The sequence below is a fragment of the Corynebacterium qintianiae genome, from assembly GCF_011038645.2.
GTDB lineage: Bacteria > Actinomycetota > Actinomycetes > Mycobacteriales > Mycobacteriaceae > Corynebacterium > Corynebacterium qintianiae.
The window spans coordinates 1-110,886 of sequence record NZ_CP064955.1; the positions used below are offsets into that span (position 1 = coordinate 1).

Here is a 110,886-nt window from a genome sequence, read left to right on the forward strand (position 1 = left end):
GGCAAAGACACATGTCCAAAAAGAGTTATCCACAGGAGGGAACTTGGCCAATGTTTGGACACGCGCCGGAAGGAACGGGTAACAATGATTTATCACTTCAACAAAATCACAGCTTTACACAGAGGCCCCGCGGCACTGTGGATAAGTCTTAATAGCCAGTTGAGACTTTGCTACCGGGTTTCCTGTAATGCCAGTTCACAGGCTGTTTCTGCTGGGTCTGGGTTTTCCACAGGCGCCGGGCGTGGCTGTGGACAGAACCCCACCGCGGGACTGTCCACAGCTGTGGATAAAGTTGTGGAACACAAGGTAGAAGCCGCCGACGGGCGCTGAGCTCGTGTGAATTACACACGGAGGAAGTCCGACAGCGGCATCATCGACGGCAGCAAGGAATTCGGGCACTCGTGGCAGAACAACAACTCGGGGCACTCTGGAGCGACATCGTTTCGGAGTTGCTGAACCTCTCGGAACGCCCCAACTCCAACATTCCGACGCTCACGCACCAGGAACGCGCATACCTGCAGCTGGTCACCCCGGTCATGCTTGTCGACGGCTACGTCATCCTCGCCGCTCCCCACGCCGCTGCCAAGACCGTGATCGAAGAGTCCCTAGGCACCCACATCACAGCATTGCTGTCGCGCAAACTCGGCACAGCGTGCACCTTGGCGGTGTCCATCCAGCAGCCCGAGCCCCCCGCCGAACCTGCCCGGCATCCGGGGCCGGCGTCGCGGGAGCCGGAACGCACCTCCGTCCCAGATTGGTTCTCCACCACCAGCAGCGCACCGGCGTTCACCGAAAACCCGATGCAGGGGCGGGCAGGCGAGCAAATCCCCATGGGTCTTGACGAGCTAGCGCGACTGCATTCCCGCCAGCTGACGGAGAAAGATGCGGCGGCAGGGGGGCGTCGACAAGCGAGCGCCCACCCGACAGTGCCGCAGAGGCTTCCGCGGGAGACTCCCGCCCACAACCCGGACCGCGAAGCGAGCCTGAACCCGAAGTACACCTTCGAAAACTTCGTCATCGGATCGTCGAACCGCTTCGCCAACGGAGCCGCCGTCGCGGTGGCCGAGAACCCCGCACGCGCCTACAACCCTCTGTTTATCTGGGGCGGTTCCGGCCTGGGCAAAACGCACCTGCTCCACGCCGCCGGCAACTACGCCAAACTGCTGCAGCCGAACCTGCGGATCAGCTACGTTTCCTCGGAGGAGTTCACCAACGACTACATCAACTCCGTGCGCGACGACCGGCAGGAGAGCTTCAAGCGCCGCTACCGCAACCTGGACATCCTGATGGTGGATGACATCCAGTTCCTCGAGGGCAAGGAAGGTACCCAGGAGGAGTTCTTCCACACGTTCAACGCCCTGCACCAGCAGAACAAACAGATCATCCTGTCCTCCGACCGCCCCCCGCGGCAGCTGACCACGCTGGAGGACAGGCTCCGCACCCGCTTCGAGGGCGGGTTGATCACGGACGTCCAGCCGCCGGATCTGGAGACCCGCATCGCAATTCTCATGAAGAAGGCCGCCGCGGATGGCACGCATGTAGATCACGCGGTGTTGGAATTGATCGCCTCGCAGTTCGAGTCGTCGATCCGCGAGCTCGAAGGCGCCCTGATCAGGGTGTCCGCGTACTCCTCACTGATCAACGAGCCGATCACGCTCGAGGTCGCCCAGGTGGCGCTGCGCGACATCCTGCCCAACGGCGGCGAGATGAACATCAGTGCGGCCGCGATCAAGGACGCCGCCGCCGAATATTTCGGTGTCTCGCTCGAGCAGCTGACCGGAGCCGGTAAAACCAGGCAGGTGGCCCATGCACGGCAGCTAGCGATGTACTTGTGCCGCGAACTGACAGACCTTTCTCTGCCTAAAATCGGTGACGAGTTCGGAGGCAAGGACCACACGACAGTGATGTACGCCGACCGCAAGATCCGCAAGGAGATGACCGAGAACCGCGGGACTTACGACGAAATCCAGGAGCTGACCCAGATGATCAAGAATCGGGCCAGATCTCGGTAAAACCACTTTCACCCCGGCTTTTCGGCCGGGGTTTTGTTGTCCACAGACTTACTCACAGATGTGTAATTACACCGATGAAATTAGGTGATCTCCGACACATGTGGCTCACGTCACTGATTTGACATGGTGTGGATAAGGCCGAAAGAGTTGTGAAGTCCCAGTGAGTAAAGGTCCCCTAGGTGTGGATGAAATTTCTCCGCGGAAAGTTGTCCACAGGTGCATCAATTTCTCCACACGTGCTCCACAGGGCTGGGCACACCCACATTTCCCGGTCCCACCACCGAGTTCACCGGGTCATCCACAGACTGCACAGGACTTACTGTTGTTACCAGCCATTTACTTTGTAATTCAGCTAAGAGAAAAGGGGTGTGTGAAAACCCGCGCCGCCCCGTCTCCGGTGTCCGCCCGCTGAATGACAAAGAAGAGCCGCCCGCCTAAGGTGGAGCGAAGTTACATGTAATTCGGGGGCGCCGCTTCGGGGAGCGCGCCTCCACCAGGCCGTCACCGGCCCTGACGCGCAAGGAGTGCTCCCATGGATGACAACTCGGTGGACAACCTCGCCGGCAACACCGGCAACAACGTGTCATTTCGCGTGCACAAGGATGACCTCTCCGACGCCGTCGCCTGGGTCGCACGAAGCTTGCCGACGAAGAACACGCAGCCGGTGCTCCGCGCCGTTGTCATCACGGTGGATGACACCGGTATCGAGTTCGCGGGATTCGACTACGAAGTCTCCTCGCGCGTGCGCATTGGTGCCGAAGTCAGCCAGCCGGGTCGGGTCGCCGTGGCCGGCAAGCTGATGGCCGACATCGTCGCGAACATGCCCGCCAAGCCCATGGAAGTCTCCACCGACGGCAGCACCATGCTGCTCCAGGGCGGCTCCGCCCGCTTCGAGCTGCCGCTGATGCCGCTGGATGATTACCCGCAGCTGCCCACCCTGCCAGAAGTCACCGGCCGCATCTCCCCGTCCGCATTCGTCGGCGCAGTCACTCAGGTCGCTTCCGCCGCTGGCCGCGACGACACTCTGCCCATGCTCACGGGCGTGCACATGGAAGTTTCCGGTAACGCCGTGCAGCTCACCGCAACCGACCGTTTCCGCCTTGCCATTCGCCGAATCCAATGGGAGCCGGTGGCCGGGGACGTCGAGGCGAAGCTGCTTGTACCGGCGAAGACCCTGCTGGACAACGCCCGCACCTTGGACACCCACATCGACGAGCCAGTCGAAATCGCCGTGGGCGCGGCAGGCAACGTCGGCGGCGATGGCCTTTTCGGACTCCACTCCGGTAACCGGGAGACCACCACCCGGATGCTGGATGCAGACTTCCCGAACATTCAGCCGCTGCTGCCCAAAACCCACACCTCGATGGCCAGCGTCGAGATCGCCCCGCTGCTCGAGGCGATCCGCCGCGTGAGCCTGGTGGCTGACCGCAACGCCCAGGTGCGGATGCACTTCCGGCAGGGAGAGGTGACCCTGTACGCTTCAGGCGCAGACTCCGGTGAGGCGAGTGAAAACGTCGAGGCAGCCTTCACGGGTGCGGACGAGCTGCTCATCGCCTTCAACTCCAGCTACCTCAAGGACGGTCTCGGCGTGATTCCGACTAACCGCGTCGTCTTCGGATTCACCGAGGCCTCCCGCCCCGCGATCATGATCCCGGAGCCGGAGGAGCTGCCCGAGGCCGAGGCTGACGGAACGTTCCCGACCCCGGCGACGGACTTCACCTACCTTCTCATGCCTGTGCGCCTGCCGGGTTAAACCCGTGTTCGTACGCGACCTCAACCTGCGGGATTTCCGCTCCTGGCCGGAACTCAGTCTAGAGCTGGAGCAGGGGGCGACCGTGTTTTCGGGCCGCAACGGGCACGGCAAGACCAACATCGTCGAGGCAGTACATTATACGAGCACTCTCGGCAGCCACCGCGTCTCCACCGATGCCCCGCTGATCCGGGCCGGAGAGCGCGACGCACGGGTCTCGCTCACCACGGTTAACGACGGCCGCGAGCTGACGACGCACCTGTTGATCAAGGCGAGCGGCGCGAACCAGGCGCAGATCAACCGCACGCGCCTCAAGTCCGCCCGCGAGGTGCTGGGCGTGCTGCGCACCGTCATGTTTTCTCCAGAGGACCTGCGGCTCGTCGCGGGTGAGCCGGCCGAGCGTCGGCGCTTCCTGGACGAGCTCGCTGCCTCCCGCGCGCCGCGCCTCGGCGGGGCGAAAGCCGACTACGACAAGGTGCTACGCCAGCGCAACGCACTGTTGCGCACCTCGGCCTACGACCTGCGGCGCGGTTACGACGACGACAACGGGGCGGGCGCCCTGGCCACCCTCGACGTGTGGGACTCCCAGCTCGCGCGCCACGGCGCCGAGCTTGTCGCGGGCCGCCTCGAGCTTCTCGACGCCCTCGCCCCGCACATCGCCGAGTCCTACGCGGCGGTCGCGCCCGAGTCGCGCCCGGCCTCAGCTCATTACACATCGACCGTCGATGACGCCGTGCGCACCCTGGCGGGTGAACCGAGTCGCGATCCCGCCGTCATCGAGGCCGCTATGCTCACGGAACTCGCGCGGCGCCGAAAGGAGGAGATCGATCGCGGCACAACGCTGGTGGGCCCACACCGCGACGACATGGTGCTCATGCTCGGTGAGACCCCGGCAAAGGGTTACGCCAGCCACGGAGAAACGTGGTCGTACGCCCTCGCCCTCCACCTTGCGGAGTACGCGCTGTTGTCCGCCGACGGATCCGATCCCGTCCTCATCTTGGATGACGTCTTCGCCGAGCTCGATGCGTTGCGGCGCCAGCGGCTCGTCGCGGTTGCGCAAGGCGCCGAGCAGGTGCTTATTACCGCTGCTGTGGGCGACGACCTGCCCAGCAACCTCTCTGACGCGGTCAGCGCTCGGTACGCGGTCGCGATGGCCGACGGGGTGTCGACGCTGGAGCGCGACCGTGGCTGACCTGGTAAGCGACACGTTCACGACTCTGCGCGCCACCGCGCGCCAGCGGGGCGGCCGCGTTCCGGACCTGAGGCGCCAAGGGACGTCGGTGATTCCGCGGCGGGCGAGCGTTGGTTCGCTGAGGGACGGCGTGGAGGGGGCGTCGATAAGCGTGCCGGGACTCAAACTCGACGGCGAAGAACGCGCGCGGTGGTCCGGCAGGGGGCGGCCGACGGGGCCCGACGGGCGCGCGCTGCGGGGCGGGTACCAGGTGAAGGGGTTCGGATCGCTCGTGCGCGCCGAAATCCGCAAACGCGACTGGACCGAGAACATGGCCTTCGGCTGGGTGATGGGCAACTGGGCGGGGCTCGTCGGTGAGAAGATCGCGCAGCACACCGAGGTGCAGATGATCAAAAACGGCGAGGTGTTCATCGCCTGCGACCAGACCGCGTGGGCCACCCAGCTCAAATACATGCAGGCCACGGTGCTTTCCGCGATCGCTGACAAGGTGGGTCCGGGGTTGGTCACGAAGCTGCACGTCTACCCTCCGAAAACCAAGAGCTGGCGCAAGGGGCCGCTGCACGTTAAGGGCCGCGGGCCGCGCGACACCTACGGGTAGAGGCCGAAATTCGGCCGTGAAACGCCCTCTCGCCGGATTGGCGGGTGCGGGCAATGTCCCCTACAGGGTGTAGGATTGGACGGGTTAAAACACCCTTAGCGCGACAGGAGACTCCCACATCGTGGCTACCAACGAACCGCATTACGATGCGTCATCGATCACCATTCTGGAGGGGCTCGAAGCTGTCCGCAAGCGCCCCGGAATGTACATCGGCTCCACCGGCGCCCGCGGCCTCCACCACTTAGTCTGGGAAGTTGTCGACAACTCCGTCGACGAAGCCATGGCGGGATACGCCGACCGCGTCGACGTCAGCCTGCTCGATGACGGCGGCATCCAGGTCGTTGACAACGGCCGCGGCATTCCCGTCGAGATGCACCCGTCCGGCGCCCCGACGGTCCAGGTCGTCATGACCCAGCTGCACGCGGGCGGCAAGTTCGACTCCGAGTCCTACGCCGTCTCCGGCGGCCTCCACGGTGTCGGCATTTCCGTGGTCAACGCACTGTCCACCCGCGTCGAGGCCGACATCAAGCGTGACGGTAAGCACTGGTACCAGAACTTCACCAACGCCGTGCCCGCGGAGCTGGAAGAGGGCGGCAACGCACGCGGCACCGGTACGACCATCCGCTTCTGGCCGGACGCGGAGATCTTTGAGACGGTGGAGTTCGACTACGACACCATCTCGCGCCGCCTGCAGGAGATGGCTTTTCTGAACAAGGGACTGACCATCACGCTCAAGGACGAGCGGGTCAGTGACGAGGAGCTCGAGCTCGAGGCGATTGCCGAGGAGGGTGACACCGCGGCTCTTGTGGAGGGCGACTCCTTCGACGACACCGTCGTCGCCGACTCCCCGGCCGACGACGCGGGATCCGAGGTTGCGCCCGCCGTGCAGAAGAAGCGCGAGAAGAAGGTCACCTACCACTACCCCAACGGTCTGGTGGACTACGTGGATCACCTCAACAAGTCCAAAACCTCGATCCACCCTTCCGTCATCGGGTTCGAGGCCAAGGGCAAGGACCACGAGGCCGAGGTGGCCATGCAGTGGAATAACGGCTTCAAAGAGTCCGTCCATACCTTCGCCAACACGATCAACACCCACGAGGGTGGCACCCATGAGGAAGGTTTCCGCGCGGCGCTGACCTCGCTGATGAACCGTTACGCGCGCGACCACAAGCTGCTGCGCGACAAGGAGCCCAACCTAACCGGCGACGACTGCCGCGAGGGTCTCTCAGCGATCGTGTCGGTGCGCGTCGGCGACCCGCAGTTCGAGGGCCAGACCAAAACCAAGCTCGGCAACACCGAGATCAAGGGCTTCGTGCAACGCGTCGTCAACGAGCACCTCTCCGACTGGTTCGACGCCAACCCAGCAGAGGCGAAGGTAATCATCAACAAGGCGGTCTCCTCCTCGCAGGCCCGCCAGGCGGCGCGAAAGGCGCGCGATCTGGTGCGCCGCAAGTCCGCCGGCGACATGGGCGGGTTGCCCGGCAAGCTCGCTGACTGTCGCTCCAAGGATCCGAAGGCCTCCGAGCTTTTCATCGTGGAGGGTGACTCCGCGGGAGGCTCCGCCAAGCAGGGCCGCGACTCCATGTACCAGGCGATCCTGCCCCTGCGCGGAAAGATCCTCAACGTGGAGAAGGCCCGCATGGACCGGGTGTTGAAGAACGCCGAGGTCCAGGCGATCATCACGGCGCTCGGCACCGGCATCCACGAGGAGTTTGACGTCTCGCGCCTGCGATACCACAAGATCGTGCTCATGGCCGACGCCGACGTCGACGGCCAGCACATCGCGACGCTGCTGCTCACCCTCCTGTTCCGTTTCATGCCGGAGCTCATCGAGCAGGGCCACGTTTACCTGGCCAACCCGCCGCTGTACAAGCTGAAGTGGGCCAAGGGCGAGCCGGGTTACGCGTTCTCCGACCGTGAGCGCGACGAGCAGTTGGCGGAGGGTCAAGAATCCGGCCGCAAGATCAACACCGATGACGGCATCCAGCGCTACAAGGGTCTCGGTGAGATGAACCCGAGCGAGCTGTGGGAGACCACGCTTGACCCGGAGCACCGCATCCTGCGTCGTGTGGATGTGGAGGATGCGCAGCGCGCCGACGAGCTGTTTTCGATCCTCATGGGCGACGACGTCGCGGCCCGCCGCTCCTTCATCACCCGCAAGGCGAAGGACGTTCGCTTCCTCGACGTGTAAGGGCGGTTACACTTTCCGCATGGCTTCCGTAGACATCACGCTTCCCGACGGCTCGACTAGCACAGTGCTGCTTTTTCCGGCGGCGGGCTCCCACAAGCCGTTGGTGGTGATGTGGCCCGGCTTCGGTGTGGGCGCGCGTTACTACCGGCCGATGGCGGAGTGGCTGGCTTCCCGCGGTTTTCCCGCGGCGATTGGCGAACTGCGCGGGCAGGGCACCAGCACCGCCGTAGCTACCCGTGCAAACTCGTGGGCGTACCACACCATGGTTACCGAGGATTACCCTCTGACCATCGAGGCGGCTAAGAGAGAGCTTTCGCTTGACGACGCCCACCCGGTCATCCTCCTCACCCATTCCATGGGAGGGCAGATCGGCACCCTCTTCCTGGCTGACCCCCGTTCCCGCGAGCTCAACGTGCTGGGTCTGATGGGAGTAGGGACCGGCAGCCCGTACTGGAAGGCGTTCAACCCGAAGACGAGGCGCACCTTATACTTTGGCGCCCCGTTCATGGGTGGGGTTTCGCGCCTGCTGGGGTACTGGCCGGGCGGCAAGCTGGACATCGCGGGTTACGGACGTCAGTCGGGCAGGCACGTGCGCGAATGGATGGGGATCTCGCGGACGAACTCCGTCTCGCACCTTGCCGGTAGGGACTATAAGAACGCACTGCTGGATGTGAGGGTGCCGGTCCTGTACACCCGTTTCAACGACGATGAGGACTGCACCATTGCGTCCGCAGAAGCGCTTGCCATGCACATCCCATCAGCGCATCCAAAGGTGGAGGAGCTGAAAGGCAATCTCGGGCACAACCGGTGGGCACGTGAGCCCGAGATCACCGGCCGCCGGTTTGTGCGGTTCTACGAGGAGAACTTCGCGTAGGTGCTACTTGGGGTGCTACTTCGCGTGGCGCTCGACGATGTCGCCGAACTCGGGCAGCGCGGGTGCGATGATCTTGCCGGTCTTACCGCGCAGGCTGGAGTACACCTTTTGCACGGCCGCGGGGCCTTGCTGGGCGAAGCGGTCGCCGAGTGTGAGCACGTCGTTGGTCACATCGTCTTGACGTGAGGCGAGGAAGTTGCCGAAACCGGCCGACTGTTCGGCGTCATAGTCGTTCCAGTGGGGAGCCAAGGAGTCAACGATATCCGGCAAGAAACGGTTGATGCTTTTCGATACGACATCCCCGTCCGCCTTTTTAGCTGCGGCCACGGCAGACTTGATGGCCATCCCAGTCAGCCCGGACTGTGCGGCAACGGTGCGGTCGACGAGATCGGATAGGTCTTTGACCACCGTGGGCCGCACGGTGTCATCGAGGAGTTTGGAAAGGTCGCTCATTGCACCCAGCATAGCTGTTGCGCCCGCGTCTACGGCGGGAAGAGAACGGGCTGGGGTGCGCGCGCTGGAGGCCGTTTGCGCGATGTAGCGCGTCGCCGGATCTTTGCCCCAGCCGAGGAGTGGTAGCCGTGGGTTCCGTTGGTACGGGGCGGCGAACCGTCTGCCGGGTGCTGTTCCACCCGCCCGGTATCGGGGTTGAGATCCACGTACCCCTTGTTCCCTGCCCCGTCCCTGTTATCGTTGTTACATCTGTGGTGCTCGCGGCAGAGACCGGCCAGGTTTTCGATGTCGGTTAGGCCGCCGTCTTTCCACGCGAGAATGTGGTGGGCCTCCATTTCCATACCCGCCTTGGTGCAGCCCGCCCACGCGCACACACCCTGCATGGCAAGGAGGGCGAGCTTTTGGTGCACAGTGGCTAGGCGTACAGATCCCATTGACAGCGGGAGCCCGGTGACGTCATCGAGCTGGAGCACGAAGTCGGTGCCGCCCAGCCCGAGGCGCAGTATGTCGAGAGCATTCAGATCCGTGCCGGTGTTGGTGGGAAACACCGTGTTGGGGTCGGCGTCGAGCAAATCTTCGAGGGTGAGGGACAGAATAATGGAGCACACCCCGCCGTTGCGTTGAGTCTTCCCGGCCTCGTAGGCGCGGGCAACTGCCATGAACTGGTCGAAGCCGCGCTGTGCTCGGGTACGAGTGTCTTCCGACGGGTCGAGGTTCGTGTTGGTGCCGGGCGCGTACCCCGGCTGGATGAGAGCTTTGAGCAGCGATAACTCTGCGGCTGGCCCGTGGACGATCAGGCGGGCCAACCCGTCGTTGTCCGGGTGGCCGAAAGTCACGGATCGTTTCTTCCATGCGGCGAACGGATCTTTCTTGCCGTCGTAGTCCCGCCCGACCAGGTTTGCGCGTCGCACCTCGTCGCGCAACCATGCGCGCAGGTCCTCAGGCGAGCGGTTCTTGGCTTCCGTTAGCGCCTTGCTATGCAGCTCGTCGAAACCCGGCTCTGCGTGTTCGTTCAGGTCACGCAGGCACTGGGCAATGACCTTTTGCTTCTCGACGTTGACCCGGGCAGCCTTTCTCCGGGCTTCGGCGCGGGCCTTCGCGGCCGCCGCTTTTCGACGCTCCTCCTCCCGTGCCCGTTCTCTTTCCCGTTCGGTATCAACGTCGGTGTCGCGTGGGGGTTCCGGCACTTCCGGTTCGCCAAAGAGGCGTTTGCCGCGGTTGATGCGGTCCATGGCTTCGTGGCGGGATAACCCGAGGACATCGGTGAAGTACTGGGTGGCGTGATTGGCGCCGACCTCCCAGCCCGCGCCGTCACGGTCAGCGATGAACGCGAAGGAGGCGTCGATGAGACCGAACTGTTCCAACGCAGCGTGCAGCCGCTCCATATCCTCCCGAACTGCGGCGAAGGTCAGTTTTTCCGGGGACGAGAAGGTCGCGGAGATTTCCTCGGTGGCGTTGGCGATGGCGTCGATAAGCGATGCAAGCGTGGTGGTCATGGCACCTCCTTTCTTGAGATGCCCAAAGACTAGAACACGCTTACGACATTAACGTCCGCAATTCGAACGCATGTACGAAAAAGCCCGGCGTCCGTGCGGACTCCGAGCTAATCGTAAAACTAGGAGGAAGTGGCGACACGGGTGATGCCGTAGATGCCACTGCCGAGCACGGACGAACCGAGGCTGAGGAGGAGGTACGCGGCACCGATCTTCAGGGCCTGCTCGGTCTCACCCCAGGAAACGGGGGAGAAGCCAGCGAAGAAGTTGGTGACGCTGCCCGGGATCTCGATGCGGGAGGAGGGCTCAGGGGCGACGATCTGGGCGTTGGCGACGGCCGGGGTGCCGGCGACGATGAGGGCGGTGGCGGTAGCTGCGACGAGTGCCTTACGGACCTGCATGATTTCTCCTTGGAAGGACGAGTTGGTTGTCAGATGACACCGATAATTTAAGCCGTTTCGCAGATCTCTGCCATGTGTAACCAAGGAAAATTATATGGAAAATGCAGAACGCCCCAGCCGACCCTCTGAAAAGGGGGGCTGGGGCGATGCCCCGGGGGGTTGCAGCTCTTCCGCCACAGTGCCCGAACATCACAGGCGACACTGTAGCCACAACAGCAACAAAAGTAACATGCGGTCTTAGGCCACGCCACCTGGGCCTGCCAGTAAGCCAGTAATCAGCGGTTCGAGGTTGAAGTCGGTTGCGGGGAAGGAACGGGTCGCCTCCGAGGAGCCCGGAGCGCCCGCCAGGCAGACAGACGCGGCGATGTCGTCGAGTCCCTGGCGCAAAACCGGGATGTTATCGGTGAGCAGCTTTGCCACCACTCCGATGGACAGCGCGGCCAAGAGAAGGGACAGCGGCGCGGAACCCGTGTACGCGCTGCCGAGCGCTGGCTGCTCAGCCGGCTCGAACTTCATCTCGCCCTCGGCAGGCTCGCGGAGAACGGGGGAGGACGAACCGAAAGTGGCGCCAGCGGAGGGAGCGGAGAGAAGGGTGAGCGCGAGGGCCGAGGAGACGGCGAGTGCTGTGTATTTCTTCATAAATTCCGCAGTGTAGACGGTGCAGCAACAAGGCGCGCCGGTTCACACCTCGGCCCAGTCGATGTAGACACGCCGCGCCACTTCGGCGAAAGCGTCGTTGGCGTCCGTGAGAGGCTGCAACGCGACAATCGCGGACGCCAGCGCGACGCCTGCCGCGAGAGGCGAATCGAACACCGCCACCCCGTGCACCCGCGCGCCCGGCACCGCGGCCGCCGCGCACAGCGCCGAGAACGACCGCACACGAACGCGAGGCACAGTGCAGAACTCGTCGGCTACCACGAGAAGTTGCTCCGGGCTAAACCCCTTCATTGCCCCGCGCCTGCCTGATCCGTGACTCGGTTGCGGCGTAGTGCTCTGAATGGGATCGGGCGAGCGTGGCCACGGTCGCGTCGTCAATCAAACGCGCCGCGGCGGTGACCACCGACCGCCGCACCGCTTCCTGTTTTGAGCAACCCCACGCCGAGGCGAGGAGAACAAGCGCCCTGTCCTCGTCTGCGGTGAGGCGAAGTGTCATAGCCATACCACTTTGATACCGCATGCGCCACCAATACCCGCAGACAACGCTGTAGAATCGCCCGGGTAACTTCAAAGAAAGGTGACCAATGAGTGACGACACTCTCACTGGTGACGGCTACGACCGCATCCAACCCATTGACATCAATGATGAGATGCAGACGAGCTACATCGACTACGCCATGAGCGTCATCGTCGGCCGCGCACTTCCTGACGTGCGCGACGGCATGAAGCCCGTGCACCGCCGCATTATTTACGCGATGTACGACAACGGCTACCGCCCCGAACGCTCGTACGTGAAGTCGGCGAAGCCGGTGGCGGACACGATGGGTAACTACCACCCGCACGGTGACACCGCGATTTACGACACCCTGGTGCGTATGGCGCAACCGTGGGCGATGCGTTACCCGCTCGTCGACGGCCAAGGCAACTTTGGCTCCCCCGGCAATGACGGCCCCGCGGCGATGCGCTACACCGAGTGCAAGATGACCCCGCTGGCCATGGAGATGGTGCGCGACATCAGGGAGAACGCCGTGGCCTTCTCCCCGAACTACGACGGCAAGACGAAGGAACCCGACGTCTTGCCCTCGCGCGTGCCGAACCTGCTGATGAACGGCTCCGGCGGCATCGCCGTCGGCATGGCCACCAACATCCCGCCGCACAACCTGCGCGAACTGGCCGAGGCGATCTACTGGATCCTGGACAACCACACTGCGGACGAGAAGACCACCCTTGACGCTGTGATGGAGCGCGTGAAGGGCCCCGATTTCCCCACCTCCGGCCTGATCGTCGGCGATACCGGCATCAAGGACACCTACACCACCGGCCGTGGCTCAATCCGGATGCGCGGTGTCACCGAGATCGAGGAAGTGGGCAACCGCCAGGTCATCGTGATTACCGAGCTGCCCTACCAGGTCAACCCGGACAACTTCATTGCTAATATCGCCGACAACATAGCGAACGGAAAGCTGCCCGGCGCCTCGCGTATCGACGACGAGTCCTCCGACCGCGTCGGCATGCGCATCGTGGTCTCCCTCAAGCGCGACGCCGTACCGCGAGTGGTGCTCAACAACCTGTACAAGCACTCGCAGCTCGAGTCGAATTTCTCCGCCAACATGCTCTCCATCGTGGACGGAGTGCCGCGCACCCTGCGCCTCGACCAGATGCTGCGCTACTACGTCAAGCACCAGATCGAGGTCATCGTCAGGCGCACGCAGTACCGCCTGGACGAGGCCGAGAAGCGCGCCCACATCCTGCGTGGCCTGGTCAAGGCCCTCGACATGCTCGACGAGGTCATCGCGCTCATCCGCCGCTCCCCGACGGTGGATGAGGCCCGCGCGGGCCTGATTAAGCTTCTCGACGTCGACGAGATCCAGGCCAACGAAATCCTCGCGATGCAGCTGCGCCGCCTGGCCGCACTGGAGCGCCAGAAGATCATCGACGACCTCGCGGAGATCGAGCGCCAGATCGCGGACCTGAAGGACATCCTGGCCAGCCCCGAGCGCCAGCGCACCATTGTGGCCGACGAGCTGAAAGAAATCGTGGAGCGCTACGGCGACGACCGCCGCACCCGCCTGATCGCCGCCACCGGCGACGTTTCCGAGGAAGACCTCATCGCTCGCGAGAATGTCGTGGTCACTATTACGTCGACCGGTTACGCGAAGCGCACCAAGGTCGACGCCTACAAGTCGCAGAAGCGCGGGGGCAAGGGCGTGCGCGGCGCCGAGCTGAAACAGGACGACGTGGTGAAGAACTTCTTCATCTGCTCCACCCACGACTGGATCCTCTTCTTCACCAACTTCGGCCGGGTCTACCGCCTCAAGGCCTACGAGCTGCCGGAGGCGGGCCGCACCGCCCGCGGCCAGCACGTGGCGAACCTGTTGGAGTTCCAGCCGGAGGAGCGCATCGCCCAGGTCATCCAAATCCACTCCTACGAGGACGCGCCTTACCTGGTGTTGGCTACCCGCGAGGGCCGCGTGAAGAAGTCCCGCCTGACCGATTACGAGTCAGCGCGCTCCGCGGGCCTCATTGCTATCAATCTCAACGAGGGCGACCAGCTCATCGGGGCGGTGCTCGCCGGTGACGAGGACGACATCCTCTTGGTCTCAGAGCAAGGCCAGGCGATCCGCTTCACGGCCGACGACGAGCAGCTGCGCCCCATGGGCCGAGCCACCGCCGGCGTGAAGGGCATGCGCTTCCGCGGCGATGACCAGCTGCTGGCCATGACCGTGGTGCACGACAACGACTTCCTGCTGGTGGCCACCTCCGGCGGATACGGCAAGCGCACCGCCATCGGCGAATACGCCACCCAGGGTCGCGGCGGCCTGGGTGTGATGACGTTCAAGTACACCCCGAAGCGCGGCAAGCTGATTGGCGCCCTCGCGGTGGAGGAAGAAGACCAGATCTTCGCCATCACCTCCGCCGGCGGTGTGATCCGCACCGAGGTCAACCAGATCCGCCCGAGCTCGCGCGCCACCATGGGCGTGCGCCTGGTGGACCTAGCCGAGGACGTGGAGTTGCTCGCCATTGACAAGAATGTCGAGGACGAGGGCGAGGAGGAAGCGACCGCGGTGGCCAAGGGCGAGAAGACCCTCGAGGAGGCGCAAGAGGCTACCTCGTCGATACCGTCGACTCAGTCGGGGACGCCGGTGAACGTCAACAGCGTCGAGACTGATCCCGTTGGCGGAACCCACGATTACGAGGGCGAGGAGTAACCCATGGCGGCGCGCAAAGTGACAATCACGCATCTGCACCCGGGCTCCGTATTCCGGGTGGCCACGCTGATGGCTCTGGCGGGATTCGTTGCCTGGATGATCGGTGCGACTCTGGTCTACTTTTTCCTCAACCAGGCGGGAGTCGTCGAGTCGGTGAACTCGCTTCTCGCGGGTGTGGGCGGGGAGCGGGTGGTGGATACGGCTCTCGTGCTTTCCGCAGCGGCGCTGCTGGGGCTGGTCGGGGTTGTGTTCGTCGCCGTAATCGCGCCATTGTGCGCCGTAATCTACAACGCCATCGCCAATCTGGTCGGCGGCGTGACGGTTACGATGTCGAATCGCTGAGGCTTGCTTTCGACGCCCACCGCGCCCGCGCTTTCCCTGGCTGAGCTGCCGATTTGGAGCTAAGGGGACGCGGTGGGTAATGTTCTATCTCGTTCCCCGGGCCTATAGCTCAGTCGGTTAGAGCGCATCGCTGATAACGATGAGGTCGCAAGTTCGATTCTTGCTAGGCCCACAGGAACAAAAGGGGCATTAGCTCAGTTGGTAGAGCACCTGCTTTGCAAGCAGGATGTCAGGAGTTCGATTCTCCTATGCTCCACAGGTTTGTGGTTAAAGTCGATCCCCGGCACTCGCCAGAGTGTCGGGGATTTCGTTCATTTGTTCGAATGGTGCCCACTGGGTGGGCCCGAGTGTCGATAGCCACCGTTACGCTACTTCATGTCTGGATAGAACCCGTGGCGTCTTTAGTTGCCTAGAAGTACAGACAAGGCTCTTTCCTTCCTCAATCCCAACACTGGAAGCGCCCGACCCGCGCAAGAACCCCATCTGACGCCATCGTGATTGACCAAGAATGGAGCATTCAATGTCGGAGAAACCAACCGGGGAGGTCATCCTCTACCAGAGAGAAGACGGCTCGCCGACGATCGAGGTGCGCCTCGAGGCGGAGACCGTGTGGCTGAGTCAGCAGCAGATCGCAGAGCTGTTTGAGACCAGCCAACAGAATGTTAGCCTGCATCTTCGCAACATCTATGCAGAGGGCGAACTCACAGTTGCTTCAACCCACAAGGATTTCTTGTCGGTTCAACGCGAGGGCGCGAGGGACGTCCGTCGATCCTTGGCGCACTACAACCTCGACGCAATTATCTCCGTCGGTTACCGCGTTAAAAGCAAGACAGCAACCCAGTTCCGAATTTGGGCCACGCAGCGGTTACGCGAGTACATGGTGCAGGGCTACACAATCAACGAGGAGCGGCTGAAACAGCTTGGGAGCATTGTACGTATTTTGACTCGCTCCGACGACGAGTTGGTTGCCGGGGTTGGCGATGTGCTCGCGGGGTACCTGCCTGGCTTAACCCTGTTGCGCGACTATGACGAAGGCGCCATCTATACCGCTCCTGAGTCGGTACCAGGGTGGACGCTGACCCTGAAGGAAGCCCGGTCTGTTATTGCGCTGGTGGGGGAGAATTTTCCCAACGACGGCTTATTCGGCGCGGAGCGGGGCGACGCCCTTGCTGGCCTCATCGGCGCGATTTATCAAGGATTTGATGGGCAGGATCTCTACCCGACAGTTGAAGAAAAGGCCGCAAACCTTCTTTACCTCGTAGTTAAGGACCACCCACTCTCGGACGGTAACAAGCGCAGCGCGGCAGCGCTCTTTGTCACCTTCCTCGCCCGTAATGGAATGTTCCATGGTGAGATAGGTGCAGCGCGCATAACGAACAATGCTCTGGCTGCAATCACCCTTATTGTCGCAATGAGCGACCCGAAGGAAAAGGACCTGATCATCGCCCTGATTATTCGCATGATCATGGAGGGTGACGCATGAGCCGCCGCATGGAGCACCCACCACCGCACACCTCGGGCCCCCCGCTGGTCACGACGCTTATGCCCGCGATCACCCAAGCAGTGCTCGCGATTCTGGCGGAGCGGCATTGAGTGGTAGACCCAGGGCCATTTTAGGATTCCCGCGGTAGGGGAGTAGTCTGACTTTCCGCGAGGGGCATTAGCTCAGTTGGTAGAGCGTCGCGTTCGCAATGCGAAGGTCAGGGGTTCGATTCCCCTATGCTCCACAAGAACAAAGCGGCTCCCCACCTGTCGAGGGTGGGGAGCCGCTTTGCTGTCCGGGCGTCGAAAAGCTTACTTGTTCGGCAGAGCCGCGAGAGCCGCGCCGATGCCCGCGAGCCAGGAGTCCTTGGCCAGGGAGAGGCCATCCTGGGTCGGGCGCACGCCGTCATCCTCGGTCAGGTCGTCGTTGCCGAAGTACATCGACAGCAGGCCAGCGGCGAAGGCGGTCAGGCCGATGCCGGCGAGACGGTTCGGAACGAACGGAAGCAACAGAGCAACGCCGAGGCCGGTCTCCGCGGAGGCGAGGAGCTTGGCGAAGTTCTCCGCGTCCATCTCCTTGACAAACGGCAGGCCGGTTGCGGCCATGCCCTGCAGAAACTCTGCAGTACCCTTGTCGGCCTTGAACTTGCCCAGGCCGGAGTTCAGAACGAACAGGCCGGTCGGGACACGCAGCGCCGCGGAGGCGAACCCAATGTTCGTCTCGTCCTGCTTGGTAAATACGCCGGTCGGAATCGCCTTGAGCGGGTTGAACATGAAAAAATCTCCTTGAAGTTCGGGGTGGTTTGCATCCCCCACCATAGTGAGTTGCGCCGGGTGGAGGCCGATCACGATTTAGGTGTATGGCTCGATCTCGCTCTCGACGACCCACTTGTGGTTGGCCATCTTCATCCCGTCCGCTTCGTAGTCGACCATGTAGACGGTTTCCGCGGTGGAGGAGTCAATTGTCGCCTCCGCGCCCTGCATGCCGCTCATGTGATCCGCCTCGAGGGTCACCGTGGCGCCGTCGGGCAGCGGCGTGTCACCCGCGTCCTTAATCTCTTCCTGCACCACCCACTTGTGATTGGTCACGGGCTCGCCCCCGCCGACCGGGGTGTAGGAGACGGCGTATGCAACTGTGTCGTAGGCACCCGCGATCGTCGCAGGCGCGCCGTCCATCCCTGGCATGTGGTCAGCGCGGAGCACGGCCCTCGTACCCACGGGGAACGTGGGGCTTTCGGCCTCGGCGATCCCAACTGGGGCGGGGCCGCCATCGGTGGCGTGGTCGTGGGAACTGTGCTCCGCGTGGCTGGCGGCGCTGGGTTCCTCACTCGGGGAGCAAGCGGTTAGGACAGCGAGGCTAAGGGCGCTGAGGGCGGCGACAATAGCGTGGAGGGAGGTCTTCATAGATCCGATCGTACCCCCCAGGGGTATTACACTCGCGCGGTCACACCTCCAGCTCGGGGTGGATGTCCTTGTCCATGATCACGCGGTGCTTCCACATACCGAGTGCCGCGATGATCCAGGCACCCACTGCGACGAGGGAGAGCACGACGATCGCGTTGAGCACCCGCGGGTCCCCGCTATGGCTGGAGTAGAACGTGTGCCGCAGCAGGTCGACGGTGAAGCGCATCGGGTCGATCTGGTGCAGCCATTGAATTGCCCGGGGCTGAACCTCGGGAGGGTAAAGGCCGTTGGAGGCCACCAACTGGACGGACATCAGGGCCATGGTGATCAACCGGCCCGCCGCCGCGCCGAAGATGACGTTGATTGCGGTGATGACGGAGAGGAACACCCAGGAGATGAACCACAGCACTCCGAACATCTGCACCGGGTGGGCGGGGTCGACGCCGATGGCCAACACCTGGATCAGCCACAGGCACACAGCCTGGAAGAACCCGATGATGAACGCGGGCAACAGCGTGGTCGCCAGCGCCCGCACTGGGTTCGTTCCGGAGTCGATGGCGCGCCGGGACATCGGGTTGACCACCATGAACATGGCCAGGCCGCCGATCCACAAGGCCAGGGAGAGGAAGAAGGGGGACAACCCTTTGCCGAAGAACGACACGGAGTCGCCCACCTGGGAGGCGCTCACCGGCATCGCCGCGGCGTCGGTGGCCGAGGTCAGCCGGTCGCCTTCCCAGCGCGGCGCTTGGCCCGCGCCTTCGCTGAGCCGCAGGGCGAGCTCGCCGGAGCCGCTGTCGAGCTGCACCAGGCCGTCGTTAAGCGCGGCGACCCCCACGACAAGCTGGTCGGTGCCCGCGGCCAGGCGGGAGGAGCCGTCGGCGGCGGCGTTGGCTCCTACGACGAGCTGCGAGGAGCCGTCCTTGAGCGTGGCGACGCCTGCCACCAACGTTCCCGAACCGTCCTGCAGCATCGAAAGCCCCTGAGCGAGCGCCTGCGCACCCTCGGTCGCCTGATCAACGCCCGACCGATACTGCGCCGCGGGGTCGTTGAGCTGGTTGGCCACCTCGTGCGCACCGGCCTGCAGGGCCGCGAGCTGGTTGAGCACCTCAGGGTTCATCAACGCAGCGAGCTGGCCGCTATTGAGCTGTGCCTGGATCCCGCGCGCCTGCGCGGCGAGCGCCTCGGTGCCGGGGACGGGGGAGCGGTCGAGCTCCGCGACGACCTGGTCCACCGCCGCGTTGATGTCACCGTAGACGCGCTGCGCCTGGCCCAGCTGTGAGGCCACCGAGGCGATTTGGTCGACGCCGCCCGCGACCTGGGAGGCGCCACCGCCGAGGCGGTCGGTTCCGGATTGCAGCTCGGTCATGCCGTCGGAGAGGCGGTCGGCGCCCGCGGCGGCGTCGCCGATGCCCGCGTCGAGCCGCTCGGCTCCATCTTGCAGTTCGCCGATACCGGAGTCGAGTTGGCCGGCGCCGTCGCTAAGCCGGCGCAGGCCGCTATCCAGCTCGCGCGCTCCGCTGTCGAGTTGGTCGGCGCCGTCGCTTAACCGCTGCCCGCCCGAGGCTGCCTCGCCCGCGCCGCCGTCGAGCCGGGACGCGCCGTCGGCCGCCGTGTCGAGGCCCTCGCCGAGCGTGTTGAAGCCAACGAAGAGCTGGTTGACCACCCGTTGACTGACAGTGTCCGAGATCGTGCTGGTCATGATGGTGGCGGCCTGGTTACCCAGCATGGTGGGAATGAAGCCGTTCGTCTCGTTGAGCGTGACGTTCAACTTCGCCTGGTGCGGCTCGGGCGAATTGACGGACACCGCGGCCGCGGAGAAGTCAGTTGGAATCTCCACACCCAGGTAATAGGTGCCGTCCGCGACGCCGTCGCGCGCCTCCTCGGCCGACACGAGGTGGAAATCCAGCGGGCGCCGCTCCAGCAAAGACTCGGTGACCTGATCGCCCGCGCGCACCTCCGCGCCGTCTGGGCCCTGCGCCCCCTCGTCCGAGTTGACCAGGGCGACGGGCATCTTGCCCAGGTTGCCGATCGGGTCGTAGTAGGACCAGACGAACAACCCGCCGAACAGCAGGGGGAGCAGGACGATCACCGCGATGGCGAGCGGGGGAAGGGTGCCGTGGGCAAAGCGGCGGAAGTTGGTGCCGATGCGCAGTCCGGAGATCATGCCGTCGCCTCCGCTACCTCGGGTTGCCGGGGAAGTCTCAAGTCGACGACATGGTCGGCGACGGTGTCAACCGCCGGGTTCACGGTGTTGACCAGAACGGGTACGTGGGTCGATAGGGCGTGCAGGTCCACGAGCAGGTCGTGGCGCCGCTTCAGGTCACGCAGCTGGTCCGGGTCGTCGACAACGAGCAGGTGGGCGGTGGGACGCGAAATCATCGCCAGCGCCACGCGCAGCCGGAAGCGGTCCAGCGGGTCAAGGTCACCGACCGCGCCAGCCGGATCCACCTCAGAGAGGTTCAATTGCTCAAGCCACGGTTCGACGAGGGGGTGGCCCAAAATGTCTCGCGGCACTCGGCGGAAGAAGGGCTGGGCCCAGGCGACCTGGTCGCGCAGGGTCTCGCGCACCGAGACGGATCGCTCGAGGGAGTCAATCATGGCGACGCCCGCGAGCGCCACTGCCTTGAACCGCTCCCGGGTAGAGCTCGACCCGTTGAGTTCGACGGTGCCCGAACGCAGGGCAAACCGCCCGGCCAGGGCCATGCTCAGAGTGGACGCACCCGACTCCCGGTTGGTGACAACGAAGGTGAGGCCCTGAACGATCTCGAAGGTGAGGGGCTGGTCACCCTTTCTCAGCACTAGGTCGCGCGCGCGGAGGATGGTCTCCATGACTAATCCTTAACCGTAGGAAGAACTATCACTTTTGTGCTAGAAATGTTCCCCCGTGCCCAGCGAAAAGTCAAGTGATAGTATAAAATCTCATTTACATGGTGGAGGTCGGAGCATGCGAGTCGACGCGCGGCGCAAGCGCCAGGCGATCATCGACGCCGCGACTGCCCAGTTCCGCACCATTCCAGATGCCCAGATCACCCTCGACGGCATAGCCAGAGACGCGGGGGTAGGTATCGCAACTCTCTACCGTCATTTTCCCACGCGCAGCGACTTGCGGTTGGCGTGCGCACTAAACCTGTTCGAAACCCTCGAGGCCATCCTCGATGAGGCACTGGTCACTTTCGACGAGGCCCCGGAGGAAAACTGGGAAAAGCTGATCTGGCGGCTTGTGGATTACGGCATCGGCATGCTCGTCGCGGCGCTGGCTGACCGCAGGCCAGGCAAGGCAGGGTCAGTCGACCCGATCGTGCTGGCCAAGCGCGAGCAGTTCTTCGCGGACGTCCAGGTGCTAGTTGACAAAGCTGCTGTTCACGGTCTCGTCGATCCGGGGGTCGACGCCCTGGAACTGGCCTCGGAGCTGATCGTGGCCACCCGTCCCCAGAGCGGGTTGGTCGACGAGCTTTTCCCCGACGTGAAGAACCGGCTGGTCCAGCACCTGCTCAAGGCGTGGAGGCAGCCGGCCCGGGATTGAGAGCTAGCGCGTGGCGTCGCGCTGGTCGTCGTCAAGCGTATCCAGTGAGGTCAGCTGTTCGTCGATGGAGCTGAGCAGCTCCTCGTCGCGCTCCGCGGGCTCCTCGCCGAGGGGGCCGACGGTCCCGGTCTCGCGGCCATCCCGGTCATCCTCAGTGCGGGAGGAGTACACCAGAGTGGTCTCGCCTCGCGCGTCGGTTTCCTCCCGCGGTTTGACGCGGTAGGTGACGGTCTCTTTCTTTTCCTGCTCCAGCTTGTCTTTGAGCAGGAACTCCCACACGGCCCAACCGGCAGCACCTGCGGCGGCGAGGCCGAGGAGCCTGCCAAACACGGATCCAGCCTTGGACTTCTTCTTCGCGTCCTTCGCCTCCTGCTTGAGCGCCTTGCGGCGCTCTGCGCGAGTCGGTGCGGCTGCGGCGAATGCCGCGCGGTGGCGGTCGAGGCGGTTGTGCGAATCGCGGGTCAGCGCGCCTGCTTCGCGACGGGCCGCGTTGTAGGCGTCATTCAACTTTTCGGGGTCTTCCTTTTTGATCGCTTCAAGCACGGAGTCGTAAATCTCGCGCTGCTTGTCGTCATCGAGCTTGCGGAAGTAATTGATTGCGGAACGTGCGCCTTTGAAGGCCAGGCGGATGGTGAACGGGTTCATTGCGTCTTCCTTACGTCGGGGAACTGTGCCAACAAGCCTAGCGATTTCCCGCATTCGTGATTTTTATTCACCGGCGGCAAGCGAGGTGACCTGCATAGACAGAGCGGTATGGTTGAACAGAGTTGTCTATTGGTTTGCCCGTTTATAAGTTTTTGAACCAACGACAAACCGTAAGCGCCGAGCCCGGCCAGGCAACCCGTGTCCACATGAAAGGTATTTTCTCGTGAACGAGAGATTTCCTTCGACGCGGCTTTCTGCCTCCGCCCCGCTAGATCGCCTCGACGAAGACCCCGCAACAGAGCCAGTGCTCCGGCCCGCCCGCTCGCGCACGGCGCTGAGTTTCGAGCTCATCCCGCCGCGCCACGACGCCGACACCGCGCTGCTGGACACCCTCATTGCCGGTCTGGCCGAGTACAACCCCGACTACGTCTCGGTGACCTCATCGCGCCGATCGGACTGGCTCGAGGGCACCGCCGCACTCATCTCCCGCATCGCCGAAACAACCGACCTCAAGCCAATCGCGCACCTCGCCTGCACCGCCGGCACTCGCGATGAGCTCACCGTCTGGATCCGCACGCTTATCGACGCCGGGGTGCGCGGCTTCCTCGCCCTGCGCGGTGATCTGCCGGAGGGCGAGGCCAAACTGCCCGACGGTTACCTCCCCTACGCCACCGACCTGCTCAACCTCATTAACGAGGTGCAGGAGGAACAGGCGTTCCGCCTCGCCGCCGGCAAGCTCGCGCTCTCCGTCGCCTGCTACCCCTCGGGCCACGCGGAGTCGAAAAACGCGGACATGGACTTGGATGTCCTGCTGGCCAAGCAGCGCCTCGGCGCTGACTTCGCCATTACGCAGCTCTTCTTCGAGGCGGAGGATTACCTGAGCTTCGTCGAGAAGTCCCGCCTGGCAGGTGTGCGCATCCCCTTGATCCCCGGCATCATGCCTATGACCAGCCTGCGGAGGGTTGAGCGCATGGGCGTGCTGTCCGGGATCAAGGTGCCGGAATGCGTCACCCGGCGCCTCAGCGACGCCTCCACGGCTGAGGAGGAGTACGAGATCGGCATGCAGATGTCGGCCGACCTGACCCGCACCATTGTGGACGCTGGCACGGGTGGCCTGCATATTTACACGCACAACAACCTTGCGGTGACCCGCGACCTACTTTCCAGAATCGATATTTAAGGACACCACCATGAGCTTCCCCGCAGCAACCATCGAGGGCTACCCGCGCATCGGCGCGAACCGCGAGCTCAAGCGCGCGCTTGAGTCCTACTGGGCCGGCCGCATCGACGCCGACACCTTCCGCTCCACCACACACGCTCTGCGCGTGGACACCTACAACCACCTGCGCGACCTCGGCCTGACCGAGGACTACGCCATCCCGGCCGACGTCGCCTACTACGACCAGGTCCTCGAGACCGCCTTGACTGTGGGCCTCATCGCGGGCGGCACCGACTTGGACGAGGAGTTCGCGCTCGCCCGCGGCAACGCCACTCGCGTCCCGCTGGAGATGACCAAGTGGTTCGACACCAACTACCACTACCTCGTCCCCGAGGTCGCCGCTGGTCAGGACATCACCCCCGCGCCGGAGCGCATCGTCCGTCTCGTCGAAGAGGCGGTTGAGGCTGGCCACAAGGTGCGTCCGACGCTCGTCGGCCCGGTCACCTTGCTCGCCCTGTCCAAGCCGGTCGAGTGGTCGCTGCTCGATTCGCTTACCGACGCCTACGCGGCCGTGTTCAAGGCCCTGAAGGACGCGGGCGTTGCGTGGGTCCAGGTCACCGAGCCCGCGCTCGTCGCCGACCTGTCGACCGAGGACGCCGACTTGGCCCGCTACCTCGAGCAGGCGTGGACCAAGCTGCTCGCCATCTCGGAGTCTGAGCGCCCGAACGTCTACCTGACCACCCCGTACGGTGCGACCCGCAAGGCGCTGCCGGTGCTGGGTCAGCTCAAGCCGGAAGCTCTTCACGTGGACCTATCCCCGTGGACCCTCGACTCGGACGCCGACTACCCCCAGCGCGTCGCCGAGGCCATCCCGGCCGAGGTGCAGCTCGTCGCCGGCATCATCGACGGCCGCAACGTCTGGGCCGCTAACCTGCGCGAGCGTACCGAGGTGCTCGACACCCTGCGCGCCGGGGGCCGCGACACCGCTATTTCCACTTCCACCTCCCTGCAGCACGTCCCGCACACCCTGAACGCGGAGAAGAACCTGCCCATCGACGTGGCCAACTGGCTCTCCTTCGCCGACGAGAAGATCGCGGAGATTCAGGCGCTCGTCGCGGGTGAGGAGGGTGCGGCCGAGGCGTTTGCCCGCTCCGACCGCGCCGTGCGAACCCGCGCGGAGTCCGACCACATCCACAACAAGGCGGTTGTGGACCGTGTCGGCGAGCTTCCCGCCGGCGAGGTCAAGCGCGCGCCCGAGTTCGCCGAACGCAAGCGCATCCAGGGCGAGGAACTCGGATTGCCGGCGCTGCCGACCACCACGATCGGCTCCTTCCCGCAGACCACCGAGATCCGCAAGGCCCGCGCCGACCACAAGAACGGCGAGCTCACCGACGACCAGTACGTCGAGGCCCTGAAGAAGGAGATCAAGGGCGTCATCGAGCTGCAGGAGCAGATCGGCCTGGACGTGCTCGTGCACGGTGAGCCGGAGCGCAACGACATGGTGCAGTACTTCGCCGAGCTTCTCGACGGTTTCGTGGCCACCGAGAACGGTTGGGTCCAGTCCTACGGCTCCCGCTGCACCCGCCCGCCGATCGTGTTCGGCGACGTCTCCCGCCCGGAGGCCATGACCGTGGAGTGGGCCAAGTATGCCCAGTCCCTGTCCGACAAGCCGGTCAAGGGCATGCTCACCGGCCCGGTGACCATCCTGGCCTGGTCCTTCAAGCGTGACGACGTCCCCCTGTCCGTCTCCGCCGACCAGATCGCCCTCGCGCTCGCCGACGAAGTCCGCGACCTCGAGAACGCCGGCATCAAGGTCATCCAGATCGACGAACCGGCCCTGCGCGAGTTGCTCCCGCTGCGTGCCGACGAGCGCCCCGCCTACCTCGACTGGGCTGTGCGCGCCTTCCGCCTCGTGGCGCTGCAGGCGAACCCGGCGACCCAGATCCACACCCACCTCTGCTACTCCGAGTTCGGCCAGATTATCGACGCTGTCGCTGGCCTGGACGCGGACGTGACCTCCATCGAGGCGGCACGCTCCAAGATGGAGCTGCTGGAGGACATCGACGAGACCTTCCACTCCGAGATCGGCCCGGGCGTGTGGGACATCCACTCCCCGCGCGTCCCGTCCACCGAGGAGATGGTCGAGCTGATTCAGGCCGCGCTGGCAAACGTCCCCACGGACCGTCTCTGGGTCAACCCGGACTGCGGCCTGAAGACCCGCGGCTATGCCGAGGTGGAGCCATCGCTGAAGAACCTGGTGGCCGCACGCGACCAGGTTGTGGCAGGGCTGTAAGTCTGCGCCTATGGTGGTGTGCATGACTGTAAAGACTGCAACTGCAACGCTGCACACCAACCACGGCGACATCAAGATCGACCTGTTCGGCAACCACGCCCCGCAGACCGTCGAGAACTTCGTGGGTCTGGCCAACGGCGAGGCGAGCTACTCCACGCAGAACGCCTCCGGCTCCGCCGAGGGTCCGTTCTACAACGGCGCGATCTTCCACCGCATCATCCCGGGTTTCATGATCCAGGGCGGTGACCCGACCGGCACAGGCACCGGCGGCCCGGGCTACCAGTTCGCCGACGAGTTCCACCCGGAGCTGCAGTTCGACCGCCCGTTCCTGCTGGCCATGGCCAACGCGGGCCCAGGCACCAACGGTTCCCAGTTCTTCATCACCGTTGACAAGACCCCGCACCTGAACAACCGCCACACCATCTTCGGTGAGGTCACGGATCCGGAGTCCCAGAAGGTCGTCACCGAAATCTCCAACGTTCGCACCGGCCGCATGGACCGCCCGGTCGAAGACGTCGTCATCGAGTCCATCGACATCGAGCAGTAACACTCCCGAAAGTTAGCCCCCGCGCCCGAGTTTGGTGCCGGGGGCATTTTTCTTATGAATGTCCGCACTCTCTTTCATCGCGCCCCAGCCACCGCCGCGATCGCGGCCGTGTGCGTGACCGTCTTTGCCGTCACCGCCCTGCAGTCCGGTTCGCTCAGCAACGCCATCTGGGGCTCCCCGCTCGGGGTCCGCATGGTGCTCTACGGCCCTTACGTCGTCGAGGGCCCGCTCGGTTGGCTGCGCCTAGTCACCGCAGGCTTCCTGCACCTAGACCTGACGCACCTGTTCGTCAACATGCTCATGCTGGTGCTCATCGGCGGCGAGGTAGAGCGCTACGTGGGAACCGCCCGCTTTGCCCTTGCCTGGTTTACCGGCGTCACCGCGTCCTCGGCGGCGGTGCTCGCAATGAACTTCGGCACGCCCACCGCGGGTGCATCGGGCGCGCTGTTCATGCTGCTTGCGGTCCTCGTCGCCATTGCTTATCGACGCTCCGCCGACCTGCGAGCCCCCGTTGCCCTTGTGCTCCTCAACGTTGTGTACACCTTCGTGGTGCCCGGGATCAGCGTGTGGGGGCACCTCGGCGGGCTCGCCGCCGGAACGCTCCTGGCCTGGCCCCTGACTTATGCACCGGTTATCCCCAAGCGCGAAGCGCCCTAGTTATCCCCACAAGTATGCACACTGTGGAAAACAACATTCTTGTAATTTCTCGAACGCTCCGCCGATATACGGTTCAAAAACCCAGCGCATACGCTCTACGCTGGGGCGATGTTCGAGTGTGAAAAGAATGCACAGATTTATCCACAGGTGGGGATAACCTCGCATTCCACAGACTTGCACACAGCCTGTGGATAAGTAAAACCCGCGCCGGTGGATAACCGGTGCGGGTGTGGAAGGAGTGCAGGCTATTAGAAGATGCCCGGGTTCGGCTTACCGAAATCGTTGAGCGTGTGCTCGCGGGAGTCAACGTTTTGGTCGTTGCTCTCGGAGGTGTCGCCGGCGATGCGGTTGGTCTGGGTGACGGTCATGTAGTTGAAGATGCGTCCCTCGCGGGTGTTGCCGTCGCCGAAGCTGAAGGCGCCGAGGAGCACATCGTCACCGGCGTGGACCGGGTTGGAGAGGGTGACCTCGAAAACGCGGGAGTTGGTGTCGAAGTTGTAACCCAGGTCGCGGACGTGGGAACCGTTTGCGCCGAAGGAAGTCATCAGGCGATCGACGCCCTCCGGGCCCGCCTCGTTCTTGACCTCGACGCGGAAGGTCACGGCCGGGAACTCCGCCCAGTAACGCTTGGTGCCCACGTTCTTCACGCGCAGTGCGACGGATCCCGCGAAGCCGGGGCGCTTTGCGCCGGAGGTGGTGAAGTACGGCTGCAGGTCGAGGTCGGCGGCGTCGGTGCTTTCGGGAGCGATCTGCTTCACTGTCTCATCGGCCGCCGCCTCGAAGTTGCCCGCGGTTTCGTTTGTTACGTCGGGCTTGACGTCCTCGGTGACCGGGGTGACGTCGTTAAGCGTCTCACCCTCGGTGATCTTCTTGAGGTCTTCCGCGTAGGACGGGTTGGGGTTGTCCTTGGGCTCGATGACCTGGGCGCCCTTGTTCGGGGCCCAAGAATCGGCCGGGGTGGCGTAGTTCTTGACTCGGACCTCGTTCTTGACCGGCATGTTGGCAATCCACGCGGTCGGGGTGGCCCAGGTGCCGTTCGGGCGGCATCGCTGCTGCGTGCCGGTCATGGTCACGGTGCGGAATCCGTAAGTGGCCTCACCGGTGTTGCCGGCGGGCACGTCGTACGGGCCGATCTTCTGGCCGACGTTCCAGGAAAGAGTGCCGGAGACGGAGAAGCCGAGGGTCTTTGCCAGAGCGTAGCCGATGGAGCCCTGCAGGCCGTCGCGCGAGGCCTGCCCACCGATGTTCAGCGTCTCGGTCTTGGAACCGTTGATGGAGGCGGTGATGGACTGGGTGCGGGAGAGATCCTGGGTCAGCGGAACCGTGGAGTCGGACAGGTTGGTGGTGGAGATGGTGCCAACCGGCAAGAAGTTGTCGGTGACTTTGTACACGATGGTGCGGTAGTCCTCGGTGGAGTTGCACACGGGGCGCGGGTTCAGGATGTTCGCCTTGAGGTGGTCAGAACCGCGGTAGGTGTGGACGATCGGCAGAGCGTCGTTGGTCGCCGGGGTCTCCGGGGAGGATTCTTCGAGGGTCTGGGCGGATGCGGCGGGTGTAGCACCGGTGGCAATCGCGACGGCAGCCGCGAGGGTGGCCGCAGTCTTAGTGATGCCCTTGAGGTTCATGGGGGTGGCCTTTCTGGGAGCGGGTGGACTGTGTTTCCGCTAGGAAGAATTACGCCGCACCCGGGTGACCAGCTAGGGGGGAACGAAAGTGCACACCCGTCGACGACAAGATCCGCAGCTTGCCGACGACGCTAAGTACCCCCGTCTCGTTGAGCCATCAACGAGACGGGGGTACTTTTCCAGGCAAAAGGGAACTTAGGTGGATTCTAGCGCCAGCCCATTGTCATGAGCAGGCCCACGATCATCGCGGAGAATCCGATCAGGTAGTTCCACGGGCCGAGCTGGGCCAGGAACTGGATCTGGTCGCCAGCGACGTAAAACACGATCAGCCATGCGAGCCCGAGAACGAGCAGGCCGAACATGATCACCTTGTACCAGATCGGTGTTCCGCCGGTGTTGATCTTCACGGGGGTGCGGGAAGCACCCGTCGACGTGGTCGGAATCGGGCGGCTGTCCTTCGTTACTTTCGCCTTAGGCATCTTCGCTACATCCTTTGCGGTTTTTACGCTGAGTATCTGAGTTGGAACTGTACCAGCCTGGTCTTTCTACCTGATGGGGCTGAGCTGGGCTGCGTCGAACTTCCACAGGTTGTAGCCGATCTCCTGGTCCTTGCGAATGTCTTGCCCAGCAGGTACCGACTGGTGGCCGATGAGGCCCTGATCCACCAGCGCCCCCGTCGGCACGGTGGGCCCGGCCGCGAGGCGGCCGCTCCATCCGGTTTCCCGCAACGCCTTTTCCGCCTCCGTCGGAGTCATCCGGGTGATGTCGACCATCGGCAGGATCATACCGTTAGACACCCGCAGCTCAATCGTCGTGCCAGCATCAACCTCTGTGTTTTCACCGGCTACGGCGAGGACCTCGTCGGCGGGGCGGCGGGAATCCACACGCGTGACCGTGGACTCGAGGCCCAGCGAATTCAACGTCGACGTGGCCTGGTTGACGTTCATGCCCACAAGCGATGGAACCTGGACCTTCTCCCTGCCCTCGGACACGACGACGGACACCTGCGAGCCCTTCGACAGCTGCGATCCCGCCGCCGGGTTCTGCGAGATGATCATGCCCGCCGGGACATCGTCGCTGTTCTCCCGCCGAATCTCCGGGTGAAGCTCGAGGCTGGCATTGCCGAGGACCTCGGCGGCCTCCTGGGGGCTGATACCGGTCACGTCGGGGACGTCAGTAATCTCTCGGCCCGAGGAAACGGTGACCGTGACCAGCGTTCCCGGGCGCAGCTGCGACCCAGCCACCGGGTTGGAACCCAGGACTTCGCCGCGCGGGCGGTCGGGGCTGGGGGCGTCGTTGACCGCCACCTGGAACCCCAGACCCTCGAGCTCCGCAACCGCCTCCTCGCGCACCTTGCCCGTTACTTCGGGGACGGTGACCATGGTCTCGGCCGTCTGCTCCTTTTCACGCTCGTCGCCGGCGAAGTAGTTGAAGGCGATGACACCCGCGGAAATCGCGAGCACGAGCCCCAGCAGTGCCGCAACCCACTTCATCCACGAATTCGACGACTTCTCGTTCGCGCTGCGGTGCTGGGCGTAACGGGTGGGTTGCGGGGAAGCGGGGGCAGGCGGGGCCACCACGACTGCGCGATCGTCGTAATCCACAGGCTCGTCGTAAGCCGCCAGGTGGGTGCGCGCGGCATCCGTCACTGCCCCGCGCTCGAGGCGCTCGAGGTCGGCGCCCATCTCGGCGGCGGACTGGTAGCGGTCCGCGGGGTGCTTCGCCATCGCCGTGAGAATCACCGAATCGACGTTGACAGCCTCGGCGTCGGTGAGGGCGTCGATAAGCGTGCTGGGAGCGTCGGGGTCCTCTTGGACATGCTGGTAGGCCACCGCAAAAGGCGATTCACCCTCGAAGGGCGGGCGGCCCGTAACCGCCTCATACATGACACAACCGAGGGCGTAGACGTCACTGCGCGCGTCGGCTGGCTTACCCCGCGCCTGCTCGGGCGAGAGGTACTGGGCGGTGCCGATGACCGCGGAAGTCTGCGTCATCGCGGACGTCGAATCGTCCAGGGCGCGGGCGATGCCGAAGTCCATCACCTTTACCGTGCCGGTGTTGGTGACCATGATGTTCGCCGGCTTGACGTCCCTGTGGATGATGCCGGCCTCGTGGCTGGCCTGCAGGGCGTGCGTGACGGGGATGAGGAACTCGGCCGCCTCATACGGGCGCAGCGGCCCGTCCTGCCGCACAATGTCGCGCAGGTTGCGGCCGTGAATCCGCTCCATCACGATGTACGGTACAGCGAGCCCGTCGACATCGAGGTCGCCGGTGTCGTAGACCGAGACGATATTCGGGTGGTTTAACCGGGCCGAGTTCTGGGCCTCACGGCGGAAACGCTCGCGGAAGTTCTCGTCCCGCGCCATGTCGGTCTTGAGCATCTTCAGAGCGACTTCGCGGCCGAGCACCGTATCGGTGGCCGCGTACACGTCCGACATGCCGCCGGTTCCGATCGTGGAACCGAGCTGGTAACGGTTAGCAATCAGCGTCATGTCAGGCACCTCCGCCAAGCTGGTCGAGCACATCGTTCAAGGGATTCTCCGGGGCGTTCTGCGTGGCGGGCGGCTGCGGTTGCGCGGATGGTTCCGGGGCCGCAGGGCTCGGGGCGGGAGACGGGTTCGGCTGGGACGGTTGTGTGGTTCCCGGCTCCGCGGGCCCGCGCGTCGGCGGCTCGACAAAGCTCACCGTGCCCGGTGCGGACGTGCCCGCCGGGCGCCGCTGGGTCACCGGGGGCGGGGCAGTGGTGGTGATCGTCGGGGTGACCACCTGGGTTTCCGTCACTACGGTCTGTGTCTGCATCGGCGTTGTGGTCGGCTCGGAATTTCCCAGCATCCCGCTCGACCACGCCCATGCGAGGCCGCCGCCGGCGAGGAGAAGAAGGAGGGCGATGCCGACGCCGAGGCCGAAGCCACCCTTCTTCTCCTCCGGCACCGGAACCGGGCGCTGCTGCTGAGCGACGGGCCGCGGCGCGTGGGTGGGGGCGGGAGCGGGACGCACCGTCGTCGGCTGCGCCACGGAGGCGAGCATCTGCGTCGACTCGGTGGGTGAGGGCTCGACGGCGACCTTGGTGGAGGCCGTAGCGACCGGCTGGGTGGGACGGCGGCCGTCGCGCACCTGGGCCACGGCGAGCTGCATCGCGTTGCCGTCGCGGAACCGCAGGCCTGGGTCCTTGCGCAGCGCGATCTCGATCAGCTCGCGCGCCGGGGCGGACACGGTGGTCGACAGCGCGGGCGGTTCGGCGGAGACGTGAGCCAGCGCCACGGAGACGGATGAGTCTCCCGTAAACGGACGCCGGCCCGCCAGCATCTCGTAACCAACCACACCCAGGGAGTACACGTCGGAGGCGGAGCTGACACCAAGGCCCTGGGCTTGCTCGGGGGAAACGTACTGGGCGGTTCCCACAACCATGCCGGTGCGGGTCAGGGGGACAGCCGCCGCGGCCTTGGCGATGCCGAAATCGGTGATCTTGACCTGGCCGTTCTGGGTGATCATGAGGTTGCCGGGCTTGATGTCGCGGTGGACAAGACCCATCCGGTGGATCGCCGCTAGCCCGTGCGCGGCCTGCTCGAGTACGTCGAGGGCCAGGGCTTCATCGAGCCTGCGCTCGCGGGCGATCAGGTCCGCCAGGGACTCACCGCGGATGTATTCCATGACGATGCAGCACATTGTGTACCCCGCGGGGGAGTCCACCTCGCGGTAGTCGTAGGTCGCCACAACGTTGGGGGAGTCGATGTCCTCGGCGGCGTATGCCTCGTTGCGGAAACGGGCAAGGAACTCCTCGTTGTTGGAGAACTCCGGGCGCAGTACCTTGATGGCCACCTCCCGGTCGCCCGCAGTGTCGTCGGCAAGCCACACCGTGGACATTCCACCGTGGCCGATGATCCACTGCAGCCGGTAATCCTCACCGATGAGCCTCTGCAGGTCGTCGCGGTTGTCGGAATTCATCGGGTTCATCAGTTCCCTTCTCCGTTGGCGGGAGCGGCGTTCAAGACCGCCCGCCCGATCGAGCTTGAGACTTGTCCGCCGGTGGCGCTCATTCCCAGCGTGCCACCGTTTTTGACCACGACGGCGACGGCGACATCACTCTTCGGGTCGAAAGCCACGTACCACACGTGCGGGGCCTGACCTTCCCCGTGCTCGGCCGTGCCGGTCTTGGAGGCGAACCCGTTTCCGTCGTAACCGAAGGTGGAGCGCTCCGACGCGAACATTAGCTCCGTCATCGTCTTCGACTCCTCGGGGGTGAGCGCCTCGGCGAGCTGCTCAGGCTTCGTCTCAGACACCGGGGTCAGGTCAGGTTTGAGCACGCGGTCCACCACGTACGGTTCCATGCGCTTGCCCTCGTTAGCCACGGTCGCCGCCATCACAGCAGCTTGCAAGGCGGTCATGGTCACATCGCGCTGGCCGATCGCGGACTGGCCCAGCTCCGCCGCGCCGGGCAGGTCACCCAGGGATCCGGAGGCGGTGGGCACACCCATGTCATACGCCTCCCCGACGCCGAACCGTTTCGCCGCATCGCGCAGCGCGTCGGGGCCGATCTCGATGCCCATTTGCACGAACGCGGTGTTGCAGGACAAGGCGAAGGCGGTGCGCAGCGTCGTTGTGTGGGATCCGCCGCACATCTGCCCGCCGTAGTTGGGCACGCTCGCGTCGGTGCCGGGCAGCGGGATGCGTGCCTCACCGGTGAGCGGGGAGTCGGGTGTGTAGCCCTCGCGCAACCCAGCGGCGGCGGTGACGATCTTGAAAATCGATCCCGGGGGCAGCTGGTCCTGCGTGGCGTGGTTGAGTAGCGGCGCGGCCGGGTCGTTGTTGAGCGAGGCCCACGCCTCTTGAGCGGTTGAGGGGTTGACCAGCAGGTTCGGGTCATAGGACGGCGTAGACGACATCGTCAGCACGGCACCGGTAGACGGACGGATGGCCACCACCGCGCCTTCGTAACCGCGGTTCGACATCTGCTCGTAGGCCAGCGCCTGCATTTGCGGGTTGATGGTCAGCTCCACGTTGTCGCCGGCCTTGTCCTTTTCGAACCCGGTGCGCAGGAAGCGGCTGCTGCCCACGCCGCGCTCGCCGTTGAGCACGGAGTTGTAACCGGCTTCGAGCCCTCCCACTCCGAACTGGTCGGAAACGTAGCCCAGCACAGGCCCGAAGGAATAGGGCATGTTGGGGTATACGCGCTGGTAGAAACCGTTGTCGTCTTTCGCGGAGTCGGCGACGATCTGGCCGCCGGCGTTAATCTTTCCGCGGTCGACCTGTTTGAGCTCAATGAAGTTGCGGGAGTTCAGCGGGTTCTGCGCGTACTTTTCCTCGCGAAGTCCCTGGACGACGGTGAGGTTGATCAGCAGAATGACGGTCAGGAACAGGGCAAGGGCCGCGCCGAGTCGAATGAACTTGTTCATCGGGCTACCTCCGCAGGGGCGGTGGCGGTGCTTATCGACGCGCTCTCGTCCACGTCAGCCGGCCTGTTTGCGCTGTTGGAGATGCGCAGGAGCAGGCCCAGAAGGATGTAGTTGGCCATGATCGCCGAACCTCCTGCCGACATGAACGGGGTGGTCAGGCCGGTCATCGGCATGAGCGCGGAGACACCGCCGGTAACCACGAAGATCTGAATGATGATCGTCGTTGCGAGACCTGCCGCGAGCAGCTTGCCGTAGGAATCGCGCACCTGCATGGCAGCGCGGAACCCGCGGTTGACAAAGATGAGGAACAGGCACAGCACTGCCGCCAGGCCAACGAGGCCGAGTTCCTCGCCGATTGCGGCGAGGATGTAATCGGAGTGCGCGACGGGTACAAGCTCCGGGTGGCCGTGGCCGAGACCGACGCCGGTGACCCCGCCCCAGCTCAGGCCGAAGAGCGCCTGGGAAGGCTGGTAGCCGGTGGTGTCGTAGTTGGCCAACGGGTCGATGAAGTTGGTCACGCGCTCCTGGATCTTGTCGGACACCTGGTAAACGGTGTAGCCGCCGAGGGCGACGAGACCGAGCCCGATCACAAGCCAGCTGGTGCGGCCCGTGGCGTAATAGACCATGGCCAGCACGGTGGCAAACAGCAACAGCGCCGGGCCGAAGTCGTTGGAGATGGCCATGATCAAGATCGCGATGGCCCACACCACCAGGATGGGGGCGAGGTCGCGCAGGCGCGGGAACACGAGCCCCGCAAAACGCTTGCCCGCGACGGTGAACAAGGAACGCTTCTGCGCGAGCAGCTGCGCGAAGAAGATGAGCAGCAAGATTTTGGAGAACTCGCCGGGCTGGATGGAAAATGGGCCGATCCAGATCCAGATGCGGGCGTCAGCGAATTCGGCGGGCTGCGGCCACACCAGCGGCAGCGCGAGGAAAAACAGGCCGAGCACACCCAAAAGGTAGGAGTAGCGCGACAGCGATTTATGGTCGCGCACGATCACCAGGGTGAGCACGAGCAGCACCACGCCCGCGAAGGACCAGAGGACCTGCCGGTCCGCCAGCGCACCGTAACCCGGGCGCTGCGCAAGGTCGAGCCGGTAGATGATCACCAGTCCAATGGCGTTGAGCGTGGCCACCACCGGCAGGAGCACCTGATCCGCGTGGGGGGCGGCGAGGCAGATCGCGAGGTGGGCAATGGCGTAGACGCCGATGAACCCTCCGACAAGCCACAGCATCGCGCCGGACATAGCGCGTCCCTGCGACATTTCGAGCCCGAAAAGCATGAGCAGGAGCAGTAGCGCAGAGCAAATGAGAAGCCCCAGCTCCTTGGTGCGCGAGAAAATTCTGGACACGTTATTTCACCGTCCTGCAGTTGTCGGAGGGCGCAGACGCGGGATCCTCCGGTGTGTCATCCACGCAGGCCGGCAGCGCCTCGTCGGCCAGCCTGTGCAGCTGAGCCACCACGTCCTCGTAAGTACCGGGGCTCAACTGCGCGATGGTGCTCTGCTGGGATTGCGGCAGGTCGTCCAAGTCGAAGACATCACAGCCCGCGGGTTTGTCATCGACCGGGGAGATCTGCAGCTCGTTGCGGGTGTTGATGCATGCGACCTGGATCGGTTTGTGCCGACCTTCACCGAATAGTGTGCTCTGGTCGCCCTGCTCGATCAGGATCTGGCCCCGGTCGTCCGTGGCAAGAAAGTAGGTGTCGTCGTCGCGGCTGATCAGGAAGGCGAACCCGAGCGTCGCCACCAGCGCGAGGCTCAGAGCGCCGACAACCCAGGGCCAGATTGTGCGCCGTGGGTGATCCTCCTCGTCGGAGGCGATCTCAGCCTCGTCGGGGGTCGCGGCCTCGCTTGTCGACGCCCGCGCAACGCGAGCCCCGCCAACCTCCGCGGGCTGCATCAGAGCCGCCGCCCTGCTGGCGGCCGAACTGGGGTGCGTAGTTTCGAAGGTAGGCGCGAGCGCGCCGGCGACGGCGGCCTTGCGCGGCAGCGCGGGTACGTCGTCCGCGTCAGCATCCACAACATCGCCGATGACGACAGTGATGTTGTCCGGCCCGCCGGAGCGCAACGCCAGCTCAATGAGGCGCTGCGCGGCGACATCCGGTGTGCCCTGGCCCAGCGTCGCCGAGATGGTCTCGGCGGTCACAGGATCGGAAAGGCCGTCGGAGCACAACAGGTAGCGATCGCCCGGGAGGGCGTCGAGAAGTTCGAGGTGGGGCTCCACCGGGCGGCCGGTGTAGGCCTTGAGAATCAGCGACTTCTGCGGGTGCGAGGAGACCTCGCTGGCATCCAGCTTGCCCTCGTTGACCAGGGACTGGACGAAGGTGTCGTCCTCCGTGATCTGCTCAAGCACACCGTCGCGCAGGCGGTAGCCTCGCGAGTCGCCCACATGGATCAGTCCAAGCTGGGCGCCGTTGAACATGAGACCGGTCAGCGTGGTACCCATGCCGTCCTGCTCGGGGTTCTCCTCCACCGACGCCTCGATCGAGGCGTTCGCGTCGTCGGCCGCCGCACCGAGAAGCGCAAGCATGTCGGCATCCGCCGGGTCGCGGTCGAGGTGTTCCATGTGCTTGACCATGAGCTGGGAGGCGACTTCACCGGCAGCGTGGCCTCCCATGCCATCAGCGAGCACGAGAAGGTAAGGGCCGGCGTAGGCCGAGTCCTCGTTATTGGTTCTGACCAGGCCGCGGTCGGACGCGGCCACAAAGTTCAGCTTCAGGTTCTTCACGCTCATGGCATCAACCTCAACGTCGTACGCCCCATCTTGATGTCCGTGCCCACGGAGACACGCTCCGGCTGGTCGATGCGCAGGCCCTGCACGAACGTGCCGTTGCGCGAATCGAGGTCCTCGATAAACCACTCACTACCGCGGCGGAACAGGCGCGCGTGGGTGCTGGAGGCAAAGTCGTCGCCGAGCACGAAATCGGATGTGTCTGCACGGCCCAGAGTTAAGTCCTCCACGCTGGCAATTTCCATGTGGGAACCTTGCAGGGGCCCCTCAACCACGACGAGCTCGCGGGCCTTTTCGCGCCTGATGGGGGTCGAGGCAACTGCTTGCCTGCGGACTCCGGATGCGGCCACAATGTCCTTGCGCACCACCCACAGAACGAACAGGATGAAGAGCCACAGAAGGATGAGCAGGCCGAAGCGTGCGCCGAGAATGATGGCTGAATCCATGAACGCTCCTTACTGCGGACGATTGCCGGGGTGCGCGCCGGGGAAGTACTCGGTGCTGGGGTTGGCAACCTCGTCGGGGTTGTGCCCGGCGTCGTGCGGCAGGCGTTCACCGCGCGGCTCCACGATACGCACCTCGATGTGGGAGTGGCCGACGGTGATGACGTCGCCGTCGGCGAGCATCCAGTTGTCCACCGGCTCGTCGTTGACAGTGGTGCCGTTGGTGGATTCCAGATCCACCAGCACCGCCACCTGGCCGTCCCAGGTGATCTCCGCGTGCTGGCGCGACACCCCGGTGTCCGGCAGGCGGAAGTCCGCATCGTTGGAACGGCCCAAGATGTTGGAGCCCTGCTGCACCAGGTAGGTGCGCGAGGAGCCATCTTGCAGCAACAGGCTGACGGTGGGCTCGCCGCTGCGCGCGGCCTGGTTGGTGTTGATGGGCACGGACATTGCATCCTCCTGGTTGCGAGTGCGCTTCGTATTCGTGGGCTCCGAGAAAATGGCGTCGAAGCCGCTTGCCACGTCCGGTTGTTGGTCGATGTATGAGGACACCCGCAGCTGCCCGGTGCGCAAACCGGATTCCTCGGCGATGCGCACCACAGCGGGACCCTCGATCTGCCAACCCTGGTTGCGGACGAAGCGCGTGAGCTGGTCGGCGAACAGCGCGGGCAGGGACTGATCCTGCGACAGGTTCTCCAAGTCTTTGCTCGAAACACCAACTGCAAACACGTTCGGGGCAATCAGCTCGTCCTGGTCGGTCATGATGAGGCTGTCTTGGGTTTCCTGCTTGATCAGCTCCTCAATCTCGGCTGGAACGACCTTGCCGCCGAACAACGCGGCCATGGAGTTGTCCAGCCCCCGCTGCATCGACGAATCGAGCTTCGCCAGCCTGTCCATAATTGACATCTACCCGCACCTCCTTTCCAGCTCCGGTTGCGAATACGTTGAGATAACTAGGACAGTATAAATGTGTGACCGCCATGAACCTAGACGCGAACGTGGGAAACGGGCGTCGATAAGCGAATAAATAATGGTTCAGCTGCGGATTTGTATTTTGATTGCGGCCGGGTGATATATTAAGTCAGTCGCCCGCCCGGGTGGCGGAATTGGCAGACGCGCTGGCTTCAGGTGCCAGTGTTCGCAAGAACGTGGGGGTTCAAGTCCCCCCCCGGGCACAGTGTGAAGTCTCGAGACATAGTCCCGGTTATGTCTCGGGGCTTCGTTTGTTTTTGTTGCCCGGGGTTCCGGGGGTCATTGTGTGGCGGGCTATGTATTGCCCCGTGGCGGTGATTTTGATGTCTACTGTGTTGTCGACGCACAGGATGATGATGGGTTGTCCTGCCCATCTACTCGAACGGAACAAAACCTGGGACAATTCATTAGAGCCGTCGAAGTTATGTCGTTGGTTTGTCTGTTCGACCTGATGGATCCTCCACCGTCTTCACCTCAATAGAAGTTAGTGAACGTTTGGGTATCGAAAATATTTGCGATGCGTATACTTGACAACTCATCTTGACGTCTTCGCCAGATTCCGTTAGGATTGGCGTCGTGCGCGCGCTTTTCGCCCTTGCCTGCATCGCGGGGCTAACCCACGCCGCTTTCAGTGCTTACTGGGCGGCTGGGGGAACCTGGTTGTTGGCCACCGCAGGTCAGACAATGGTGGAGCAGTTTGAATCGATGACCTGGGTGTTGTGGATCGTCGCGGGTATCAAGGCGCTCGCGGCCGTGATTCCGTTGCTCGCTCCGGACAACCCGCTTATCCGCGGTGTGAGTTGGGTGGGCGGTTTCGTGCTGGTGGTGTGGGGTGGACTGAGCACCGTCATAGCGCTCGCCGTCTTCGCGGGGGTATACATCCCGAAGGGTGGTATCGACCGCGCTGGAATGATCGGGCACGCCTTCCTCTGGGATCCGCTGTTCGTCCTGTGGGGTGTGGCGCTGCTCGGTGCGCTGGCCACGTCGCGTCCGCGTCGCCTCCGCGACGTGAACGAAGTTGCCGATGCGTAACCACTGTCCCAGCGCGTAGACAACCACGGCTGACACGAATCGCTCCGTTTTCGGCAGTATAGTTGCCCACCGCAGCGGGTACGTCTCCGAGGATGCTGGAGGAGTCGGGCTCCTGGTAGCACCACTCTTTGGCCCTGGCGCGATGCAGAGTAGCTAACGGCTCACCGACCCGCCCGATCCTGCCGCCCAGAACGACTCCAGCTCGGCACTGAGCTCCTGCGGGACTTGGAACGGCAGTGAATGAGTCGTGTTTGGCCAGACGTGGACGATGGCGTCGGGAATCGCTTGCCGTGCCCTTTCCGCGGCGACCTCCCCGCCAGCGAGCGAATCAGTGTCTGCGATAGCCACGTAGACGGGCATGCTCAGGCGCTCTAGCTGGGCATTGTTCAGAGGCTTCGGGGTAGGGAGGGCGGCGCTAAAGTGCCGAGATCCGAGGTCGATCATGGTGGAGACGGGATCGTCCTGGCGGACTTCCTCCGTCGTCGTGCCTCCGATCTTGGCGAGCGCTCGGTCTTTCAGTGATTGGGGCACAGGGAGCAAGATCACCGTGCCCCAGAAGAATGTGGCGGGTGGCGGGTAGACGAGGGTGAACGCGGGCTCGATCAACGCAATGGAGGCTACGAGGTCGGGGCGCTCGACTGCGAGGGCTGCACTCGTTGCCCCGCCGAATGAGTGTCCCACGACGTGGGCTGAGTCAACTCCCAAGCCTTCCAGGGTCTCCGACAGCCATTGCGCTTGGTCGGTGCTCGAGGTGATCGGCGAGCTTTGTGCGGATAACCCGGCATCTCCGATCGCGTCGACGGCGTAGACGGTGCGGGCGTTTCCGATATAGGGGAGCAGCTCGTTCCACATCGGCGCGCCCGAAGCACGCCCCGGGGTGAGAAGAACTGGCGTCTCACCGTGGTCGACATCCGGTTCCCAGACGACGACATGTGCCGTGCCGAATCGGGTGGGCACGTAAACGCTCCGATACGGGGTGGGCCCCGCTGCCAAGGCAGCGTCGTACGCATCCGTATAGGTGTCGCGGCCCGTGCTCGAGCGCCAGTGGCCGACGTCGGGAGGTGTGGTCCACGCCAGAAAGACGCGATGCGCTACGAGGAGGGCAAGCAGAAGGGCAAGGGTTTTAGGGGCAGAGCGAAGTGTCACAGTGATCTCCAATACGTATGTATTGCCACCAACGATACAGTCGTATTGGTATGCTTGCAACATGACTTTCGACAGTCGAACAGAAATCATCTACGCGGTTTTGCAAACAATTGCGGAGGAGGGAATTTCTGGACTGTCCATGCGCAACGTCGCCGCCGAAGCCGGGGTCTCACTCGGCCGGGTTCAGCACCACTTCCGCAGCAAAGACGAGTTGCTCGTGGAGACGTGCCGAGCACTCGTCGCAGCCGCCGAGCATCGCTATAACGAGCAGGCCGGAACCGCCTGCGAGCAGCTCGAGTACGCCATCGGACACGTTATTCCGCGCGATGACAATGCGCGCCGTGGCGCAGCTATTTGGAGTGCGTTCGTTGCCTACGGTTTAGTGGAGCCCACCATCAGCGCCATCATCACCGACGCAAAGCGCGGTCAGGAAGCCGAGGTAGCTCGGCTGATGGCTCAGGCGGGGTTCAGCGATGCTGGTACTCGCGCGAGGGCACTCATTGCGCTTGCCGACGGCCTCGTCCAACGCGTCCTCACCGGCGACCTCAGCGCCACTCAAGCCCAAATAGTGGTCGATTCGTACATAGCGTCCCACCACTAATTAGGTTTTTCACAGTGTCCAGAGACATCGAACTCAATCCCGTGCCAGCGGCTTCGCTAATCATTCTCTACAGCACGGTTGCCCTCTACGCTGCGTTGCTCGTCGCCGGATGGGACCGGATCCCCGACCTGATGCCCACCCACTGGGGCATCAGCGGTGCGCCCGACGCTTTCACCTCCAAGACTCCCGGAGCGGTGTTCGGCATGCTCGCAATCGGTGCGGTACCGCTCGGTCTGCTCACGCCCTTGGTGCTCTACGCCACCCACAGCCAAGCGGAACACGGAGACGACCACGCCCGCGCGACCGCGAACGAGATGATGCCGCTGATCGCTCAGCTGATGGCCGGAATCACGGTCGTCTCCCTCGGCGGCATCACCGCCAGTTTGCTCGGGTTTCTCGGCGGGGGCTTGTCGACGCTGATCGTCGTCTCCGCGCTCGTCCTCTTGCTCATCTGGTTTGTTGCCCGGATGCGGGTGGCGCGGCGTCGCATAGCAGCCGCGGTCGGGCCTGGCGAGCTCGACGGGCATCTGCGCTGGGGCATGTTCTACGCCAACCCCGGCGACGAGCGAGTCCTAGTGGAGCACGGGATGGGCACCACCGTTAACTTCGCCCGACCCGAAGCGTGGCTGCTTCTGGCGGCGCTTCTGTCCCCGGCCGTGATCCTCATTGCGGTTGTGATCTTGGCGTCCTGACATGCAACCGCTGTCCCTCAAGAGCCCGCCGGACTGCAGAGCACAGTATTATCCGCTGTTTAAATACCCACTTATGACAGAGGCGGTGCGGGATGCGTCGGTTAGTTCAAATTGTAGGGGCGGCGCTTCTGAGCGCCTCGCTTGTGGCGGGGTGCGGTGCGCTGCCCCGGGACACGGAGGGCACCTACAACCGCGCCCAGGACGGCACGCTGGTCGTCGGGGTGTCTGAGCACGAGCCGTGGACCAGCGTGGATGATCGCAGCGGTGAGGTGACCGGATCCGAGGCCGACCTGATCCGCGTTTCGCGGACTCCATCAACGCGGACGTGGAATGGAAGGTAGCGCCCGAGAGCGTGCTTGCGGGTTGGATGGATAAGCAGGAGATAGATGTCATGATTGGCGGGTTGACGAAGTCGTCGCCGTGGTCGAAGCACATCGCTCTGACCCGGCCGTACACCACCGTCATCAGCGAAGACGGCAAGAAGGAGAAGATGGTCATGGGTGTGCCGATGGGTGAGAACAAGCTCATGATCGAGCTGGAGCGCTACCTCGCCCGCGAGGAGGGTGAGATCTGATGGCTGGCGTAGACGAGGCAAGCACGGGCCTGCGTGTCGACGCCCTCCCGGAGAAGCAGCGCGAACTACTGCGCAAAGCGGAGCGCCTCGAGTGGATCACCATCGGCGCCCTGGTGGTCACGATCACGATGGTCGGCGTTGTTGCTGGACAATCGCAGGCGATGAAGGCCGCGTGGGCGGAGGACTTGCTGTCGTTCCTCCCGCCGATCGCGTTCCTGGTGGCGACGCGGATGATCCGCAAGAAACCGGATGCGAAACACCCCTACGGCCACCACCGCGCCGTCGCGGTTGGCCACGTCGTGGCGGGCTCCGCGCTTCTGGCGATGGGCAGCTACCTGATCATCAGCTCCGCTATGGGGCTGATCGAGATGGAGAGGCCTCCGATCGGCACGGTTGTGCTGTTCGGCCACAGCATCTGGATCGGCTGGCTGATGGTTGCAGTCATGGCGGTCACCTCGATCGTCCCCGTTGTCCTCGGCCGCATGAAGCTGAAGCTCGCCGAGCCGCTGCAAGACAAGGTTCTCTACGCCGACGCAGACATGAACAAGGCCGACTGGATGACGGGCCTGGCCACCATCGTGGGCGTGCTCGGCGTGGGCATCGGGTTGTGGTGGGCCGATGCGGTGGCGGCGATTGTGGTGTCGCTATCGATCGTCTGGGACGGCGTCACCAATCTGCGAACGGCGGTCCGCGACCTCACCGACGCCAGGCCGACCGACCTCGACGGCAACAAACACCCGATCCTTGACAAGGCGGTCAACGCCGCGCAGCGCGTCGACTGGGTCCGCGACGCGGCTGCGCGTTTCCGCGATCTCGGCCACGTCTTACACATGGAGGTGTTTGTGGTGCCGCGGCCGGGGCATGAACCGGGCGTCGATAAGCTTCGCGCGCTGCGGGAAATGCTGGAGGAGTTCAACTACCAGCTTCATGACGTTGTCGTGACCGTCGTCGAGGAAATCCCCGAATTCCTCGTCGAAGAGGACCGCTAATTGAGTGTAAAGTAGCAGCGTAATTGCCCGCTCGAACGGAGGATCTTCGTGGCCCTGAAGCTGACCGGCACGATGCAGAACTACGCCTGGGGGCACGAGCGCTTCATCGCTGATGTGCAGGGCCGCGAACCGTCCGGGAAGCCAGAGGCGGAGCTGTGGTTCGGCGCGCACCCAAGCGCGCCGTCGCAGACGCCGGAGGGCCCGCTCGATGAGGTTATTGCACGTGAGGGTACACACTCCTTGCCGTTTCTGGTAAAACTGCTGGCCGCCGCGAAGCCGTTGTCGCTGCAGGCGCACCCCTCCCGCGAGCAGGCCCGCGCCGGGTTCGCGCGCGAGAACGCCGCCGGCATCGCTCTTGATGCGCCGGAACGCAATTACAAGGACGCGAACCACAAGCCCGAGATACTGATCGCCCTCACCCCGTTCCGCGCGATGGCGGGTTTCCGCCCCATCGACCAGACGTTGGAGCTGCTCGCCACTTTCGACCTTCCGGAGCTCGCCGACCTTGAGCGCGTGCTTAGCGACGCCTCCCTCAACGAATCTGATCGTCTGTCACGCGCGCTCACTATGGCGATGAACTCGGGTGAAAGCGTTGTTAGGGCCGTCGACAAGCGAGCGCGTGAGTTAAAAAACCGTGAGGGGTGCGCGGGCGAGGTAGCCGAAAACCTGCAATTCATCGCCCGCGAATATCCCGGTGACAGCGGAGTCGTGGCTGCGATGCTGCTCAATCACGTCGCACTGGAACCAGGGGAGGCAATCTTCCTGTCCGCCGGCAATCTGCACGCCTACCTGTACGGCCTGGGTGTGGAAGTGATGGCGAACTCCGACAACGTGCTGCGTGGAGGTTTAACCGCGAAGCATATCGATGCCGCCGAGCTGTTCTCGGTGCTAACGTTCGAACCGCTGGACAATCCGAAGGTCACAGCTTTTGGCGGGCGCTTTGAAGTCCCGGTGGATGACTTCTGTGTCGCTGCGCTGGCTCACGGTGCCACGGTGAGTGGCCCCGCGATAGTGCTTAACACCGCGGGTTCGCTGACCATCGGCGGCGTCACCCTGGGCGCGGGCGAAGCTGCTTGGGTGCCAGCCGCTGACGGCACCGTCGCGGTCGCGGGCGACGGCGCCGAGGCCTTCGCCGTTACGGCTTGAGAACGACCTTGATGCAGCCGTCCTCTTTCTTCTGAAACTTCTCGTACATCTCGGGGGCCTCATCCAGCGGCGCGGTGTGGGTTTTCAGGTCGAGGACTCCGAGCGGGTCGGAGGGGTCGTCGACAAGCGGGAGAAGGTCGTCGACCCAGTTGCGCACGTTGCACTGGCCCATGCGTAGCTCGACCTGCTTGTCGAAGAGCGTGAGCATCGGCAGCGGGTCCTTCATGCCGCCGTACACACCGCTCAGCGAGATGGTGCCGCCGCGGCGCACCGCGTCGATCGCGGTGTAGAACGCGCCGAGGCGGTCGACGCCCGCGTTCTCCATCATGGCCCGGCCAACAGGGGAGGGGAGCAAACCGGTCGCCGCCTGGGCCGCACCCGCAACGGGGGAGCCGTGGGCCTCCATGCCGACGGCGTCGACGACGGAATCGGGGCCACGGCCGTCGGTAAGCTCGCGGAGGCGGTCCGCGGTGCCCTCGAACGAGTCGAGGGTGGCGATACCGTGGCGCTCCGCCATCTCGCGGCGCTCGCGGACCGGGTCGACCGCGATAACGCGCAGGCCGAGGTGCTGGCCGATGCGCGCGCACATCTGGCCGATCGGGCCCAGTCCAAGCACCGCCATGGTGCCGCCCTCGGGCGTTGCCGCGTACTTCACTGCCTGCCACGCGGTGGGCAGGACATCGGAGAGGAACAGGAAGCGTTCGTCTTCGCCCACGTTCGGCACCTTGATCGGGCCGTAGTCGGCGTGGGGCACGCGCAGGTACTCGGCTTGGCCGCCGGGGACCGAGCCGTAGAGGCGGGAGTAACCGAGTAAGGCGGCGCCACTGTTGTACTCGCGCACCTGGGTGGTCTCGCACTGGGACTGCAGGCCGCGGGAGCACATGTAACAGTGGCCGCAGGAGACATTAAAGGGGACAACGACGCGGTCGCCGGGCTTGAGGTTGGTCACGGCCGAGCCGACCTCCTCCACGATGCCCATCGGCTCGTGGCCGATGACGTCGCCCTTGTCCATGAAGGGGCCGAGGACTTCGTAAAGGTGCAGGTCCGAACCGCAGATTGCGGTGGAGGTAATGCGTACGATCGCGTCGGTGGGGTCGATGATTGTGGGATCCGGAACGTCTTCGACGCTCACGGAGCGCTTGGCTTGCCAGGTCAGGGCTTTCATAAGGGTCCTCTCATATGTCGGTGTAGTGCCGATGGTAGTGAAAGGGCCCGTAGTGTGCGGCGGGCATCAAACACGAAACCGCGCCGCAACCCCTCAAGGGGTACGGCGCGGTCGGGGAAGTAGCTGGACTACTTTGCGGTTGCAGCCGGGGTAGCGGTTGCGGTTGCAGCCTCAGAAGCGGAGCTGCCAGCCTCGGAAGCGGAGCTGCCGTCCTTGGAGGAGAGACCAGCGATGATGTCATCGAAGGAGATTGCGGAGGACAGCTTGTCGGCCAGGAGATCGACGAGGTGGATGAGGAAATCAGACATTGTGTTCTTCCTTTCGGTGTGGTTTTCAGGAACAGTTGAACGGTACAACGAGACGAGCTCGTAGCACTATGCACTTTCGTCTACTGAATCGCGAAAGCGTCACCGCAGCTCAAGCGTGATAGATCCACAGCATCCGGGCTACTTTAGTATCAACCCGCACCCTATCGCCCCCGCCAGACACCCCGCCTCCGGCCAAGCGGAGCGAAATGACGGCTCTCCGTGGAAATCTCGCGTACACCCCCGTATTACCCCTATCCGGGGGAACGGAAAAGCCGCAACCCGAGGGCTGCGGCTTTAGCTCTTCGCTTTCTAAGGAGAACTTAGAAGAGTGCGGAGGAGAGCTGGGAGGAAAGCTTCACCGGGAAGTGCAGAACGGTGTTCAGGGTGCCGGTGAAGAGGCTGATCAGGTTGTTGATGATTTCAGTCATGATGACTTTTTCGTTCGGTTGATCGGACGCTTCCAAGCCTAAAAAAGCTGGGGCGGAGAAGGAAATAGGGGAAAGAAAGCATTTGCCCATAAATATTAAAAACTGCTTAAGGTTTCCCGTTACATTTTCAATACGATTCCCAGAAATTTGGGATACCCCAGTTTCACGGGCTCTCGCGTGACGGCAGTACTGCCGGGATTCTTCCACAAACCCCTCTGAACTGGTATTATCTATCTCGGTACTTGCGCGGCTAGATACCCTAATTCGGGGGGCGTCTCCGAGCGGGGTGCCCTACACGCAGCTCCCCTCCTCCTCCTCGAGGGCCGCGAAAACGAAGCAGTGGAGCGGTTCCAGGTGCGCTGGGGTGATATCCGGCCCCAGAGGATCGACCTCGTATCGCCTCCTGTCCGGCAGCCCCCTCTCCTCGAATTCCTCGACCGTTTGGCAGTCCGCCACCCGCACGAGGTCGGGGAACTCACCGAGCAACCCGTACATGATTGTGTCGACGATTTCGCCGTGCCGCCGCCCGTCCCAGGAACGGGGGAAACGCCGGCGCAGGTTTGGAGGCAGCAGGTGGAGAATAGCGCTTGCGAGGTCGGCGGACTCCTCCTGCTCGAGACGCTCGCACGCGCGTAACGACGCCCCCGCCACGTCCCCGACAACCGCAAGCTCTGGGTTGCGCTTCTTGGCGTTGCTCAGGCTCAAACACAACTCCGCGAGCAGCTCGCGGCGGTACGTCAGCTCGGAATGTGCCCTCGGATGTCCCAGGAGGATCTCCGCGCACGACGTGGAGTACGCCAGTTCGGTGTAGTACTCCACGGCCGAGAGTTCATGCGTGCGGGCGCTGGTGTACAGGTTCCCGTCGATGTGGCTTCGTAGGTCACGCAGCAAAAGCCATGGCTCGTCCAAACCCTCATCGGTGAGCGTCAAGGTCAGCGTCAGGGTGCCGTCGACGAGGATACGGTCGACGGTGAGAAACGGTGCGTCAGCGGGGGAGAACGGCTGGTTAGCGAAGACAACCCGGCGGCTTTGTTCGAACTCGGGCGGGTCGAGATCGTCGACCACGAACACGGCGAAAGCGTCGCGGTCGGGCAGCTGGGAGGCCTGAAAGTCCTCGGTGCTCTGATAGTCATCAATCACGATGTATGTCTCCGCAGCGCCAGGCCCCTTCAGGGGTTTGGGAAGGGCGGCGTGGATTTCTTCCAGGGCGTACATGGTGTCGTCGACAAGCAACTCGCCCGCCAACTGTACGGCGCTGATCGCCACCGAATGCGGGTAGGTGAAGCGCGGGTGCGCTTTCTCTAGCGAGGCCAGCGAGCGTTCAAGCTCCACGACAAACCGGTGCACGTTCGACACCGACGAGTCCTGAGCGGCGAGCGCGAGCTGGAGGCACTGGCGCGCGTACGCAAGCTCGACATAAGCGGGCAGATCCATCCGCGCCCTCGTGTTCCGCGGGGACCAAGACCGGAGGAAAGACTCGACGCTGCGGTTCAGGCCTTCGGCGTATAACCCGGTCAGGCCGATGGCGGTGATCTTCCAGGTGTGGTCGACACCTCCGAGCTCGAAGTGGCCGTCGAAAAGCTGTGGTGCTGGCATGCGAGCAGTACAACACACCCACTTGACACCCACCCCGGATCTTCGCACAGGTGGGTCAACCGCACGTACCATGGGCCCATGCCGACCCCTATCCCGGAGTACCTAGAGAAGATCCTCGACCTCGTGCGCGAAGATGCCGCCGGAGAGGTCGCCGACTACATCGAGGAGTTGCGCGAGGCCGATCCCGACAAGCTCGGCCTCGCCCTGTGCACCACCTCCGGCCACCTCTATTCGGTGGGTGACGATGACTACGAGTTTTCCATCCAGTCCATCTCCAAGCCCTTCGCCTACGCCCTCGCGCTGGAGGAGCTCGGCCCGGACGAGGTGCACAAGGTCGTCGGGGTGGAGCCCTCGGGCGACGCGTACAACGCCATTTCGCTCGACGAGGACACGAACCGCCCGTCGAACCCCATGATCAACGCCGGCGCAATCGCCGTGAACCAGCTCATCAACGGTTCGGACTCGTCGGTGGAGGAGCGCGTGGAAAAGATCCGCGCCTTCTTCTCTCTCCTCGCGGGTCGCGAGCTGCGTATCGACGAGCGCCTCGTGGGCCACGAGCTGGAAACAGCCCACCGCAACCTCGCCATCGCGCACTTGCTCAGCGAGTTCGACATGGTCCAAGACCAGGCGCACGACGCGGTGAACTCTTACACCCAGCAGTGCGCCGTGCTTGTCACGGTGAAGGACCTCGCCGTTATGGCGGCAACGCTGGCCAACGGCGGAATTCAACCGTTGACGGGCAACCGCGTCATGTCCTCCACCGCGAGCCGCGTAACGCAGGCCGTCATGTCCTCCGCCGGCATGTACGACGGCTCGGGCCGTTGGATGGTGGACGTCGGCATCCCCGCCAAATCAGGGGTCGCGGGCGGCTTGATCGGCACGATGCCGGGCCAGCTGGGCATGGCTTCTCTCAGCCCGCGTCTGAATGACCAGGGCAATTCCGTGCGCGGCGTGAAGATCTTCCAGGAGCTCTCCTCCATGCTCGGGCTGAACCTAATGAGCTCCGACTACTACAACGCGCCGGGGATCAAGTCCGTGGACCGCCGCGAGGACACTACCGTGGTGCAGCTTCAGGGCATGATCAACTTCACCGCCGCCGAGAAGATCCTCTTCGACCTCGAAGCGTTCAAACTCGCGGGACCGAACCTGGTGTTGGACGTTTCCCACGTCACCTCCTTCAACAAGGCAGGTCGTCTGCTGATCAAGGAGGGGATCCGCAAGATACGCGACACCGGTTACGACGTGTCCATCTACGACCCTGAGTCGGCGATGCCGGATTACGAGTTCTCAGACGGCACCCACTTCGAGGCAGTGAAAGACTTCTCCACTTCGTTTACTATCGACGCCCCGCGCGACAAGGTGTACAAGGCGATCTGCCAGCCTGAGCAGTGGTGGGACGAGACGATCGAGACCACCGACGGTTCCGCCGGTGAGAAAGGCGGCGAGTTCCGCTTCGACAACGAAGCGCAGTACGCGGAACTGACTGTGGCGGAGGCGCGGGAGGGATACCGCCTGGTGTGGCGGGTGGAGCCCACCGGTGCCGACCGCGGGGACAAGGAGTGGGACGACACCGACATCGTCTTCGACCTAGAGGAAGCTGGCGAGGGGAGCACGCGGGTCACCTTCACCCACCGCGGCATGCACCAGCGGGAGGAAAGCTACGAAAATGTCGCCCAGGATTGGAAGCGACGGCTCGCGGAACGCCTCGGGCCTCTAATCAAGAAGGGCTAACTCTCGACGATTTCGAGCGCGCCTTCGAGCGCCCCGCAGGTGATGTCGAGGATGGTGGCGCGCTGCTCCTCGGGGCAGCCCGCGTCCACCCAGTCCAGGCACACGGCATCCATGAACCCGACGAATCCGGAGACGGCGATTTCGCCGCGCTCGGAGTCGAGATCCAGCACGTCGCAAAGCGTTTCAACCGTGAAATCTCGGCGCTCGACGCGGTAGTTCACCGCCTCGGCCGGCTCCTCTCCGCGGCGGCCCGCCGCCCACACGAACGGACCCGCCGCGACGAAATCGAGGTAGATCTCGAGCCAGTGCCTGATGACCTCACCTTTGGTCGCTTCGGGGTGCGCTTCCAAAGCTGCGCGCTCGGCATCATCCAGCGTGCGCTTGCTCTCCTTCAAAAAGGCGGTGTAGAGGCCCGCCTTCGAGCCGAAGTAGTGGAAAATGAGACCCTGGGACGCGCCGCTTACCTCGGCGATATGCTGGGTGGAAGCCTCAGCGTACGGAGTCGTGGAGAAAACTTCGTGAGCCGCGGCGAGGATTTCCGCGCGTCTCTCTTCGACACCTAAGCGTCGTCGGTGGGGTGACATGTACGAGAGTGTAGCAGTATGAATTTTATTATCGGAGGAGATGACCGATGATCGCCGATACAATCTGGTGGCACGTTTACCCCCTTGGCGCGACGGGCGCACCCATCCGCAACCGCGCCCAAGGCGACGCCGACCACCGTTTGCGCAAACTAGGCCCGTGGCTGGACTACCTGATCGACCTGGGGTGCAACGGGCTCCTGCTGGGCCCCATCTTCGAATCCGTCGGGCACGGGTACGACACACTCGACCACTACGCCATCGACACCCGCCTCGGTGACGACGCGGACTTCGACTGGCTCATCGGGCAGTGCCGTGAACGGGGAATCAATGTCATGCTCGACGGCGTGTTCAACCACGTCGCCCGCACGCACCCGGCTGTGGAGCAGGGCCTGGCAGGCAGCACCGATTGGGAGGGGCACAGCGAGCTGGCCACTCTTCACCACGGGGACCCGCGGGTACGCGACATGGTGACCGACATCATGTGCCACTGGCTGCGCCGCGGCATCGCAGGTTGGCGCCTGGATGTCGCCTATTCGGTACCCGCAGAATTCTGGAGTGACGTACTCGGCCGCGTGCGCTCCGAATTTCCCGATGCGCTCATCCTGGGGGAAGTCATCCACGGCGACTACGCCGAGATCGCCAACGCTGGCACCATGGACTCGGTGACACAGTACGAGCTGTGGAAGGGCATCTGGTCGTCCCTCAGCGACGTCAACTTCTGGGAGCTCGACCACGCGTTGGGCCGTCACCAGGCCATTGTGGAGCAGATCCTGCCGAACACCTTCGTGGGTAACCACGATGTGGACCGCATCGCGTCCAAGGTCGGGCAGGACAAGGCGATCGTGGCCACGGCCCTGCTGCTCACGCTTCCGGGAATGCCGTCGATTTATTACGGCGACGAGCAGGGCTTCGTGGGCCTGCGCACTGACGGTTTCGAGGCCGACGACGCAGTCCGCCCCGAGCTGCCCGCATCTCCGGTGGACCTGTCGCCCCTGGGCGGCTGGATTTTTGAGCAGCACCAGGCGCTCATCGGGCTGCGCCGCCGCCACCCGTGGCTGACCCGCGCGTCCGTCGAGGTGCTGGACAAGACCAATGAGACGATCTCGGTGCGCTCGTTCTCGAACGGGCACGAGCTGCTTGTCGACGCCTGGCTCACGCCCTCACCCGGAGTCCGCGTCCACGCGGGTGGCGAGACGCTGTACGAGTGGCCTAGAGCGTAGGCAGCGACGAGCCCGCTGCCGCCTGAGCGAGTAGCTGGTTGACGATCACTGCGAGATCCGGTAGGCGGACCGTCGCCACGTTCGCGACCGGCACATCAACTGACGGCACGCCCTGGGGCGCGAGGTTGATCACCTGGGACGCGGGGGCCGCGGGCGCGGGTTTGGGTGCAGGCTTGGGCGCGGGCACGGGCGCCGCGTGCTGGTTGGAGGTCCCCTTCAGACCGCACCGGTTCGCGGCTTCGTCGACACGCGCGAGCGCGGCGAGGATCTGCGAGCCGCGGGAGTCGAACATGGCGATGGTCTGCGCCTGGCGGACGCGGGACTGGTAGTCGGCGTCATTGGTCCAATAACGCGAGGCCTGCTCGCAGCTGATCGGGCCGGAAGGCAGCTTCCCCAGGGCGTCATCGATGACGTCGGCTGAGGCGAACGGGGCGGTCATCGGAGCGAGGGTCAGGGCGGACGCGAGGGCCGCGCCTGCGGCGACGGTGCGGATGCGAGATGTCATGCGGCTGATTATGGCACGTTCTCACGCGCCAAGGAACCGCCTGACAAGCGCTCGGTACGCCTTCACCGTCAGCTCCACGTCCGCGACCTCGACAAACTCGTCGTGGGAGTGCAGCAGATCAAGCACGTTGCCCAGCGTCTGCCCGCTCTGGTGGAGGGCGAAACCGTACCCCACGCCGCCCTCGCGTCGCGCGAAACGCAGGTCCGAGCCTCCGGCCGCGATCGTCGGCACCACGGGCACACCGGGGAAGAAGTCACTAAAAGTATCCACGATCGACTCGTAGAGCGGCCCCGAAGTGGGGGAGACCGTGGCGTCCTCGGTAATTAGGTGCTCGATCGTGACCCGGTCCGCGAGATCGCCCAGCGCGTCGCGCAAGAGGGCATCGATGTCCTCCTGCGATTGCCCGGGCAGCGGACGAATGTCCAGCTCGAGGTGGGCCGTTGACGGCAGCACGTTGATGGCGTTGCCCGCGCGCAGAACCGTCGGGGAAATGGTCAGATGGCTCATCGCGTGGGAGTAGCGGGCGAGATCGCCGAGGGATTCGTAGGACGAGCCGCGCAGAAGGGCCTGTTCCGTCGCCGGGTCGAAGCGGAAGGCGCGTACGTAGCCTTCCCACAGCTCATCGCTGGCAACATCGGTCTCGATGGCGGCGACGCGGCGTGCGACCTCGGCGATGAGTCCGACGGTTTGCTCGCGGCCGTAGGGGGTCGAACCGTGCCCCGCGTCGCCGTGGACGGTCAGTCGTCGCTGGGCCGCGCCCTTCTCGCCGACGACTATGACGAGGGCATCGGAACCGTCGGTGGCGGGGAGGTGGCTGCCTCCCTCCTCGGACAGGCAGTTGCGCCAGCTGAAGGCGTCCGGCTCGTGCTCTGCAATCCACCCGGCTCCGAGCCCGCCGCGGGCCTCCTCGTCCGCGCAGCCGACGAACGTGAGGGTGCCCCGCGGCTTTTTGCCCGACAGCGCGACGTCACGGGTCACAGCCGCCATTGCGGCGGTGATATAGAGCATGTCGGTGGCGCCGCGGCCGTAAATGCGTCCGTCGGTTTCCTCGGCCGCGAACGGGTCGTGGGTCCACTTCGGCAGGTCAACCGGCACAACGTCGGTGTGGCCGAGGAGCGTTAGCGGCTCCGCCTCCGGGTCGGAGCCGTCGATGGTGAACGCGATAGATACGCGCGTAGGGTTGGGTTCGAAGCGCCGGACCGCGACGCCGGTTCCCGCGAAGAAGCGCTCCAGGGTGTCCGCGTTGCGGACTTCATTTCCGGAGTCCGGTGTCAGGTCGTTCACGCACGCGTTGCGGATCAGCTCCTTGAGAAGAGTAGTGGCCGCTTCGGCGAGGGGGGTATCTCGGTGCATGGGGTGGAGTGTACTTTCAAGTGGCGATCGATTAGTCACATGCAAAACAATGCATGTATCATCAGCTACACCAGTAACTGAAAGGTTGGGAACGTGGCGAGACGCGAAATGAGCACCGACCCGCGGGCGGTCAGGACCCGCGCGACGCTGATCGAGGCAACGATCGAGCTCCTCAAGACGAACCGGGCGGAGTCGCTGTCGGTGTCCCAGATTGTGAAGGCGGGAAACTTAAGCCGGCAGGTGTTCTATGAGCACTTCGCCGACCGCGACGCACTGCTGTACGCGGCGGGGGAGAAGATACTTGAGCCCTCCTCTGTGCGGGCGGTGGAGACGGTCAACGCATCGATTGAACCTGACCGCCTGATTGAGGGGTTGTTCGAGACAGTCAACCCCTACCGGGACGCACTGCGGAACCTATGCGATGGCCCGGTGCACTGGCGCATCCACCAGTACAGCGTGGACAAAATGCTCCCCTTTTTGGAGATGGAGCTACGCGAGAACTTGGAGCGGGGCGGATCGGAGCTCCCGGATGAGCACATCCGGCGCACGGCCGAACTACTGGCCTGCGGAGTTGCGGCCCAGCTGACGGATGCGATCCGGGAGGGTCGCTCCCCGAAGGAAGCCCGCCACGTCATGCGGGTCGTGCGGGAAACGCTCAGCGCGGTCAAGTACGACAAGCCTTAAACCGGCCCAAACCACGAATTCTTGAACACCGTTCAAGGGTGTGAGATAGTATCCTCACCCTAATTGAACGGAGTTCAAGCATGACTATTCTCGACACCGCGCGCACCAAGGCCCTCGAGCGCGGCGAAGGCCTCAACGAGGCCGAGATTCTCGACGTCCTCAACGTGCCCGACGACCAGCTCACCGAGCTCCTCGAGCTCGCGCACCAGGTGCGCATCAAGCACTGCGGCGTCGAAGTGAGCCTCGAAGGCATCATATCCCTGAAGACGGGCGGCTGCCCTGAGGACTGCCACTTCTGCTCTCAGTCCGGCTTGTTCGAGTCCCCGGTCCGCGCCGTCACCCTCGACATTGACGAGCTGGTCGAGGCCGCCCGACAGTCCGCGAAGATGGGGGCGAGCGAGTTCTGCATCGTCGCCGCCGTCAAAGGGCCCACCGAGCGCCTGCTTGACCAGGTCAAAGATGCGATCCAGGCGATCAACGCCGAGGTGGACATCTCCATCTCCGCGTCGCTGGGCATCCTCACCCGCGAACAGGCCCGCCGCCTGCGGGAGATGGGCGTGTCGCGCTACAACCACAATTTCGAAACCGCGCGTTCCTTCTTTCCCAACGTGGTCACAACTCACACGTGGGAAGAGCGCAAGAACACCCTCGACTTCGTGCGCGCCGAGGGGATGGAAGTCTGCTGCGGCGGAATCATCGGCCTCGGCGAGACCTTGGAGCAGCGCGCGGAGTTCGCGGCGCAGCTCGCCGAGGTCGAACCCCACGAGGTGCCCATGAACTTCCTCGACCCGCGCCCGGGCACCCCGTTCGCCGACCGCGGCCTCGTTCCCCGGGGCGAGGCGCTTCGCGCCGTCGCGGCGTTCCGCCTGGCCATGCCGACCGCCCAGCTGCGATTCGCCGGCGGCACCGAGCTCGCGCTTGGCGACGACGGCACGGAGCAGGGCCTCCTCGGCGGAGCTAACGCGATCATCGGCGGCAACTACCTCACCACCGCGGGCCGCCCGATGGAGGTTGACCGCGAGCTGATCGACACCCTGAAGGCGCTTTAGGTGAAGATCCCCGCGAGCACCGAGCTTGCCGACGCCGTCCTGTCCGGCGAGGTCGCGTTCACCCACCCCAGGGGCCGCGAATGGGACGTCCCGCGGATCTGCCCCCTGTGCCAGCGGCGCATGGTGGTCAAGCTCAACCCCTTCGGATGGGAAGCGGCGTGCTCGCGGCACGGAGTGCTGCGCTCCGAGTGGCTGGAGAAATAAGACAAAAACCGCCGCACCCGAAAGTGCGGCGGTTCTTTAGCGGTGTCTGCCTAGAGAGCGACGACCTGCTGAGCCTGCGGGCCCTTGGCGCCCTCGCCGACCTCGAACTCGACCTGCTGGTTCTCCTCCAGGTTGCGGTAGCCGCTGCCCTGGATCTCGGAGAAGTGGACGAAGAGGTCCGCGGAGCCGTCGTTAGGCGAGATGAAGCCGAAGCCCTTGTCGCCGTTGAACCATTTCACAGTACCCTGTGCCATATTTTTACCTTCAAGTTTCTTCTGGTGATGCTACGAGCGACAATATGATTCACTGCCGCCGCGAGTCGGAAACGACTGTTAATCCCTGCTATCACTAGAACTTGCTAAGTAATGTGTAACAATTTGCGACTGTCACCGAGCTTGCCACACTTGGCCACAGGGCCGCGCATCGGGGGTGGAAATCAGCCCCGCAGGCCCAGCTCATCACCCAGCGCAATTGCCAGCTTGTCCAGCGCCTCGGTGGTGTTCACGTACGAGCCTTCCGGGGAACGGGCTGCGATGGCGATGCCGAGCGCTTGCCCGTCGACACGCACGAAGCCCAGCTGGCGGGAATGCCAGGACCCGTCCAGGCGGTCACCGCTCCACCCGCCCTTGAACGCTGCGTTCTCCAAATTTCCCAGGCCCCAGCGCTGCCCGTCGACAACGTCGCGCATGGCGATGATGACCTCGTTGTCCTCGTCGAGGGTGGACAGGTGCCACGCGTAGCGCGCCGCCGATGCGAGCGGCCACTGCGAGCGCCCGAACGCGCTGCGTACATCGATGACGGCGCCAGCGTCGGCGACCTCTTCCTCCACGCTCTCCTCGCCGACGCATTGCAGCAGGGAGTACGCGCTGGCGTTATCGGACCACTCGATAGAAGACTCGATCATCGACGAAATGGCGGCGTCGCTGTAGGAGCAGTGCTCCTGGGCCGACAGCGCAATGGGGACTTTGACGGTGGACCAGGACGGCAGGGTTGCGATGGTGCCGGTGTGGCCGTTGATGTGGCCGTCGTAAAGCGAAATGCCCAGTTCCGTACCCGTCTCCTCCTCGATTTCGGCGAGGTCGTCGCGCAAAAAGCGCAGGGTGTCGGTGACCTCGAACACGGGATCGGGGGCTGAGACCGGGGCGCTGGGGGTTTCCTCGGTGTCAGTGCCGGCAGCCGGTGCTGAGCAGGCCGCCGTAGTCAGAGCGAGGAGCGGTCCGAGGAGGGCAACCGCCCGCGCCACGCGCGTGTTCACGGCGCAGATATTAACCGTTGTCTGCGAATTTGTCCCACTCTGCCTCCAACGCGTGCCCGTTCGCACCGTAGATCGACGGAACCCCCCGGTAGTTGCCCGGCTGCGCGATGGTGGAGGTGCTGCCGTGGGCTAGGATGTGCTCCTGCGGCGATAGCTCACGGATGGCCACCAGCTCGATCCGGTTGGGGTGCTCGAAGACGAGGTCGGAATAGATCATCGGATCGTGCTGGCCGTCGTCGCCCACCAGCGTCCACGTGATGTTGGGGAAGTCGATGATGAGGTTGCGCAGCTGCACGCGCTTGTGCTCCGGGCCGGAACGGAACAGGCCGGTCGGGGTGGGGCCCCAGTCCGTGAGCAGCAGGGGGCCGCGGGGCAGGCGGTGTCGGCCGATAAATTCGTCCAGGGTGTCGTAGGTGTTCCACGCGCCCGTGGACAGATAGAACACCGGGTCGTTCTCGTCGCGGAGAGCGTCGTAAAACTGCGCCATGCCCTCGACGGGCTGGCGGGTGTTGGTCTTTTTGACCCACGAGTTCCACGCGGCGAGCACGGCGCGCGGCAGCATCGTGACCATGATGGTGTCGTCCACGTCCGAGATAATGCCGCGGGTCACCTCGTCGGAGATGATCTGCAACGGGGCTACCTCCTCGACCCCGCTCAATGTGACGGTCACCGTCGCCTCGTGCCACCCCGGTTCGAGGCCGTGGTCGAGGATGAGGACCTCGAAATATCCGTCTTCGTTGGTGCGCGCCTCCACGCGTTGGTCGCCCAGTTCGACGGCCACGGGGGTCTCCGGCACCGGGGCGGTCATGAACTGGCGCCAGCCGCGCTGCACGGCGTTGTCTTTTTCCTCCGGGTTCTGCATGAGAACCCGGCCGACCACTCGGGCGCGCTTGGGGCTGCCGTAGCCCGTGTAACCGGTCGCCTCGGGGACCCACTGGGCGCGTGCTTTACGACGCACCCCGGAGCGCACGAGGCGCCTCTCCGTCAATCGGACGATGTCTGCTAGACCCATGGGAATTCACGATAGTTCAGTAGGGTGGCACGTATGGAGAGGGTCGAAAGCGTTGAGGCGGGCGTCGATAAGCTGATCGAGCTTTACGATGCATCGTGCCAGCTCGCGCGCGACGTCGTCGCGTCGGGGGATTACACGGCTTACAACCACGTCCTCTATCCCAAGATCGCCGTCGAGATCACCGAGTGGGTGCCGGTGGACCGGGGTGAACCCTTCGGCTACGTCGACCAGGCCGGCACGTATTCCGCCGCCCTGTCGAGGCCCGACCTGATGGCGCCGTACCTGACCAGCCAGCTGCGCGCCCTGTGCGCCAACTACGAAACGCAGCTCCGCGTCGGGTACTCCGACATCCGTATCCCGCCCGAGTACATCCGCGGTGTCGAAGGCCTGTCTGAGGTGCGCGCGTCATACTCCGACTCGGTTCCCCGCCCCACGCTCGACGACGTCCACGACGGCATTATCGACGGGGAGTGGGAGTGGTTCCACGGCCCCGAGAAGCCCCTGTTCCACTTCGGGCCGCAGCGCTTCGACATCGCCTGCGCGCGTATCGAGCACTACACCGGCATCTCGGTTGATTCCGTGCAGCGCTACATCCTGTTCACCAACTACGACATGCACACCCGGGAGTTCGTCAATTTCGCGGAGCGCGCTCTGGAGAAGGAGGGCACCCGCTACACAAAGCTCATCCAGGCGCACGATGAGTCGCGCCAGATGCCGCGCTTCGACCTCGTCACCGACGACGGCGACGGCATCACCATGATCAACATCGGGGTCGGACCGTCGAACGCGAAGACCATCACCGACTGCCTGGCGGTGCTGCGGCCGGAGGCGTGGATCATGATCGGCCACTGCGCGGGCATGGACGGCCGCATGCGCATCGGCGACCTCATCCTGGGCAACGCCTACGAGCGCCGTGACAATCTTCTCGACGACCACATCCGCCGCGACCAGCCCATCCCCGCTGTGCCGGAGATCCAGCGGACCCTGGAGAAGATGGTGGAGAAGATCTACGGCGAGGACCCCTCGCTGATGCGCACCGGCACCGTGCTGTCCACCGGTGACCGGAACTGGGAGTGGAAGTCGCCGCAGGAGCTGTGGAACTGGCTGCGCGGCTCCACCGCGGCGGCCGTGGACATGGAGTCGTGCACGATCGCCGCCAACGGCTACCGCTACCGCGTGCCCTACGGCACCCTGCTGGCGGTGTCGGACCTGCCGCTGCACGCCGTGCCGAAGCTGCCGGCCGGGGCCCAGGCCTTCTACTCCAACTCGAAGGAGGCGCATGTGATGTGCGCGGTCAAGGCGATGGAGAAGCTGGCGAAAAACCCCGAGCGCCTGCGCACCCGCAAGTTGCGCCGCACCATCGGCGAGGTGCCGCTGCGCTGATGGAATTTACCGATCCCGCCGTCGAGATGGCGCACCGCAGCGCGATCCGTTCCATCGAAAGGGTGGTTTCCGAGACGGTGGAACCGACGGAGCCCAACCGCGCCTTGGACGCTGTCGTAAACATGCTCCGTAACCCGAAAGTACTGGTCATCACCGGCGCGGGCGTGTCCACCGAGTCGGGCATCCCGGATTACCGCTCTCCCGGGGGCCGCCTCTCGGTGGGTCGGCCGATGACGTACCAGGAGTTCGCGCACTCTCCGGCCGCAGTGCGCCGCTACTGGGCCCGCGCGTTCGTGGGCATTCGCTTCATGCGCGCCGCCCGGCCCAACCGCGCCCACTTCGCGCTCGTCGAACTGGAGCGCGCCGGGCTGATCAGCGGCGTCGTCACCCAGAACGTCGACGGTTTGCACGCCGACGCGGGCAGCCAGCGGGTCATCGCACTGCACGGCGGCATGGACAGCATCGTGTGCCTTGACTGCGGTTACACGGAAAAGCGCGAGCTTTTCGACGCCCGCCTGGCCGACGCCAACCCCGGTTACGCCGAGTCCGTCCGTGTCGAGGGCTCCATGATCAACCCCGACGGTGACGTGGAGTTGCGGGACGAGGACGTGGAGCGCTTCCGTATGATCGCCTGCGCCTCGTGCGGCGGCTCCCGCCTCAAGCCCGATGTGGTCTACTTCGGTGAGAACGTGCCGCGCGAGAGGAGAAGCGCCGCAAATGAGTGGCTCGAGCAATCGACCGGAGCCATCGCGATCGGCACCTCGCTGGCCGTGATGAGCGGCTACCGGCTCGTCCTCGACGCCCTCGCCCTGGGCAAACCTGCGGCCGTGATCAACGGCGGGCCCGGGCGGGCCGACCCCAAAGTGGGTACGGTGTGGCGCACCAGCGTCGGCGACGCATTGGACGCTGTTCTCGATGCCGCCGGGCTCTGAGCCGGTTACACTTCTGCGCATGACGCACACAAAGTCCCGCATGACCGCCGCTACCGCTGCTGCCGCCCTCGCCCTGACTCTTTCCCCCTCGATCGCGGACGCTCAGTCCACGACGACGAAGGACGAGGGTTCCTCCCTGGGCGGCCTGCTCTTCGGCACCGGTGAGAACGAAAAGTCCACGCCGGAGAAGATCGTGGTCATTCTGGGTATTGTCACCTTCATCATCAACGCCATAAGCACCGGCGGCCCGATGATTCAGCAGCTGCTTTCCCAGATCGCACCCCGCTAGCCCACGTACTCTAGGGCGCATGGACGCTCTCCTCTTTGGGCTCTCCGGCGTGGTGCTGGAACCCAGAACAGCAGCAGGACGCTCCCGGGTGGAGCGCGCCGCCGGCGCACTGGACACGGACAGGTTCTGGTCGGTGTACCGGGACCTGCGTCCCGCCTACGACATCGGTGACGTCTCCGACGTGCGCTGGTGGCAGCAAGTTGCCATCCGCGCCGGGTTGGATGATCCGGACATTCAGGAAGCCGTCGCGGCGGACGCGGACACGTTGTCCGAGGCGCGCCGCGACATGGTGGACTGCCTTCTCGGCCTTGTCGACGTCGGATGGGCGTGCGGGGTGGTGGACAACGCTCCCGCGGTCGTCGCGGCGCACCTGCGCGCTGCGCATCCGTGGCTTGGCGAGCTCGATGCGGTCACCTTCTCCTGCGACATCGGCGTGGCCAAGCCGGATCCCGCCGTCTACCGCGTCGCCGTGGAAGCGATGGGGGCGAAACTGACCAGCACCGTCTACTTCGACCACCGCGAGGACTGGGTCGAGGCAGCGCGCCGATTGGGCATGCGTGCGGTGCTGTTTACCTGCGCCCCCGACGTACGAAAGGCATTGGAATCCCTGTGATTTACAGCTTCGAATCCAAGACACCCGATATCCATCCGAGCGCCTATATCGCCCCCGAGGCGACGATCGTCGGCGACGTCACCGTCGGTGAGGACGTCAGCGTGTGGCCGGGAGCGGTCATTCGCGGTGACGTCGGCCCGATCAGGATCGGAGCCCGCTGCAACATCCAGGACGGCTGCGTCATCCACGTCGACACGGGCGGTGAGACGGTGCTGGAGGAAGATGTCACCGTCGGGCACTTGGCGATGATCCATTCATGCCACATCGAGTCGGCGTGCCTGATCGGCATGAGCGCCACGGTGCTGTCGCGTTCCCGGGTGGGCGAGGGCTCGATTGTCGGCGGGGGAGCGGTGGTCTTGGAGGGCCAGGACGTCCCGCCGTTCACGGTCGCGGCGGGTGTTCCCGCGAAGGTGCGCAAGCAGCTGCCGGAGGAGTCGCGCGAGGACCGTGTCGCGCACGCCGCCTCGTACGTGGCGTTAGGGCGCCGCCACCGCGAGGGGCTCGCGGAGCACGAAGTCTAGGGCGACGGCGCGGGCGATGTCTCGCACCACCTCGCGGTGGGTCGGGATCATCCGCAGCTCGACGGACGCCCCTGCCTCGCGCACCGCGCGGGCGAAGGGCGCGGGGGCCAGGGGGTCGCCGATAAATGCGCTGCCCGCCACCACAACGGTGGTCGGCGCGTGCTCCGCGCTGAGTTTGGCGGCTAGCGTCCCGAGTTGCCGGGCGCGGTTGTCCAGTGCTCCGCGGGTGGTGTCCTTGTGGGCGGCGTCGGTGACGGCGTCGTGAAGCGTGCGAATCCCATCAATGTTGATCGAGTCAATCAGGCCCTGCGTGGTCAGGTCGTCGCGGGCCACGCTGACGGGCAGAACACCCTCCGGAGTGGAAATGGCGCAGCCAATGGAGTCGTCGGCGAACAGTGCCATGACGGACTCGTCGCCCAGAGACGGCGTGGACTGGATCTCGGAGCCCACGATCGCGGCCGCGGCCGACGTGACCACGACGGGGACGGAGAACTGCTCGCGCAGTTGCGCACCGATTTCCACGCCGCGCCACCCGAGGTTGGGTGCGTAGACTTCGCCGTTGCCCGTCACGGTTCCCGAGGTTGTCACGCCTACGGTGGCGAGAGGGCGGTGGACCCCGGTGGTCAGCCGGTTCAGCGCCGCCATGAGGTGCTGGATGAAGTCGTCCTGGCTCAGTTGGGCGACGGCGGTGTCGACGTCGACGCTGCGCAGCGTGCGGCCCTTGAGGTCGAACAGCGCGATGTAGGTCGACTGCGTGCCCACGGAGATACCTGCGTGGATCGCGTGCGGCTCGGCCAGCTCGAGCGGGATGGTGGGGCGGCCGCGCCCCCGCGACAGCGCGAGGTCCGCGCGCTCGGCCACGTACCCGTACTTGGTCAGCGCCGCCACCGCGCGGGTGATGGTCGGCTGGCTCAACCCCGTCGCTTCGACGAGTTCGCTTCTCGACGTCAACTCCCCGAGCCTGACCAAGTGCAGACATTTCGCCGCTGGGCTGCACGGGCGGGAAAAGGGAAGTGTCGCCATAGATGAATATAATATCATTAGTCTAGACCGCTTTGTCCATTCATGTCAGACAAAGCGTCCCATGACCTCCGCGAACATGCCACCGCGGGCAGCTCTGCGATACACTGTGCCATCATGACCTCTGCGCACACCGGGAGAGCCCCGTCCCTGCTGGATGCGACCTGCGAGGATTTTGTTTACGACCTCGTGGCGCTTTCCCCGACGTTGGGGACCCGCATCGGCATCGAGGGGCACGACCACGACCTGCAGGACTTCAGCCCCGCCTACTGGGAGGACGTGGCGGACCGGGTCCGGGACCTGCTCGCCGATGTCGACGCGCTGAACGATTCCACAGACGAATCTGACGATGACGACAATTTCGACCAGGCGGACACGTTGACTGCGGCCATCCTGCGCGACCGTATGACGCAGGAGCTCGACCTGCACCACCGCGGTGAGGACCTGCGGATGCTGAACAACATCGACTCGCCGGTGCAGCACATCCGTGAGGCCTTCAGCCTGATGCCGAAGAGCAGCGCCGAAGACCTTGAGAACGTCGAGTCGCGTCTGTCCAAGGTCCGCGACGCCCTGGCCGGTTACCGCGAGTCCCTCGCCGAGGCCGCGAGCCAGGGCGACGTGGCCACGCACCGCCAGATCGATGCAGTGATCAGCCAGTGCGAGGCGCTCGGGGACGAAGGCTCCATGTTGGAGCGCCTCGGTGTGGCGTCCGAATCGAGCGTCGTGCACGACGCCAAGAACTCCTTCCAGGACATGGCGGACTGGCTGTCCACCGAGCTCTCCCCGATGGCCCCGCACGAAGACGGCGTGGGGCGCGACCGCTACGAGTTCTTCTCCCAGTTCTTCCTCGGCCGCAAGGTCGACCTCGACGAGGCCTACGAGTGGGCCCTGGAGAGCTTGCGTGAGGTGGTTCTCCAGGAGGCGGAACTCACCCGCTCCATGTTCGATGCGCCGACGACCATCCACGCCGCTTTCCGCAAACTCAACGAAGACGAGCGCTACACGCTGCGCACCTCCGGCGAGCTGCTGGATTGGATGGCCGAATCCACCCGCGAGGCCTACGCGGTCCTGCAGAACAACTGCTTCACCATTCCCGACGGCGTGCAGCGCCTCGACTGCGCCATCGACCCCGCCGGGACAGGTGGGCTCTACTACACACAGCCGAGCGACGACATGGTTCGCCCCGGCACGCTGTGGTGGTCCATGCCAGAGGGCAGGGACTCGCTGCACACCTGGCACGAGCTGACTCATATCTTCCACCAGGGCGCGCCTGGCCACCACGTCCAGTTCGCCACGGCGCTGACCCAGCGCACCACCCTGAACCTGTGGCGCCGCAGCGTCAACGTCAACGCGGCGCATGCCGAGGGCTGGGCGCTCTACGCCGAGCAGCTCATGAGCGAGTACGGCTACTTCGACGAACCGGCCAAGCAGCTGGGCCACCTGGACTCGAAGCGCCTCCAGCTCGCCCGCGTCGTCGTGGACATCGGGGTCCACCTGCACAAGAAAACGCCGGACAAGACCGGCGTCTGGGACGCGCAGTACGCCAAGGCGTTTTTGCGCGACAACACCGCGATGCCGGAGTCCCGCGTCAGCTTCGAGCTCGACCGCTACATGGGGTGGCCCGGCCAGGCCCCCGCCTGTTCGGTGGGCTACCGGGCGTGGCTGAAGCTTCGCGACGACGCCCTCGCCCAGGGCATGAACTTGCGCGACTTCCACGACCGGGCTCTGCGTCTGGGTTCCATGCCGATGGACTTGCTCGCGCAGGAGCTCCTATAGTCGCCGGAGGACCTGCGGGAGGTACGCGGCGAAAAGGAGCACGCCGATCAGGCGGATGAGCTGGATTGCAATCACCGCGGGTCCGGCACCGCCTTCGGCCGAAAGCGCCAGCACCGTCTCCAGGGCGCCGGGGCTCGTGGCCAGGTAGCCCTCGAAGTGGCTGATCCCGAGCCACACCGACACGATCCAACCCATCGCGGCGCACGCGGCCATAAGCCCCGCAATGTAGGCGACAGTGGCGGGTAGGAGCCGGCCGAAGTGCCTGAGCGCGGGGACGTTTAGGCCCCCGCCGCAGATCCACCCGATGGCGAGGAAGGCAACGACTGCGAGGGCCGGCGGCATGGCCAAGGGGGCGTCGATAAGCGATCCCGCGAGGGCGGTTAGCACAAGCGGCCCGAAGACGCTCGCATTAGGCAACCGCACGATCCTGCCCAGCGGCTGTCCCGTGGCGACCAGCGCCGGGACGAAAAGCCACGACCACCAGGCGGGCTGGGGCGCGGTCGTTGCCGGGCCGGCGGGCGCCGCAAGTAGCGAGGCGACCAGCGGCAGCGTCACGGACACCGTGAGCAGGCGCAGGTACTGCGACAGCGCGACGTAGCGCGTATCCGCGCCCACCTCGGCGGCGACCGCCGGCATGATCGACGCCCCGCCGGCCAACAGCGACAACACGCCAGTTTCACGCGAGACACCGTGGTGGGACAGGAACATCCCGCCTGCGAACGCGAGCCCCACGGTTACCAGCGCCACCACAAGACCCGGAACGAGGAAAGCGGCGAGCTCGCGCGGCGGGATGCCCACGAGCGGGATCGCGGCTAAGACACCGATGATTCCGCGGGCCGCGGCGAAGAAGTGCTGGTTGACGGGCAGGTCGCGCCCGCTTGCGAGCGCCATGGCGCCGGAGGCGATAATCGCACCGAGGATCCACGCTGCCGGCACACCCAGGCGGGAGAAAAGGAAACCGAGCGCCACCGACGCCGGGGCGACGATGATCCATTTCTGCCAAGTGCGCACCAGGGCGATGATACGGTCTCACGCATGGAACTGCTGCCGCTTCTCGCCGCCGCCTCGCTGATCGCGGGGTGGGTTGACGCGGTGATCGGCGGCGGCGGGCTCGTGCTCATCCCCGTCCTGATGGCCTCCACGGGAATGCCCCCGGCGGCGGTGCTGGCCACGAACAAAGTCGCGGCAGTGACCGGCACAGCTTCGGCCGCGGTGACGATGGTGCGCCGCGTCGGGGTGCCGCGGTTTGCGTGGGGGCTGGCTGCCGTCGCGTTCGTCCTGTCGGCGTGCGGCGCCCTCGCGGTGTCCCTAATCAGCGACTCCGTTATCCGCCCCGCCATCCTGATCCTGCTGGTGGCCGTGGGCCTGTTTGTGTTCTTCAACCCGTCGTTCGGCACCACGGCGGGCGCGCCCACGTACACGCGCGCGCGAGTCGCCGGGGGTGTCGGGCTTGCCCTTCTCATCGGGTTCTACGACGGCATCTTCGGCCCCGGCACCGGCATGTTCCTGATCATGGGGTTCACCGCTCTGTTCTCGCAGGCGTTCCTGCGCTCCGCGGCGATGGCGAAGGTGGTCAATACCGCGACCAACCTCGGGGCGTTGACGGTCTTCATCGCCGGGGGCTGGGTGGACTGGACTCTCGCGCTAGTTCTTGCCGTAGCCAACGTCGTCGGTGCGCAGCTGGGGGCGCGTACGGTGCTCAGAGGAGGCTCGAAGCTTGTCCGGTTAGCCTTGCTCGCGCTGGTGGTGGTGCTGTGCGCGCGTCTCGGGTGGCAGGAATTTTCCAATAACTAAGTTTCCGCACCTATCCTGTGTCATTATTAGCCAATGACTAAGATCGAGACGCCGGTTCGAGGTCAGCGGCCGAAGCGCCGGGCCGCGACTGAGGAGAAGATCGTCCGCTCCGTGCTCAAGCTCGCCCGGGCGAAGGGTTTCAACGCGGTGACCATCGACGCCGTCGTTGCGGATTCCGGGGTGGCCAAGACCACCATCTACAGGCGTTACGACGACCGCATGGACATGCTCATCGACACCCTGCGTCAAATCACCCTCGAGATCCCCACGGAATACCCCACCGACGAGAAGGGCTTCGAGCGTTACCTGGTCAACCTCCAGGATCACCTGGAAAACAAGATCGGCCTGCGCCTGATCGGCTCGCTGGTATCCAGCTCGGACGAGTTCATCGAGGAGTGGCGCGACCGCGTCGTAGCGGAGTTGGTGGACGGGTTCGCGCGCTACTACCGCAAGGGAATCAAAGAGGGTTCATTCTCAGCGGACGTCAACGGCGGTGCGATCGCCACCATGGTCGTCGGAAGCGTCCTGATGCGCGCGGCGTTCGACCTCAAGGGGCGCCAGTCCCATGCAAAAGAGCTCGCAGCGATGCTGTGGCCGATCGTCGCGTCACCCGAGAGCAAGGGCGCCGTTGGCTAGGCCGGCCAGCGCGCCCACGGCACCGAGCAGAACGATCGTGACCACGCCCCACTCGAACCCGTTGAACAGCTTTTCGCGCCGGGCCAGCCGAGTGAGTACGTAGGGAACCAGCCCCGGCACCACGGCAAGCGCGCCGAACAGCACGTACACGGGGTCGGCGGCGTAGATCAGCCAGAGCGAATAAACCACGCCGAGGACGCCGACTCCCAGGTGTTTGCGGTTGTCGGCGGGGGAGACGGCGGGCCCGGAGTCGTCGAAACGCGTGCCGGCGTGCGGGTGGGTCAGGCCTTTGCCGCGCACCGCGAGCAGCACGAGGTACACCGCCGAGAAAATGTACGGCAGAAGGTACATGATGGTGGCCAGCTGCACCATGGATGTGTACGAGGCTTCGCTGACGAAGAAGATAATGACAAACACCTGGATCACCGCAGTGGAGATCAGCTGCGCGATCACAGGCGCGCCGGCGGCGTTGGCGTGGCCCAGCTTCGTGGGCAGCAGGCCGTCATTCGCCATCATCACGATGGGCTCGGCGCAGAGCATCTGCCAGGAGACGTAGGCGCCCAGAACGGACAGGCACAGGCCGACGGAAATCAGCATGCCGCCCCACGGGCCCACGACCGCCTCGAGGACCGCGCCCATGGAGTTCTCCGGCAGCGCGGCGAGCTCCTCGCGGGTGAGAACGCCGTACGACAGCGTGGACACCGCCATCAACAGGCCAAGGACCGAGAGGAACCCGATGACGGTGGCGCGGCCGACGTCGTTACGCGTGCGCGCCTGCTTGGAATATACGGAGGCACCCTCGATCCCGATAAACACCCACACCGTGAAGAGCATGATGCCCTGGAGTTGTTCGCTAAAGCTGGCGCCGGAGTTTTCCCCCCAGAAGTCGAGGGTGAAGGTGTCCCAGCTGAAGCCGAGAAACGCGACCAGCACGATGAAGCAGAGGATCGGGACCGTTTTCGCCACCGTAGTCACCACGTTCATCAGCGCCGCCTGCTTCACGCCGCGGGAGAGTATGAAGAAGATCACCCACGTCAACACCGACGTCGCCACCGCGAGAACCGCGTTGTTCTTCAGCACGGGGACGTAGTGGCCGATGGTGGAGAAGAACAGGGTGGCGTAACCCACCTGGGCAATCACCGAGCCGAGCCAGTACCCCCAGCCCGAGGTGAACCCAATAAAGTCGCCTAACCCAGCCCGCACGTAGGAGTAAACGCCGGAATCCAGGTGCGGCTTGCGCCGGGCGAGGATCTGGAAGACGAAGGCGATGGAGAGCATGCCGACGCCCGCGATCGCCCAGCCGACGAGCATCGCGCCGGGGCTGGCCACCGAGGCGATGTTCTGCGGTAGCGCGAAGATGCCGGACCCGATGCAGGAACCGATGATGAGCGAGACCAGGGTCCACATGGTCACGGTATGGGTTTTCATTCCACACAAGATACTGGGTGTCTCCCAGTTTTCTAAATAGCGCGCCAGGGATCCTCGGGCCAGGGGTGCTTGGGGTAGCGCCCGCGCATCTCCTTCCGCACTTGCTGGTAGGGGCCGTCCCAGAAGCTGCGCAGGTCGTCCGTCACAGCGAGCTCGCGCCCCGCAGGAGAAAGTAGGTGGAACAGCACCCTGACGCCCGCGCAGGTGGGCGACTCCGCCATGCCGAAGCATTTCTGCAGCTTGACCCGCACGATCGGCCGGCCCGTGGAGTAGTCGATCCTGCCCACACCGACCCGCTCCGGCGCCAGCTCGTCCATCTTCGCCGCCTCCGGCCACGGCAGCTGCCGCAGCAGCGCGGCCCTCATGTCGAGCTTGCTTATCGACGCCCCCCTGGCCACCTCCCCGATCTCCGGCGAGTAGTCCCCCTTCGCGACATCGGGCCAAGGTTCACCTACCTCGCTGTGCAGGAAGTCGAGCCGGTCCTTGAGCCGCTGTGCGCTCTCACTGAGCGAAAAACTCTCGAAGCGTAGGTCTGTCAGCGCCTCCGCCGCTTCCTCCGGGGTTAGTTTCACCGGAGTCGAGCTCAGCTCGATGGCGCCGACGGCTTTGACGCGGCGGCCGCGCACGGAGCCGTCGACAAGCGCCGCCCGCGTCTCCTCGGTGACGCGTTCGACGGGCAGCTCGTACGGCTCCGCGGCCCTGATCACCGCACCTTTGTTGGTTAGCTGCACCTCCGCGGCGGCGATCCATTCTGGCTGGCCGATTTGCGCGTCGAGCGTCGCGCGGGTGCCGCTCGCGAGAAGGTAGGTATCACCCATTTTCTTCGCCACCCACTGCGGATACGCTGCGGCGACGACCTCGCCAGCATTAACGGGCGGGGTACGGCGCACGAGGCGCTCCAGTCTGCGGACAGGCTGATCCGACAGCGCCGCCACGGTGGGCGCCGCACCGCTGCCGAACCTCAGCAGCGCGGCCCCGTGGCGCGGGTCGAGGGGGAGGGCCGACAGCTTTCTGCCGAACCCGGTGATGTCGTCCCCGTCGAGCGCGCCGAGGTCCCGCAGCGTGTGGTGGGCGTCGATAAGCGACTGTTTCGGCGGTTGGTCGACCAGCGGCAGATCCGGCGAACCCCACGCCGCGACGGTGAGCGCCGCCGAAGTGAGGTCGCTGGTGGCGATCTCCGGAGTGATGTCGGGCTGGAAGCGCTGGTAGTCGGCCTGGGAGTAGGCGCGCACGACGCTGCCGGGTCCGAGGCGGCCCGCGCGGCCGGCCCGCTGGTCCGCGCTCGTCTTCGCCGTCGAGACCGTAACTAGGCCCGTCATGGCACGGGCGGCGTCGCGTCGGGGCACACGCGACAACCCGGCGTCGACAACGCGACGCACGCCCGGCACCGTGATGGAGGACTCCGCGATGCTCGTCGCCACCACCACCTGCTGACTGCCGCTCAGCGCCCGGTCCTGCTCGCCGGAGGTCAGACGGCCGTGAAGCGGAGCCCAGTCATCGAGGAAGGACCCGACGAGCTCCACCTCGCGCACACCTGGGACGAACACGAGGGTGCGCTCGCTGTGCTGCGCCAGCGCGGCAATGTGCCGGTAGAACTCGCGGGTACCCTGGGCGCGCTCGGGATGGGGCGCGTATTCAATGGTCAGCGGGTGCGTGACGGCCTCGGTGCTGAGGATCGCAGCACCCATATGGTCGGCGAATTTCCGCGCGTCGAGGGTGGCGGACATGGCGGCGAGGTAGAAGTCGTCGCGCAGGATGGCAACTTCCATGCACATCGCGAGCACCAGGTCCGTGTCGAGCTGGCGCTCGTGGACTTCGTCGATGACGACCGCGTTGACCCCTTCGAGGCCCGGGTCTGCGATGAGGCGGTTGAGCAGCACACCGGGCGTGACGAACTCGACTAGCTCGCCGGGGTGGTGCTCACCGCGGATCGCATACCCGACTTTTTCTCCGACGCCGGTCCCGTCGAGCTGGGCTAAGCGACGCGCCACCGCACGCACCGCGACCCTCCTCGGAGCCGTGGCCAGCGTCTTTCCCACCATGTTCGCAATTGCTGGCGGGACAAGCGTGGTCTTGCCTGTCCCGGGGGGCGCCTCCACGACCAAGGGTCCGGTGTCCGGGAGCTGGTCGATCACCACCGCGACGGGGAGGCCTTCGCCGATGACACGCAGGTTGAACATGTGCCCAGGCTAGGTCATTTCGCGTCATTCGCGGTTAAGATGAGCGACGTCATGAGACGACTGTTTGCCGCCGTGCTGCCTCCGGACGATGTCCGCGAGCACCTCGTCCGCGCGCTTCGCCCGATCCGGGATTTGTCGTCGGAACTGAGGTGGACGGACCCGGACACGTGGCACCTCACGATGGCGTTCTACGGAAACCAGCCGAATGACGCCGCCGTGGTCACGGACCACCTGTCGCAGGCCACCGCTTTCCGACGCCCCTTGCGCCTCCACCTGAGAGGAGCGGGGGCGTTTGATCGTCGCACTCTGTGGATCGGCGTCGGCGGCGACAAACCCCAGCTCCGGGAACTCATGTCGGACTGCTCCGTCGAGCTGGATAAGCGTCAGCGGGCCCACCTGACGGTGGCCAAGAGGTGCAACCGCACCCGCGACATGTGGCTTATCGACGACCACTCCCACGCGCTGTCCGTCTACTGCGGGCCGGAGTTTTGGGTGGACGAGGTCCATCTGGTGGAGTCGCACCTGGGCGAGGGGCGCGGCGGTGGGCCGCGCTACGAGATTGTGGACACGTTCTATTTGCGTTAGGCAGCGTCAACGAGCGCGTTGTGCATGGCCTGCTCGATGTACGAGTATTTAGACACGTATCCTTCGTCGATCGGGTCGGGGTGCGGGGGTTCTTCGCTGTCGGGTTCTGGGGGTGGCGGGTCGGGGTGCTGGTCGAAGTCCCGGTCGTACTCCCGCTCGAGAGTTGTGAGAGAGGTTTCGCATCGGTCGTAGTCCCCGTCCCGGTCGTACTGGTCGAGGACCGCATGGCATTTCGCGTAAAACTGCGTGGTTCGAGCCTTGTTCTTCTGCACGCGGCTGAGGCTCGACCGCCAGTGCGGGGAAAGTGGTGTGAGCTCACTGGCGAGGATGCCTTGGTTTTCTGAGATGACGTATGTTCCGTCGTCGAAAAGCCAGATGACGTCCCCCGTCACGGGATCGGGGATGTAGAAGGCGCGGCGGTCCGTCTTGACGTTGTGGTGGCGTTGGCACAGGGCGAAAAGGTTGTCCGGCGTTGTGCGGCCGCCCTGATCGAAGGGGATGCGGTGGTCCAGCTGGCAGTTTTCGGCCGGCCGATGGCAGCCCGGGAACACGCACACCCCGTCCCTGGCGTGAACATACGCCTTCATCTGGGGCGTAGGGGTGTAACTTTCCGTCTCGATATCCTTCGACAGGTAAACGGTCTGGACGTCAGAGGACTGCGACAGGTCGTCGAAAGCGTCGGTGGAGGCGTGGTCGGTCCACCCGAAGCCGGGGATGTACACGGGCTCACCTGTGGCGCGGTTGGCTGGTGCGTAGACATTGAGCACGACCTTGCGGGGTGCAACTTTACCGGTGAGCAAGCCGATTATGGCTTGTGCGTGTGAAATCTGCTCCTCGCGGGACAGGGAGTTAATCTGCGAACGGATGAGTGCCATGGTTGTGGAGTTGGTCAGCAGCTCGATGCCGTGCTGGGTGACCCCGTCGATGACGGACTCGAAAAATCCCGCAGCATCTTGTGTGGGGTCGGGCGCGGCTCGCTTCCTGCGCTTCTTCTCGTCGAAGTTGACGCTGGGGTCGATGGTGGCGATGCGCTCGCGTAGGCGACGGGTAATGGCCCAGGGTGACGGCAGCTCCTGTGCCGGTTTGGATGGGGTGAACATGCGCACGAGGATGCGGTCCAGCTTGTCCAGCGTTTCCTCGGAGACGGACGCACCCAGCAGGTTGAGGGCTGAGTCGATGGCACCCAGGCGGGCTATGTCCAGCCGCAATGTCCGCTGCTGCAGCTCGCGCAAGCGGGGGAGAGATTGCAGGCGGAAGTAACCCAGGACACCCTTCTCAATCTCGTGCTTGCTCTTGCCGCTGGCCGCGCGGCACGCGGCGACGAACAGCTCGAGGTCTGCGATGTCCGAGCCGTCGGTAGCGTAGGCGGAGTACATCGCGTACTCGCTTTCGCGGCCCAGGCGCGCCGCGTCACACACCGGGTCGCCTTCCCGCTCGGTGGCGAAGTACGACTCCGGCGTCACTGGATGGTCGCAAACTGGCATCGTTCCCCCTTTCAATACTGGCCATCGTATCGAACATGTATTTGTATGTCAAGTGGGGGCGCAAAATAATGTAACCGCGCGTCATCGCATGAAAGATGCAGGCAAATAAGAAAAGTACCCAGTCTTAAAAAGGCGCTCGAGCATGAACCAAATCGAATATTTATTCTTCAGAAGGGAGACGGAGGAAGAGCCCGCTTGACCACAGCGGGCACGCCTGCCGCCATTGAGCCCGAGGGGATGTCGCGGGTTACTACCGAGCCCGCCGCGACGACACAGCGGTCACCCCCGCTCACCCCGGGCATCACCATGGCGCCCGCGCCAAACCAGCAGTCGTCGCCGATCGTGATGGGGTGGGCGATTTCCCAACCCTCGGCCCGCTTGGCGTGATCGTCGACAGGGTGGCCGACGGCGATGAGCTGGCACCCCGGCCCGAACAAAGTGCGCGCGCCAACGGTCACCGGCGCGATGTCGAGGATCGTGCAGTTGAAGTTCATGTAGCACCCCTCGCCGAAGCTGGTGTTCACCCCGAGCTCGAGGTGGAGGGGAGCCCAGATGTCGGGCGGGTTCTCGCTGTTGGGGAACATGAGGCGCAGCAACTCGCGGGCGCGGGCGGGGTCGGTGTTGGACAGCGCGTTGAACTCGCGCACGAACTCCCAGGTCACCTGGTGCTGCGGGTTCGGCTGGGGCAGGTACCAGCTCACCGGCGCGAGAAAACCGCGAGGAGCGATGCGAGAAGGACCACCAGCGGGGCGACCCAGGTGCCCTCGGAGAGGAAGTACGCGGCCGCGACGACGGCGATGACGGTGACGGCGACGACGGCGACGTTGAAATCTCTGGCCATGCGGCTCACGCTACCAGCGGCGGTAGGTTGAGGGCATGCTTATCGACGCCTCGTCCCTGCCCCGGCAGCCCCAGCGCATCCTGCCCGGCGTCGTACACCTGCCCGGGTTCCTGGCGCCCGCGCAGCAAGCGGATCTGGTGGAACAGGCGCGGGAGATCGCGCGGGCTGTGGCTGGGACACCGGTGGCGATGCGCCGGCCGAAAGTCGGCAAAGGCCACATGCAGGCGTACCTGATGTCGCTCGGGTGGTTCTGGGCGACGAACCCGTACCGCCTGGTAAGGGAAGTCGAAGGGTGTCCGGTGCCGCCGGTGCCCGCGAACTACCAGGCCATTGCGGATGACGTGCTCGCTGCGGCGCGCGGGGTGGACGAATTGGTGGGTGACGCGGTGACGGTGGAAACCGCGTTGGTGAACTATTACCCGCCGGGACCGGGAATGGGGATGCACGTTGACGCGGAGGAGGAGGCGGACAATGCGGTGGTGAGCTTGTCTATAGGCGACGAGATCGTGTTCCGCATCGAGGGAGAGGACCTGCTGCTCATGTCCGGTGACGCTCTGGTGTTCGGCGGGCCTGCGCGAAGGGCGCGCCACGGCGTGCTGGGGGCGCGCGGCGGAACGGGGTCGGAGGGGACGGGGCTGACGGAAGGGCGGATCAACATCACGATGCGCCAGGTACACGCATAGAGTTTCAGGGCATGGAGAAGATTGCGGTTGTCACAGGTGGTTCCGCTGGGATCGGTGAAGCGAGCGCCCGCGCGCTGGCGGGAGACGGTTGGAAGGTCTACGTCGCGGCCCGCAGGATCGAGCTCTGTGAAAAGATCGCGCAGGAGATCGGCGGGGTGGCGGTTGAGCTTGATGTGACGCGCCAGGGGAGCGTCGATAAGCTTGCGGCCTCATTGGAGCGCGTGGACCTGCTGGTCAACAACGCGGGCGGGGCGAAGGGCCTTGATTACCTGCGCGACGCCAACGAAGACGACTGGCGCTGGATGTACGAGACCAACGTCTTCGGCACCGTGCGCGTGACCAAGGCGCTGTACCCGGCGCTGCTAGAGGCCAGCGGGCTGGTGATCAACATCGGCTCCGTCGCTGGCACCGACGCCTACAAGGGCGGGTCGGGCTACAACGCCGCCAAGTTCGGGCTGCGCGGCCTGACGCGCGCGCTGCGCCGCGAGGAGGCCGAGAACCTAATCCGCGTCACCGAGATCGACCCAGGGCGGGTGGAGACGGACTTCGCGATGAACCGCTTCGGCGACCAGGCGCGCGCCGACGCCGTGTACGAGGGCAAGCTGAACCTCACCGCCGAGGACATCGCGGAGACTGTTCGCTGGGTGGCCAGCATGCCGGCGCACGTCAACATCGATACGCTCAGCATCATGCCGCTCGACCAGGCCGAGCGTTAAGGTGGGCCGTATGAACGTGGAAATCAGCGGAGACTCGATCAAGCTCGGGCAATTCCTCAAATTGGCCAACCTCGCCGAATCCGGCGGGCACGCCAAGGAACTCATCGCCTCCGGCGAGGTCGCGGTCAACGGCGAGGTGGTCACCTCCCGGGGGCATTCGCTTGTCGACGCCGACACGGTCACCGTCGCCGGAACCCAAGCGACCGTTACAAGCGGCGGGGACGGCGGGGACTACTTCGACGAGAGCACCGCCAACGACGATTTCGACCCCGAGAAGTGGAGGAACATGTAATGCCAGCTTTCCAGGCTCTCGAGGGTATGCCGTACTGGCAGGACCTCGCCACCGGTGACGCGCAGAAATCCGCCTACTTTTACTCCAAACTGCTCGGCTGGGACGTTTCCGGCGATGCCTACCGCATCGCGCGCAAGGAAGGCCTGCCTGTCGCGGGCTTCATCTCCCAGCTGGAAGACCCGACCATGACGGACGCGTGGGTGACGTATTTCCTCGCGCGGGACGTGGATCGCGTTGTCGTGGGCGTCGATAAGCGCGGCGGCTCGGTGCTCGCCGTGGCCGACGTCTCCCTGGGGCGCATGGCCCTGTGCGCGGACCCGGCGGGAGCGGTGTTCGGTGTAATCGAGCCGGCGGGGGAGGACCAGTTTGTCGCGGCTGGCGAGCCGGGCACCCCGGTATGGCACGAATACGTTGCCATCGACCGCGGCCGCGAGTGCATCGACTTCTACGCGGAGCTATTCGATTGGGAGGTCGAGGAATCGGAGGGGTACTTCGTGGTGTTGGCCGACGGCGCGCCCTTCCTCGGCATGCGGGATGAATCGGGGTCCGCCGACCTAGAGGGAGTGGCCGGTTTCTGGGAGACCTACCTCGGGGTGGACAACGTGGAGCTGGCGGCGCGCCGGGCCGCTGAGCTGGGGGGAGAGGTGCTCGCCGGCCCGGAGGCATCGCCCTTCGGCCGACTGGTGGTGGTGCAGGACACCACCGGTGCGACGGTCACGCTGTGCGAGGTGGCTACCCCGGTAAACGAGGACGAACTCGATGAGGCAGAGTCTCTTCTGCGATAATGCATCGCGTGAAAAGACTCCTCGCCGCACTCGCAGTCGTGCTCGTCACTGCGGCGCCCGCGCACGCCTACGAGGTGAACACCGCTTACGACAACGACCGCACTGCTCTCGCGGTCGTCCACCCGGACGGGCATTGGTCGGGTTCCGATGCGGCCCTGGAGCCCCGACCGGCATTGTCGCTGTCCAAGCTGTTCCTCGGGTACTGGATCCTGTACAACGGCACGGACGAGGAGAAGGAGCTCGTCGAGGAGATGATTTCGGTCTCGCACGACGGGTACGCCCAACGATTCGACCGCAAGTACCCCGAGGCCATCGACGAGATCGCCGATGACTTCAACCTCCAGGACACTGCCCGCTCCGGAGCCTGGGGCCGGACGGTGACATCCGCGTACGACGTGGCGTCGTTCGTGTCTGCGATCTTGTGGGACCCGCGCGCCAAGCCGCTTCTCGACGGCATGAGGGACAAACCGGAGGTTGCCCGCGACGGCTTCCACCAGCTCTTCGGGGCCGCCGAGCTGAACCGCGTCGAGGGCGTCAAGACGGGGTGGTCCGACGACCGCGTCTCCCAGACCGGCAGCGTGTCCTTCGGTCAGATAGGCGACGAAGTTTGGGTGGTCGCCGCCTTGACCTGGGGGGATTCGGAGGAGAACACGGAAGACGTCCTCGACGGGATCAACCAGATCGACGATCGCGCTGCCCGCGAGAAGCGCGATTATTGGAAGCCGGGAGGTTCCATGCCGGTGAAGTTCACCGATCTGGACCTGCGCTGAGGAACTGCGCGGTGTCGCGGATTCTGCGGCGCGCCTCGGCGGGCGTAGAGATCTCACCTGTTGAGTGATACTCAGCAGGCGTCTGGACAAGCACGTTGGGAGAGACATCGTCCGTGTTGTCCGGGAAGGTGAGGATCGTCCGGTCCGCCGTCGTCGGCACGTTCTCGTACAGCAGCCAGGCGGCCACTTCCGACGCCCCCTGCGCCCGCGCGTACGCGATGGCGGGTTCGAGGGCCTCGGGCTTGTCGACGTCCACAATCAACGCACCCGCCAACTCAGCCGCGCCGGCCACTTCAGGCTGCCACGCGAATTCGCGCGCCTTTTCACCCAGAGGAGCGTAAGAAACGGCCCACACCCCGGTCTCGCGGGCGGGCCGGAACAGGGTGCCGAATTCGGTGTCCTCGACCCCGACGGTTTTCGGGTACGCCACACCCGGCATGGTGTGGTCGACGGCAGAGCCGAGCATCAGCATCGCGGCGTGCGTCAGCCTATCCGGGAGAAGCGCCAGGTAGCGGTCCACGTCCTCCGGGTCTGACGGGCGTGGGTACGTGGCCTCCATGTAGGAGACGATTTGTTCGAACTGCAGCTCGTCGGGCAGGATGCGCTTCACACCGCCGACGTTGAAGTCGGGGTCGGACTGGTCGTTGACAGGGTAGTCGTCGTCAAGCGAGCCCTGCTCGAGTTTCGGCGTCACCAAATCTGCACCCGGTCTTCCGGCGCGACCCACATCGGGGAGTCCTGTGGAACGTCGAAGGACTCGTAGAACTCCGCGATGTTGCCCGCGATGACGTTGCAGCGGAACTCGTTGGGCGAGTGCGGGTCGATGGCGAGCAGCTGGGCCGCCATCTCCGGGCGCACCTTGGAACGCCATACCCGCGCCCACGCGAGGAAAAGGCGCTGGAACCCGGTGAATTCGCCCTCCACGTCACCGAACGGCAGGGCGGGGCCGTCCTCGAGGTTATTTTCCTCGAGGTAGATCTTGTACGCCACCACGGCAATGCCGAGGCCGCCTAGGTCACCGATGTTCTCACCGAGAGTGAAGTCGCCCTTCACGCCGGTGACGGCCTCCTGGCCTTTGAGGACGGAGGGGACGAGGCCGTCGAACTGCTTCACCAGCTTGGCGGTAAGCTCGTCGAAACGCTCGCGGTCCTCGTCGGTCCACCAGGAGTTCAGGTTGCCCAGGCCGTCGTAACGCGAGCCTTGGTCGTCGAAACCGTGGCCGATCTCGTGGCCGATCACAGCCCCGATGGCGCCGAAGTTCTCCGCGGCATCGGCCTCCGGGTCGAAGAACGGCGGCTGCAGGATTGCGGCCGGGAAGGTGATGTCGTTGACCACGGGATTGTAGAACGCGTTGACGGTTTGCGGGGTGGTCACCCACTCGTCGCGGTCCACGGGCTTGCCCAGCTTGGCCAGCTGGAAGTCGTGCTCGAACGCCGCGCCCTTGCGGACGTTGTCGAGCAGATCCGCGCCGAACTCAAGACCTTCGAAACTGCGCCAACGGTCGGGGTAGCCGATCTTGGAAGTGAACTGCGCGAGCTTCTCCACCGCGCGGGTGCGGGTGCCTTCACCCATCCATTCCAGCTTGTCTATGCGCTGGCGGTAAGCCTGGACGAGGTAGTTGACCAGCTCCAGCATCATGTCCTTGGACTCGGGCGGGAAATGCTTGGCCACGTAGTGCTTACCGATCTCCTCGCCGACCAGCGACTCCGCGAGGCTGACCCCGCGCTTCCAGCGGTCGCGCTGCTCAGTGGCGCCCGAGAGCTTCGTGCCGAAGAAGTCGAAATTCGCCCGCCCGATCTCCTCGGTGAGTAGACCGGCACGGGAGCGCAGGATGTTCCACGCACCCCACAACTGCCAGTCCGCAAGCGTCTCGGGGCGCAGCATTCCGTCGAGCGCCTGGGTGTACGACGGCATCATGTCAATGACCCCCCCGCCGCCGAGGCCCGCGCCGCGCAGGATCGTCTGCACGAGCGGCGGGAGGTCGCTGAAATCGGTGGGGTTGTAGGTGGCGATCGCGTCACGCGTCCTGACAACATCCCAGTGGCTTGCCGCGACCTGGATCTCCAGGTTGACGATGCGCTCCGCGGCCACCTCCGGCGGCAGGCCGAGCAGGTGGGCGGGGCCGAGGAACTCAAGCATCCGCGCCACGTGCTTGCGGTAGGCGGCGAGCGTCTCGGCGTGCTGCGGCTCTCGGTAATACGCTTCGTCGGGAAGCCCGAGCCCGCTCTGCACCACGTAGGCGACCGCGTCTTCCCCCCGCGAGTCCTTCTCCACCCAGAATGTGATCGGCCCGCCGATGCCCTCGCGCTCCAAAACGCCGAGGTTACGGGCGAATTCCTCGGTGCCGGAGGTGGCCAGCTTCGCCAGATCCGCTTCGAGGGGAGTGATACCGGCTTGGTTGACGGTGTCTGTGTCCATGAAGGAGGCGAAGACGGTGCCGCCGCGCCCCTCGCCGTCGGTGAGCAATGCCCGCACGTCCTCCTCGGACTTGTCGCGCAGGGCGTAGAAGGCACCGTCGATGCCGCGGTCGGCGGGGATCTCGTGAGCCGCGATCCACTCGCCGTTGACTAGTTCAAACAGGTCTTTCATGCCACCACTCTACGCGTGGGACACGATCCAGTCCGCCGCTTCCCGCCGATTGGCGAAGTCGTACCGGGCGTGGGCGTTGATTCCCGCGACGATGCCTAGCGCGTCGGGCCCGAGGCGGCTCACGACAGCGTTGAAATCCGCTGCGGGGAACTGGCCCCCGAGCAGATTCGTGGCCATCGCGGGGTCGACTATCCCGCGGTACCGCTCGGGCATGGAGCAGACGATGTCGTCGGCGTAACAAAGTTCTAGAACCCGGGGTCCGAGGTTGCCGTAGCCGTCGGGTAGCGACCCCAGGGACCCGCGGGAACCGGGGTCGGTGATGGACCCGGGCACGCCGCCGTTTCCACCCTGGTGCGGGTTGGCGAACAGCGCGACAGCGTTGACTCGGTCCGCAGTAATCGGTCCTCGGCCGTGCGCGATGTCACTGGTCATGCGGGCGACGATATCGGCCCCGAGGGAGTATCCCGTGAAACTGAAGTGGGCCTCCGGGCAGTTGCCCGCCAGCGTGGTCACGGTCTCCCACGTCTCCTGGTAGCCGCCAGCCGAGGCACCGGGGTAGTGCGAGGCGGTGAAGGCCGCGGCGTCATAGGAGACCCAGAGGGGCTGCACCTCGCCAGCCGTGTCCGCCTGCACGAGCAGGCCCGTGGTGAAGACGTTGCCGCCGTGGGGAAGCGAGGTCGGGATACCCGCGACCGTGTTGGCCCCACCCGGGACCGCGATGAAGTAGTGGGGCTTGCAGTTCTGCGCGCGCACAAGGCTGTGGGCGTGGTCGGAGTCGACAACCTGCGCGTGGGCCGCCGGTGCCGCCCACAACGCCAGTGCCGTGGCAATTCCAGCCAGTTTCTTGATGCTCATCACTCTTTGTTCTCTTCCGGGTCGCGGATCTTCATCGGGCCGGGGCTCCACCAACCCCAGCGAAGCTTCTCTTCGTGGTCGATATCGGCAAGTTCGGGGACATCTCCCAGCGAATCCGTCCGGGGCTCGTACTTGGCGATGGACCCCCAGTCGCGGGCCCAGTCGCTGGCAAGATACCCGGGGATATCGTAGGAGTAATTCACCGCTTCCGCAGTGGCAAGCGCGCCGCCGCCGAGGAAGTCCATGAACCCGGACAGCTGCGCCTTTCCTGGGGCGTCCGGCATGATGCGGAACTCGGGGATCTCCGTCACTCCGGCGTAGTGGTTGAAGGTGCGCTGGCACGGGTACTGCAGCGCGACCGACCAGTCGAGCAGGCCCGGGGTGTCCGAGTCGAACACGTCGCCCAGCGGGGTGAGCGTGGGCGCACGCAGCGGGGTCACCGCCATCCAGTCCTTCTCCGCCAGCGAGGTGTCATCGCCGACAAGGCGGACAACGTCGGCCTCCTCCGGCAAATCCTCGATCGGGTAGCGCAGGTTGCGCCACGCCTGCTTCGGCCCCTGGTCGAGCATGACGACGTCACCGAGGGCGTCGATGGTGCCGTCGTCACGCTTTGCGCCGTACTCGACGACGAGCTCCGTGCCTTCCTGCTCGACCCCGTTGATGTCCTTGTGGGCGATACGGCCCGCAGCAGAGGCGACCAGCAGCGGGGCCTCGGCAGTGGCTTCGGGCAGTTCGAACCAGGCGGTCTCGATGTGCGCGGAGCCGGTGGGCTCCTCGGAAAAGGAACCGAGGACGGGAACCTTGTTGTAATCGAGGTTGAAGGGCAGCCGGACGGTGGATCCGTTGACGCCGCGCAGGCTGTCGGGGCGGTTGCCCTGCGTATTTGTGCGGCTGGTGGATTGCTCCTGCTCGTCGGTGGCCGATTTCTCGGGGTCGGAAGCGTCGGTTTTCGACGTGTCAATCGTCGCGGCCGTCGCGTTGTCGTCCGAGTCGGTGCGGGGATCCGTGTTCGCGGCGTTGGCGTTCTCGGGGACGATGGACGCGGGCACACCCTCGGGGTGGAAACCGCGGTTTTCGGCAGACTCCAGCGACTCACCCAACGGCACACCGCCGACCGGGGTCAGGAAAGAGTCGTTGGTGTCGGTCTCGAGTAGGACGTCAGCACCGAGCGCGCAGTGGTTGCCGGCGAAGGTGCGGACGTTGCCCATGCCCACCGAGTAAGCGGGAGCCTGGTCCACAAACGCCTTGACAAAAGTCAGGCACGAGAACGCCACCATAAGCACCGCGAAGATTGCGATCGGGGCTGACATCACACCCGCCCAACGGCTGCTGGTTTCGCGGGGCTTAAACGACTGGAAGATTCCGATGAGGAACACCACAAGGGTCAAGGCCAACATAACGGTGTTGGCCTCGATACCCTTGAGCTGGACGGTCTTATCCCACCACGGAACGCCGAAGGACGACACGTACCACCAGGCGTTCCAACCCGCCAGCGTCAGGGACATGATGAACATGACAGCGGCGATGGCCAGGGTGCGGTTGCGCGCCGAGCGCATCGCGATCTGGGAAAGCACCACCGCGCCCAGCGCCGCCGCCGCACCCCCGATGCCGGCGTAGATGCCGAAGTGGTGCGTCCACTTCGTCGGGGTGAACATGAGGAAGAACGTGGACAAGCCCACGATAAGGAGCAGGCGCTGGGTCGGGCCCGCGACGGTGCCCGGGATCTTGTTGAAGCGGAACAGCGCCCATAAGATCAGGCCGATGCTGAACAGGAAGATGAACGTGGGGAAGCGCCGCGCCATCGAACCGTCGACTGTCTGCTCGAACAGGGTGCCGTAGCGCACCCACTCCGAGTACCACTCCAACGCGGGGCCGACCTGGGCGCGCACCGACGTCGCCTCCAAAACGGTCGCCAGGGTCTGGTCGTTGAACACCGGAACCATCACGGCGAAGCCCGCGCCGAGGAATGGAGCGAGGTAGGCCAGGCGCGGGGCGATGTTAAGGCGGCGGTTCATGATGCGGAACATCGACGGCAGCGACACGAGGAACACGCCCACGGCCGCTAGACCTGTCGGGCCGCAGGCCAGGGTGAACGCGGCGAGGATCGTGCCGATCGCGGCGGGGAAGAGCCGGTCCGTGGCAATCGCGCGCTCAAATGACGCCCACGTGGCGATGATGCCTAGGGCGATGATCGGCTCGGGGCGGGTGCCGTTGTTGTACGGCAACCAGAACGCCAGGAAAATGAATGCCGCGGTCCAGTAGGCGACACGACGCGTGGCGACGGCCTCCCCCAGGCGCGGGAGGATCTCGCGCGACAGAATCCACCAGGTCAAAACACCGGCGATGAGCGTGGGCAGACGCATCCACATGGAGGCCGTCGACACCTGCGCCAGCGCGGAGAGAATGTCGTAGAACGGCGAGCCGAAGGGTGACTCAGGCACCCCGTACCAGCGGTAGTAGTTGGCCATGTAGTCCGACTCGTTGGCCACCCGCGCCATGGTGAGCAGGTAGCCGTCGTCGGATGTGTTCGCGCCGAAGACGTGCCAGAACCCCAGGATGGCCAGGACAATGCCGTCGAGGGGTTTGAAGCTGCGCCACTCGCGGCGGAAGAAGGGGACATGCTTCCCGTCGCGGCCGTCGAGGCGCCACAGCGCCCACAGGGCGACTGCGGTCGAGGCCAGGCCAATGAGCATCGCCGCGAGCTTTGCGACGGTTGGCGTGGAGGTGAAGCGAGAGTTGATGTCCACCTGGGCGCTGAGTCCGGCGTCGATTAGCGAGTCTGCCTCGAGTTCCGTGTAGATGCCGGTCACCTGGGGGCGGAGGTCGTCCTCGCCCTCCTCCTTCAGACTCGTGCCGGGGATCTCGGCGAGTGTTCCGTCGGCCGTGGCCGAAATGACGAGCTTCGCGTCGCGAGGCAGGTCAGCGACGTCCTCGGGGGTGAGCTCGAAAATCACCTCGTTGAGGGCGGTGACGACGATGCCGCCGTCGGGGGATGAGACAAACAGCCCCCTGTCGGTAGCCTCTGTCGAGGAGCTCGGTAGCGTGCCCACAATCAGGGACTGGCCCTCGCGGAGCGCGTCAATGGACTCCGCGACCGGGACCGTGAGCTCGATCTCGTCCGGGGCGAGGGAGATGAGCGGGGCGTTCACCGAGGACAGCGAGCCGTTCTGCGGCCAGTTGAGCTGGGACTGCACCTGGCTGACCGGGAGGAACGGCGTCATCAGGAAGCAGATGAACGCCAACAGACCCGAAACAATTGCGATGCGCGATAGTGTTGCTGTTTTTGTCACGTGCTTGGACTCTACTTCGTGGTTCATCGGTTACGGACCACCACCACAAATGGGCCGACCTGCTCGGTGTCCCATGCGGGGGAATCGAACGCGGCTGGATTAAAGAACAACCGCTGGTACTTCATGTTCGGCTCGTTGGGGAAGATGTCGTGGCCCACGTGGGTCTTGAACGGATCTTCAGGGTCCTCCAGATTGCCGCGGAACACGAAGACGTCCGGGGCGCGCCAGCGGGAGGAGTCGAGGGCGTCGAGCATCGCGTCGGGGTCCGCGAGATCGGCGTAGGATCCCTCCGCCCACGCGATCAGCTCGTCGACGCGCAAGCCGTACTCGCCGAGAGGATTGGCGTAGTGGCTGGTGAACGCGTTGAAGCCGTAATAGGGGTTCATTGCCATGAAGTTGATCTCGTCCGTCTGCACGACCGCGTCCGCGGGCTCGTACCCGTGCGCTGAGATGAACTCGCGGATGTCGCCGTAGTAGCGGCCGGCGTCGGGCGGGAAGCGGTCAGCTCGCTCGCCGTTGCCGTCGGTGTCGGCGTAGGCCTGGTCGATGTGCGCCTGGTTCTCCGCGGGGATCTGCTGAACGTAGAGCAGGCCGGCGGAGGCAGCGAGGATGACGGCGGCAGTAGTCACGGCAGGCGGGATCCGGCCGAACACCTCGTCAGCGTGGGTGAACGCCAGCACACCCGCGGTGACGAAGAGCAGGAGGATCAGCACCTCGACGCGGAAGCCGAGCAAGGACGTGCCCACCAGCGGCGTCACCATGGACAAAAGGGCCCATGCGTAGCTCAAGGCAATCGCCACCGCCAGGCCGGTGGCCTCCGACGTGCGGATCCGAGTGCAGAGGAACAACAGGCCCAGCAGGCTTAACAACCCGACGACGGAGAAACTGAAGAAGGGCAGCGCGAACTCCGTGCCCTCCACGGGAAGGAAGTGGTTCGCGGTGGACCGCGCCTGGTAGTCGCCGAACATCCTGCGGTAAAGATATGGTCCCCACGCGATCAACGCGATCAGGATGGAGCTGGTCCCGATGACGAGCAGGTGCTTGACCGGCACCAGAGACCGGCGGCGGGTTAAGTAAAACAGGATTGCCAGAGCAACGACCGACAGCGCGGTGATTCCGGTGAACAGCGTGTAGAAGGTGGCCGAGAGGCCGAGGTAGACAGCAAGAGCAGCGGTCGCCTTCCATGAGCCATTAAGTGCCCGGCCCGCGCCCACGGCGGCGGCGGGCACGAACATGGCGACGATCGCGGCGTAGGGCTCATCAGCCGTCTCGGTCAGCACGATAGCCGTTGTCGCGATGGCGATGGCGGCCGCAGCGGGCAGCGAACCGGTCAGCGCGCGCCAAATCGGCGTCAGCGCCGCGGCGGCCGCCGCCAGCGAGACGATCGCCCACGGCTGGTAGACCTCCCAGCCCGCCATGTTCACGAGATTTGCCATCCGGCCGCCCAGCCAGAACCACCCAATGGGGTAGAAGGTGGGCAACCCGAAGTAGTTCATGTCCTGGTTGGACATCGTCTCTGTCATCCGCGACAGGAATTGGGTGCGGAATCCTTGGTCCACCTGGACGCCGTCGAGGTACAACCGTGTTGCGCTGAGAGGGATGCCGAGAGATGTGACCACGATCGCGGGTGGAGCGAGTGCCGCGACGACTTCTGTCAGGAGTTTGGGCGCCTTGCCGCGCATCCACAGCCACATCAGTATCGCCACAGTGACGAGCACAATCATGGAAAACGCCGTGGCTAAACCCCGTATCACCATGGAGGTATTGAAGGCGGGCAGTGACGACGCCCGCAGCACGAACCAAGCGATGAACGCGAGCACCGCCCCGCCGGCCGAGGAAGCGGCGACTCGAGCAACTGTCACTAGAAGTTAAGCCTCCGCATGATCGGCGCCGGGATGTGCTGCAGCACGAACGAAATGGGGCCAAACGCCTTGTGCACGAACACACTTGGCTTGCCGCCCAGCGCCGCGTCGACGGCCGCCTCTGCGACGTCCTCCTTGTTTACGGTCAGGGGTGCTTCGTCGAGGCCCTCCGTCATCTTCGTGCGCACCTGGCCCGGGCGCACGACGGTGACGCGCACTCCGTCATTCCTTAAGGCCTCACCCAGCTGCAGGTAGAAATTGTCCATACCGGCTTTGGAGGCGCCGTAGACGAAGTTCGAGCGGCGCACCTTCTGACCCGCCACCGAGCTCATCGCGATGATGGTGCCGTGGCCCTGCGCCTTCAGATGCTGGCCCAGGAGCACGCCGACGGAGACGAACGCGGTGTAGTTGATCTGCGCCGACGTCACTGCGGCGGCGTGGTCCTGCCAGAGTTCCTCCTGGTCGCCCAGTGTGCCGAAGGCGACGACGGCAACGTCGACGTCCCCGTCTTTGAACGCGGCGTCGATCACCGCAGGGTGCGACTCCAGGTCGAGGGCGTCGAAGTCGACCAGGCGCACCTGACCGGCCCCGGCGGACTGGACCTCGGCCACGGCGGCGTCGATACGCGGAGAATCTTGACGTGCGGCGAGGGTGACCGTCGGGCTACCGCCGCGCGAGACGAGCTCGCTCACGATGGCAAGACCGATCTCGGAGGTGCCGCCGACGAGAAGAATGTGCTGTGCTTGTCCTACTGCGTTGAGCATGAAAATGTCTCCTTTAGTTGAGCTCGAGGCGGCGCGACATGTCGGACGCGAACACGCCGGTCGGGTCGATCGCGCGGCGGGTGTCCAGCCAGCCGCCCATGCCCGGGTACATCGCGTGGAACTTCTCGGCGGATGTGCGAGACTCCTTGGCCAGGTAGAGTCGCCCGCCGAACTCCATGACCTGCTCGTCGAGGCGGTCGAGGAACTCGTTGAGGCCGTCGCGGATGGGGAAATCGACGCACACGTTCCACCCCTTCATCGGGTAGGACAGCGGCGCGCGGTTGCCCTCGCCGAACAGCTTGAACACGTTCAGCGCCGTGTAGTGGCCCGAGGACTGGATCTGGTAAATGATGTCCTTGAACGGCTCGACCGCGTCGGTCGGCACCACGAACTGGTACTGCAAAAAGCCCTTGGAGCCGTAGCCGCGGTTCCACTCGCCGATGAGGTCCAGCGGCTGGTAGAACTGCGTCAGGTTTTTGACCTGGTTCCGCGCGGGCGCCCCCATGCGGTAGTAGGCCTCGCCAATGGCCATGAGCGAGAGCTTGTTCATGGTCCACGACGGAAAGACGTCCGGCACCGTCATCAGCTGCGGCGCGTTGAACTTCAGCGGGTCCTTCGCCAGCTTCGGCGCGAGCTCCTCGAGCTGCGTGAGCGTGGCCAGTGAGCCCCGCGAGATGGTGGAGCGGCCAGTCTTCGGCGGCGCGGAGATCGCGTCGAACCACGCGGAAGAGTAGGTGTAGTTGACCTCGGAGCCGTCTGAGTGCGCCGCGATCGTCTCGTCGAGGGTGTCGGTGCGGTCGGTATCCGCGATGAAGTAGGCGGTTTCCGTGCGCGTCATTAGGATGCGGGCGCGCAGGATGATGCCGGTCAGGCCCATGCCGCCGACGGTGGCCCAGAACAGGGTGCCGTCCGGGTCGTCCGCGGTGCCGTGCGGCTCGAGGTGGAGGACGCGGCCGTCGGCCACGAGCAGTTCCATTGAGACCACGTGATCGCCGAAGGAGCCGGCGGAGTGGTGGTTCTTGCCGTGGATGTCGGGGCCGATCGCGCCGCCGATGGTGACCTGGCGGGTGCCCGGCAGCACCGGAACCCACAGGCCGTAAGGCAGCGCGGCCTTCATCAGCTGGTCGAGGGTCACGCCTGCGTCGACGTCGACAATCGCGGTGCCGGGGTCGATGGAGTGGATGCGGTTGAGTGGCTGCATGTCCACGACGAGGCCGCCGCCGTTCTGGGCGGGGTCGCCGTAGGAGCGCCCCATGCCGCGGGCGATCACGCCGCGGCGCTGGTGGGCGGGAAGCGCAGCGTTGTCCTCGGCGACCTGCGCGACGGCGCGCTTGATCACCTCAATGTCCGGGGTGGAGAGCACGTGGGCGGTTGATGGCGCCGTGCGCCCCCACCCGTGGAGCGATTCAACTTCGGTGTGTAGTTGCATGCGCCCCAGCCTAGTCGCCTCCTAGAGATCCATGAGGTCACGAATCTCCGCGGGCAGTTCCTCCTGCGAGGTGATGACGGGTCGGCCCGCCGCCTTATGTTCGCGCAGGATGTCGTAGACGCGGGTGCGCGAGGTGCTGTCCAGGAAGGGCAACTCCTCGGCGAAGACGCGCACCATGAAGTCGGACAGGGGCGCGTCGACGCGCTGCGCCGCCTCGTGGATCGCGTCGGGGTCATCGCCTTTGTAGTGCTTCCTCATGGTTGCGCAGTCTACGCGCGCCTACGATGGGCACCCATGAGCACTCCCACCGATTACAACTCCCTCGACGACACTCTTGCGGGGCAACTCGCCCAGGCGGGTTTCATCGCCGCGATGTACGCGGTGCCCGATTTCACCCGGAACTCCGGCGCCCGGGTGATTGCCTGGACGGGGTTGGTAGCCCTCAACGTCGCGGCCGTCGCCGCCGCGAACGCTGTCGACGATGACCCGCGCGACGACAACCTCCCGGAGGCCGGCCCCGCGCAGACGTGGGCGGTCCTCGGCGGCAGCGTCTTCCTGGGCGTGCGGGCGCATGCCGCGGTGGCTCGGTGGCTGCGTGGGCGGGGCGTAGATAAGCCGTACTCGCTGATGGGCCTGCTTGTCGGCGCTGGATACATGGCCTCGAAACGGCTGTCCACATAAACGTGAACGCCATGCACGGGACCGTGGTTCACCTCTCCCTCCTGCGCTCTACTTTCATGCTGCGCGTCTCCGCCATGCGCGGCGACGAGGAGGCGTACCGCTACCTCGGGATCGACGAGTCGAGCCCGCTTAGCGACGTCTCCCACGCCATCGGAGTCGCCTTCAGCCTCACCGGGCACCACGCCGCCCCCGCCGGATTCGCCACAGACCCAGGCGAGCCGCGGCCCGAGACGCGCATCGACCCCGACTCCACGCTTGGCGACGCCCTCCCCGGCGCGCGCACGACCATCTACTACCACTGGGGTCTGTGGCGCTTCGACCTCGAACTCGTCGAGACGTACCCGCGCGACGACTCCACCCCGCCAGCCGTGTGCGTCGCCGGGGCGGGGGATTTCGGCACACCGCTGGAAATCACGGCCATCAATAGGGCGTTGCTTGGCGACGCCATCGCCGACGCCGTCCTCGCCGAAGCGCGCCCCGAAGTGCGCAACATCGTGGCTCGGTCCTCCATGCACGATTTCGTCCTCCTGCTCAAAGCCCTCGATCTCAACCGGGAGGTTGGGGCGGACGCGGAGGTGAGGGCGTCGATACGCGATCTGCCCCTCGAACGGACCCGCGCCGGGCGCGACGCGTTCTGGGTGGCCGCGCTGGCGCTGGCGTGCCTCGCCGACGAGGAGACGACTGACACCATCATCGCCACCACCTACTCCACGCTCGGGTACACGGGTGTGCCCGCGGTGAAAGTGCGCGAGCTGTGCTCCGCTTCGCTGGGCCGCCTCGATGTGGACCGGATCCCGCCTGTCGAGCGGTTGGATGTCTTCCGCGCACTGCTTCGCGGGTAGGGTTATTGCCCGTGTCCAAGCAGGAAGCCCCGAACGGTTACATCAACTCGGTGAAGAAGCAGCTCGTGCCCTTCATCATCATCGGCGTCGGCTGTGCTGTGATCGACTTCGGCATCACCTACTCCCTGACTGAGCTGACCCCGATGTCGCGCGGGTGGTCAAAGATCGTGGGCTGGTGCTTCGGCACCCTCATCGCCTACGTGTTGAATTCCCGCTTCGCTTTCCAAGCCGAGGTCAGCGCGAAGAAGGCGGGGGCAGTGTTCCTGCTTTACGCCTCCACACTCGCGGTGCAGTACTTTCTCTACAAGGTCACCGATGGCCCGCTCATCGCCCTGGGCTTTGAGAACCCGTGGAAGGACGGAATCTCCTTCGTCATTGCCCAGGGCGTTGCCACGGTGACCAACTTCATCCTGCAGCGCCGCGTGGTGTTCAAGGAGGAGACCAAGATCGTGTCCTCGTCCGAGCCGCGGGTCTACCCCGCTACGGGCGACGGAAATCCTCCCGTGCCCCCATCCGCAATAGCCTGAGCCAGCGGAGAAACTCCTTCGGGTCCTTCCTCTCAATGAGGAAGAACCAGCCGAAACGTACCACCTCCTGCAGTTTCATCGTGCGCATCCCGCGCTGGTTGATGATGTAGCCGCGGTTGCGGAACGTGAAGTACCGCTTCGTCGGGTTGTCCGGCCACTGCGCGTGGGCACGCCCGCCCATGATCGGGTGGAACTCGCCCGAGCCGTCGGGGTGGAGGTAGAAGGCGGTCAGCGCCGTGCCGTACTTCAAGCCCGATTGAGCTAATCGACGGTGGTATTCCACCTCATCCCCACGTATGAACAGGCGGTAGTCCGGGACACCGATGCGCTCCATTGCCTCGGCGCTGATCAGCGCGCCGTTGAACAGCGAGGCGTATTGAGGGAGGAAATCGCCCTCCAGCTCCCTTGTCTCCCGCTTCCAGGTGAGGCCCTGGCGCAGCGGGAATGCCAGCTTCTCCGGGTCCTCGAGGTTGGCCACGATGGGGCTGACCTCCTGCAGCTGGTGTGTGACGGCGACGCGGTAGAGCTCCGCCAGGGTTTTTTCGTCTGCCGGGCGGCCGTCGTCGTCAGCGCACCAGATCGCGTCCGCGCCCAGTGCGAGGGCGTGCAGGAAGCCGTAGGCGAACCCGCCAGCGCCACCGAGGTTGGTCTTCGAGGGCAGGTAGACGCCCTTGTCCGGGCTGATCTCGTGGAGCAGGTCTTGGACATCCTTCTCTGCCCCGTTGTCCACCACGATGATCCAATCCACCGGGTGGCTCTGCGCCGCCACCTGCTCGAGGGAATGCCGCAGCAGGTCGACGCGCTTGTGGGTGACAATCACAGCCGCGGTCGTACCGCGCGGATTCAAAGACATGCCTTCTATTGTGCATGAGGGAACCTGGCCCGCCGGTTTGGACTCTAAGTAGGTATGCAACCCCACAACGGCATGCCCGTCTTCTGTCCCTGGGACATCACGCAAACCCCCGGCGACGGGTGCGTCCGGATTTCCCGGCGCCGCTACTTACCGGCCTTGCAACAGCTGGAGAACTGGGTCGTCGACGTCAACGCCCGTGCCCACCCGCGCGGCACCCGCTACCCGGCCCCCGCGGCCGCCCGTGCTTTCGCCCACGCGTTGGAGTGGCCGGGGTCCGTGATCACCGGATTCAGCGCGCTGGCCGTCTACCGCCTGCCGTATCTTGTGGAGGGGCACGACACCACGCTGAGCTGCGCGGTGGCTGCGAACACTGTCGGCGGTCCGCTGACTCCGACCGTCGTGCGCCTGACCTACCGGCCACACGAGGTGTGGACGGTGAAGCTCAGGGACTACCCTTTCCGCATCGCTTCTCCCGCGGTGGCCACTGTCCAGGCGCTGAAAGCGGCAGGCGGCGGGGTGCTCCCGGCGGTGCAGCTCATCGATTGCGTCCGCCGGCATCTAGGCGTCCAGGAGGCGGATGTGCTGGCAGCAGGGCGCTACCGGTTGCGCAGGCCGTGGTTGGAGAAGGTGTGGGGGCTCTCCAGCGCGTTGGCCGATTCACCCAAGGAAACTGAGATGCGCCTTCTGGCTCGCGATGTCGCCCGCCAGTATTCCCTTTCCCTGCGGGAGCAATACCCGGTGAGAAGCGGTGGCCGATTGATCACGGTCTTTGACTTCGCTCTGCTTGAACCGCGGATCGGCCTCATGTACGACGGGCAGCACCACTGGGAATACAGCCAGCGTCAGAAGGATTCCCTGATTAACCTGGAAGCGACCGCCAATGGGTGGACACCCCTGAGATTCTCCTCCGCCACCTTGATCGAGTTGCCTGAGCGGCTGGGCAGATTACTCAGTGAGAAATGTTGGGGCTGAGCAAATCCGACCTGGGGAAACTGAGAAATGTTGGGGTGGTCGACCAACATTTCTCACACCGCCGCCTCCCCGTGGAAGCGCCGGACCAGATCGGCCACATACCCGCCGGCCTCCGGCCCCTCGTACGCCGACACCACGTCGGACACCAGTCCGGCCTCCTTGATCTGGCCCTTGTCCACCCACAGGGCCGTCGTGCACAGCTGCGCCAGGAAGTCGTTAGAGTGCGAGGCGAAGACCAAGATGCCGGAGCGCTTGACCATCTCGGCTAGCTTGACCCGGGCCTTGGCCATGAAGGCGGCGTCGACAGCGCCGATACCTTCGTCGAGAAGCAAAATCTCGGGCTCGATGGAAGTGACCACGCCGAGGGCCAGGCGGACCCTCATGCCGGTGGAGTAGGTGCGCAGCGGCATGTTCAGGTAGTCGCCGAGCTCGGAGAACTCCGCGATCTCGTCGATCTTGGCGCGCATCTGCCGGCGGGACTGGCCGAGGAACAACCCTCTGATGATGATGTTCTCGTAGCCTGAAATCTCCGGGTCCATGCCCACGCCCAGGTCGAAGACGGGCGCGACGCGGCCGCGGACGTCGGCGACGCCGCGCGTCGGCTCATAAATCCCGGACAAGAGGCGCAGCAGGGTGGACTTGCCGGCGCCGTTGTGGCCGACCAGCCCTACGCGGTCACCCTCGCGCAGGTGGAGGTTGATGTCTTTCAACGCCTCAACAACCACGGTGTTGGAGGCGTTTTTGCCGATCGCGCCGCCAGCCGAAGAGACGACCGCCTTTTTCAAAGAGCGGGACTTGGCGTCGAAGATGGGGAAGTCGACGCAGGCGTTGTAGGTGTCGATGGAAACCATAAATAGAGTCCTTATACCCAGTACGGGACGCGGAAGCGCCACTGGCGCATGACGGCGAGCGCGACCAGGAGGCCGACGACGGTGACGGCCCCGACAATGCCCCAGTGGTAGAGCGGGACGTCGACGCCGATGAGCGGGCCGCGCACGATTTCGAGGTAGTGGTAGAGCGGGTTGAGCTCGGCGATGCGGGCGCGCTCGGCGACCTCACCGCCCTGTTCACGCAGCGTTTGGGTGGTCCACACGATCGGGGTGACGTAGAACAAAAGCTGCACCATGGCCTCCAACAGCGGAGCGACGTCGCGGAATCGCGTCGCGATAATGCCGAAAAGCATGGTCACCCAGACGCTGTTGACCACCAGTAGCGCGAGCGCGGGCACGGCCAGCAACGTGTTCCAGGTGAGCGGAATCTGGAACACCACGACCAGCAGGAGCCAGATCACCATGTTGTGCGCCAAGAAGAGCAACTGGCGCCACACCAGGCGGTAGACGTGGACGGACAGCGCCGAGGGCAGTTGCTTGATCAGGCCCTCGTTCTCGATGAAGATGTCGGCGCCGTCCTTGATGCAGCCGGAGATGAAGCCCCACACGATGAACCCGACGGTGACGTGGGGGAGGAACTCGCGCACCGAAATCTGGAACAGCATGGAGTACAAAAGGCCTAGGGCGAGCGCCATCACGCCGGTGGCGATGGTGATCCACAGCGGGCCGAGAGTGCTGCGGCGGTAGCGCTGCTTGATGTCCTGCCAGCCGAGCTGGAGCCACAGCTCGTGCTGGTTCCACCCGCGCACGAGGTCCCTGAACGCCATAGAAAAGGTCTTGGACTTCGACGGCGGCGTGTTCGCCGACCCGTCGGTTGTCATGCGGGCGACGTCGCTGAGCAAGCGGTCCCGCAGCTTCTGGTTGTCCTGCACATGGAACACCCTAGCCCAGCGCGCGCGGCTCACGTGGGAGTGTGCGTTGCGGGCCGGCGGTGTGCATAATTGGTCTGGTTAAGAAGGGAGGTGGATTCGTGTCCTACGACGTTGCGGGTGTGCGCGGCCTCTACACCTCGCTATCCGACGGCTGGATTTACCTCAACGCCCATGATTGCCCGCAGGTTCCGGAGCGTGTGTCGTCCGCGGTCGCGCGGTCGTTCCGCACCGCCACGGCCGTTTCCAGGCCGGAGCCTGCGGCCGGGTCGCACGCTAAGCCCGCCTCCGGTTCGCCGGAGGGGCGGAGCCTGCTTGACGACGCCGCCGTCGCCGTAGCCGATCTCGTCGGCGCCACCCCGGAGCGGGTCGTCCTCGGGCCGGGTCTGCCGTATCTTTATTCCTCGCTCGCGGCGGCGATGAGCCCGCTGCTGCGCCGCAATTCCGCGGTGGTGCTCAACAACGTTGACCGCGTGGAGTTGACATCGGCGCTCCAGCGGGTTGATGCCAAGGTGAGCTGGGCGGCGGCCGACCTGGCCACTGGCGCGCTGCCGGGTTGGCAGTACATGGATCTGGTCGACGGCACCACGCGTCTGGTGTCCGTGCCCGCCGCGCACCCCTACCTGGGCACCGTCGCGCCCGTGGGCGAGATCGTGGAAACGGTGCGCGCCGCTTCCAGGGCGTGGGTGCTTGTCGACGCCTCCGCCTACGCCCCGTACCGCCCCATCCATTTCGACGAGTGGAACGCGGATATCGTGGCCGTGGACCTGAAGGAGATGGGCGGACCGGAGATCGCGGCGTTGGTGTTCCGCGACGAGGCGATGTTCGGTCGTCTTGCGCCCGTCGGTGACCCCGCAGCGGCCGGTGCCGCGCGCGTGGGTCTCGGGGTTTCCCCAGGTCTGGCGGGAGCAGTTGCGCCCACGATCGACCACTACGCCGCGCTTGTCGACGCCCCCGCTGGCCGCGCCTCCAGACGCACACGCCTAGTTAACTCGATGACGGAGACGTCCGCCTACCTGGAGCGCCTGCGCGACGAGCTGCATACCTTCCTGGGCACTTTGCCCGCGGTGCACATTGTGGGTGTCTCCGGCGAGGCCGCGGCGGAGTCCGGGGCTGAGGTAGACCGCATCCCGCGCCTCTCGTTCGGGGTGAAGGGCGTGCCGGCCCAGACTGTGCACCAGCGGCTCTTCGCCCACGGCATCGTGGCCACGCTGACACCTCAGTGCCAGCTCACAGAGGACATGGGCGTGGGCGACCTCGGTGGCGCGGTCACCGTGTCGCTCGGGCCGTTCAACACCACCGCGGACATCGAACAGCTCATCCGCACCGTGGCGTCGCTGGCCTAACGTCTTAGTCCACCGTGAGCACAACCTTGCCGGTGTGCTCGCCGGAGTCGAGGTAGTCGTGGGCGAGGGAGGCGTCGCCAAGCGAAAAAGTCTTGCTCACGTTCGCCTTGATCTCGCCGCTCTCAAGCAGCGGCCAGACGTTCTTGACGGTGCTGTCGACCACCGCGGCCTTCATCGGGCGCGGGCGGGCGCGCAGCGTGGTGGCGTGGACGGACTGCCGACGCGTGAGCATGCGGCCCAGGTTGAGGGTGCCCTTCGGGCCGCCCTGCAGAGCGATGACGACGAGGCGGCCGTCGACAGCGAGGCTCCTCACGTTTTGCTCCAGGTAGGAGCCGCCCATGATGTCGAGGATGATGTCGCAGGAGCCCTTGAGCTCCTCGGCGAAATCCTGGTCGTGGTAGTTGATGGCGATGTCGGCTCCGAGGCCTCGGCAGTACTCCAGTTTGTCCGCGCTGCCGGCGGTTGTGGCGACCTCGCAACCGAGCGCCTTGCACAGCTGGATGGCGAAGGACCCGATGCCGCCCGCACCGCCGTGGATGAGCACGCGGTCGTCGGGTTTGACGCCGGCGAGCATGCCCAGGTTGGACCAGACGGTGCACGCGACCTCGACAACACCGGCGGTGTCGACCAGGTTGAAGCCCGTCGGCAGGGGCGTCAGCTGGCCCTCCGGCACGGCGACGTACTCCGCGTAGCCACCGCCTGCGAGCAGGCAACCGACCTCCTCGCCGGTTCCTACCACCGTGCCCGCGCACTCCAGGCCGATGATCTCCGACTCACCCTTCGGCGGCGGGTACATGCCCCTGGCCTGCATCAGGTCGCCGCGGTTCACGCCGGTGGCCGCGACCTTGACCAGTACCTCGCCCTCCTGGGGCTCGGGAGTAGGCACGTCCCGCAGCTCCAGGGAGCGGGGATTGTCGGGGTCTGCGAGCTGGATTGCTTTCATGGCACCCCAGATTAACGAAAGTGCGGGGGCCGTAGGTTACAATCTCGGCACTGGAGACGTGGCAGAGCGGCCGAATGCACCGGTCTTGAAAACCGGCGAGGGTCAAACCTCCGCGGGTTCAAATCCCGCCGTCTCCGCCAATTACTTAGACCGCGCGGCGTCGAGGGCGTCGATAAGCCGCTGCGCCGCGGCCTGCGGGTCCTCCCACTTGTCCAGGCCGAACAGCCCGATGCGGAAGGTGGCAAATCCCTCCGCCTCGCCGATCCGTAGGGGCACACCGGCGGCGATCTGCACACCGTGGGGCTTGAGCACCGCACCGTTCTGCAGCTCGGGGGAATCGGCGTAGAGCACGACGACGCCGTTGGACTCGTAGCCCTCGGCCGCCACGGACTTGTAACCGCGGGCGGAGGCCGCCTCGCGCACCGCGCGGCCGAGCTCGACCTGGCGCTGCGCGAGGACGTCGAGGCCCACGGCCAGGGATTCCTTCATCACCTCAAGGTTGCGCACGATCGTGTCGGTCGGCAGCGTGGAGTGGTAGGCGGCCGCGCCGTCGCGGTAGCCTTCGAACAGCTCCAGCCATTTCTTCAGGTCCAGAGTGAACGAGGTGGACTCGGTGGCCAGCACCTCCTCGCGGGCCCGATCGCCCAGCATGACGTAGCCGGTGGCGGGGGAGCCGGACCAGGACTTCTGGGGGGCGGAGATGAGGACGTCGACACGCGAGGCGCGCATGTCGGTGAAGTCGGCGCCGGCCGCGATGCAGTCGAGCACGAAAAGCGCGCCTGCGGCCTGGGCGGCCTCACCCAGCGCCGCGGTGTACTCGGGCCCGAGCGTGGTGCCGGAGGCCGTCTCGGTGTGGGCGGTAACGACGACGTCCGGGCCGAACTCGGCGATGGCCGCGCGCACATCCTCGATAGCGGGCGGGGCGTACGAGGGGGTGTCGGTGTCGTCCGTAGGCACCGCATTGAGCACCTTGACCTGGTCGGTGATGGCACCCTTCTCAATGATCTGGGTCCAGCGGAACGTGAAGTTGCCCTGGCGGATAATGAGGACCTTCTTGCCGGTGAAGAGCTGACGCGCGACCGCTTCCATGGCCGCGGTTCCGCCGCCGGGGATCAACACCGCGGTATCGGCGTTGTAGGTCTCGGTGAGAATGCCAAGCAGCTCCTGGGTCGCGGTGATGAACTTGCGCGACATGTGGTTCAGAGAGCGGTCGGTGAACACCACCGAGTACTCGAGGAGGCCGTCCGGGTCAATATCAGTGCGGGGCAGTTGCGTCATGTCCCATACATTAGCCCTGCACGGTGTCCCAGGCGCGCAAAAACTGCACCGCTTCCTCGCGGTTGGTGACCGTCACGCGCAAACCCTCTGGGAAGGCGCGGGTGAGTACGCCGTGGGCGGCGAGCTGCTCGCTGATCCGCGCCGCGTCGACGTCGGGCAACCACACAAAGTTCGCCTGGCTGCGGGCAGCCCCGATTCGATCCGCCACCTCGTCGCGCACCGCGACGGTCTCCTCGGTGCGCGCTGCGACCTCCCCCTGCGCACCGAGGGAAGCGATGGCACCGGCCTGGGCCACCGAGCTGACCTGGAAGGGGATGGCGACAGCGGTCAGCGCCCCGATGATGTCCTGCGGACCGAAGGCGTAGCCGACGCGCACGCCCGCCAGGCCGTAGGCCTTGGAAAACGTCCGCAGCGCCACGACGTTGGGGTAGCGGCGGATCGCCTCGGTGCCCACCACGGCGTCCTCGTCACGGTTGTACTCGAAGTAGGCCTCATCCAGCGCCACGGTGACGTGGCCGGGCACCTTCGCCATGAAGGCGTCGAACTCGGCGTTCGAGATCACCTGGCCGGAGGGGTTGTTGGGGGAGCAGAGGAAGATCAGGGACGTGGAGGCGTCGATAAGTGAAGCCATGCGCTCGAGGTCGTGCCTGCCCTCGCGGGTGATGGGAACAGGGCGGGCCTGCGCGCCGACGACCTGCAGGAAGATTGGGTAGGCCTCGAAGCTGCGCCAGGCGTAAATCACGTTGTTTTCCGGCGTGCAGGTGGCCTGGACCAGCTGTTGCAACAGGGCGGAGGAGCCGTTGCCCACCACGACCTGCTCAAATGTGACGCCGAGGTGCTCCGCGAGGGTCTCGCGCAACTCGACGGCGAACATGTCCGGGTAGCGGTTTGCGGTGCGCGCCACGTCCGCCATCGCGCGGGCAGCAGCTCCCAGCGGCGCGTCGGCCGATTCGTTGGACGACAGTTTCAGCGCGCGCTCGTCGCGCTTGCCGGGAACGTACGGGGGAATGGCTGCGATGTCGGGGCGGATCATGCCGCTCAGTCTATTTTGTGGCACGGCCGCGCGTTGGGTAGTATGCAAAAAGGTCTGGAGACGTGCCAGAGTGGCCGAATGGGGCTCCCTGCTAAGGAGTTGCCCTCTTGACGAGGGCCGCAGGTTCAAATCCTGTCGTCTCCGCCAGTTGCTGCCCCCGCTTGCGATGTCGCGAGCGGGGGTATGCTTTTCGCTCGTAAAACTCCCGCCCTTTGTCGGGCGCCTCGGACCGGCCCGGTTGACCGCCGTGGGCTTCCTTGTGCTCATTTTCCTCGGCACAGTGCTGCTGATGATGCCGTTTTCCACTGCCGGGCCGCAGTGGACTCCGTTTTTGCCTGCCCTATTCACCGCGACGTCCGCGGTGTCGCTCACGGGCCTCGTCGTCGAGGACACCGGCACGTACTGGACACCGGTGGGCCAGGCGATCATCCTCGCGCTTATCCAGCTAGGCGGCCTCGGCATCATCCCGCTGGCCGCGGCGCTGATCGGCGGCGGCCTCGGCTTCCCCGTCTGGGCGGAGCTTCTCAGGCTCCTCCGGAAACGCGCCCACGTGCACCGGATTTCCATTACAGCGCGGATGACCCTGGTATCCACTGTGTTCCTGCTGGTGGCCGGCATGGTGTTCACCGCGCAAGCGGAGTGGAACGGGGTGCTGCGTGAGATGGGTGTGGGGCAGAAACTGCTCAATGCGTTCTTCATGGGGGCGTCGCCACGCACGGCGGGATTCAACGCCATCGACTACGCCGACGCCCACCCCATCACCCTGATGGGCACCGACATCCTCATGTTCATCGGCGGCGGCTCCGCAGGCACGGCCGGCGGCGTCAAAGTCACCACGGCGTGCGTGCTTCTCGCCGCGATGGCCTCGGAGTTTCTGGGGCGCGAGCGCACCTCCATCGGGCATCGCACCCTGCCGTACTCCCTCACTCGCCAGGCGCTCGCGCTGGCGTTTGCCGGCGTCGCCGTGGTCACAGCGGGGGTGGCGGCGCTGCGCGTCTTCGACACCGAGTTCACCGGTGACCAGGTGTCCTTCGAGGTAATGTCCGCCTTCGCAACTGTGGGTCTGTCCACCGGCATCACGGCGAACCTCTCGGCGCCGTCCCAGATTATCCTCTGTCTCATTATGTATCTGGGCCGCGTCGGCCCCACTACCCTGGTCGCGGCCCTGGCGGCCAGGGCCATCACCCGTCGATTCGAGTACCCCGAGGAAAGGCCCTTCATTGGCTAGCATGTTCAAACCGTTCAGCACGTCGAAGCCCACCATCGACATCCCCCCGATCGTGGTCATCGGGCTGGGCCGATTCGGAACCTCCCTCGCACGAGAGCTCATGGCCCACGGTGTCGAGGTCATGGGCATCGACGACGACGAGAAGGTCGTGCGTGAACAGGCCCCCTTCCTCACGGAGGCCGTCACCGCCGACACCTCCGACCCCGAGGCGCTGCGGCAGTTGGGCGTGGACGAGGTGGAGCGCGTCGTTCTGGCCATCGGCTCCCACCTCGAATCATCCATCCTCACCGCCTCCAACCTGGTCGAGCTCGGGGTCAAGGACATCTGGGCGAAAGCCGACTCCGAGGCGCACGGCCGCATCCTGCGCCAGATCGGTGCCCACCATGTGATCCGCCCCGAGCGCGACACCGGCCGCCGCGTCGCGCACCTGCTCGGCGGCCGGTTCAGCGATTTCGCGGAGATCGCCCCGGACTACGGTGTAACCCGCCTCGCGCCTCCGCCGGCGGTGCTGGGGCGCGCCCTCGACCTCGACGAGATCTGGCGGGCGCACCACGTGCAGCTGGTCTCCGTCAGGGTTGGGGAGGGTAGCTGGGTGCCGCTGACGGACGGTTACACTCTGCGATCCACCGATTACATCGTCGCCGCGGGCAGCCCCGGTGCGCTGGAGAAGTTTTCGAAATAGGAGACTTGGGACATGAAAACAGCGCATCCGGCAGCAGCGAGGGATTTGGAACGGCGTCTGGGAGGGCGTCGAGAAGCGAAGGCCGAAGAGCTCGAGGAGATTCAGGCCCAGCTCGCGGAGCTCAGCTTCCGCGACCTCAAAGGCCTTGTCGTGCGGGCAAGCCCGAGCCGCGGCGCGAAAATCCTGCGGTTGTTGCCGCCCGAGCGGTCGGCCGCGCTTTTCGACGCCCTCGGCGCCGCGCACCAGGCCGACATCATCCGTGCTCTGGGTGACGACAAGGTGGTCAACTACTTCGGCGCGCTCGGTGCTGAGGACCGCGTCGCGCTGCTCGACCACCTGCCCGCTGAAATCGCCGATCGTCTCATCCGCGAGCTGGACGAGGACGACCAAAAGGTCACCGGAGTCGTGCTCGGTTACAAGAAGGGCACCGTCGGGCGCAGGATGTCGCCGAGAGTGCCGGTGGTGACGCCGGTGATGACGGTCGACGAGGTGGTCGAGCAGTTGCGCGACGGGGTGGACACGCTGGAGACCATTTACACCGTCCCGGTCGTCGACGAGGACCGCATCGTGTGCGGCGTGCTTCGGATGCGCTCCCTATTCCGCGCGGCAGGCACCGACAAAGTCTCCGAGCTGATGGAGAGCCCCAGCGTGTTCCGGGCGGACGACAACCTCGAGGACTCCGCGCGCTGGCTGCTGTCCTCGGGCCGCCTCGCCGTGCCTGTCGTCGACGACGACTTCCGCCTGCTGGGGATATTCACCTTCGACGAGGCGAACGACGTGGTCGAAGGTGCCAACTCGGAGGATTCCGCGCGTATGGGCGGCTCCGAGGCGCTGCGCAAGCCCTACCTGTCCACGCCAGTGATCCGTCTCGTGCGCAGCCGCATCGTGTGGTTGCTGGTGCTAGCGTTCTCCGCGATCCTCACCGTCCAAGTCCTCGACGTTTTCGAGGCGACGCTGGAGAAGGCCGTCGTCCTTTCGCTGTTTATCCCGCTGCTCACCGGCACCGGCGGCAACACGGGCAACCAGGCCGCCACGACTGTGACCAGGGCACTCGCGCTAAACGACGTCCGCAAGAGCGACATCCTGAAGGTCATGTGGCGCGAACTGCGGGTGGGGCTGATGCTGGGCTCGGTGCTCGGAGGTTTGGGCTTCGCCATTGCCACCCTGGTGTTTGACCTGAACATCGGCACCGTGATCGGTGCGACGCTGTTTCTGATCTGTACGTTCTCGGCCACCGTGGGCGGGATGATGCCGATCATTGCCAAGGCCGTCGGCGCCGACCCGGCGGTGTTCTCCAACCCGTTCATCTCTACGTTCTGCGATGCGACGGGACTTGTGATTTACTTCCTGATGGCGAAGACGGTTCTGGGGATTTAACCTCTGACCTGCCGTTTTGGTGCCTCCGGGCGTGCGGTGTAATGTTCTATTTCGTTGCCAGCGCCCGTAGCTCAACGGATAGAGCATCTGACTACGGATCAGAAGGTTGGGGGTTCGAATCCCTCCGGGCGCACAACTTGAAGCCCCGAGCCGAGAGGTTCGGGACTTTTTCTATGCGCTGGGCGGTTGAGGCGGAAGAAAGTTCCGCTTCTCAGAACACCTCGACGCGCCCGCCAAGCGCCTCGATCTGCTTGAGCTGCTTCACCCACCCCGGCCCGCCGGGGTGCACACGCATGACGGGGCGTGAGGAAATCTTCACCGGTGAGACAGACTCGCGCCGGGCACCCGAGCGCGCGCCCATGCGAACGTAGGCGCGGTTGCCCGCCTCGGCGAGCGACTGGATCGAAGGGTTGTCCCCAGAGAGCGAGTCGCGGGTTCGCGTGAGAAGCGTGAGGTACTCATCCAGCACGGGCACTAGGGCCTCTGCGTTGGTTTCGCACATGTTGCGTACCAGCGAGGGATCCGTGCCGGCGACGCGGGTCGCACCCTTGAACGAGCCGGCCGCGAGTGACTGGGCGAGGGTGCCGCCGTGGTCGCCGACGATGGCGAGCGCCTCTGCAATCACATGGGGCAGGTGGGACACGCGGGCGACGGCTTCGTCGTGGCGCCCGACGGAGACGGGCACAGCCTCGGCGCCGGTCAGGGCCGCCAACGCGCAGACCTGCGTGAACAGCTCCGACCACGACTCCGGGACAGTTGTGCCCGCGGCGTCGAGCTCGTCTGCCCAGTCGTAGGTCACGGCCCACGCGGCGCGGTGGAACAACCCCTCCTGGGACGCGCCCCAGCCGGAGTTCTCGGTGCCGGACATGGGGTGCCCGCCCACGTACTGCCCTTCCAACCCCCGGGCGCGAACGAGGTCGTACACCGGCTTCTTCACGCTGACCACGTCGGTGATGCCGCAGTGCGGCGCATGCTCGGCCACGGCGTCGAATACCTCGGCGACCGCGTCCATGGGTACGGCGACAACCAGTAGCGCGTTGTCACCCGAAGCGCGGGCGAGTGTCTCCGCCAGATCAGAGGAGACGCCGAAGCCTTCCTTCTGGGCTGCGCGTGTCGCGGAGCGGGAGCGGTTGTAACCGTACACCCGCTCGCCGCGGGCGGAGAGGTCGCGCATGAGGGATCCCCCGATGAGCCCGAGGCCGAGGATGCACACGGGCGGGAGCAGGTAGTTAGGTGAAGATGTCACGGTGACAAGTCTTACACACCGGGACTACGCTGACTATCCATGAGTCAGGACGGTTTTGAGGACGGTTACGCGGTCACGGTCGCCCAAGAGGGCGGCGGGTGGGTCGTCCGCGAGTTCGACGACTCCTTCGACAGCCTGGAGACGTCCGTCAACGCGGTGCGCAACCTGCGCAGCGAGGGAGCGGCGTTCGCCATTCTCAATGTGGAGGAGGATTTCCTCGTTATTGTCCGACCCGGCCCGTCGCGCACGCGCCTGGTCATTTCGGACGCGACGATGGCGGTGGACGACGATTTCGCCGCCGAGATTGCCCACGAGTCCGGCATCGAGATACCGGACATTGACCCGGCCGACCTCGACGACGTTGACGGTTACCCGGACGGGGACTTCGAAATGCTGGAGGACATCGGGCTCAACGCCGAGATGATGGGCGTGTTGCTGGACCCGGATGACGATCCCCACGTCGTGATCGAGCGCATCGCCGACCACCTCGGGTTCGCGGGTGAGTTCGAGGACGCCCTTGACTAGCAGCCCCGAGCGTCGCGCCCGCCTCCGCATGGCGCGCGCCTTAGAGGTTGCCGAGGGCACACCGCTTGGCGACGTCCCCGTGGGCGCGGTCGTCTACGACGCGCACGGCAGGGAAGTGGGGCGTGGGGTGAATCGTCGAGAAGCGAACGGCGATCCGACAGCCCACGCCGAGGTCGAGGCCCTGCGCGAGGCCGCGCGGGCGCTGGGCACATGGCGTCTCGACGGCTGCGAGCTGGTGGTCACCCTCGAACCCTGCACGATGTGCGCCGGCGCGATCCTGGGTGCGCGCGTGAAGAGCCTGGTCTTCGGCGCGTACGAGCCCAAGACGGGGGCAGTCGGTTCGCTTTTCGACGCCCTGAGGGACCCGCGCCACCTCCACCGCGTCGAGGTGCGCGGCGGGGTGCACGAGGCGGAGAACGCGGCGCTTCTCAGCGAATTCTTCGGCCGTTTGAGGTGACTTGCAACACAATTGTTACCCACTGGTGAATTCTCCGCTGCTAGGTTGGGCCATACTGCACTAACCGAAGAAAGGATCCGATCATGGCATTCGAAGGCAAGGGCGACCAGCTCAAGGGCAACATCAAGGAGGGCCTCGGCGAGGCCACCGACAACAAGTCCCTGGAGAACGAGGGCAAGGCTGACCAACTTGGCGGCGACATCCGCGAGAAGGCGTCCGAGGCGGGCGACGCCATCAAGGACACCTTCAACGACGCTGCGGCAAAGATCCAGGACGCGCGCGAGAACTAATTTGGTTGCTCGGGCACGCAACCGTTAGTCTGATTGGCGGTAGCGTGTCCGAGCGGCCGAAGGTGCTCGCCTCGAAAGCGAGTGTGGGTTAAACCACCGCGGGTTCAAATCCCGCCGCTACCGCCACTCAAAGCAAAGCCTCCGACCTCACGGGTCGGGGGTTTTGCCCGTGCCGCCTATAAGATGGTGCAGACCGAACTCGAGATGTAAGGACGCGCATAGTGGCGAAGTTTCTGTTCAAGGTGGGGCGCTGGTCTTACCTGCATAAATGGCAGGTCATCGTGGCGTGGCTGATCCTGCTCGCGGGCACGGCGGGCGCCGCTCTCACGCTGTCGAAGCCGTTCACCTCCGAGTTCTCCATCTCGGGCACACCCGCGATCGAGGCGCTGCAAACTCTCGACGACAATTTCCCGGGCTCCGGCGACATCGCGAACGCCCCCACGGTCAACCTGGTTTTCGCTGCGCCGGAGGGGCAGCGGTTGGATTCGCCGGAGAACATGGCGGCCATGGACGCCACGGTGGCGTACATCGCTGACAACCTCGACGGCATTACCTCGACCGAACGCTTCGGCAACCCTGTCGAGGTCAACGGAGAGCTCACGCGCACCATCGTGGGCCAGATGACCGAAATGGGGTTGCCGGAGGAGTCGGCCAAGGCGGATGCGTACAACGTACGAACGCTGTCCGATGACGCCCGGATCGGTTACACCACGTTCGACTTCGGCGCAGAGTCCTCCATGACGGTCACGCAGGAGGAGCGCGATGTTGTCAACCGGGCGATGGAGATCGGGCGCGACGCCGGCCTGCAGGTTGAGGCAGGCGGGGCGGGTTTCGGCGAGCCGATCGAGATCAAGAGCACCAGCGAGCTCGTCGGGCTGGCGGTGGCTTTCGTCGTTCTGCTCATCACGTTCGGTTCGCTCGTGGCGGCGTCGATGCCGGTGATCACCGCCGTCGTCGGCGTGGGCATCGGCGCTCTTCTCATCGTTCTGACGACCCGGTTCGTCGAGCTCAACGAAATCACCCCGGTGCTGGCCGTGATGATCGGCCTCGCCGTCGGAATCGACTACGCGCTGTTCATCCTGTCTCGTTACAGGCAGGAGCGGCAGCGGTTGTCGGGGCCGGACGCCGCCGGTCTGGCTACCGGCACCGCGGGCTCTTCGGTGGTGTTCGCGGGTCTGACGGTGTTCACCGCGCTCGTGGCTCTGGCGCTGGCGCAGATCGAGTTCCTCACCTGGATGGGCCTTTCCGCCGCCGTGACCGTGGCCATTTCCGTGCTCATCGCGCTCACGCTTATCCCGGCGCTGCTCGGCGCGTGGGGGGACCGCGCGTTCGCGGTGAAGATCCCGGGTGTCGCAGGTAACCCCGGCCCCGGCAAGAGGCCCGCCAGAGACCTGGCGCGCCGATCAATGGGCCGGAGCTGGGTCAACGTGGTCAAGCGCTTCCCGGCTGTCATCATGGCAGCTGTCGTCCTCGGACTGGGTGCGCTCGCCATCCCGGTGTTGGACCTGCAAATGTCGCTTCCAGCCGATACCACGTCGAACAAGGACACCACGCAGCGCAAGGCCGCGGACCTCATGGCGGAGGGCTTTGGCCCCGGGGTCAACGGGCAGTTCCTCGTCATCGTCGACGCGCACAACGTCAACCCGGACACCGAGATCCTCCAGCCTTTCATGGACGCCATGCCGGACGAGACTGGTGGCGACGCGGAGAAGGCGGCCCTGGCGTCGTTCCTGTACACGGTGAGCGAAGCCAAGAGCGTGAACGGCATCCGCCACGCCCAGCTCGTCGCCGTCAACGACGACCTCACCGCGGCCCAGATCGCCGCTACCCCCACCACTGGCCCGGAGGAGGAGTTCACTCTCGACGTGGCGCACGGCCTGCGCGAGACCAACTCGCGGGTCGAGGACGCCACTGGGGTGACGATCGGGCTCACGGGTCTAACGGCGGTGCAGATGGACATCACCGAAGAGCTCGCGGGCGCAATGCCGCTTTACCTATCCATCGTGGTGGGCTTGGCCATTATCCTGCTCATCCTTGTATTCCGCTCCATCATGGTGCCGGTGGTTGCGGGCCTGGGCTTCTTGCTGTCGGTGGGCGCCGCCTTCGGCGTGACCATCGCCGTGTTCCAAATGGGTTTCCTCGACCTCGTCAACACCCCCGCGCCGATCATCTCGTTCATGCCGATCTTCCTCATCGGCGTCACATTCGGCCTGGCGATGGACTACCAGGTCTTCCTGGTCACGCGCATCCGCGAGCACTACCTGAAGGAAAGGGGCAGCGGACCCGGTGCGGAGATCCGCGCCGTGGAGGAGGCCACGGTGGAGGGTTTCGCACAGGGTGCGCGCGTGGTCACCGCCGCAGCCGTCATCATGATCGCGGTGTTCGTGGCGTTCGTGGATCAGCCCCTGCCCTTTATCCAGATCTTCGGCTTTGCGCTCGCTGCGGCAGTGCTTTTCGACGCCTTCTTTATCCGCATGACCCTCGTGCCCGCCACGATGTTCATCCTCGGGCGCGCAACCTGGTGGATGCCGCGCTGGCTGGACCGCGTGCTGCCCGAGGTTGACGTGGAAGGCACCGAGCTGGAGAAGGAGTTCGAGCGTGCGTGATCTGAGTTTCGAAGTCGGTACCGAGCGGGGCAAGGCCCGCACCGGTGTGATTCACACCCCGCACGGGGACATTGCGACGCCCGCGTTTATCCCGGTGGCCACGAAGGCCACGGTGAAAACGCTGACGCCGGAGCAGATCCGGCAAGTGGGCGCGCAGGCGATCCTGTCCAACGCTTACCACCTCTACCTGCAGCCCGGCCCCGACATCGTGGACGAAGCCGGGGGAGTGGCCGCCTTCGAGAACTGGCACGGCCCCACCTACACAGACTCCGGCGGGTTCCAGGTGATGAGCCTGGGCGTCGGGTACAAGAAAGTCCTGGACATGGACACGGTGACGGACGAGGCGCGGAACCTGCGCAACGACATCCGTGCGGGTGAGAAGGAACGCCTGGCCAAGGTGGACGAGGACGGTGTGGATTTCAAGAGCTTCATCGACGGCTCAGCGCACCGCTTCAACCCCGAGGTGTCCATGCAAATCCAGCACCAGCTGGGCGCGGACATCATCTTCGCCTTCGACGAGCTGACGACACTGGCGGACACCCGTATTTACCAGGAAAAGTCTGTCGAGCGCACCCACCGGTGGGCAAAGCGCTGCCTGGACGAGCACGACCGGCTCACCCACGCTCGCCCCGGCAAGCCCCTGCAATCGCTGTGGGGCGTGGTGCAGGGTGCGCAGTACGAGGACCTGCGCCGGCAAGCCACGCGCGGCTTGCTCGAGCTGGACCGGCAGGCGCGCGACGAGGGCAGGCGCGGCTTCGGCGGCTTCGGAATCGGTGGCGCGCTGGAGAAGGAAAACTTGGGCACCATCGTCGGCTGGGTCACCGACGAGCTGCCGGCGGACAAGCCGCGCCACCTGCTCGGGATTTCCGAGCCGGACGACATCTTCGCCGCTGTGGAAGCCGGGGCCGACACCTTCGACTGCGTCGCGCCCACACGTCTTGGGCGCCGCGGCGGGGTCTACACCCTCGACGGGCGCATCAACCTGACCGGCGCCCGCTTCAAGCGCGACTTCGCCGGCATCGACGAGGAATTCGGTGGGTACGTCTCGCAGAACTATTCCCGCGCGTACATCCACCACCTGCTCAAGGCGAAGGAGTTCCTCGCCGGCACGCTGTGCACCATGCACAACCTGGAGTTCATGCTGCGCCTTGTGGACAACATCCGGTTGTCCATCGAGGACGGAAGTTACGAGCAGTTCAGGGACGAGTTTATGGGGCGGTACTACGCTCGAGTCGGCGCACCCACGCAATGACCTGGTAGGTGATGGGCACCAGCACCGCCTCCATCAGGGTCTTCCAGAGGAACCCCACGACGACGTAGTTGATGAACTGCGCGGGGGTGTCGATCCCGATGACGCCGGCCGCGATCGCGCAGAAGATTAGGGTGTCGAAGAACTCGCCGACGATGGTGGAGCCGATCAGGCGCGCCCACAGTCTGCTGGGCCCGAAGCGGTCCTTCATCTTCTGCAGCACCCACGCGTTGAGCAGCTGGCCGACCACGTAGCCGGCGAGCCCGGCGATGAGGATGCGCGGCAGTGTGCCCAGAACGGAGGCGAAGGTCTCCTGGGCGTCGTAAAACGGCGCCGCCGGCAGGGCGATGGCGATGGCGAAGGACGCGACGGTGAGCAACGTGACACCGAAACCGATGAACACGGTGCGCCGCGCGGCGTTGAAACCGTAGACCTCGGCGATGACATCGCCGATGATGTAGGAGACGGGGAAGAGGAAGAACGCTCCGTCGGTAATCAGCGGCCCGAGCTGCACGCCCTTCTGGGCTGTGATGTTCGAGACGATGAAGACCGCGCAGAAGACGGCGACCAGGATCGGGTACGGGGAGCGGGTGGCGGCGCGGTTCACCCGTAATATCCTAGGGCAATGAGCGCCGGCAGGTACGCACCCTCCCCGAGCGGGGATCTCCACTTCGGGAATCTGCGCACCGCCGTGCTTGCCTGGTTGTTTGCCCGTCGGTCGGGCCGGGAGTTCTACCTGCGTGTGGAAGACATCGACTCGGAGCGCTCCTCGCGTGCGGCGGCGCAGCGGCAGATCGAGGACCTGCTGTCGGTGGGCATCGATTTTGACCCGCCGGTGGTGTACCAGTCCGAGCGCTCTGACCTCTACGACGCCGCTTTGTCGCGGCTTCCGGTCTACGAGTGCTACTGCACCCGCCGCGACATCCGCGAGGCGTCCGGCGCGCCCCACGCAAAGCCCGGAATGTACCCCGGCACCTGCAGGGATCTGCCCGAAAGCCAGCGCGCTTATCGACGCTCCCAGCTCCGCGCCGAAGGCCGCCTCCCCTCACTGCGCCTCCGCGCTGCCGCGGAGGAATGGACGGTGCGGGATTTCTACCACGGAACCGTGACCGGCCCCGTCGACGACGTGGTGCTGCGCCGCGGGGGCAACATCAGCCAGGCGCAGGCGGGCGACTGGGCCTACAACCTCGCCGTGGTGGTCGACGACGGCGAGCAGGGAGTGGATCAGGTCGTGCGCGGTGACGACCTGCTGGGGTCGTCCTACGCCCAGGCTTACCTGGCGTCGCTGCTGGGGTACGCGGAGCCGGAGTACGCGCACGTGCCGTTGGTGGTCAACGCTGCGGGACAGCGGCTGGCGAAGCGCGACGGGGCCGTGACCCTGCGGGAGATGGGCGCGCCGCAGGACGTGGTGGTCCGTATTGCGGAGTCTCTGGGGTGCGTGGGGGTGGCGTCGCTAAGCGAGCTGCTCGAAGTTTTCGAGCCCGACAAGCTGCCGCGCGAGCCGTGGCTCTTTAAAGGGTGAATCCCTAGACCGCTGGCGCGCACGCTGCCGCGCTGGGAAGGGTCTCCTCCGCCGGGCGCTCAAGCCCCCACTTGGTCAGGGCCATCATGGTCGGGTTCGACGGCATGTCCGGATGGGTGATGGGTGCTGCGGGGGAGCAGACGGCCTCAGCGTCGAGGTTGACCACGTTCGCGCCGGGCACGGGGTTGAAGTATGACGCGGAGTTAGGGGTCACCGTCGTGTCGTGGGGGGAATAGAACGACATGTACGTGACGCCGGCGGCGGTGTCCGGGAGGGCGTTGTGCTCCGCCATCGCCGCAGAGCCGGCGAGCTGCTGGATTGCAGACGTGCTGGCGAAGAAGGCGGCGAGCGTGGGCATCGCGGTGACCAACTTGAGCAGGAACTCACCTTGGCCGTTGAGGGTGGTGCCGTGGAGGCTCGCACCCATGGCGACAACACGGTTGACCCTGTCTGCGTTGCCGAAGCGGGAAATGTAATTCTTCGCCTGCAGAGCGCCCTGGGAGTGGGCGACGATGTCGACTTTCTCGGCACCGGTGGTGTCCAAAACATGGTCGATGAAGGTGGCCACTTCCTCCGCGCTGGTGAGAAGGTCCGCCGCGCCGTACACGGAGGGCGAGATGGATTGGATGGTCCACTTCTCTCGACCGTAGTTCAGGGTGTAGGCACAATAGCCGTCGTCGACGAGCTGCTGTGCGCTGGCTTCGAATTTTGACGCGTTGGCGGACGTGCCGTGCAGGAACACCACGGGATACGGGTGCTCGGGAGCCGGAACGCACGTGGGGTCGTTGAACGGTGCTTCGGGCAAGGTGGCGGAGCTACCGGCGGCGTGGGCGGGGGCGGCGGTGAGAGAGGCGGCCATGGCGGCGGTTGCGACAGCGCAGGAAAGTCGGTTCACGCCGGGGATACTAGCGTGCGGAGGGGAACGGCGCTGATGCGGAACGAAAGTCTCCACCCGCTGTAGCTGAACGCGAAAACCCCTGCGTGCGCAGGGGCTTTGAGTGGCGGAGGATGTGGGATTTGAATTAAATCTACTAAAGCCGAGGTTAGATGGCGTTTAACTCTTTTCTTGCTTTGTAGAGGGACAGATAAAGGGATAAAATAAGAGTCTTTTAGCTCTCGTCGAGGTTAGGGCCCTCTAAATTTCTCCATTACATACTCTTCGGAAAGACTTTGGACAGGGCAATTTTTCCGAAAATGAAAAACTGTGCCCCCCCTTTCAAAAAGTCGAGTTCCCAAAGCGAGTGAAGTGTTCGGATTAACACTTGGATACCAGGTCCAAGGTGGCTCGTTACTGCAAATAAATATTCTCGTGAACCCTGCTGAACGGTTTTGGTACCTGGCGGGTAATTGCATAGGCCAAACATCCAAAATATTCAAAAAAGTAGAAATGGGTATCTGGCCTCTGTACTCATCCAATATCAGAAAACTCTCTCCGGAATACCCATCAAAAGCCCCGGAATCGTAGGTAGACACACGGTAATAATCTGCATCACCGCATGCGTTAATTGCGCGGGTAGTCTTGCCCGTTCGAGTTTCACCGAAATATGTCGTTACGTGTAAGTCGTTCCGGGGGCGTTTAAAACGCCGTTTGTCCCTCGCCGATATCGTCCTTTCACACCAATTTACTAGTCGTGCTGCGCTCGGTTCTGTGAGGAGCAAATCTTCCGAACTAATTGAACTTTCTGTGATGAGGGTGTGGAGGCGTTCGATGTCCGTGCGTCGGCCTGATTCCTCGGCAGTGATTTTCCCTTTCTCAAGGCGTGGAGTTCCCGGCACTCGGGTCTCGTTCTTTGTCACGTAAGCAATTGCCTGGGCAATTGTTCCTTTGCGCTTTTCTATATGGCAATGCGGAAGTTTGCGCTTAAGGGTGCTAAATCGAATTGCGTCTCTATGCTGAAGAAAAATGTGGAAGTGCTCATACGAGTTCCGACTCCCGCGTTCACGCTGACCGATGAATGAGTCATAAGCGGCCAGGGCCGACTCGATTTGGGTAGTGCTGTACGCGTAGTCACCCGAGGCTGGTAGCGTCAAGAACCATTCGCGGGAACGGGGGTCCGTGGAAGATTTGTCAAACTTTTTCTCTGCTGTCATTCATCGTTCTCCTTATTATTCATTTAATTTTCAACGGTGTCACAAGTCACAGAGGTGACCAAGGGTAATACTTCCCTTGGTCACCTTGACTGCGCTCGCGTTGCGTGCTCGTCAATATTTGGATGGACACATGCCTCGACCCTCGACCGGTAATCGGCATATTCCCTGTAATTCAGGCGGACCTTTGCCAACCGCTGTGTAGGTGACGACAGAAAGCCACAACCCGGAGGGGCTGAGACTATTGCATCAACGTGATTAGAGGTGGCATCTGAGAACAGCATTGCCACCGCATCCCTGTCATCGACCCGCAAGCAAATTCGCAAGCCCAGGTTGCTCCGGGCGGGGCCACTGATAACGGCGGCGTCAAATCGCTGCGCGATGAGTAAGCACATCACGCCGACTTTTAACCCCTGGGCGAGAAGTTGGCGCAGCATCGAGATAAACCGAGGGGTGTTTCTCTCGGCCGGCTTTCGCCCGGATACTTTATCCTCATCTTCAAGCCAGCAGACAAGACTCGGCAGCTCTTCAATAACGACCACC

At 64.8% G+C, this 110,886-nt stretch carries 109 protein-coding genes, 8 tRNA genes and 1 pseudogene (1 of these 118 only partly in view); 62 read left to right on the forward strand and 56 right to left on the reverse strand.

Going from position 1 to position 110,886, the window contains the following annotated elements:
* Positions 1-401 precede the first annotated feature (401 nt).
* From dnaA to G7Y29_RS00030, 6 genes are all read left to right on the forward strand, one after another.
* Positions 402-2,012 (forward strand): chromosomal replication initiator protein DnaA, encoded by a 1,611-nt coding sequence (gene dnaA, locus G7Y29_RS00005; RefSeq protein WP_165003134.1) that lies wholly within the window; start codon positions 402-404, stop codon positions 2,010-2,012.
* Positions 2,013-2,544: 532 nt separating this feature from the next.
* Positions 2,545-3,765, forward strand: a complete 1,221-nt coding sequence (gene dnaN, locus G7Y29_RS00010) for a DNA polymerase III subunit beta (protein ID WP_165003132.1) — start codon at positions 2,545-2,547, stop codon at positions 3,763-3,765.
* A 4-nt stretch (positions 3,766-3,769) separates the two neighbouring features.
* Complete coding sequence (gene recF / locus G7Y29_RS00015; protein ID WP_165003130.1) at positions 3,770-4,954, forward strand: DNA replication/repair protein RecF; 1,185 nt, start codon at positions 3,770-3,772, stop codon at positions 4,952-4,954.
* The gene (locus G7Y29_RS00020; RefSeq protein ID WP_165003128.1) at positions 4,947-5,552 is read left to right on the forward strand and encodes a DciA family protein; all 606 of its coding nucleotides are present in this window, start codon (positions 4,947-4,949) and stop codon (positions 5,550-5,552) included. The genes recF and G7Y29_RS00020 overlap by 8 nt, the downstream gene beginning before the upstream one ends.
* Before the next feature lie 121 nt (positions 5,553-5,673).
* Positions 5,674-7,743, forward strand: a complete 2,070-nt coding sequence (gene gyrB / locus G7Y29_RS00025; RefSeq protein ID WP_165003126.1) for a DNA topoisomerase (ATP-hydrolyzing) subunit B — start codon at positions 5,674-5,676, stop codon at positions 7,741-7,743.
* A gap of 19 nt (positions 7,744-7,762) precedes the next feature.
* Positions 7,763-8,617 carry an alpha/beta fold hydrolase gene (locus G7Y29_RS00030; protein ID WP_165003124.1) on the forward strand — a complete coding sequence of 285 codons (855 nt, stop codon included), beginning with the start codon at positions 7,763-7,765 and terminating at the stop codon, positions 8,615-8,617.
* Between the two features lie 15 nt (positions 8,618-8,632).
* On the opposite strand, the gene G7Y29_RS00035 is transcribed toward G7Y29_RS00030, so the two are convergent.
* From G7Y29_RS00035 to G7Y29_RS00060, 6 genes are all read right to left on the reverse strand, one after another.
* Entirely contained in the window at positions 8,633-9,070 is a 438-nt protein-coding gene (locus G7Y29_RS00035) for a DUF6918 family protein (protein ID WP_249399762.1), read from the reverse strand.
* Positions 9,071-9,099: 29 nt separating this feature from the next.
* Entirely contained in the window at positions 9,100-10,566 is a 1,467-nt protein-coding gene (locus G7Y29_RS00040) for an HNH endonuclease signature motif containing protein (RefSeq protein WP_165003120.1), read from the reverse strand.
* 119 nt (positions 10,567-10,685) lie between these two features.
* On the reverse strand, positions 10,686-10,964 hold the full coding sequence (locus G7Y29_RS00045; protein ID WP_165003119.1) for a hypothetical protein: 279 nt from the start codon (positions 10,962-10,964) through the stop codon (positions 10,686-10,688).
* A 237-nt stretch (positions 10,965-11,201) separates the two neighbouring features.
* Positions 11,202-11,603 (reverse strand): hypothetical protein, encoded by a 402-nt coding sequence (locus G7Y29_RS00050; protein WP_165003117.1) that lies wholly within the window; start codon positions 11,601-11,603, stop codon positions 11,202-11,204.
* A gap of 42 nt (positions 11,604-11,645) precedes the next feature.
* Complete coding sequence (locus G7Y29_RS00055; RefSeq protein ID WP_165003115.1) at positions 11,646-11,912, reverse strand: TetR family transcriptional regulator; 267 nt, start codon at positions 11,910-11,912, stop codon at positions 11,646-11,648.
* Positions 11,899-12,123, reverse strand: a complete 225-nt coding sequence (locus G7Y29_RS00060; RefSeq protein ID WP_165003113.1) for a CopG family transcriptional regulator — start codon at positions 12,121-12,123, stop codon at positions 11,899-11,901. The genes G7Y29_RS00055 and G7Y29_RS00060 overlap by 14 nt, the downstream gene beginning before the upstream one ends.
* 82 nt (positions 12,124-12,205) lie before the next feature.
* Here G7Y29_RS00060 and gyrA point away from each other — a divergent pair, with 82 nt between their 5' ends.
* From gyrA to G7Y29_RS00090, 6 genes are all read left to right on the forward strand, one after another.
* Positions 12,206-14,830: a DNA gyrase subunit A gene (gene gyrA, locus G7Y29_RS00065; protein ID WP_165003111.1), complete on the forward strand. Its 2,625-nt coding sequence runs from the start codon at positions 12,206-12,208 to the stop codon at positions 14,828-14,830.
* A 3-nt stretch (positions 14,831-14,833) separates the two neighbouring features.
* Positions 14,834-15,172 (forward strand): DUF3566 domain-containing protein, encoded by a 339-nt coding sequence (locus G7Y29_RS00070; RefSeq protein ID WP_165003109.1) that lies wholly within the window; start codon positions 14,834-14,836, stop codon positions 15,170-15,172.
* A gap of 98 nt (positions 15,173-15,270) precedes the next feature.
* A tRNA-Ile gene (locus tag G7Y29_RS00075) sits at positions 15,271-15,344 on the forward strand.
* 11 nt (positions 15,345-15,355) lie between these two features.
* Positions 15,356-15,428, forward strand: a tRNA-Ala gene (locus tag G7Y29_RS00080).
* Between the two features lie 264 nt (positions 15,429-15,692).
* Positions 15,693-16,655 carry a virulence RhuM family protein/type II toxin-antitoxin system death-on-curing family toxin gene (locus tag G7Y29_RS00085; protein ID WP_165003108.1) on the forward strand — a complete coding sequence of 321 codons (963 nt, stop codon included), beginning with the start codon at positions 15,693-15,695 and terminating at the stop codon, positions 16,653-16,655.
* 171 nt (positions 16,656-16,826) lie between these two features.
* A tRNA-Ala gene (locus G7Y29_RS00090) sits at positions 16,827-16,899 on the forward strand.
* A 67-nt stretch (positions 16,900-16,966) separates the two neighbouring features.
* Here the strand turns inward: G7Y29_RS00090 and G7Y29_RS00095 are convergent.
* The 4 genes from G7Y29_RS00095 to G7Y29_RS00110 all read right to left on the reverse strand — a co-directional run bounded on the left by G7Y29_RS00095 (position 16,967) and on the right by G7Y29_RS00110 (position 20,887).
* The gene (locus G7Y29_RS00095; protein ID WP_165003106.1) at positions 16,967-17,428 is read right to left on the reverse strand and encodes a DoxX family membrane protein; all 462 of its coding nucleotides are present in this window, start codon (positions 17,426-17,428) and stop codon (positions 16,967-16,969) included.
* A 78-nt stretch (positions 17,429-17,506) separates the two neighbouring features.
* Positions 17,507-18,058, reverse strand: a complete 552-nt coding sequence (locus G7Y29_RS00100; protein ID WP_165003104.1) for a YdhK family protein — start codon at positions 18,056-18,058, stop codon at positions 17,507-17,509.
* A gap of 40 nt (positions 18,059-18,098) precedes the next feature.
* Positions 18,099-20,222: a YhgE/Pip family protein gene (locus tag G7Y29_RS00105; RefSeq protein ID WP_165003102.1), complete on the reverse strand. Its 2,124-nt coding sequence runs from the start codon at positions 20,220-20,222 to the stop codon at positions 18,099-18,101.
* Positions 20,219-20,887, reverse strand: a complete 669-nt coding sequence (locus G7Y29_RS00110; RefSeq protein WP_165003100.1) for an ATP-binding cassette domain-containing protein — start codon at positions 20,885-20,887, stop codon at positions 20,219-20,221. The genes G7Y29_RS00105 and G7Y29_RS00110 overlap by 4 nt, the downstream gene beginning before the upstream one ends.
* A gap of 115 nt (positions 20,888-21,002) precedes the next feature.
* On the opposite strand from G7Y29_RS00110, the gene G7Y29_RS00115 reads away from it, so the two are divergent.
* The gene (locus G7Y29_RS00115) at positions 21,003-21,581 is read left to right on the forward strand and encodes a TetR/AcrR family transcriptional regulator (RefSeq protein ID WP_165003098.1); all 579 of its coding nucleotides are present in this window, start codon (positions 21,003-21,005) and stop codon (positions 21,579-21,581) included.
* Between the two features lie 3 nt (positions 21,582-21,584).
* Here G7Y29_RS00115 and G7Y29_RS00120 read toward each other — a convergent pair whose 3' ends face one another.
* On the reverse strand, positions 21,585-22,226 hold the full coding sequence (locus G7Y29_RS00120) for a hypothetical protein (protein ID WP_165003096.1): 642 nt from the start codon (positions 22,224-22,226) through the stop codon (positions 21,585-21,587).
* A gap of 223 nt (positions 22,227-22,449) precedes the next feature.
* Between G7Y29_RS00120 and G7Y29_RS00125 the strand changes: the two genes are divergently transcribed.
* The 4 genes from G7Y29_RS00125 to G7Y29_RS00140 are packed head-to-tail and all read left to right on the forward strand — an operon-like array spanning position 22,450 to position 26,882.
* The gene (locus G7Y29_RS00125) at positions 22,450-23,406 is read left to right on the forward strand and encodes a methylenetetrahydrofolate reductase (RefSeq protein ID WP_165003094.1); all 957 of its coding nucleotides are present in this window, start codon (positions 22,450-22,452) and stop codon (positions 23,404-23,406) included.
* A 10-nt stretch (positions 23,407-23,416) separates the two neighbouring features.
* Complete coding sequence (gene metE / locus G7Y29_RS00130) at positions 23,417-25,678, forward strand: 5-methyltetrahydropteroyltriglutamate--homocysteine S-methyltransferase (protein WP_165003092.1); 2,262 nt, start codon at positions 23,417-23,419, stop codon at positions 25,676-25,678.
* 10 nt (positions 25,679-25,688) lie between these two features.
* Positions 25,689-26,225, forward strand: coding sequence for a peptidylprolyl isomerase (locus G7Y29_RS00135; protein WP_196820155.1), 537 nt, complete (start codon positions 25,689-25,691; stop codon positions 26,223-26,225).
* Positions 26,226-26,279: 54 nt separating this feature from the next.
* Positions 26,280-26,882, forward strand: coding sequence for a rhomboid family intramembrane serine protease (locus G7Y29_RS00140; protein ID WP_165003088.1), 603 nt, complete (start codon positions 26,280-26,282; stop codon positions 26,880-26,882).
* Between the two features lie 248 nt (positions 26,883-27,130).
* Here the strand turns inward: G7Y29_RS00140 and G7Y29_RS00145 are convergent, their stop codons facing one another.
* From G7Y29_RS00145 to G7Y29_RS00185, 9 genes are all read right to left on the reverse strand, one after another.
* The gene (locus G7Y29_RS00145) at positions 27,131-28,507 is read right to left on the reverse strand and encodes a hypothetical protein (RefSeq protein ID WP_165003086.1); all 1,377 of its coding nucleotides are present in this window, start codon (positions 28,505-28,507) and stop codon (positions 27,131-27,133) included.
* A 206-nt stretch (positions 28,508-28,713) separates the two neighbouring features.
* On the reverse strand, positions 28,714-28,986 hold the full coding sequence (gene crgA, locus G7Y29_RS00150) for a cell division protein CrgA (RefSeq protein ID WP_165003084.1): 273 nt from the start codon (positions 28,984-28,986) through the stop codon (positions 28,714-28,716).
* Positions 28,987-29,052: 66 nt separating this feature from the next.
* Complete coding sequence (gene pknB / locus G7Y29_RS00155; protein ID WP_196820156.1) at positions 29,053-30,999, reverse strand: Stk1 family PASTA domain-containing Ser/Thr kinase; 1,947 nt, start codon at positions 30,997-30,999, stop codon at positions 29,053-29,055.
* 1 nt (position 31,000) lies between these two features.
* Positions 31,001-32,452 (reverse strand): serine/threonine-protein kinase, encoded by a 1,452-nt coding sequence (locus tag G7Y29_RS00160; protein WP_165003296.1) that lies wholly within the window; start codon positions 32,450-32,452, stop codon positions 31,001-31,003.
* Between the two features lie 8 nt (positions 32,453-32,460).
* Positions 32,461-33,900: a penicillin-binding transpeptidase domain-containing protein gene (locus G7Y29_RS00165; RefSeq protein WP_165003082.1), complete on the reverse strand. Its 1,440-nt coding sequence runs from the start codon at positions 33,898-33,900 to the stop codon at positions 32,461-32,463.
* Complete coding sequence (locus G7Y29_RS00170) at positions 33,897-35,252, reverse strand: FtsW/RodA/SpoVE family cell cycle protein (protein WP_165003080.1); 1,356 nt, start codon at positions 35,250-35,252, stop codon at positions 33,897-33,899. Before G7Y29_RS00170 ends, G7Y29_RS00165 begins: the two co-directional genes overlap by 4 nt.
* 1 nt (position 35,253) lies before the next feature.
* A complete protein-coding gene (locus G7Y29_RS00175; protein ID WP_165003078.1) occupies positions 35,254-36,636 on the reverse strand; it encodes a PP2C family protein-serine/threonine phosphatase in 1,383 nt (460 codons plus the stop codon).
* Entirely contained in the window at positions 36,633-37,079 is a 447-nt protein-coding gene (locus G7Y29_RS00180; RefSeq protein WP_165003076.1) for an FHA domain-containing protein FhaB/FipA, read from the reverse strand. Before G7Y29_RS00180 ends, G7Y29_RS00175 begins: the two co-directional genes overlap by 4 nt.
* Positions 37,080-37,088: 9 nt before the next feature.
* Positions 37,089-37,982 carry an FHA domain-containing protein gene (locus G7Y29_RS00185; RefSeq protein ID WP_165003074.1) on the reverse strand — a complete coding sequence of 298 codons (894 nt, stop codon included), beginning with the start codon at positions 37,980-37,982 and terminating at the stop codon, positions 37,089-37,091.
* 185 nt (positions 37,983-38,167) lie between these two features.
* Between G7Y29_RS00185 and G7Y29_RS00190 the strand changes: the two genes are divergently transcribed.
* Positions 38,168-38,251: transfer RNA gene (locus G7Y29_RS00190), tRNA-Leu, on the forward strand.
* A gap of 29 nt (positions 38,252-38,280) precedes the next feature.
* Here the strand turns inward: G7Y29_RS00190 and G7Y29_RS10980 are convergent.
* Positions 38,281-38,439, reverse strand: a pseudogene (locus G7Y29_RS10980) (IS481 family transposase); the annotation flags it as partial.
* Between the two features lie 185 nt (positions 38,440-38,624).
* On the opposite strand from G7Y29_RS10980, the gene G7Y29_RS00195 reads away from it, so the two are divergent.
* Positions 38,625-39,080, forward strand: coding sequence for a DUF3995 domain-containing protein (locus G7Y29_RS00195; RefSeq protein ID WP_235933516.1), 456 nt, complete (start codon positions 38,625-38,627; stop codon positions 39,078-39,080).
* A gap of 153 nt (positions 39,081-39,233) precedes the next feature.
* On the opposite strand, the gene G7Y29_RS00200 is transcribed toward G7Y29_RS00195, so the two are convergent.
* Positions 39,234-40,226 (reverse strand): alpha/beta fold hydrolase, encoded by a 993-nt coding sequence (locus G7Y29_RS00200; RefSeq protein WP_249399763.1) that lies wholly within the window; start codon positions 40,224-40,226, stop codon positions 39,234-39,236.
* A gap of 61 nt (positions 40,227-40,287) precedes the next feature.
* Between G7Y29_RS00200 and G7Y29_RS00205 the strand changes: the two genes are divergently transcribed.
* The 6 genes from G7Y29_RS00205 (at position 40,288) to manA (ending at position 44,228) form a co-directional block, all read left to right on the forward strand.
* Positions 40,288-40,827, forward strand: coding sequence for a TetR/AcrR family transcriptional regulator (locus G7Y29_RS00205; RefSeq protein WP_144317601.1), 540 nt, complete (start codon positions 40,288-40,290; stop codon positions 40,825-40,827).
* Between the two features lie 14 nt (positions 40,828-40,841).
* Positions 40,842-41,519 (forward strand): DUF1648 domain-containing protein, encoded by a 678-nt coding sequence (locus tag G7Y29_RS00210; RefSeq protein ID WP_165003070.1) that lies wholly within the window; start codon positions 40,842-40,844, stop codon positions 41,517-41,519.
* A 92-nt stretch (positions 41,520-41,611) separates the two neighbouring features.
* A complete protein-coding gene (locus G7Y29_RS10950) occupies positions 41,612-41,860 on the forward strand; it encodes a hypothetical protein (RefSeq protein WP_346727126.1) in 249 nt (82 codons plus the stop codon).
* Complete coding sequence (locus tag G7Y29_RS10955) at positions 41,845-42,093, forward strand: hypothetical protein (RefSeq protein ID WP_346727127.1); 249 nt, start codon at positions 41,845-41,847, stop codon at positions 42,091-42,093. Before G7Y29_RS10950 ends, G7Y29_RS10955 begins: the two co-directional genes overlap by 16 nt.
* Positions 42,093-43,082, forward strand: a complete 990-nt coding sequence (locus tag G7Y29_RS00220) for a cation diffusion facilitator family transporter (RefSeq protein WP_165003068.1) — start codon at positions 42,093-42,095, stop codon at positions 43,080-43,082. The genes G7Y29_RS10955 and G7Y29_RS00220 overlap by 1 nt, the downstream gene beginning before the upstream one ends.
* Positions 43,083-43,130: 48 nt before the next feature.
* A complete protein-coding gene (gene manA / locus G7Y29_RS00225; protein ID WP_249399764.1) occupies positions 43,131-44,228 on the forward strand; it encodes a mannose-6-phosphate isomerase, class I in 1,098 nt (365 codons plus the stop codon).
* On the opposite strand, the gene G7Y29_RS00230 is transcribed toward manA, so the two are convergent.
* The 3 genes from G7Y29_RS00230 to G7Y29_RS00240 form a co-directional block, all read right to left on the reverse strand.
* The gene (locus G7Y29_RS00230) at positions 44,218-45,393 is read right to left on the reverse strand and encodes a zinc-dependent alcohol dehydrogenase (RefSeq protein WP_165003066.1); all 1,176 of its coding nucleotides are present in this window, start codon (positions 45,391-45,393) and stop codon (positions 44,218-44,220) included. The genes manA and G7Y29_RS00230 overlap by 11 nt on opposite strands.
* Positions 45,394-45,521: 128 nt before the next feature.
* Complete coding sequence (locus G7Y29_RS00235; RefSeq protein WP_165003064.1) at positions 45,522-45,701, reverse strand: hypothetical protein; 180 nt, start codon at positions 45,699-45,701, stop codon at positions 45,522-45,524.
* Between the two features lie 719 nt (positions 45,702-46,420).
* The gene (locus tag G7Y29_RS00240) at positions 46,421-47,725 is read right to left on the reverse strand and encodes a hypothetical protein (RefSeq protein WP_165003062.1); all 1,305 of its coding nucleotides are present in this window, start codon (positions 47,723-47,725) and stop codon (positions 46,421-46,423) included.
* Positions 47,726-47,803: 78 nt separating this feature from the next.
* Between G7Y29_RS00240 and G7Y29_RS00245 the strand changes: the two genes are divergently transcribed.
* Entirely contained in the window at positions 47,804-49,456 is a 1,653-nt protein-coding gene (locus G7Y29_RS00245) for a glutaminase (RefSeq protein WP_165003060.1), read from the forward strand.
* On the opposite strand, the gene G7Y29_RS00250 is transcribed toward G7Y29_RS00245, so the two are convergent.
* Positions 49,453-50,040, reverse strand: coding sequence for a TetR/AcrR family transcriptional regulator (locus G7Y29_RS00250; RefSeq protein ID WP_165003058.1), 588 nt, complete (start codon positions 50,038-50,040; stop codon positions 49,453-49,455). The genes G7Y29_RS00245 and G7Y29_RS00250 overlap by 4 nt on opposite strands.
* A gap of 47 nt (positions 50,041-50,087) precedes the next feature.
* Here G7Y29_RS00250 and G7Y29_RS00255 point away from each other — a divergent pair, with 47 nt between their 5' ends.
* The gene (locus G7Y29_RS00255; protein WP_165003057.1) at positions 50,088-51,260 is read left to right on the forward strand and encodes an alpha-amylase family protein; all 1,173 of its coding nucleotides are present in this window, start codon (positions 50,088-50,090) and stop codon (positions 51,258-51,260) included.
* Here the strand turns inward: G7Y29_RS00255 and G7Y29_RS00260 are convergent.
* Positions 51,250-51,765 (reverse strand): hypothetical protein, encoded by a 516-nt coding sequence (locus tag G7Y29_RS00260; RefSeq protein WP_165003055.1) that lies wholly within the window; start codon positions 51,763-51,765, stop codon positions 51,250-51,252. The two genes, G7Y29_RS00255 and G7Y29_RS00260, sit on opposite strands and share 11 nt — an antisense overlap.
* A gap of 21 nt (positions 51,766-51,786) precedes the next feature.
* Positions 51,787-53,118 carry a M20/M25/M40 family metallo-hydrolase gene (locus tag G7Y29_RS00265; RefSeq protein WP_165003053.1) on the reverse strand — a complete coding sequence of 444 codons (1,332 nt, stop codon included), beginning with the start codon at positions 53,116-53,118 and terminating at the stop codon, positions 51,787-51,789.
* 93 nt (positions 53,119-53,211) lie between these two features.
* Between G7Y29_RS00265 and G7Y29_RS00270 the strand changes: the two genes are divergently transcribed.
* The 3 genes from G7Y29_RS00270 (at position 53,212) to bsaP (ending at position 55,055) form a co-directional block, all read left to right on the forward strand.
* Positions 53,212-53,802: a TetR/AcrR family transcriptional regulator gene (locus tag G7Y29_RS00270; RefSeq protein WP_165003051.1), complete on the forward strand. Its 591-nt coding sequence runs from the start codon at positions 53,212-53,214 to the stop codon at positions 53,800-53,802.
* Between the two features lie 80 nt (positions 53,803-53,882).
* On the forward strand, positions 53,883-54,851 hold the full coding sequence (bioB, locus tag G7Y29_RS00275; RefSeq protein ID WP_165003049.1) for a biotin synthase BioB: 969 nt from the start codon (positions 53,883-53,885) through the stop codon (positions 54,849-54,851).
* A complete protein-coding gene (bsaP, locus tag G7Y29_RS00280) occupies positions 54,852-55,055 on the forward strand; it encodes a biotin synthase auxiliary protein BsaP (protein WP_165003046.1) in 204 nt (67 codons plus the stop codon).
* 50 nt (positions 55,056-55,105) lie between these two features.
* Here bsaP and G7Y29_RS00285 read toward each other — a convergent pair whose 3' ends face one another.
* The 3 genes from G7Y29_RS00285 to G7Y29_RS00295 all read right to left on the reverse strand — a co-directional run bounded on the left by G7Y29_RS00285 (position 55,106) and on the right by G7Y29_RS00295 (position 57,322).
* Entirely contained in the window at positions 55,106-55,309 is a 204-nt protein-coding gene (locus tag G7Y29_RS00285) for a cold-shock protein (RefSeq protein WP_165003044.1), read from the reverse strand.
* 182 nt (positions 55,310-55,491) lie between these two features.
* Complete coding sequence (locus G7Y29_RS00290; protein WP_165003042.1) at positions 55,492-56,310, reverse strand: hypothetical protein; 819 nt, start codon at positions 56,308-56,310, stop codon at positions 55,492-55,494.
* A gap of 10 nt (positions 56,311-56,320) precedes the next feature.
* Positions 56,321-57,322 carry an App1 family protein phosphatidate phosphatase gene (locus G7Y29_RS00295; RefSeq protein WP_165003040.1) on the reverse strand — a complete coding sequence of 334 codons (1,002 nt, stop codon included), beginning with the start codon at positions 57,320-57,322 and terminating at the stop codon, positions 56,321-56,323.
* A gap of 33 nt (positions 57,323-57,355) precedes the next feature.
* Here G7Y29_RS00295 and amn point away from each other — a divergent pair, with 33 nt between their 5' ends.
* From amn to G7Y29_RS00320, 5 genes are read left to right on the forward strand one after another with little or no spacing between them, the layout of a single operon-like run.
* Complete coding sequence (gene amn, locus G7Y29_RS00300) at positions 57,356-58,705, forward strand: AMP nucleosidase (RefSeq protein ID WP_196820157.1); 1,350 nt, start codon at positions 57,356-57,358, stop codon at positions 58,703-58,705.
* A complete protein-coding gene (locus G7Y29_RS00305) occupies positions 58,705-59,637 on the forward strand; it encodes a Sir2 family NAD-dependent protein deacetylase (protein WP_165003036.1) in 933 nt (310 codons plus the stop codon). Before amn ends, G7Y29_RS00305 begins: the two co-directional genes overlap by 1 nt.
* Positions 59,638-59,656: 19 nt before the next feature.
* A complete protein-coding gene (locus tag G7Y29_RS00310; RefSeq protein WP_165003034.1) occupies positions 59,657-59,926 on the forward strand; it encodes a hypothetical protein in 270 nt (89 codons plus the stop codon).
* Positions 59,927-59,945: 19 nt separating this feature from the next.
* Entirely contained in the window at positions 59,946-60,539 is a 594-nt protein-coding gene (locus tag G7Y29_RS00315) for an HAD-IA family hydrolase (RefSeq protein WP_165003032.1), read from the forward strand.
* Positions 60,536-61,060, forward strand: coding sequence for a gamma carbonic anhydrase family protein (locus G7Y29_RS00320; RefSeq protein WP_165003030.1), 525 nt, complete (start codon positions 60,536-60,538; stop codon positions 61,058-61,060). The genes G7Y29_RS00315 and G7Y29_RS00320 overlap by 4 nt, the downstream gene beginning before the upstream one ends.
* Here the strand turns inward: G7Y29_RS00320 and G7Y29_RS00325 are convergent.
* Positions 61,016-62,083: an ROK family protein gene (locus tag G7Y29_RS00325; protein ID WP_165003028.1), complete on the reverse strand. Its 1,068-nt coding sequence runs from the start codon at positions 62,081-62,083 to the stop codon at positions 61,016-61,018. The two genes, G7Y29_RS00320 and G7Y29_RS00325, sit on opposite strands and share 45 nt — an antisense overlap.
* A 114-nt stretch (positions 62,084-62,197) precedes the next feature.
* On the opposite strand from G7Y29_RS00325, the gene G7Y29_RS00330 reads away from it, so the two are divergent.
* A complete protein-coding gene (locus G7Y29_RS00330) occupies positions 62,198-63,856 on the forward strand; it encodes a DUF885 domain-containing protein (RefSeq protein ID WP_165003026.1) in 1,659 nt (552 codons plus the stop codon).
* Here G7Y29_RS00330 and G7Y29_RS00335 read toward each other — a convergent pair.
* Positions 63,851-64,867 carry an AbrB family transcriptional regulator gene (locus tag G7Y29_RS00335; RefSeq protein ID WP_165003024.1) on the reverse strand — a complete coding sequence of 339 codons (1,017 nt, stop codon included), beginning with the start codon at positions 64,865-64,867 and terminating at the stop codon, positions 63,851-63,853. The genes G7Y29_RS00330 and G7Y29_RS00335 overlap by 6 nt on opposite strands.
* Positions 64,868-64,891: 24 nt before the next feature.
* On the opposite strand from G7Y29_RS00335, the gene G7Y29_RS00340 reads away from it, so the two are divergent.
* A complete protein-coding gene (locus G7Y29_RS00340; protein ID WP_165003022.1) occupies positions 64,892-65,650 on the forward strand; it encodes a TSUP family transporter in 759 nt (252 codons plus the stop codon).
* Positions 65,651-65,683: 33 nt separating this feature from the next.
* A complete protein-coding gene (locus G7Y29_RS00345; RefSeq protein WP_165003020.1) occupies positions 65,684-66,286 on the forward strand; it encodes a TetR/AcrR family transcriptional regulator in 603 nt (200 codons plus the stop codon).
* Here the strand turns inward: G7Y29_RS00345 and G7Y29_RS00350 are convergent.
* Together G7Y29_RS00350 and G7Y29_RS00355 are read right to left on the reverse strand one after the other, a co-directional pair.
* Positions 66,257-67,714, reverse strand: a complete 1,458-nt coding sequence (locus tag G7Y29_RS00350; protein ID WP_165003018.1) for an amino acid permease — start codon at positions 67,712-67,714, stop codon at positions 66,257-66,259. The genes G7Y29_RS00345 and G7Y29_RS00350 overlap by 30 nt on opposite strands.
* 32 nt (positions 67,715-67,746) lie before the next feature.
* Positions 67,747-69,894 (reverse strand): ATP-dependent RNA helicase, encoded by a 2,148-nt coding sequence (locus G7Y29_RS00355; protein WP_165003017.1) that lies wholly within the window; start codon positions 69,892-69,894, stop codon positions 67,747-67,749.
* Between the two features lie 51 nt (positions 69,895-69,945).
* Here G7Y29_RS00355 and thpR point away from each other — a divergent pair, with 51 nt between their 5' ends.
* The gene (gene thpR, locus G7Y29_RS00360) at positions 69,946-70,479 is read left to right on the forward strand and encodes an RNA 2',3'-cyclic phosphodiesterase (protein WP_165003015.1); all 534 of its coding nucleotides are present in this window, start codon (positions 69,946-69,948) and stop codon (positions 70,477-70,479) included.
* Here the strand turns inward: thpR and G7Y29_RS00365 are convergent.
* The 3 genes from G7Y29_RS00365 to G7Y29_RS00375 form a co-directional block, all read right to left on the reverse strand.
* Positions 70,476-71,963: an HNH endonuclease signature motif containing protein gene (locus tag G7Y29_RS00365; protein ID WP_165003013.1), complete on the reverse strand. Its 1,488-nt coding sequence runs from the start codon at positions 71,961-71,963 to the stop codon at positions 70,476-70,478. The two genes, thpR and G7Y29_RS00365, sit on opposite strands and share 4 nt — an antisense overlap.
* Before the next feature lie 167 nt (positions 71,964-72,130).
* Positions 72,131-72,664, reverse strand: coding sequence for a sugar O-acetyltransferase (locus G7Y29_RS00370; protein ID WP_249399765.1), 534 nt, complete (start codon positions 72,662-72,664; stop codon positions 72,131-72,133).
* Positions 72,661-72,804 carry a hypothetical protein gene (locus G7Y29_RS00375; protein ID WP_165003011.1) on the reverse strand — a complete coding sequence of 48 codons (144 nt, stop codon included), beginning with the start codon at positions 72,802-72,804 and terminating at the stop codon, positions 72,661-72,663. The genes G7Y29_RS00370 and G7Y29_RS00375 overlap by 4 nt, the downstream gene beginning before the upstream one ends.
* A gap of 35 nt (positions 72,805-72,839) precedes the next feature.
* Here G7Y29_RS00375 and G7Y29_RS00380 point away from each other — a divergent pair, with 35 nt between their 5' ends.
* Genes G7Y29_RS00380 through G7Y29_RS00400 form a run of 5 tightly spaced genes read left to right on the forward strand, consistent with a single transcriptional unit; the run spans position 72,840 to position 76,050 of the window.
* Complete coding sequence (locus tag G7Y29_RS00380) at positions 72,840-73,487, forward strand: alpha-ketoglutarate-dependent dioxygenase AlkB (protein WP_165003009.1); 648 nt, start codon at positions 72,840-72,842, stop codon at positions 73,485-73,487.
* 11 nt (positions 73,488-73,498) lie between these two features.
* Complete coding sequence (locus G7Y29_RS00385) at positions 73,499-74,203, forward strand: SDR family oxidoreductase (protein WP_165003007.1); 705 nt, start codon at positions 73,499-73,501, stop codon at positions 74,201-74,203.
* 10 nt (positions 74,204-74,213) lie between these two features.
* On the forward strand, positions 74,214-74,495 hold the full coding sequence (locus G7Y29_RS00390; RefSeq protein ID WP_165003005.1) for an RNA-binding S4 domain-containing protein: 282 nt from the start codon (positions 74,214-74,216) through the stop codon (positions 74,493-74,495).
* On the forward strand, positions 74,495-75,280 hold the full coding sequence (locus tag G7Y29_RS00395; RefSeq protein ID WP_165003003.1) for a VOC family protein: 786 nt from the start codon (positions 74,495-74,497) through the stop codon (positions 75,278-75,280). Before G7Y29_RS00390 ends, G7Y29_RS00395 begins: the two co-directional genes overlap by 1 nt.
* Positions 75,280-76,050, forward strand: coding sequence for a hypothetical protein (locus G7Y29_RS00400; RefSeq protein ID WP_165003001.1), 771 nt, complete (start codon positions 75,280-75,282; stop codon positions 76,048-76,050). Before G7Y29_RS00395 ends, G7Y29_RS00400 begins: the two co-directional genes overlap by 1 nt.
* Here the strand turns inward: G7Y29_RS00400 and G7Y29_RS00405 are convergent.
* From G7Y29_RS00405 to G7Y29_RS00440, 8 genes are read right to left on the reverse strand one after another with little or no spacing between them, the layout of a single operon-like run.
* On the reverse strand, positions 76,028-76,744 hold the full coding sequence (locus tag G7Y29_RS00405; RefSeq protein WP_165002999.1) for an alpha/beta hydrolase: 717 nt from the start codon (positions 76,742-76,744) through the stop codon (positions 76,028-76,030). The genes G7Y29_RS00400 and G7Y29_RS00405 overlap by 23 nt on opposite strands.
* Entirely contained in the window at positions 76,741-78,639 is a 1,899-nt protein-coding gene (locus tag G7Y29_RS00410; RefSeq protein WP_165002997.1) for a M13 family metallopeptidase, read from the reverse strand. Before G7Y29_RS00410 ends, G7Y29_RS00405 begins: the two co-directional genes overlap by 4 nt.
* A gap of 9 nt (positions 78,640-78,648) precedes the next feature.
* Entirely contained in the window at positions 78,649-79,494 is an 846-nt protein-coding gene (locus G7Y29_RS00415) for a cutinase family protein (protein ID WP_165002996.1), read from the reverse strand.
* Entirely contained in the window at positions 79,494-82,811 is a 3,318-nt protein-coding gene (locus G7Y29_RS00420; RefSeq protein ID WP_165002994.1) for an arabinosyltransferase domain-containing protein, read from the reverse strand. The genes G7Y29_RS00415 and G7Y29_RS00420 overlap by 1 nt, the downstream gene beginning before the upstream one ends.
* Complete coding sequence (locus G7Y29_RS00425; protein WP_165002992.1) at positions 82,808-84,646, reverse strand: arabinofuranosyltransferase; 1,839 nt, start codon at positions 84,644-84,646, stop codon at positions 82,808-82,810. The genes G7Y29_RS00420 and G7Y29_RS00425 overlap by 4 nt, the downstream gene beginning before the upstream one ends.
* Complete coding sequence (gene dprE2 / locus G7Y29_RS00430; protein WP_165002990.1) at positions 84,646-85,410, reverse strand: decaprenylphospho-beta-D-erythro-pentofuranosid-2-ulose 2-reductase; 765 nt, start codon at positions 85,408-85,410, stop codon at positions 84,646-84,648. Before dprE2 ends, G7Y29_RS00425 begins: the two co-directional genes overlap by 1 nt.
* A gap of 13 nt (positions 85,411-85,423) precedes the next feature.
* Positions 85,424-86,839, reverse strand: a complete 1,416-nt coding sequence (gene dprE1 / locus G7Y29_RS00435) for a decaprenylphosphoryl-beta-D-ribose oxidase (RefSeq protein WP_165002988.1) — start codon at positions 86,837-86,839, stop codon at positions 85,424-85,426.
* A 21-nt stretch (positions 86,840-86,860) separates the two neighbouring features.
* Positions 86,861-87,097, reverse strand: a complete 237-nt coding sequence (locus G7Y29_RS00440) for a hypothetical protein (protein ID WP_165002987.1) — start codon at positions 87,095-87,097, stop codon at positions 86,861-86,863.
* Between the two features lie 36 nt (positions 87,098-87,133).
* Here G7Y29_RS00440 and G7Y29_RS00445 point away from each other — a divergent pair, with 36 nt between their 5' ends.
* From G7Y29_RS00445 to G7Y29_RS00455, 3 genes are read left to right on the forward strand one after another with little or no spacing between them, the layout of a single operon-like run.
* Entirely contained in the window at positions 87,134-87,520 is a 387-nt protein-coding gene (locus G7Y29_RS00445; RefSeq protein ID WP_165002985.1) for a hypothetical protein, read from the forward strand.
* A gap of 11 nt (positions 87,521-87,531) precedes the next feature.
* Positions 87,532-88,362: a plasmid pRiA4b ORF-3 family protein gene (locus G7Y29_RS00450; protein ID WP_165002983.1), complete on the forward strand. Its 831-nt coding sequence runs from the start codon at positions 87,532-87,534 to the stop codon at positions 88,360-88,362.
* A gap of 11 nt (positions 88,363-88,373) precedes the next feature.
* A complete protein-coding gene (locus G7Y29_RS00455; protein ID WP_346727128.1) occupies positions 88,374-88,889 on the forward strand; it encodes a GtrA family protein in 516 nt (171 codons plus the stop codon).
* Here G7Y29_RS00455 and glfT1 read toward each other — a convergent pair.
* Positions 88,843-89,742 (reverse strand): galactofuranosyltransferase GlfT1, encoded by a 900-nt coding sequence (gene glfT1 / locus G7Y29_RS00460; RefSeq protein WP_165002981.1) that lies wholly within the window; start codon positions 89,740-89,742, stop codon positions 88,843-88,845. The genes G7Y29_RS00455 and glfT1 overlap by 47 nt on opposite strands.
* 54 nt (positions 89,743-89,796) lie before the next feature.
* On the opposite strand from glfT1, the gene G7Y29_RS00465 reads away from it, so the two are divergent.
* The gene (locus tag G7Y29_RS00465) at positions 89,797-90,714 is read left to right on the forward strand and encodes a hypothetical protein (protein WP_165002979.1); all 918 of its coding nucleotides are present in this window, start codon (positions 89,797-89,799) and stop codon (positions 90,712-90,714) included.
* Between the two features lie 53 nt (positions 90,715-90,767).
* Here the strand turns inward: G7Y29_RS00465 and wzt are convergent, their stop codons facing one another.
* On the reverse strand, positions 90,768-91,565 hold the full coding sequence (gene wzt / locus G7Y29_RS00470) for a galactan export ABC transporter ATP-binding subunit Wzt/RfbE (RefSeq protein WP_165002977.1): 798 nt from the start codon (positions 91,563-91,565) through the stop codon (positions 90,768-90,770).
* An 11-nt stretch (positions 91,566-91,576) separates the two neighbouring features.
* Positions 91,577-92,425, reverse strand: coding sequence for a galactan export ABC transporter permease subunit Wzm/RfbD (gene wzm, locus G7Y29_RS00475; protein WP_430393290.1), 849 nt, complete (start codon positions 92,423-92,425; stop codon positions 91,577-91,579).
* Between the two features lie 149 nt (positions 92,426-92,574).
* Between wzm and G7Y29_RS00480 the strand changes: the two genes are divergently transcribed.
* On the forward strand, positions 92,575-93,819 hold the full coding sequence (locus G7Y29_RS00480; protein WP_165002973.1) for an aminotransferase class V-fold PLP-dependent enzyme: 1,245 nt from the start codon (positions 92,575-92,577) through the stop codon (positions 93,817-93,819).
* A gap of 4 nt (positions 93,820-93,823) precedes the next feature.
* On the opposite strand, the gene G7Y29_RS00485 is transcribed toward G7Y29_RS00480, so the two are convergent.
* Positions 93,824-94,762, reverse strand: coding sequence for an NAD(P)H-quinone oxidoreductase (locus G7Y29_RS00485; RefSeq protein ID WP_165002972.1), 939 nt, complete (start codon positions 94,760-94,762; stop codon positions 93,824-93,826).
* A 52-nt stretch (positions 94,763-94,814) separates the two neighbouring features.
* On the opposite strand from G7Y29_RS00485, the gene G7Y29_RS00490 reads away from it, so the two are divergent.
* Positions 94,815-94,902 (forward strand) — tRNA-Ser (locus G7Y29_RS00490).
* Between the two features lies 1 nt (position 94,903).
* Here G7Y29_RS00490 and G7Y29_RS00495 read toward each other — a convergent pair.
* Together G7Y29_RS00495 and G7Y29_RS00500 are read right to left on the reverse strand one after the other, a co-directional pair.
* Positions 94,904-96,040, reverse strand: a complete 1,137-nt coding sequence (locus G7Y29_RS00495; protein WP_165002969.1) for a pyridoxal-phosphate-dependent aminotransferase family protein — start codon at positions 96,038-96,040, stop codon at positions 94,904-94,906.
* Positions 96,041-96,050: 10 nt separating this feature from the next.
* The gene (locus G7Y29_RS00500) at positions 96,051-97,073 is read right to left on the reverse strand and encodes a histidinol-phosphate transaminase (RefSeq protein ID WP_165002968.1); all 1,023 of its coding nucleotides are present in this window, start codon (positions 97,071-97,073) and stop codon (positions 96,051-96,053) included.
* Positions 97,074-97,129: 56 nt separating this feature from the next.
* Here G7Y29_RS00500 and G7Y29_RS00505 point away from each other — a divergent pair.
* The 5 genes from G7Y29_RS00505 (at position 97,130) to G7Y29_RS00525 (ending at position 100,493) form a co-directional block, all read left to right on the forward strand.
* Positions 97,130-97,220, forward strand: a tRNA-Ser gene (locus tag G7Y29_RS00505).
* A gap of 19 nt (positions 97,221-97,239) precedes the next feature.
* Positions 97,240-98,301 (forward strand): potassium transporter TrkG, encoded by a 1,062-nt coding sequence (locus G7Y29_RS00510; protein ID WP_165003291.1) that lies wholly within the window; start codon positions 97,240-97,242, stop codon positions 98,299-98,301.
* 1 nt (position 98,302) lies between these two features.
* Complete coding sequence (locus G7Y29_RS00515) at positions 98,303-98,983, forward strand: potassium channel family protein (RefSeq protein WP_165002966.1); 681 nt, start codon at positions 98,303-98,305, stop codon at positions 98,981-98,983.
* A 12-nt stretch (positions 98,984-98,995) separates the two neighbouring features.
* Entirely contained in the window at positions 98,996-100,360 is a 1,365-nt protein-coding gene (mgtE, locus tag G7Y29_RS00520; RefSeq protein WP_165002964.1) for a magnesium transporter, read from the forward strand.
* A gap of 60 nt (positions 100,361-100,420) precedes the next feature.
* Positions 100,421-100,493 (forward strand) — tRNA-Arg (locus tag G7Y29_RS00525).
* A 78-nt stretch (positions 100,494-100,571) separates the two neighbouring features.
* On the opposite strand, the gene G7Y29_RS00530 is transcribed toward G7Y29_RS00525, so the two are convergent.
* The gene (locus G7Y29_RS00530; protein ID WP_283248419.1) at positions 100,572-101,606 is read right to left on the reverse strand and encodes a prephenate dehydrogenase; all 1,035 of its coding nucleotides are present in this window, start codon (positions 101,604-101,606) and stop codon (positions 100,572-100,574) included.
* Positions 101,607-101,645: 39 nt separating this feature from the next.
* On the opposite strand from G7Y29_RS00530, the gene G7Y29_RS00535 reads away from it, so the two are divergent.
* The 6 genes from G7Y29_RS00535 (at position 101,646) to tgt (ending at position 106,736) form a co-directional block, all read left to right on the forward strand.
* The gene (locus G7Y29_RS00535; RefSeq protein WP_165002962.1) at positions 101,646-102,131 is read left to right on the forward strand and encodes a tRNA adenosine deaminase-associated protein; all 486 of its coding nucleotides are present in this window, start codon (positions 101,646-101,648) and stop codon (positions 102,129-102,131) included.
* A 28-nt stretch (positions 102,132-102,159) separates the two neighbouring features.
* Positions 102,160-102,588, forward strand: coding sequence for a nucleoside deaminase (locus G7Y29_RS00540; protein WP_165003289.1), 429 nt, complete (start codon positions 102,160-102,162; stop codon positions 102,586-102,588).
* Positions 102,589-102,671: 83 nt separating this feature from the next.
* Entirely contained in the window at positions 102,672-102,878 is a 207-nt protein-coding gene (locus G7Y29_RS00545; protein WP_165002960.1) for a CsbD family protein, read from the forward strand.
* A gap of 38 nt (positions 102,879-102,916) precedes the next feature.
* Positions 102,917-103,004, forward strand: a tRNA-Ser gene (locus G7Y29_RS00550).
* Between the two features lie 95 nt (positions 103,005-103,099).
* On the forward strand, positions 103,100-105,484 hold the full coding sequence (locus tag G7Y29_RS00555) for an MMPL family transporter (RefSeq protein WP_165002958.1): 2,385 nt from the start codon (positions 103,100-103,102) through the stop codon (positions 105,482-105,484).
* Positions 105,477-106,736: a tRNA guanosine(34) transglycosylase Tgt gene (gene tgt, locus G7Y29_RS00560; RefSeq protein WP_165002956.1), complete on the forward strand. Its 1,260-nt coding sequence runs from the start codon at positions 105,477-105,479 to the stop codon at positions 106,734-106,736. The genes G7Y29_RS00555 and tgt overlap by 8 nt, the downstream gene beginning before the upstream one ends.
* Here tgt and G7Y29_RS00565 read toward each other — a convergent pair.
* Entirely contained in the window at positions 106,693-107,340 is a 648-nt protein-coding gene (locus tag G7Y29_RS00565) for a queuosine precursor transporter (protein ID WP_165002954.1), read from the reverse strand. The two genes, tgt and G7Y29_RS00565, sit on opposite strands and share 44 nt — an antisense overlap.
* A gap of 18 nt (positions 107,341-107,358) precedes the next feature.
* On the opposite strand from G7Y29_RS00565, the gene gluQRS reads away from it, so the two are divergent.
* Positions 107,359-108,255 carry a tRNA glutamyl-Q(34) synthetase GluQRS gene (gene gluQRS, locus G7Y29_RS00570; RefSeq protein ID WP_165002952.1) on the forward strand — a complete coding sequence of 299 codons (897 nt, stop codon included), beginning with the start codon at positions 107,359-107,361 and terminating at the stop codon, positions 108,253-108,255.
* A 4-nt stretch (positions 108,256-108,259) separates the two neighbouring features.
* Here gluQRS and G7Y29_RS00575 read toward each other — a convergent pair whose 3' ends face one another.
* Both G7Y29_RS00575 and G7Y29_RS00580 read right to left on the reverse strand, forming a co-directional pair.
* Positions 108,260-109,150, reverse strand: a complete 891-nt coding sequence (locus tag G7Y29_RS00575) for an esterase/lipase family protein (protein ID WP_165002950.1) — start codon at positions 109,148-109,150, stop codon at positions 108,260-108,262.
* 1,276 nt (positions 109,151-110,426) lie between these two features.
* Positions 110,427-110,886, reverse strand: partial view of an FtsK/SpoIIIE domain-containing protein gene (locus G7Y29_RS00580; RefSeq protein WP_165002948.1) — the 3' portion only. Its footprint extends 389 nt past the window's final position; the window shows 460 of its 849 coding nt (coding positions 390-849); its start codon lies beyond the right edge, outside the window; it ends in the stop codon at positions 110,427-110,429.

Excerpts from the sequence above, each read along its gene's own strand:
- G7Y29_RS00445 (WP_165002985.1), top strand. The coding sequence starts at position 87,134 with ATGAGCACTCCCACCGATTACAACTCCCTCGACGACACTCTTGCGGGG.
- G7Y29_RS00035 (WP_249399762.1), bottom strand. The coding sequence starts at position 9,070 with ATGAGCGACCTTTCCAAACTCCTCGATGACACCGTGCGGCCCACGGTG.
- G7Y29_RS00545 (WP_165002960.1), top strand. The coding sequence starts at position 102,672 with ATGGCATTCGAAGGCAAGGGCGACCAGCTCAAGGGCAACATCAAGGAG.
- G7Y29_RS00040 (WP_165003120.1), bottom strand. The coding sequence starts at position 10,566 with ATGACCACCACGCTTGCATCGCTTATCGACGCCATCGCCAACGCCACC.
- G7Y29_RS00450 (WP_165002983.1), top strand. The coding sequence starts at position 87,532 with ATGCACGGGACCGTGGTTCACCTCTCCCTCCTGCGCTCTACTTTCATG.
- crgA (WP_165003084.1), bottom strand. The coding sequence starts at position 28,986 with ATGCCTAAGGCGAAAGTAACGAAGGACAGCCGCCCGATTCCGACCACG.
- G7Y29_RS00285 (WP_165003044.1), bottom strand. The coding sequence starts at position 55,309 with ATGGCACAGGGTACTGTGAAATGGTTCAACGGCGACAAGGGCTTCGGC.
- G7Y29_RS00105 (WP_165003102.1), bottom strand. The coding sequence starts at position 20,222 with ATGATCTCCGGACTGCGCATCGGCACCAACTTCCGCCGCTTTGCCCAC.
- G7Y29_RS00400 (WP_165003001.1), top strand. The coding sequence starts at position 75,280 with ATGCATCGCGTGAAAAGACTCCTCGCCGCACTCGCAGTCGTGCTCGTC.
- thpR (WP_165003015.1), top strand. The coding sequence starts at position 69,946 with ATGAGACGACTGTTTGCCGCCGTGCTGCCTCCGGACGATGTCCGCGAG.
- G7Y29_RS00220 (WP_165003068.1), top strand. The coding sequence starts at position 42,093 with ATGGCTGGCGTAGACGAGGCAAGCACGGGCCTGCGTGTCGACGCCCTC.
- G7Y29_RS00110 (WP_165003100.1), bottom strand. The coding sequence starts at position 20,887 with ATGGAGACCATCCTCCGCGCGCGCGACCTAGTGCTGAGAAAGGGTGAC.
- G7Y29_RS00165 (WP_165003082.1), bottom strand. The coding sequence starts at position 33,900 with ATGAACAAGTTCATTCGACTCGGCGCGGCCCTTGCCCTGTTCCTGACC.
- G7Y29_RS00410 (WP_165002997.1), bottom strand. The coding sequence starts at position 78,639 with ATGAAAGACCTGTTTGAACTAGTCAACGGCGAGTGGATCGCGGCTCAC.
- G7Y29_RS00240 (WP_165003062.1), bottom strand. The coding sequence starts at position 47,725 with ATGCCAGCACCACAGCTTTTCGACGGCCACTTCGAGCTCGGAGGTGTC.
- G7Y29_RS00375 (WP_165003011.1), bottom strand. The coding sequence starts at position 72,804 with ATGGCCAGAGATTTCAACGTCGCCGTCGTCGCCGTCACCGTCATCGCC.
- G7Y29_RS00380 (WP_165003009.1), top strand. The coding sequence starts at position 72,840 with ATGCTTATCGACGCCTCGTCCCTGCCCCGGCAGCCCCAGCGCATCCTG.
- G7Y29_RS00185 (WP_165003074.1), bottom strand. The coding sequence starts at position 37,982 with ATGTCAATTATGGACAGGCTGGCGAAGCTCGATTCGTCGATGCAGCGG.
- G7Y29_RS00230 (WP_165003066.1), bottom strand. The coding sequence starts at position 45,393 with ATGAAAGCCCTGACCTGGCAAGCCAAGCGCTCCGTGAGCGTCGAAGAC.
- G7Y29_RS00385 (WP_165003007.1), top strand. The coding sequence starts at position 73,499 with ATGGAGAAGATTGCGGTTGTCACAGGTGGTTCCGCTGGGATCGGTGAA.
- G7Y29_RS00060 (WP_165003113.1), bottom strand. The coding sequence starts at position 12,123 with ATGGCTATGACACTTCGCCTCACCGCAGACGAGGACAGGGCGCTTGTT.
- G7Y29_RS00175 (WP_165003078.1), bottom strand. The coding sequence starts at position 36,636 with ATGAGCGTGAAGAACCTGAAGCTGAACTTTGTGGCCGCGTCCGACCGC.
- G7Y29_RS00390 (WP_165003005.1), top strand. The coding sequence starts at position 74,214 with ATGAACGTGGAAATCAGCGGAGACTCGATCAAGCTCGGGCAATTCCTC.
- G7Y29_RS00515 (WP_165002966.1), top strand. The coding sequence starts at position 98,303 with ATGTTCAAACCGTTCAGCACGTCGAAGCCCACCATCGACATCCCCCCG.
- G7Y29_RS00350 (WP_165003018.1), bottom strand. The coding sequence starts at position 67,714 with ATGAAAACCCATACCGTGACCATGTGGACCCTGGTCTCGCTCATCATC.
- metE (WP_165003092.1), top strand. The coding sequence starts at position 23,417 with ATGAGCTTCCCCGCAGCAACCATCGAGGGCTACCCGCGCATCGGCGCG.
- G7Y29_RS00420 (WP_165002994.1), bottom strand. The coding sequence starts at position 82,811 with ATGAACCACGAAGTAGAGTCCAAGCACGTGACAAAAACAGCAACACTA.
- G7Y29_RS00145 (WP_165003086.1), bottom strand. The coding sequence starts at position 28,507 with ATGAACCTCAAGGGCATCACTAAGACTGCGGCCACCCTCGCGGCTGCC.
- G7Y29_RS00180 (WP_165003076.1), bottom strand. The coding sequence starts at position 37,079 with ATGGATTCAGCCATCATTCTCGGCGCACGCTTCGGCCTGCTCATCCTT.
- G7Y29_RS00355 (WP_165003017.1), bottom strand. The coding sequence starts at position 69,894 with ATGTTCAACCTGCGTGTCATCGGCGAAGGCCTCCCCGTCGCGGTGGTG.
- glfT1 (WP_165002981.1), bottom strand. The coding sequence starts at position 89,742 with ATGTCTTTGAATCCGCGCGGTACGACCGCGGCTGTGATTGTCACCCAC.
- G7Y29_RS00265 (WP_165003053.1), bottom strand. The coding sequence starts at position 53,118 with ATGCACCGAGATACCCCCCTCGCCGAAGCGGCCACTACTCTTCTCAAG.
- gyrA (WP_165003111.1), top strand. The coding sequence starts at position 12,206 with ATGAGTGACGACACTCTCACTGGTGACGGCTACGACCGCATCCAACCC.
- G7Y29_RS00535 (WP_165002962.1), top strand. The coding sequence starts at position 101,646 with ATGAGTCAGGACGGTTTTGAGGACGGTTACGCGGTCACGGTCGCCCAA.
- G7Y29_RS00315 (WP_165003032.1), top strand. The coding sequence starts at position 59,946 with ATGGACGCTCTCCTCTTTGGGCTCTCCGGCGTGGTGCTGGAACCCAGA.
- amn (WP_196820157.1), top strand. The coding sequence starts at position 57,356 with ATGGAGAGGGTCGAAAGCGTTGAGGCGGGCGTCGATAAGCTGATCGAG.
- G7Y29_RS00465 (WP_165002979.1), top strand. The coding sequence starts at position 89,797 with ATGCAACCCCACAACGGCATGCCCGTCTTCTGTCCCTGGGACATCACG.
- G7Y29_RS00340 (WP_165003022.1), top strand. The coding sequence starts at position 64,892 with ATGGAACTGCTGCCGCTTCTCGCCGCCGCCTCGCTGATCGCGGGGTGG.
- G7Y29_RS00205 (WP_144317601.1), top strand. The coding sequence starts at position 40,288 with ATGACTTTCGACAGTCGAACAGAAATCATCTACGCGGTTTTGCAAACA.
- G7Y29_RS00160 (WP_165003296.1), bottom strand. The coding sequence starts at position 32,452 with ATGAATTCCGACAACCGCGACGACCTGCAGAGGCTCATCGGTGAGGAT.
- dprE2 (WP_165002990.1), bottom strand. The coding sequence starts at position 85,410 with ATGCTCAACGCAGTAGGACAAGCACAGCACATTCTTCTCGTCGGCGGC.
- dprE1 (WP_165002988.1), bottom strand. The coding sequence starts at position 86,839 with ATGCAACTACACACCGAAGTTGAATCGCTCCACGGGTGGGGGCGCACG.
- G7Y29_RS00250 (WP_165003058.1), bottom strand. The coding sequence starts at position 50,040 with ATGTCACCCCACCGACGACGCTTAGGTGTCGAAGAGAGACGCGCGGAA.
- G7Y29_RS00305 (WP_165003036.1), top strand. The coding sequence starts at position 58,705 with ATGGAATTTACCGATCCCGCCGTCGAGATGGCGCACCGCAGCGCGATC.
- mgtE (WP_165002964.1), top strand. The coding sequence starts at position 98,996 with ATGAAAACAGCGCATCCGGCAGCAGCGAGGGATTTGGAACGGCGTCTG.
- G7Y29_RS00030 (WP_165003124.1), top strand. The coding sequence starts at position 7,763 with ATGGCTTCCGTAGACATCACGCTTCCCGACGGCTCGACTAGCACAGTG.
- G7Y29_RS00120 (WP_165003096.1), bottom strand. The coding sequence starts at position 22,226 with ATGAACCCGTTCACCATCCGCCTGGCCTTCAAAGGCGCACGTTCCGCA.
- G7Y29_RS00415 (WP_165002996.1), bottom strand. The coding sequence starts at position 79,494 with ATGAGCATCAAGAAACTGGCTGGAATTGCCACGGCACTGGCGTTGTGG.
- pknB (WP_196820156.1), bottom strand. The coding sequence starts at position 30,999 with ATGACGCTGATTGCTAACCGTTACCAGCTCGGTTCCACGATCGGAACC.
- G7Y29_RS00295 (WP_165003040.1), bottom strand. The coding sequence starts at position 57,322 with ATGGGTCTAGCAGACATCGTCCGATTGACGGAGAGGCGCCTCGTGCGC.
- G7Y29_RS00070 (WP_165003109.1), top strand. The coding sequence starts at position 14,834 with ATGGCGGCGCGCAAAGTGACAATCACGCATCTGCACCCGGGCTCCGTA.
- G7Y29_RS00235 (WP_165003064.1), bottom strand. The coding sequence starts at position 45,701 with ATGTCTGATTTCCTCATCCACCTCGTCGATCTCCTGGCCGACAAGCTG.
- G7Y29_RS00085 (WP_165003108.1), top strand. The coding sequence starts at position 15,693 with ATGTCGGAGAAACCAACCGGGGAGGTCATCCTCTACCAGAGAGAAGAC.
- bioB (WP_165003049.1), top strand. The coding sequence starts at position 53,883 with ATGACTATTCTCGACACCGCGCGCACCAAGGCCCTCGAGCGCGGCGAA.
- G7Y29_RS00325 (WP_165003028.1), bottom strand. The coding sequence starts at position 62,083 with ATGGCGACACTTCCCTTTTCCCGCCCGTGCAGCCCAGCGGCGAAATGT.
- G7Y29_RS00255 (WP_165003057.1), top strand. The coding sequence starts at position 50,088 with ATGATCGCCGATACAATCTGGTGGCACGTTTACCCCCTTGGCGCGACG.
- G7Y29_RS00245 (WP_165003060.1), top strand. The coding sequence starts at position 47,804 with ATGCCGACCCCTATCCCGGAGTACCTAGAGAAGATCCTCGACCTCGTG.
- G7Y29_RS00345 (WP_165003020.1), top strand. The coding sequence starts at position 65,684 with ATGACTAAGATCGAGACGCCGGTTCGAGGTCAGCGGCCGAAGCGCCGG.
- G7Y29_RS00115 (WP_165003098.1), top strand. The coding sequence starts at position 21,003 with ATGCGAGTCGACGCGCGGCGCAAGCGCCAGGCGATCATCGACGCCGCG.
- G7Y29_RS00050 (WP_165003117.1), bottom strand. The coding sequence starts at position 11,603 with ATGAAGAAATACACAGCACTCGCCGTCTCCTCGGCCCTCGCGCTCACC.
- G7Y29_RS00260 (WP_165003055.1), bottom strand. The coding sequence starts at position 51,765 with ATGACATCTCGCATCCGCACCGTCGCCGCAGGCGCGGCCCTCGCGTCC.
- G7Y29_RS00095 (WP_165003106.1), bottom strand. The coding sequence starts at position 17,428 with ATGTTCAACCCGCTCAAGGCGATTCCGACCGGCGTATTTACCAAGCAG.
- G7Y29_RS00395 (WP_165003003.1), top strand. The coding sequence starts at position 74,495 with ATGCCAGCTTTCCAGGCTCTCGAGGGTATGCCGTACTGGCAGGACCTC.
- G7Y29_RS00485 (WP_165002972.1), bottom strand. The coding sequence starts at position 94,762 with ATGAAAGCAATCCAGCTCGCAGACCCCGACAATCCCCGCTCCCTGGAG.
- G7Y29_RS00100 (WP_165003104.1), bottom strand. The coding sequence starts at position 18,058 with ATGAAGACCTCCCTCCACGCTATTGTCGCCGCCCTCAGCGCCCTTAGC.
- G7Y29_RS00365 (WP_165003013.1), bottom strand. The coding sequence starts at position 71,963 with ATGCCAGTTTGCGACCATCCAGTGACGCCGGAGTCGTACTTCGCCACC.
- G7Y29_RS10950 (WP_346727126.1), top strand. The coding sequence starts at position 41,612 with ATGCGTCGGTTAGTTCAAATTGTAGGGGCGGCGCTTCTGAGCGCCTCG.
- dnaN (WP_165003132.1), top strand. The coding sequence starts at position 2,545 with ATGGATGACAACTCGGTGGACAACCTCGCCGGCAACACCGGCAACAAC.
- G7Y29_RS00495 (WP_165002969.1), bottom strand. The coding sequence starts at position 96,040 with ATGACGCAACTGCCCCGCACTGATATTGACCCGGACGGCCTCCTCGAG.
- G7Y29_RS00330 (WP_165003026.1), top strand. The coding sequence starts at position 62,198 with ATGACCTCTGCGCACACCGGGAGAGCCCCGTCCCTGCTGGATGCGACC.
- G7Y29_RS00510 (WP_165003291.1), top strand. The coding sequence starts at position 97,240 with ATGTCGCGAGCGGGGGTATGCTTTTCGCTCGTAAAACTCCCGCCCTTT.
- G7Y29_RS00310 (WP_165003034.1), top strand. The coding sequence starts at position 59,657 with ATGACGCACACAAAGTCCCGCATGACCGCCGCTACCGCTGCTGCCGCC.
- G7Y29_RS00140 (WP_165003088.1), top strand. The coding sequence starts at position 26,280 with ATGAATGTCCGCACTCTCTTTCATCGCGCCCCAGCCACCGCCGCGATC.
- G7Y29_RS00500 (WP_165002968.1), bottom strand. The coding sequence starts at position 97,073 with ATGATCCGCCCCGACATCGCAGCCATTCCCCCGTACGTTCCCGGCAAG.
- wzt (WP_165002977.1), bottom strand. The coding sequence starts at position 91,565 with ATGGTTTCCATCGACACCTACAACGCCTGCGTCGACTTCCCCATCTTC.
- G7Y29_RS00045 (WP_165003119.1), bottom strand. The coding sequence starts at position 10,964 with ATGCAGGTCCGTAAGGCACTCGTCGCAGCTACCGCCACCGCCCTCATC.
- G7Y29_RS00135 (WP_196820155.1), top strand. The coding sequence starts at position 25,689 with ATGGTGGTGTGCATGACTGTAAAGACTGCAACTGCAACGCTGCACACC.
- G7Y29_RS00055 (WP_165003115.1), bottom strand. The coding sequence starts at position 11,912 with ATGAAGGGGTTTAGCCCGGAGCAACTTCTCGTGGTAGCCGACGAGTTC.
- gluQRS (WP_165002952.1), top strand. The coding sequence starts at position 107,359 with ATGAGCGCCGGCAGGTACGCACCCTCCCCGAGCGGGGATCTCCACTTC.
- G7Y29_RS00440 (WP_165002987.1), bottom strand. The coding sequence starts at position 87,097 with ATGAGGAAGCACTACAAAGGCGATGACCCCGACGCGATCCACGAGGCG.
- G7Y29_RS00540 (WP_165003289.1), top strand. The coding sequence starts at position 102,160 with ATGGCGCGCGCCTTAGAGGTTGCCGAGGGCACACCGCTTGGCGACGTC.
- wzm (WP_430393290.1), bottom strand. The coding sequence starts at position 92,425 with ATGACAACCGACGGGTCGGCGAACACGCCGCCGTCGAAGTCCAAGACC.